The organism is Winogradskyella algicola, assembly GCF_005869935.1.
GTDB lineage: Bacteria > Bacteroidota > Bacteroidia > Flavobacteriales > Flavobacteriaceae > Winogradskyella > Winogradskyella algicola.
On the sequence record NZ_SZQF01000005.1, the window covers coordinates 173015 to 274058 of the forward strand.

The window sequence follows — 101044 nt, forward strand, 5'->3', positions numbered from 1 at the left end:
AGCCACTAACCTATTACCTCAGTTTCATGTAAAAAGAGAATTTGTTTATAAAAATGCTGTTGATGGGCTACGCCAAGCACTTTGGGGATTATTCAAAAAAGTTGTAATTGCTGATAATTGTGCAACTTATGCCAATATGATTTTCAATAATCAAGAGGATTATTCTGGCAGCACACTTCTTATGGGAGCATTTTTCTTTGCTTTTCAAATTTATGGTGATTTTTCTGGGTATTCGGATATAGCTATTGGTATTTCGCGTCTATTTGGTTTTAATCTAAAAAGGAACTTTGCTTTTCCTTATTTCTCAAGGGATATTGCAGAATTTTGGAGACGTTGGCACATATCCTTGTCAACATGGTTTAGAGATTACTTATACATTCCGTTAGGTGGTAGTAGAGGTGGCACAAAGATGAAAGTCCGAAACACATTTATAATTTTCATTGTAAGCGGATTTTGGCATGGTGCCAATTGGACGTTTGTAGTTTGGGGTGCATTAAATGCCATATATTTCTTACCTCTCCTTCTTTTAAATAAGAATAGAGTAAACACCAACCTTGTTGCAGAAGGAAAATATTTGCCAACAATGAGGGAGGTATTCCAAATGGCAACAACCTTTTTTATAACCTTAATTGCGTGGATATTTTTTAGAGCAGATAACGTAACAAATGCATTTGTATACATTAAAGACATGTTTACAACATCATTATTTACTACACCTGAAATTTTACCATTTACAATTTTAGCCTTAGTAGCTTTTTTTACATTTATAGAGTGGCTAGGGAGATCTGGCGAATATGCCATTGAAAAAGTTGACTTTATGAAACGCCCTGTTCGATGGTGCTTCTATTTCTTACTGGTTGTATTAATATTTAGCTTTACTGGCGAACAGCAAGAATTCATTTACTTCCAATTCTAAGATTGATGAAAAAGTTTATTAAAAACTGTGTTTTATTTTTTCTATTGTTATTAATAGTAGGTGAATTTGTCGTAAGGTTTACTCATGCTGTTTCAGATATACCAAGAAGAACAATAGACGATACAGGTATTCAAAAATACTTTACAAATCAAACTGGTTATTGGAAAGGTGGTGACCATAAATGGAAGATTAACGAATTAGGCTGGCCAGGTGATTTACCCTCTTCTTTTGATAAATTAATAACTATTATTGGGGATTCTTACATTGAAAATTTTATGAATCCTAATGAGTGTCATCAAGGTCCACTTTTAAAGAAAAGAATGTCGGAATATAATTTTATGGAAGCTGGAAGATCTGGTGTGTCTTTTATTGAGGCAATGGAAATCAGTAAGCATTTAGATACACTACAGCCTGTACAAACCCTAATCTATGTTAATGATAATGATTTCTATGAGAGTATTACCGAGATTAAAAAAATGAGAGATATTACTCAACTTAATTTAGAAAAAGATCAGATAATATATGGTGAAATGAAATCTCCAGGATTAAAAAAAGTTCTGTACAATTGGAAATTACTCTACTACTTTTATAACAGATATCCGATTAACTTTTCAAACGAGAATAAGGAAAATGAAATAAAAGAAACAGAGCTTGATAAAACATTAAAGTTTAAAAATGAAATTTTAGAATTATTTAAGTTTATTAAGAATAATTATGAAACATATAATAAGACTTTAATTTTTCACCCCAAAACCAACGACTATTTCATAAAGTTGGCCAAAGAACATGGATTTAATACTATCGTATTAGACTCTAGTAAGGATAATAAATCATGGACGTTTGATTATGATTCTCATTGGACATGTTATGGGCACGAACAAGTAGCCAATCAAGTTACGATTGGTTTGAATGAATACTTTAAAGGAAAAGGCCAATAAAATGATTAAATCTAAATCTGATTATAAAGACTACCTTAATAAAGATAAAATTGCACTAGGCATCAAATCCTCTAGTTTTGAGAGTAAGCTAATTAACTTCATCTCACCAAATCCTATATGGACGTTTCAAAAATCGCTGAGAAAGTTAGAATATTATACAAATTGCAAAAACACAGGAATTAATAAAATCTATTGTTATTATTTAAGATACAGATTCAAAAAAATATCTATAAAACTTGGCTTTTCAATTCCTATTAATGTCTTTGGACCAGGACTTTCGATTGTACATTACGGTTCTATAGTCGTCAATTCTGCATCATCAATAGGTGCAAATTGTCGTATGCATGCTGGTATAAATATTGGTGCGTCTGGTGGTAAAAAAGAAGCTCCGCAGTTAGGTGACAATATATATATAGCGCCAGGAGCAAAAATTTATGGCAACATAAAAATTGCAAATAACTGTGCTATAGGTGCCAATGCAGTTGTTCATAAATCTTTTGAAGAAGAAGGTATTATGATTGCAGGAAATCCTGCGAAAAAAATAAAAGCTATTGATATACGAAAAATCATAAAACACATTCAATAGTTTTTTAAATCTTCCTAAATCCAAACCAAAATGGAATCCAACCAAAAAATAAAAATTCTGTTCGTTTTGCCTTCATTAGTACCAGGTGGTGCAGAACGCGTCATTTCATTTGTTGCAAATAATATAGATAGAAATATATTTGAACCGGTTTTAGTCATAGCGGGTTTTGATAAAGATATTGCTTATGATGTTAGTAAAACAAATACCATCTATTTAAAAAAGTCTAGAATCCTTACTGCTATACCCTCTATAATTACAACAATTTTACGCTTAAAACCTGATATTGTAGTTAGCTCCATATCTCATGTTAACACAGCCATGTCGATAATTTCACCACTGTTTAGAAAAACAAAATTTATTGGAAGAGAATCCACAGTTTTAAGCAAACGCAAAAATGAAAAAAAATCCAGAAAATGGTCTCCTGCATATTTTTTACCTGATGGTTTCAAAAATTTAGATAAACTTATTTGTCAATCTCAAGATATGGCTGAGGATATGATAAAAAACTATAACGTACCAAAGGAAAAAACATGTATTATTAATAATCCTATCTCTAGCTTACCTAAAGTAAAACAAAATAAACCAAAGGAGAACGAGAAAAGATTTATTACAGTAGGAAGGTTAACAGAAGTAAAGGGTTATGAGCGTATTTTAGAAATACTTTCAAAAGTAAAAACACCTTTTGTTTATACTATTATTGGTAATGGTAGTCTGAAAGAACAAATATTCAGCAAAGCCAAAGAACTAGGTATAGAGAAAAACATTATTCACATTGAGTTTTCAAACGAGCTAAGTAAACATTTTTCAGAAAACGACATATTCCTACAAGGCTCTTATGTCGAAGGTTTTCCTAATGCAGCTCTAGAAAGCTGTGTAGTTGGTACTCCTGTAATAGCCTTCAAAGCTCCAGGTGGCACAAAAGAAATCATTGATAATGGAGTTAACGGTTATATAGTTGAAAACCAAGAAGAGTTTTTAGAAAAACTAAACGAAAACAAAACGTGGGACCCAAATATTATCAGAGATTCTGTATACAAAAAGTTTAATAGTGAAAAGATTTTAAAAGAATATGAAGATCTTTTTTTAGAGGTGATTAAAAAATAATTCATTTTTCTTTTTAACATAGAAAATCTACAATTATCGATAAAATGAGTTTAGTCAATTAATTGTTGCTATGTTTGGCACTAATATGCATAATATCAACAAGATATTTATTTTATGACCCCAAATCAGAAAAAAAATATTACTATCCTAGCCATATCACTTGCCAGTGGTGGTGCAGAAAAAGTAATCAGCTTACTTTTAAAGGAATTAAGACATGATTACAACGTTACTCTAGTTCTTTTTCATAAAGTTTTACACTTCCCTGTTCCTGAAGGTGTAGAAATTTTCGCCATAAGCGATAAACATGCTAATAGACCTTTTTACAAGAAGTTTTTTGATTCCATTAGCTTTATTTTTAGGTATTACCGTTTCATCAAAAAGAATAATATTGAAATCTCTGTTTCATTTTTAGCCTTTCCTAATTTAATAAATGGAATTGTGGCTACATTCAATAAAAATGTAAAAACAATTATTAGCGAAAGAGGTTTTCCTTCAGACAATGTAACGAGTAAGTTATCCTTTTATATTTCTAAGATCTTCTACCCTATTTTGTATAACAAATGTGATAAGTTGTTTTCTAATTCTGTTTATATAAATGAAGATTTAAAAGACAATTTTGGCATTAAAATTCCTATGGAGGTTATCTATAACCCAATAGAACTACCAAATAAAGTAATACACCCAGAAAGTCTAAACAACAACACAAACAAGTTAAAGCTTATTACGGCAGGCACCATTAATAAAAGAAAAAATCAGATTATGGTCGTTAGAGCCATAAAGGAATCTAAATTAGATTATGATTTTTCTATTCTTGGTGATGGCAATTTAAGAACTTATTTAACAGAAGAGATAGCAAAGTTTAAATTAGAAGATCAAATTACACTCAAAGGAAGAGTGAAAAAAGTAAATGACTATCTTATAGATAATGAGTGCTTTGTACTTTCATCGTTTACCGAAGGTTTTCCAAATGCTTTGATCGAAGCCATGGCTATTGGTTTACCAAGTGTATCAACAAATTGCTTATCTGGTCCTTTAGAATTATTAAATGAAAACGAACCAATTAACATAAAAAATGGTGAATTTTATATAGGAAAATATGGTTTGTTGGTTAATAATGACGATCATATCGGACTAAGTAAAGCTTTAGATTATTACCATCAAAACCCTGCCGAAAGAGTACGCTTTAGTCGATTAAGTTTAGAACGCGCAAAAGCTTACGAACTAAAATCTATTTACAGCCAATTCAACCAATTTATTAAAAGCTAAGTATATGTGCGGAATTAACGGACTTATAGATAAAACCAAGATGAGTGAAGACAAAATGTCTTCTGTACTCAATGCTATGAACAATCTTATCATTCATAGAGGACCTGATGAGGACGGTGTCTTTGCAGAACAAAACGACACTTTTACGGTAGGTATGGCGATGCGTCGTTTGTCTATTATAGATTTATCATCTGGAAAGCAACCCATTTTTTCTGATGATAAGCAGATTATTATTGTTTTTAATGGTGAAATCTACAATTACAGAACTATTAAAGCTAGATTAGTTTCAGAAGGTGTAACCTTCAATACTACCAGTGATACTGAAGTTATTTTAAAGGCCTACGAAAAATATGGTGTTGAGTCTTTTCAATGGTTAGATGGCATGTATGGTTTCAGTATATATGACAAAAAGATAAACAAACTTTTTATTGCCAGAGATTTCTTTGGTGAAAAACCATTATACTATACGCAAAATGACAATCAGTTTTTATGGGCTTCAGAATTAAAGTCTATTATAAAAACTATTGACTATAAGCCAGATATTTCAAAAAAAGGATTGAATCTTTACTTTAGATTAACCTACATTCCTGCTCCACATACCATTTATGAAGGTATTCACAAACTTGAGGCTAATCATTATTTAGAATATGATTTTGAGTCATTTCAATATAGCATTCATAAAATCAACCACGAACCGGCACCAAAAACAGCAGATATTTCTTTTGAAGATGCAAAAGCAAAAACTAGAGAACTGGTTTACAATAGTGTAGATAGCAGATCAATCGCAGATGTTGGACTAGGAACATTTTTATCTGGTGGTGTAGATTCGTCTATCGTGTCGCTTTGTTTATCGCAAGCTACAGATAAAAAAATTGATACTTTCTCAATAGGTTTTAAAAAAGCCTCTTATGATGAAACCGATAAATCTCGTGTGGTTGCTAAAATGTTAGACAGTAATCATCATGAGTTTATCATAGATGAAGATGATTTAAAGCACAATATCCATGAGATACTCGTTAATTTTGATGAGCCTTTCTCAGATACTGCAGCCTTGCCTACGCACCTACTTTCAGAAAAAACCAGAGCACACGTTACTGTGGCACTAACTGGTGATGGTGGTGACGAAGTTTTTGGAGGTTACAATAAGTATTACATTGGCAAGATGAACAAAAGGTACACAAGTGTGGTACCAAAAACGCTTCATAAAACTATTGCCAAACTAAGTAACAAATACTTAATCAATAAAGATGATACGCGTGGTAAGAGATTTCAAATTAATAAGTTATTAAACGCTATCAACTACGAAGGTGATTTTTATTGGGATATCATTTCATTAGCCAATACGAGCAAACTACTATCAGAAATAATGCAAGACGATTATTACGATAGGGATTTATTTCAAGAGTATAAAGAGGTTTTAGGTAAACAAAAGATTGAAAGCCTTACAGACTTTAGGCTTGTAGACAAGATTTTGAGTCTTGAAGGTGGTATGTTAGCAAAGGTAGACAGAACCAGTATGCTTACCTCTTTAGAATGTAGAGCGCCATTTTTAAATAAATCGATTTGGGAGTTTACAAACACATTACCAGAAAGCTATCTAATGAAGGGATGGAACAAAAAGTACATTCTAAAAGAAGCCTTTAGAGATCAATTTCCGCAAGACTTTTTAGAAAAAGGCAAAAGCGGATTTGGTTCACCTACAGGAGATTGGCTAAGACAAAGTCTTCGAAAAGAATTAGAAAGTTATATAGAGCCAGAAATGCTTAAAAAACAAGGCATTTTTAAAGTAGACGTTATAACCAAGTTGGTTCAAGATCACCTTGACAGCAAAAAAGATAGCACCTTTAGAGTGTGGTCTTACTACTGTTTCCAAAAGTGGTATAAATTTAATTTTCTAAATGAAAACTAATACAATGCAAAAGAAGAGAGTACTTATTATAGCATCCTTTGCTGGTTCTTTAATTCGGTTTAGAGGTGATTTCATCAAAAGCCTAGTTGCTAATGGTTTTGAGGTTTTTACAGCGTCACCAAGCTATACCAAAGAAGATTTACAATTAATAAAAGAACGTGGTGCACATCCTATAGAATTTAATTTACAACGTACAGGTTTAAACCCTTTCAAGGATTTTAAATCCATATTAGAATTAAAATCTATAATGAAGGAAAACAAAATTGATTTAGTTTTCCCTTATACTGTAAAACCAGTAATCTATGGCTCATTAGCAGCCAACATGATTAAAGTTCCCGTAATTTCATTAATTACAGGATTAGGCTTTGCCTTTACCGGACTTACGCGTAAGGCAAGAATATTACAGCGCTTCAATGAAACATTATACAAGCTTTCAATTAGAAAAAACAAGTTTATTGTCTTTCAAAACAAGGACGATTATCAATTGTTCTTAGATCGTAAAGTAATTTCAAAAAAACAACCTGTAGCGTTCGTAAGTGGCTCTGGTGTTAATCTCAATGAATTCACTTTCAAAGAAAAAAATCCAACAGATAAAGTTAGTTTTTTACTTATTGCCAGATTGATCAAAGAAAAAGGTATTGCACTATACATGGATGCTGCAAGAGCATTGAAGCCAAAATATCCAAATGCTGAATTTCATGTTATTGGAGCTTTAGAAACCTCTCCTAGCGCTATTAGTGAGGATGAATTACATGAGCTACATGAGAAAAACATTATCGTTTTTCATGGTAGGCAAATGGATGTAGACAAACATCTTCACCAAAGAGATGTTTTTGTACTGCCAAGTTATTACAGAGAAGGCATACCAAGAACAACTCTTGAAGCCCTTGCTTGTGGAAACCCTATAATCACGACAGATTCTGTAGGCTGTCGAGAATCTGTAAAAGATGGTGTAAATGGAAAGCTAATAGAACCTCAAAATTTAAAAGCTCTGGTTGATGCTATGGAATTCTTCATTACGAATCCTGATAAAATAACGGAAATGGGAATGAATAGTCGTAAATATGCTGAAGAACGTTTTGATGTAAATATTATTAATAATGATTTAATTGAGCTTATTAGTCAATCATTAAAATAAATGCTGTTAATTTATTTTAAATTTATAGATTACTAAAACATAAATAACCAACAAATAATCAATCAATTATGTATAAGTTATTTTTAAAAAGACTAATCGATTTTATGATTGCTTTGATTGGACTATTAATTCTGTCGCCAATCATAATCACCATTATAATTTTATTAGCTATAGCCAACAATGGTAAACCGTTTTTCTATCAAAAGAGAACAGGAAAAGGTGGAAAAATATTCACCATAGTGAAGCTAAAAACTATGAATGACAAAAAAGATGCTAATGGTAATCTTTTACCAGACCATATAAGAATTACTAAGGTTGGAGATATTTGTAGACGCTATTCTTTGGATGAAATTCCTCAGCTATTTAATATGTTAAAGGGTGATATGAGTTTGATTGGCCCTCGCCCTCTTCTCCCAAAATACCTTCCACGATACACTAAAGAGCAGTTTAGAAGACACAACGCAACACCTGGAATTACAGGTTGGGCACAGGTTAATGGCAGAAATGCCATAAGCTGGGAAGAAAAGTTTAAGCTAGACACTTATTATGTAGATAATCAATCGTTTATCTTAGATTGTAAAATCTTTTTTAAGACCATTCAAAATGTTATTGGTAAAAAGGATATAAATTCTTCTACCAACCAACCAATGCCAGAATTTATGGGCACTGAAGGTAAAGCTTAATGACTAAGGTTTTGATATTAGTTAATCGGACCTTAAATCTTTAGTATTTAAACTATTGGAGCTAAAATTTAACAACGTAAATATTTACCTTTTATCGTGTTTATTTGGGATGAGCAAGAATATTAACGCATCTTTAAACCGATTTTAGATCGTGTCCCAAATCCCTCTAAGACATGAAATTGAGACAGTAATTATTAATTACTAAACAATTTTACTTATGAAACCGAAAATATGGTTATCGTCACCACATATGAGTGGCAATGAACAGACTTACATAAAAGAAGCTTTTGATACCAATTGGGTTGCGCCATTAGGACCAAATGTCAATGGATTTGAAAAAGACTTAGAGTCCTACCTAAATGAAGACAGACATGTTGCCGCACTGGCTTCTGGAACTTCTGCACTTCACTTAAGCTTGATACTCTTAGGAGTTACAAATGGTGATGAAGTGATCTGCCAAAGCAAAACGTTTTCAGCTTCAGCTAATCCAATAATATATCAAGGTGCCACACCTATTTTTGTGGATAGTGAAGTGGAAACTTGGAACATCTGCCCTATTCAATTAGAAATTGCAATTAAAGACAGAATAGCAAAAGGCAAGAAACCTAAAGTAATAATTGCTGTACATCTCTATGGAATGCCTTATAAGGTTGATGAAATTCATGATGTAGCAAAGAAATATGAAATCCCAGTTATTGAGGATAGTGCTGAATCTCTAGGCAGTCATTATAAAGGTCAAAACTGTGGTACCTTTGGTGATTTATCTATTTTATCTTTTAACGGAAATAAAATTATAACAACTTCTGGTGGTGGTGCTTTAGTAACCAGAAAAGAAGAACATAAAAAACAAGCTGTTTTCCTCGCAACTCAAGCCAGAGACAATGCACCTCATTACCAACATACACACATAGGTTACAACTATAGAATGTCTAATATTATCGCTGGTATTGGCAGAGGACAAATGACTATATTAGATAGCCACGTTGAAAAACGCCGTTCTAACCATGAACTATATTACAATACCTTTAAAGACAATAAACAGATAACTTTTTTAAGAGAACCTGAAGGTCATTTTTCTAATCGTTGGTTATCTTGTATTCTTTTAGATTCTTTTGAAACAAGAGAAGGATTAAGATTAGCTTTAGAAAAAGAAAACATAGAATCCAGACCATTATGGAAACCGATGCATCAACAACCTGTTTTTAAAGATGCTCCGAGTTACCTAAATGGTGTCTCTGATGATTTGTTTAACAGAGGGCTCTGCTTACCTAGTGGATCAAACCTTGGCAAAGAAGAGTTAGATAGAGTAATTTCAGCTATAAATATGTATTTTGCAGTATGTTAGAAAAATTTCTAAATAAAATATCTCAAAGATATGCCTCTAAATGGGTAGTACTGCTATTTGACATAATGGTTGTAGTTGCTGCTTTTTTCTTGGCTTACTTAATTAGGTATAACTTTATTTTAGATTTTGACTTATCGACACTATTACAACAAGTACCTTATGTAATGGTTGTGGCTGCAATAAGTCTAATTGCAGTAGGGTCTTACAAAGGTGTCGTAAGATTTACTGGTTTTAAAGACATCATCAATGTTGTTATTGGTGCAAATATCTTAGCTACAATACTCATATGCTGTACTTTTTTGAGTAGAAAACTTCTAGAAGATAATAGCATTTTTAATATTTCTGGGTCAATTATATATATACATCTACTTCTAAATATTCTTTTTTTAATTGGTGCAAAACTATTTATTAAGTCTCTATACAACCAAATAACACAAGACGTTCATAAGACTGCTAACGTACTTATTTTTGGTGCAGGAAACTCTGGGATGCTTACCTATGACGCCATTCAAAACGACACAAAAAATGGGTTTGAAGTTGTTGGTTTTATAGATGATGATGAAAGAAAAATTGGAAAGAAAATAAACTTGGTAACAGTTTACTGTATTTCTGATATTGATGAAGATTTCATTAAAAAGAATGATGTTGAAGATGTTATTATATCTATTCAGAATATTGATCCTTCAAGGTTACTTCAAATAACAGGAAGCTTATTCAACCTAGGGCTTAAAGTAAAAATAGTACCACCAGTTCAAAGTTGGATAGATGGCGATTTAAGTGTTGGCCAGATAAAAGAAGTTAAAATTGAAGACTTATTAGGGAGAGAACCAATTCATATTAAAAATCCAGACTTAATAGATCAATATGACAACAAAGTTATACTGATTACAGGTGCTGCCGGTTCTATTGGTAGTGAAATATCTAGAAAAGCCAGCCTCTATAACTACAAAAAGCTAATACTTGTAGATAATGCTGAATCTGCTTTATATGACATTCAACAAGAATTTAGACAACAAGGTTTAGATAATATTATTGCTATAGTTGCTGATGTTAGAAATAAAACCAGAATAGATCAGATTTTTAATCTATACAAACCAAAAATTGTATTTCATGCTGCAGCATACAAGCATGTGCCACTAATGGAAAACAATCCTTTTGAAGCTGTTAGTGTAAATATAGGAGGTACCAAAAATGTTGTTGATGTTGCTGTGAAGCATAGTGTAGATAAATTTGTTTTAATATCTACAGATAAGGCTGTAAACCCAACAAACGTTATGGGAGCAACTAAACGTATTGCAGAGTTATACGTATCTTGTTTAAAAGGTAAAGGTCATACTAAATTTATCACCACAAGATTTGGAAATGTATTAGGATCTAACGGTTCTGTTATTCCACTTTTTAAAAGGCAAATTGAAAAAGGAGGTCCTCTGACTGTTACTCATAAAGAAATAACAAGATATTTTATGACGATACCTGAAGCTTGTCAGCTTGTTTTAGAAGCAGCTGCTATGGGTAACGGTGGTGAAATTTTTGTGTTTGATATGGGTGAACCCATTAAAATTTTCAACCTTGCTAAAAACATGATTATACTATCAGGTTTACGCTATCCAGAAGATATTGACATTAAAATCACTGGTTTACGTCCAGGTGAAAAAATCTATGAAGAGTTGTTAGCCGATGGTGAAAACACAAAGAAAACCTATCATGAAAAAATAATGATAGCAAAAACTAGGCATGTCGATATTGAAACTGTTGAAAAACAAATTAATAAATTAACAAGTATTAATTCCTTAACACAGCCATTAGAAATTGTATCTTATATTAAAGCATTAATCCCAGAATATATATCTAATAATTCTACTTACGAAGTTCTAGACTCAAAAAAATAATTTTACAATACCAAAAACTACTCCTAAAAACAAAACCATGAAAAAACGTAACCTTGTACTTCATTTAATAGCAATACTAGTATTGACTTCTTGTGGATCTCGTAAAAATATTATTTACTTCCAAGATGAACCTCTTCAAGGAGATGTTTTAGTATCAGAACCTAAAGAACTAATATATAAACCAGACGACATTCTCACAATTAATGTTTCTGCCTTAGACCCAGACACTGTTGCGCCATTTAACTTAACATTAGTATCTGGTGGAAATATAAATAACCCTTTGACGGCTCAAGGCGGTCTGCAACAACAGACCTATTTGGTAGATTATGAAGGCAATATAGAGTTTCCTGTTTTGGGAACATTAAAGATTGCTGGACTTACCAGAACTGAATTAACCGATATGCTTACAGAAAAGATAAGTGAATATGCTAAGGACCCTATCGTAAACGTAAGATTATCTAACTTCACTTTTACCATATTAGGTGAAGTTCAAAACCCAGGTACGTTTACAATTCCAGATGAGAGAATTACAATTATTGAAGCATTAGGTATGGCTAGTGATTTAACAATTTTTGGAAAACGTAAAAATGTTCTTCTTATCAGAGAAATTGATGGTAAAAAGAAATTTGCAAAGATAGACCTAACCTCAGTAAATGTTATTAACTCGCCTGTCTACTATCTGCAACAGAATGATGTAATATATGTACAACAAAATAACGCAAGAGTTAGAGCGTCTTCATTTAACCAAAACAATAGTGTATTAATATCTGCTATTGGTACATTAGCAACTATTATTGCTGTATTTTTAGTTAGAAATTAAGAAGAGATATATAATTTATGAAATCTAATACATCATCATCTGTAGAATTAAAACAAACTTTAGAACTATTCCTATCGTACTGGAAATGGATTTTACTTTGTGTAATTTTAGCTGTTATTCTTGGTTTTACACAACTTCGCTATGCTGATTTCATATATAAAGCAAATGCAACAATTAAAATTAGAGACGAAGAGCAGTCACAAAAGTTACCAAGTCTAGATGATGTAAAAGCCAATGGCTTGTTTTCTGGTGGCGCTGATAAAATTAAAGATGAAATTAAAATTATAAAATCTCGTGAAATTGCCGAAAGTATCATTAAAAGACTAGATCTAAATATTAGGTACTTTGCTGATGGTAAAATAAAAGAAAAGGAGTATTATAAGAATGCTCCTGTTAAAATAAGTTTTTTTGAAAGTGATTCAATTATTGATAAGGTTAAAGCAGTCTTACATTTAAAAGTAAAATCGCCTACTCAATTTTTACTATTTAATGACAAAGAACAATCTTTATTTGAAAACAGAGAGGATACAGATGGTAAACTGTATGATTTTGGAGAAAAAGTTGAGACTTCATATGGTGGATTTGTAATCGTTCCTAATGTAGGTGAAAATGCACCTGTAGTAGGAAGCAATCTAAAAATTGCAATCACGCCTATATCAAAATTAGTTTCAGCATATTCAAATAATGTCGAAATATTTACCGAAAAAGGATCTAGTGTAATAAGCTTAGAATTGAAAGAAACTGTTGCTCAAAGAGCAATTGATTATTTAGATGAGCTAATCAATGAATATAACAACGATGTCCTTAAAGATAAAGAAGAGGTTGTGAAGGTTACTTCAGACTTCATTACTAATAGATTACAAAAAGTCTCTAAGGAATTAGAAGAGGTAGACTACACTGCTGAAGAGCTTCAAAAAAGTAGAAACATTACATCTTTAGGGGCACAAACAGACCTTAATTTACAAGCTAACAAACAACTAGAACAACAAATTGCTAATACTGCTACAGATATTCAGTTAATCTCTTTTTTACAAGAAGAAATTCAAGCCGAAGACAGAACTAGCGATATGATTCCTGCCGATGTAGGTATTGGCGATGCTTCAACAGCTCAAATGATATCTAGCCATAACGAGTTAGTTGCTGAACGTAACAGAATACTAAAAAATTCAAGTCCGAAAAATCCTGTTGTTATCAATCTTAACGACCAGATTAATGCCATTAAATCTAATTTAGAACGTTCACTAAGCAACATGAAGCAAACTTCTGAGCTAACTTTAAATAACTTAAATAAAGAAAACTCAAGAGTTCGTGGACAACTTTACGCTGCACCAACAAAAGCAAGACAATTTAGAGATATAAAAAGACAACAAGATATTAAAGAATCTTTATATCTATATCTTTTAGAAAAACGGGAAGAATCTGCTATTAGATTGGGTATGTATACACCAAATGCTAAAGTTATTGAGAAGGCATACTCCACCTACCTACCAGTAGCACCTAGTCCAAAAATGACTTACATAGCGTCTTTTTTAATTGGACTTTTAATTCCTATAGGTTTTATATATATATTACAATTAGTAGACACCAAACTGTATATAAAAAACGATTTAATCGATTTATTACCTATTACTTATTTAGGTGATATCCCAAAGACTAGCAAAAAAGAAAAACTAATAAAGCGTGTTGATTACTCTCCTAAAGCTGAAGCTTTTAGAATTGTAAGATCTAATATAGATTTTATTCTAAAAGATTTAAAAAAACAACAAAAAAGGCTTTTTATTACTTCTACCAAAGCGCAAGAAGGTAAATCTCATACGAGTACTAACCTTGCAAGTTCTATATCTTTTTCAGAAAAGTCTGTATTATTAATTGAGATGGATATACGTGTTCCTAAAATTTTAGACTATCTAGGAATTAAGGAAAAACCAAGTAAAGGCCTGTCTGATTATATTGCTGATAGCACCATAAAACCTCAAGATGTTGTTGTAAAACATCCTGAAAATGAATTTTTAGATATTATTCCTTCAGGTACAATACCTCCTAATCCATCAGAATTACTGATGAGCCCTAGAGTAACAGAGCTTTTTAAATATTTTGAAAACAAATATGATTACATTGTTGCAGATACATCTGCTGTAGGATTGGTTAGTGATACTTTACTAATATCTGAATTTGCAGATCTATTTGTATATGTGGTTAGTGTAGATAATGTTGATAAAAGAAGGCTTGTAAATGTAGCACAACCGTTATACGATGATAAACGACTCCCTAACATGACCATGCTTCTAAATGGTGTTAAGCCTGGTAAAAAAGGATATGGTTATGGATACGGTTATGGCAACAATCCTAACAAAAAGAAAAAGTGGTATAGCTTTTCTTAAAACGATTTAAACGTCTTATCTACAAAAGGTAAGACGTTTATAATTTTCGTCTCTTTCTCTCAGTTTTTAACAATGTTAACTCCCTATTGGTCTGCCCAGCAACAGAGGTATTCTCTTCCGCTCTTCTAATTAAGTATGGCATAACATCTTTTACTGGGCCAAATGGAATATACTTAGCTACATTATAGCCCTCAGAAGCTAGATTATAACTAATATGATCACTCATACCATATAATTGACCAAACCAAACATTATTATCATCTTTAGCAATATTATACCTCTCCATTAGTTCCAATGCCAAATAACAACTTTCCTCATTATGTGTTCCAATAAAAACTGATATTTCATTTAAATTTTCTAGGATATAAGTAAGTGTATTATTAAATGTATCATCAGTTGCTTTTTTATTTTCACAAATTGGTGATTCATACCCTTTATCTTCTGCTCTACTTCTTTCCTTCTCCATGTAAGCACCACGCACTATTTTCATTCCAATATTAAAACCCTCACTCTTTCCTCGCTGATGTAAAGCCTTTAGATAGTCTAACCTATCCCAGCGATAACATTGAAGTGTATTATATACTATTGTTTTTCCTTTGTTATACTTGCGCATCATATCTTCAACCAAATCGTCTGCGGCATCTTGCATCCAGCTTTCTTCGGCATCAATTAAAACTTCAACATCTTTTTCTTTGGCTAACTTACAAACAGCATCGAAACGCTCTACAATTCTGTTCCATTCTTCATTTTCGGATGCAGAAAGTTTTTTACCTTCAGTCTTCTTTTGATATAATAAAAATCGCCCAAACCCTGTTGGCTTAAAGACTACTATAGGCATAGCCTCTCGCTCTTCACAAAAACGAATAATCTTTAAAATCTTTTGAAGAGCATTATCAAACTCCTCCTCAATTTCTTTACCCTCTACTGAATAATCTAAGACGGAACTAACACCCTTAGTATAAAGTTTATCAATAACCGACAGACAGTCTTCCTCATTTACACCGCCACAAAAATGATCAAAAACGGTAGATCTAATCAAACCTTCAACAGGCAAATTGGCCTTAAGCGCAAAATTCGTTGCAGCGGTTCCTATACGAACTAGAGGTTGAGATGAAATCATTTTAAATAAAAAGTAAGCACGCTCTAACTCAGAGTCAGATTTTAGTGCAAAAGCAGTTGAAGTGTTTTCAAAAAGAGAACGATTAATCATAGATATTAAAAATAATATTGCAAATATATTTAATCCTAAGCGTATTTTTTTCTAAAAAAAGGGAGTATTTTCACGGCAAAATTGAGGATTTATCAAAATGAAATCAATAAAGACAAAAAATGCGATAGTTCATTTTAACGATAATATATATAGGGAACTAAATGCATATATAAAAACTACTAATCCATCAAAGATATTTGTGCTTGTAGATACAAACACCCATGATGCTTGCCTACCAAAGTTTTTATCGCAAGTAGAATCTGGAGATATTATTGTTGAGGTTATGGAAATGCCCGAAGGCGAAGACCACAAGACTATAGATATTTGTACTGGAGTATGGGAAGCCATGTCTGAATATTACGCAGACAGAAAAAGCCTTATGATAAATTTAGGTGGCGGAGTCGTCACTGATCTTGGTGGTTTTGTAGCTAGTACATACATGCGTGGTATAGATTACATCAATGTACCTACATCGCTTTTGGCAATGGTTGATGCCTCTGTTGGTGGTAAAACTGGTGTTGATCTTGGCAATTTAAAAAACCAGATTGGTGTTATTAGCGAAGGAAGTATGGTATTAATTGATACATCTTTCCTGGAGACATTGCCAAAAAACCACATGGCTTCTGGTTATGCGGAAATGTTAAAACACGGACTGATAAATGACAAATCCTATTGGGAAACTCTAATAAATTTTGAAAATTCAGATGGCTCTGCATTAGATAAGATGATTTACGATTCTGTTATTATTAAAAATAATATAGTTTCTGAAGACCCAACAGAACAAGGTCTAAGAAAAATTTTAAACTTTGGTCATACTTTAGGGCATGCCATTGAAAGCTATTTTTTAGGAAATGCCGATAAAACTCCTCTTCTACATGGAGAAGCTATTGCGATTGGGATGTTATTAGAAGCTTATATTTCTACAAGGACTGAAGGTCTTTCTAGTAAAGAGTTTAAAGATATTGAAATTGGTATTCTAAAAACTTTTTCTAAAGTTGAAATAACAGAAAATGATCAAAGAATTATCATCGACTTGCTAAAATATGATAAAAAGAATAGTCACGGAAAAGTAAAGTTTGTATTACTAGAGGCTATCGGAAAGCCAAAAATAAACTGCGAAGTTGATAATGATATTATACAGGATGCTTTTAAGTATTACACCTCTTTGTAAAAAGAAAAACCCTTAGCGATGAGCTAAGGTTTTTTCTTTTTACAAACTAAATATGTTTTACTATAACTCGTTGAAGATTGTATGCATCAAACGCTTCTTATCATTAATACTTTCTTCTAAAGATATCATTGTTTCTGTTCTGTAAACACCTTCAATGTCATCTATATTAAAAATAATGTCTTTTGCATGCATCGTGTTTTTTGCTCTAATTTTACAAAAAATATTGAATTTCCCTGTAGTAATATGAGCAACTGTTACATAAGGAATACTCTCAATACGCTCTAATACAAACTTTGTTTGCGATGTATTTTGAAGAAAAACACCAACATAAGCAATAAATGAATATCCTAATTTTTTATAATCTAAAGTTAGCGAAGAACCTTTAATGATTCCTGCCTCTTCCATTTTCTTAACACGTACATGAACTGTACCTGCAGAAATCAATAATTTTTTTGCTATATCTGTAAAAGGAATACGCGTATTATCTATTAGCATATCCAATATTTGGTGGTCTACTTCGTCTAATTTAAACTTTGCCATAATTATATAATCTTTAAACTTTATGCAAAAATAAAGGATTTTTATTATCAATTACGCATCAAAAAAGAGTTTTTTAAAGGTTTTAGTGAGATTTTTTCATTATTTATTAATACGAAATCGTTTTCGTTAGTAACTTCCAACACTTTATCTTCATGATTATTTACAACTTGACCCTTTGCATCAATTTCCCTATGACCATAAAAATCATCTAACTTCGAAATAACTTCAATTGTAGGAATAAAGTTAATGGTTTTATCTACCAATTCTTCTTTATAAAGTATTCCTATATCAGTTAATTCATTGGAATTCTCATCCAATTTCACATTTCTAATAATGATGTCATAAAACTGTTTAGCGTTTTCTGGGATTAAAAAATAATCTGTATGCATATCCGAATCTATTCCTCTTGAAATAGCCTCTAACCCTTTTAAAATAGCCACAAACATCAAATATCTAACTTCTTCTCTTTTATAATCGTTAGGAAAATGGCCAGCTTCAAACAAAACTGTTGGAACATCTAAAGCTTGAAATGTATCACCAACACAGTTTAAATTGAATCCATCATCATACCTAGCTACACTATTTGGAATAGTCTTCTGTAGTGCAGAATTAATCTCAACAATCAATGCCATAGCTTCTTTTCTATTTGGTGTCCGGCTATACTCCACATCTTGGGATGGAGATAAAAATGACAATATAGAAGATTTGTTTGTTGAACCAACATTATAAATGGTGCGCTGTCCGTGGAGATTAAAACAATAATGTGGCTTAAAATCATCAAATACCTGTCTTAGCAACTTACTCTCCGGTTGAGATAGATCTTGCGCATCCCTATTGAGATCAACCTCATTAGCATTAAAACGTGTGTAGCGTTCCGCACCATCAGGATTGAGAATTGGAATAATCAATAACGTACATGACTCTAAAATTAAATTCGGAAAGTTATTATTAGTAAGAAACAGATTAAAACAATCAAAAAGTGCTTTAGTAGTTGTTGACTCATTACCATGCATTTGAGACCATATTAAAACTCTCTTGGGTCCTGTCCCAAATTTTAAAAAATAAATAGGTCTACCTTCAACAGAATGCCCAACGATAGAATTCATTGAATGAGGTATTCTTTTCATACATTTTTCTATATGAGAATTGGTAATGTATCTACCAAACAATTCAGGAGTTTTAAGTAAAGAATATAAACTTTTAAGTTGTTCTAATTCCATCAATGATTTTTATGTGTTACAAATGTAACTATTTGATTTTTTACAATTGTAAACAGTATAAACAAGAGTTCATGTTACATATGTATACATTAATGCATGTTATAAAAGCTTATAGGATCTAGAGAATTGAAGAAAATTCAATAGATATTAAAAATTATAATTATTAAATTTATTTCCAAGTATTTATATATAATTATTAAAGTTTTACTTTAATTAAAAAATAAAGATTAACATTAGAATATTGACCAGCACAATACTATTGTTTACATTTGTATCGTTATAAAAGAAAAACAGCTGTTTACAATGATAAACTCATCAGATTTTGCGAATCGATTACAAAAAGTCATAGATTTTTATGACGAAACCGCATCAGGTTTTGCAGAAAAAATTGGTGTCCAAAGATCTAGTATTTCGCATATTCTTTCTGGCAGGAACAAACCAAGTTTAGACTTTGTAATGAAGGTACTTCACTCCTATCCTGAAGTAGAATTGTATTGGCTATTAAATGGAAAAGGAAATTTCCCTACCACAGAGAGTAAAATTTCAAACTTTCCTAATCCACAGTTAGAATTAAAAGTTGACAGCTCTAACGAACCTGAGGTAAAAAATTCTGAAATTGAAAAAATAGTCATTTTTTACAAAGATGGTACATTTAAAAGTTATGAGCCTTAAGCTTAACTTCAGAATTTATTCAGATATAGTTAGCCAATTAATTATCTTTGTACAAACCTTAAGAATGAAGAATATTTTTTTGCTTTGTTTATTACTACTACTTACAAGCTGTTTTGAAGTTGAACGTAATTGTGCTGATTTTAAAACTGGTGAATTTGAATTCAACTATACTATTGATGGTGTAAAAAAAACTGGGAGGTTTGTTAGAACAGACACACTGAATATAGACTATTACGAAGGAAAAATAGATTCCTCTTCTGTGCGCTGGATAAATGATTGTGAGTTTATTTTAAAAAAACTTAACCCAAAAACAAATTCTGAGCGAGACGCTATTCACATGAAAATCCTCACAACAGAAGGCACATCTTCTTACACTTTTGAATATAAACTTGCCGCAAAAAAGCCAAACAAACCTCTAAGAAGCGAAAAAGGAGTCGCGTACAGAATTAATTAAACAACATGCTAGAATTTTTATTAACATCTGACGCTATTATGGCGCTTTTAACACTGACGTTTCTAGAAATTATTCTAGGGATAGACAATATCGTGTTCATATCTATTGCTGCCAATAAACTACCAGAAAATCAACGAGGTAAAGCTACCAATATTGGTCTAATTTTAGCAATGGTGCAGCGCATTATATTATTGTTTTTTGTAACCTTTCTTATTGGCTTAAGTGAACCATTTTTTAAGTACGAGAATGAATGGTTTAAAATAGCACTCAGTTGGCAAGCTATTATACTGTTTACAGGTGGACTCTTTTTAATTTACAAAAGTACATCTGAAATAAGAGAAAAAGTAGAAGATCCTGGTCATGATGAAAAAGGTGTAAAATCTAAAGTGATTAAATCGCTTTCACAGGCTATAACACAAATCTTAATCATTGATTTTATTTTCTCCGTAGACTCTATTTTAACGGCTATTGGTATGACTAATGGCTTACACCCAAATGGTAACTACACTTTAGTTTTAATGATTATAGCTGTTGTTATTTCTATAGTTGTAATGATTGGCTTTGCTAATCCTATTAGAAAGTTTATAGATCGAAATCCAAGTATGCAAATATTAGGTTTAGCCTTTTTGATTCTTATAGGCTTTATGCTTATTACCGAAGCCGCTCACCTATCTCACACTGAGTTCTTTGGAAAAACAGTTGGCGCAATACCAAAAGGCTACTTATACTTCGCAATTGCGTTCTCATTATTTGTGGAATTTTTAAACTTTAAAACTAAAAAAAAGTAGTACGGCAGTTATATAACGTTGTTTTCAATCCGCTTAACTAAAATATCAAACCTTTTTGGGTATTGAAAAATGGGTTTTACTATATTTCAGAAAATTTTTGTAAGATTTTTTATGAACCCAAATCCATAAAGCCTTCATTCAATGCTTTTTAACTCAATTGAATATCTTATTTTTTTACCTATAGTCTTTGTCCTATACTGGTTGTTTAAATCTAGTTATAAGAATCAAAATGTACTCTTATTAATCGCTAGTTATGTTTTTTATGGCTGGTGGGATTATAGGTTTTTATCATTAATTATTTTTAGTTCCTTTTTAGATTATTATGTTGGGCAAAAAATTGAAGCTGCCCAGATTAAAAAAAACAAGCAAAGGTGGTTACTGGTTAGCTTATGTTCTAACCTTGGATTGTTAGGTGTTTTTAAATACTACAATTTCTTCGCAGATTCTTTTGCCAGTACAATGTCTTCTATTGGATGGCAAGTCAATGATTTGACATTAAATATAATATTACCTGTTGGAATTAGTTTTTATACTTTCCAGACACTTAGTTACAGTATAGATATCTACAGAGAGAAAATAAAATCATGCAATGACATTGTTGCCTTTTTTACTTTTGTAAGTCTATTTCCACAATTGGTAGCTGGACCAATTGAAAGGGCTTCAAATCTAATTCCTCAGATTGAGAGTAAACGCTCTTTAAATATCAATTTATTAAAAACTGGTATTTTTCAAATTTTTATTGGTCTATTTAGAAAAGTTGCCATTGCCGACAACTTAGGAGTATATGTTGATTCTGCTTATGCTAATTATGATATCCATAATGGTACAACTTTATTAGTGGCTACTGTATTTTATGCATTCCAAATATATTTTGATTTTTCCGGCTATTCAGATATTGCAATAGGTAGTGCTAAGCTATTTGGATTTAATTTCAATAGAAATTTCAATTTCCCATATTTTTCAAGAACGCTCACCGAATTTTGGAGACGTTGGCATATGTCACTATCATTTTGGCTAAGGGATTATCTGTATATATCCTTAGGCGGAAACAGAAAAGGAATTGTAATTACATATCGCAACCTTATGCTTACTATGCTCCTTGGAGGTTTGTGGCACGGTAGTTCTTGGAATTTTGTTATTTGGGGAGGAATTCATGGCTTATTTCTAAGTATAGAAAAGTATACTTTTTCTGCATTAAAAATAAAAACCTTTAATGGCTTTGGATACATCTACACTTTTATAGTGGTTTTAATAGCATGGGTCTTCTTTAGAGCTGTAGATTTTGATACTGCTTGGTCCATAATAAGCAAATGGTTTACATTAGACTTTGGAAGCCTTTTTATTGGCGACTCAAATGCTTTTGTTAATGCTTCTCTATTAATGTTATTAGGCCTTTTGATTGATTTAAGGATTTTTAGGTCAAATACTCCTCTTGAAGAATACGGTAGTAAATTTAACATAGTACGACTTTCGTTTATAGTATCAGTAATTATTATAATGCTGTGCCTATTCTATTCTACTGCTGAGAACTTTATTTATTTTCAATTTTAGTTATGGACTCAAAAACAATAAATAAACTCTTAAAAATCATATTAATCACTTTAGTGATAAGTTACGCTATAGATAAACTGGTGTTCTTAGGACTCAATACAATGAGCGACAAAGTAATGACTGGACAGGCTATTGGAAAGTTAAATCAGTTTCTAACTATTAAAGATTCAACTGATTTTTTAGTTTTTGGAAACTCTAGAGCCAATCATCATTTCGATATGGATCTATTTAATACCAAAGGTTATAACATGGGAGTTGATGGCACTGGTATAGCCTATACCAGCACATTAGTAAGCACTCTTAAAAAAGACAAACCGCAACTAATATTAATACATATAGATACCAAGAATTTTTTTGATAAGTCTTATGATGGGTCTGATATTAGAGGTTTAAAAACTAAATTTAACAGAGACGAGAATATTACCAAAGCACTTAACAAATCAAATCAAATCTCAGCAATACAAAACTTTTACTATAGCATGAATTATAATGGTAACGCTATAAGTATTTTAAAAAATTATTTTAAACCTAGTTACGATTACAGGTCATATAATGGTTATAATCCAATAATTATAAATGAGTCTCAAAAACCTATGCGAGATGCTTTACTGCTGAAGGATAATTCAGTTGGATGTGAAGAGGATTTTGAAATAAATCCCATAGCTCTGGAATATTTAAAGAGCATAAAAACTTATATAGAAAACTCAGAAAACAAAACTTTTATATTCGTTACCTCTCCAATTTATGATGATTCTTGTAGTAAGGATAATAATCTTTTTAAAGGCATAATGAAGGATTTAAACCTAAATTATAGCGACTACACTAACTTATTTAAAGAAATCGGTAATGACAAATCTTATTGGAAAGACAAAACACATCTCTCTGACATAGGAGCTAAACAATTTTCTAAATTTTTGCAGAAAGAATTAAAAACTCAGATGTAATACTAAAAAAGCGTCACCTGACCTTTATCATCCACGTCTAAATCGTCGTCATTGTCATCCGCTTTTGTTGAAGAATCATCTTTAGGTTGTTCTGATTTTTCTTCCGTTTTATCAACATCTAAATCCACAGATACAGTTTCTTCATCCACAACTTCTAACTCATCAGCATGCACTTCTTCTGGTGCTTCAAAAGGTAAAGGGTCTAATAAACTTATTTGATTTATTTTTTCTTTAGTTAATTGATTTCCAAGTGCATTAATGCCTTTTACTGCAATAAACTCTTCAAGGTTAACTTCCATGTTAGGTTTACGATCTTTACCACGCTCTTTTGTAAATTCAACCTCTGCCATTGGTCTCCAATCTGTAGACACAATTTCTAATTGCGACTCTGGATGGCTGGAAATAAAAGTCTCTTCTTTTCCTTCTTGCTCAATTAAAAAACGCTTCACATAATAGCGTTCTTTTTCACCATCATAATAGATAGCGGAAATTGGTTTTTTAGGTATCCATTTTTCAAGCACAATCATATCACTATCAAAATGTGTTGTTAGTTCCGGAATAATAGTTTTCACATTTCCGGATTGCGTAATAATAAGCAAACGATCTTCACCTCTAAATTCACCAATTAATTCACCTCTTTCATCAACATTAAGACGCTGTACTGTATCATCAAACCAAATTTTACGTGGTTTTAGGGTTGAAACGCCTTTTTCTTTAAGCTCTATTCGTTTTACAGAATACTTGGTAACCAAGTTTCCTTTAGACGAACGTCCCTTTATTAAAATATCAGCAAAATCGAGATCCCACTTCAATTTCTTAATACTACCAACTTGACGCAATAACACGGTAACAACTTCAGCTTCTCCATTAGGATTAGCAGAGAAGTACCAAACTACTGAACCCTTATTTCCATTGGTTAAATCATATTCTCTATCTCTTGTGATACTAGTTACCGCGAAACGCTTTACGTAAGATGGTCCTTTTTTTCCATCTCTATAAATCATGTTGTAAATGGTACGCTTGTCCTTTTTCTTGAAAACAGCAACATGGATTATATTTTTACCAACAAAGGTTTTGGAATCTACTTTAGTTACCATCATTTTACCTTCTTTGGTAAACACAATGATATCATCTATATCGCTACAATCACAAACATATTCATCTCGTCGTAGCGATGTGCCTATAAAACCTTCTTCTCTATTGACGTAAAGCTTGGTATTCCTAATAACAACCTTAGTAGCATCTACATCTTCAAAAGCTCGTAATTCAGTTTTACGCTCTTTTCCTTCACCATAATCTTTCTTTAAACGCTCAAAATAAGCAATCGAATAATCGATAAGATTGGCTAAATGGTGTTTCACTTCTGCAATTTGATCTTCTAAAGCATCTATTTTCTGTTGCGCTTTATCAATATCAAATTTAGAAATACGCTTTATTCTTATTTCTGTTAAGCGAACAATATCTTCTTCAGTAACCGTACGCTTTAAATGTTTGATATGTGGCTGAAGTCCTTTATCTATGGCTTGAATAACTCCTTCCCATGTTTCCTCTTCTTCAATATCGCGATAAATTCTATTTTCAATAAAAATGCGTTCTAAGGAAGCGAAGTGCCACTGCTCTTCAAACTCACCAAGCTTTATTTCTAATTCTTGTTTTAAAAGCTGAACCGTGTTATCTGTAGAGCGACGTAACATTTCAGTAACGCCAACAAAAAATGGCTTATTATTTTCAATAACACATCCTAATGGCGAAATTGAAGTTTCACAAGCTGTAAATGCATAAAGCGCATCAATTGTTTTATCTGGTGATAAACCTGATGGCAAATGAATTAAAATTTCAACCTCAGCAGCAGTATTGTCCTCAATACGTTTTATTTTGATTTTACCTTTATCGTTGGCTTTTAAGATAGAATCAATCAAAGAAGACGTTGTTGTACCAAAGGGAATCTCTGTAATAGCAAGTGTATTTTTATCTACTTGCGAAATTTTTGCACGTACCCTAACCTTTCCACCACGCATACCATCATTGTAGTTGCTGATATCTGCAATACCTGCAGTTGGAAAATCTGGATAAATTGTAAAACGTTTTCCTTTTAAATGCTTCACCGAAGCGTCAATAAGCTCTATAAAATTATGCGGTAGAATTTTAGTGGATAAACCCACTGCAATACCTTCTCCTCCTTGCGCCAGAAGCAATGGAAACATAACAGGTAGGTTAATTGGCTCTTTACGTCTGCCGTCGTAAGAGGCTTGCCACTCTGTAATTTTAGGATTATAAACAACATCTAGCGCAAACTTTGATAATCTGGCTTCAATATAACGCGACGCTGCTGCTCTATCGCCAGTTAGGATATTTCCCCAGTTACCTTGTGTATCTATTAAAAGATCTTTTTGACCAATTTGAACCATGGCATCAGCGATACTTGCATCACCATGTGGATGGTACTGCATCGTATGACCAACAATGTTAGCCACTTTATTGTAACGACCGTCATCTAAATCTTTCATAGAATGCATAATACGACGCTGTACTGGCTTAAAACCATCTTCTATTGCAGGCACAGCTCGTTCTAAGATTACGTAAGAAGCGTAATCTAAGAACCAGTCTTTATACATTCCTGTGATTTTGGTAATCGTTTCCTGATTACCATTGTCTTCATTTAATAATTCGTCATTTTGATCTTCTGCCATCTATCCTTCTTTTCGCTTTTTATTTTCTTTTAATGTTTTTCTTAACGATTGCTTTACGTATCTCATCTTGCGTCTTTTAAGAAGGGTTACATTAAAGCGCTCTTTAGCTTGTTTTCCGTCATAAGTCTTATAAAGCACAACCAAAGACTTGTAGAGGAAATAATCTTTTATTTTATATCCAATAAGTTGATGTCTTGCAAACTCAACTTTATTTTCTCGATAATTAATGTATTCCGTTAGTATGAGTCCTTTATTAAGAATTATAATTTTTGACCCATCACTATCATACTCAAAATAACCTGCTATAGAATGAAACAAGACCAAAACAACAAATAAACCCAGAAAAATAAAAAAGGTACTGTCCACAAAAAAATCAAGTGAATTAAAGACAGTTATCATTAATATCCCAAAAACAATTAGTATAAAGTAGATGGAAACAACCGTATTTTTTACTGTTCTGTTGTCGGTTCTCATTTAGTCTTCATTCAAATTTTAATATTTTTTACCAGAAAAGAAACCTACTATCAACAGAATCATTGCTGATACCCCTAAAAATCCTGCTATATTTTGCATAGACCAAAAATCTGAATAATCCAGTAAAAACAACCAACAAACAATCAAAATTAAAGGAAGAAACAAACCTGTAAACCTTTTGCTAGACTTATTCAACGACATCTAATTCTACTTTAAGATTCTCAATAATGAATTCTTGACGCGAAGGTGTATTTTTCCCCATGTAGAAAGACAACAACTCCTCAATAGACATGTCTTTATCTAACATCACAGGATCTAATCGCATGTCTTCACCTATAAAATGCTTAAACTCGTCTGGCGAAATTTCACCAAGTCCTTTAAATCTGGTAATCTCTGGTTTCGGCTTTAATTCTTCAATCGCATTTTTTCTTTCTTCATCTGAGTAACAATAAATCGTTTTCTTCTTATTTCTTACTCTAAACAATGGAGTTTGAAGAATATACAAATGTCCTTCTTTTATCACTTCTGGAAAAAACTGTAAAAAGAACGTAATTAATAACAAGCGAATGTGCATACCATCAACATCAGCATCAGTTGCTATGACGATGTTGTTATATCTTAAATCCTCAATAGATTCTTCAATATTTAATGCTGCTTGAAGTAGGTTAAACTCTTCATTTTCATATACAATCTTTTTACTTAAGCCATATGAATTTAAAGGTTTACCTTTTAGACTGAAAACCGCTTGTGTATTAACGTCTCTAGATTTTGTAATACTACCAGAAGCGGAATCACCCTCGGTAATAAACAACGTTGTATCTAAGTAACCATCCTTTTTGGTATCACCAAAATGAATACGGCAATCGCGCAATTTCTTATTATGAAGACTTGCTTTTTTAGCACGCTCTTTGGCCAGTTTTCTAATACCTGATAGTTCCTTACGCTCGCGTTCTGCCTGAAGAATTTTACGCTGGATCTTTTCAGCAGTGTCAGGATTTTTATGCAGATAATTATCTAAGTATGTTTTTACAAAATCGTTAATATAAGTTCTTACCGTTGGCAGGTCACCTCCCATATCTGTAGAACCCAATTTGGTTTTGGTCTGACTCTCAAAAACAGGTTCCATAACCTTAATAGCAATAGCAGATACAATCGATTTTCGTACATCTGAAGCATCGTAGTTTTTACCATAAAACTCACGAACAGTCTTAACAATTGCTTCTCTAAAAGCCGCTAAATGCGTCCCTCCTTGTGTTGTATTCTGACCATTAACAAACGAATGATATTCTTCGCTATACTGGGTTTTACTATGTGTTATAGCAACCTCAATATCATCGCCTCGTAAGTGAATGATAGGATAAAGTAAATCACTTTCATTAATATTTTCTGAAAGTAAATCCTTTAAACCATTTTCACTGTAATATTTTTCACCATTAAAAACTATGGTTAATCCAGGATTTAGGTACACATAGTTTTTTAGCATCTTTACTACATATTCATTTCTGAATTTATAGTTCTTAAAAATGCTTTCATCTGGTACGAAGGTGACTTTAGTACCTTTTCGTCTCGATGTATCATCTAAAAATTCCTGATCTGTTAATTCGCCTAAAGCAAATTCAGCAGAAGCCGATTTTCCGTCTCTGGTAGACTCAACTCTAAAATACGTTGACAACGCATTAACTGCTTTAGTACCAACACCATTAAGACCTACGGATTTTTTAAAGGCTTTAGAATCGTACTTACCACCAGTATTCATCTTAGACACCACATCTACCACTTTACCTAACGGAATGCCACGGCCATAATCGCGCACAATAACGCGATCGCCTTGTATTGAAATTTCTATAGTTTTACCAGCACCCATTACAAACTCATCGATAGAGTTATCGAGTACTTCTTTTACAAGAATATAAATACCATCGTCCGGAGAGGATCCATCACCTAATTTTCCGATATACATACCAGGACGCATCCTGATGTGTTCCTTCCAATCGAGTGAGCGAATATTGTCTTCAGTATAGTTAGTTTGTTCTGCCATAGACATTAGGACGAAATTAATGATAGAACGCTAATATAAGACTATAGCTTAAAAAATGAAACACGCTTTTGGTAAAGTAATTAACAATAAAGTACCGTTATTGTTGAGAACCTCAACCATTTTTTAATGTTTTGATAATTCCTCAGCTTTTTGCTTTAAAATTTCATTTCTAGTAATCATAATACCTCTAATATGCCTTTTTAAAATCAGGCGATCTACGATTTTTCCCAAAATTCCGTATTTAGAAGAAAAATGAAGTTTATCTATCATTACGGTCTTACCGTTACGCTTTTCAAAAATATGGTCGTGTTTGTAAGATTTAAAGCTACCATCAGTCATTTCATCTGTAAATACATAAGGTTTTTTTAACTCGGAAACTTTTAAGGTGAGGTGTTGCATGAAACCTAGATGGTTGGTTTCCCATGTGATAGAGTCACCTTCTTCTACAAGACCAGATATTTTTCCCATAACTGGTATTTCATTTTTGTGCTTTAAAGACTGCTTGTAAAACCCAATATCCCTTGCTAAATCAAAGCAAATCTCAATGTCTGATTCTATTTCAGTTTCTACTACAATTTGAGGCATAACGTTGGTTTTGTAGTAAGACACCTACATTTATGGAAGGTCACATGAAATATTTAATTTTTAAAATGATTTAAAATAACTATTGTCATGCTGAAATCGAAGATTCGACGTAGTCAATTTAGTTCAGCATCTAAAAAACTAGAATCTGAAACGAGTTCAGATTGACAAAACATGACAGATCAGTTATTTTATATTGAAATTTGAGATTCCTGTTTTCACAGGAATTTTTTTACACATTAAACAAGAAATGCATTACATCTCCATCTTTAACTATGTAATTCTTCCCTTCTACACGCATTTTACCAGCTTCTTTTACTTTGGCTTCGCTTCCGTAGTTAACATAATCATCGTAAGCAATAACTTCTGCTCTAATAAAGCCTTTTTCAAAATCGGTATGAATTACTCCAGCAGCTTGAGGTGCAGTAGCACCAACATTAACCGTCCACGCTCTTACTTCTTTTACACCAGCTGTAAAGTAGGTTTGCTGATTTAAAAGCTTGTAAGCCGCTCTAATTAATTTTGCCGAACCTGGCTCATCTAATCCTATATCATCTAAGAACATTTGGCGTTCTTCATAATCTTCTAACTCATTAATATCGGCTTCTGTTCCAACTGCTAATACCAATACTTCTGCGTGCTCATCTTTAACCGCTTCTCTCACCTGCTCTACATAAGCATTACCTGTATTTGCAGCGCCTTCATCTACATTACACACATACATTACAGGCTTGTCTGTAATAAACTGTAATGGCTTTACGTAGTCTGCATAATCTTCATCTGAAAACTCTAAAGCTCTCACAGATACACCAGATTCTAAACCATTTTTTATCTTTAAAAGCACTTCTTCTTCTGCTTGCGCTTCTTTATTACCGGTTTTAGCAGCACGCTTTACTTTATCTAACTTCTTTTCAGTCGTTTCTAAATCTTTAAGTTGAAGCTCCATATCAATGGTTTCCTTGTCTCTTATAGGATCTACAGAACCATCAACGTGAACAATATTATCGTTATCAAAACAACGTAATACGTGCAAAATCGCATCCGTTTCTCTAATGTTGGCTAAGAACTGGTTGCCTAAACCCTCCCCTTTACTAGCTCCTTTTACCAAACCTGCGATATCTACAATCTCTACCGTTGCAGGCATTACACGCTCTGGATTAACCAAAGATTCTAGTTTTGATAATCTTGGGTCTGGCACGTTAACCACACCAATATTTGGCTCTATGGTACAAAACGGAAAGTTTGCACTCTGTGCTTTAGCGTTAGATAAACAGTTAAATAAAGTTGATTTTCCTACGTTTGGTAATCCTACTATTCCAGCTTTCATTTATGACTAATTTGTCGGAACCTCCTAAAAACTAAGTTGTGTCATTCTGAATTTATTTCAGAATCTGAAACGAGTTCAGATTGACAAAATCAAGGTTTGTGTCAGCTCCTTTATTTTAAAGGTGCAAATGTAATTAAATAGTGGAATAGTTAGTAATAAGAAATAACTCTTTCTTCTATAGAATTTAGAACTCCATTTAAATACGTTAATTTACTAATCCAGTTCTGATACTTATCAAAAGTATATCGATAAGTAAAAATATCTGGGTATTTTTTACCAGTGCTTACAACTTTAAGCTCTACAATGTTATTAGTGTCATCGTATTTATAGTATTTTTTTTTCTCAGTTTTATTTTTTTCAAATACTTCGATAAGAACTTTACCTTCTCTATTCCTAAAATAAGTTCTTTTTGAGCCGAAATAAGGACTATCAGAATACATAACAGAAGATTTCAAATGCCCTTTTTTATTGTATGAATAATTCGTTTGAAAATTTGTTTTTTGCTTAAAAAAATTACTTCGCAAAGATATTAATCGATTATGGTGATATTTATTAAACTGTTGACTTATTAAAACCCCTTTATTGTCAAATACATTAATACTATCAATTATATTATCTTTTCCATAATAATAAATATTCTTTTTTAGTTTATCTCCTTCAGAATTATAGCTAACTACACTATCAAATTTAGATGGATTTGAATAGAAATATTTTGAAAACACCCTAAGACCACCATTTCTCTTATAGCTTTTATATTCAATAATATTACCAGTACTGCTATAGGTTTTATGAAATGTGAGCCTTTTACTTTTATCTGTATTGCTATCTACTGGTGTGATTACATACTCAAAAATCTGATAAATTGAAGGCTTTGATTTATTTTCTGAAAATGAGCTAGTTTTAAACCCACAAGAGACTAAAAGTAATTGTAGGATTACAAGGACTAATAATGCGTGAGTTTTATGTTTCAAATTAAATAATTGATTTAGTACTAAACATTTTTTTACAGCAATATAACTTAGGTTTAAAATTCGCACTTTTAAACCAACAAGTCAATACGTAACGTTACGTATTTTTTACAAAGCCTTATTTTTGCAGTCTAAACCTTAGCTTTTTGAAACTCAAACCATCAGAACTTAAAACCTTTTTAGACGAGAAAGTCCACCTGTACAATAACCCAAAGTTTATTGAGAGTGACCCAATACAAGTACCGCATCAATTTTCTAAAAAAGAGGATATTGAGATTGCTGGGTTTTTAACAGCTACCATTGCCTGGGGAAATCGTAAAAGCATTATTAACAATGCTAATAAAATGATGATGCTGTTAGACCATGCTCCTTACGAGTTTGTAACCCAACACCAAGACTCAGATTTAGAGGCTTTGCAGTCGTTTGTACACAGAACATTTAATGGTGATGATTTTATACAGTTTATAAAAAGTCTGCAACATATTTATAAAGCACATGATGGCTTAGAAGCTGTTTTTGAAAAATATGCTGAGCCTAATGCTTTACAAAAAAGCATCCATGAGTTTAAAAAACTATTTTTTGAGATTCCGCATTTAGAGCGTACCAAAAAACATGTGAGCGATCCTCTTAAAAAGTCTGCTGCCAAACGTATTAATATGTATTTGCGCTGGATGATACGCAACGATAATGCAGGTGTAGATTTTGGCATTTGGGATAGCCTCTCTCCTGCTCAACTGAGTTGTCCGTTGGATGTGCATTCTGGTAATGTTGCACGACAATTAGGCTTGCTAAAACGCAAACAGAATGATGCTAAAGCCTTAGCAGAACTGGATGCAAACTTACGCAAGTTAGATCCTAGCGATCCTGTGAAGTATGATTTTGCGTTGTTTGGTTTGGGTGTTTTTGAGGGTTTTTAAATTCCTGCGAAAGCAGGAATCTCTTAATTATGAAGTTAAATCAACCACTTTAGACTAAATTTATAAAAAACTTTTATGGGAGATATTATTGGAGAAATGATACTTTTTACAATTTTGAATTTTATTGGTGGCACAATAAGATGGCTCATAGCAACACTGTGGTCTTTTATTTTTAACACTAACAAACTCCCCTACAAAGAATACATTTATAGTCCCGAAACTGATGAATTTACGCACGATGGTGCTAATGGTTGTTTTAATTTAATTATCGGGTTCTTATTTGTCTTTTTAGTGATATATATTGTCTTTAACATATAAAAAAAGGCTTCCGCATCGGAAGCCTTTTTTGGTATTATGAGATTCCTGCTTTCGCAGGAATTGATTACCCTTTTAACCAAGCTTGTCTTAAAGCTTTTTGTGCTTCAGTAGCGTTTTCATCTTCTACTAAAGATTTACTTTTAGCAGTGGCCTTTTCTAATGTACCTTTTAAAACAATAGCTTCACCATTACGCTCTAAATCTAAGCTGTATTCCTGGCCTTCTTGCCAGCTGTACATGCCAGTAATAACCTGTTCTGCGTTTTGTAAGGTTAAATCTTTTCCGTTTACTTTTTTGATGATATCACCTGCTTGCACTCCTTGAGAAGCCCAGAATGAATTCTTTAAAGCCATTGGCGAAAAGAAAATACCTTTGTTAGGATCACCATCAAAAATGATGTTTTGCCCACCAGCAAAAATGTAGTTTGTAGGTACTTCGCTTTCACCCTTTGTTAAACCAACCATTTCAAAAAACGCGTTGTAGTTAATTGGTACATCACCTTCCACATGTGTTTTTAAGAACTCACCAACGCTTGGGTAGGTCATTTCAGTAATTTCTGCAATGATTTTATCATCATCAAAAGGTTTTTCTTTACCGTATTTAGCTGATAATTCTTTCATTAAAGACAACATGCTTCTGTCGCCATCGCTTTCATTTCGCATTAAAATATCTATGCACATACCGATTAAAGCACCTTTCATATACACATTGTAGTAATTAGATGCATAAGGTTCCTCTAACACGTTTTCACTCATTACGGTGAAACTCATAGCATCATCTAAATTTTTAGATGTTGCTATTTTAGACATGATAGTATTGTAAAAATCCGTTGGCTCTATTAAACCTTCATAAACCTGAAAGTGTTGTGCAAAATACTCAGTTACACCTTCGTACATCCATAAATGTTTAGAGAATGTTGGTTTGTTATAATCGAAATAATGCACATCTTCTGAGTGTACCGATAATGGAGTTACAATATGAAAGAACTCATGCGCTACAACATCTATAATAGATGCCGCTAAACCTTCTTTGCTTGAAGACTCTGGTAACACAACCACTGTAGACGTGTGATGTTCTAAAGCTCCCATGCCTTTTGGTGCAGTATCAGAACCATCAGATAAGTATAAATAGATGTCGTAACGTGCTGTACTGTTAATATCACCTAAATACTTCTTTTGCGCCTGCATCATTTTATAAACCGTTTCTTTTTGGCTCGCTGCAGTATGCACTTTGTTTGGTGAATATACACTTAGTACAATTTTAATATCACCAACCATAAACTCTTCCACATCTAGTTTACCATACATCATAGGGTTGTCGGTAATTTCAAAATAACGCTGTGCGAAATAGCTACTGGTAATAGATTTACCATCTGCACTAGATTTCATGCCTCTGTCTTCTAAAGCCGAGGTTCTGACAAAGGTTGCTGGTGCAGTAACATCTAAAGCATATTGATTGTTTCTTAAAGAATCGAAATAACCAATAAATCCATGAAGATTTAATACATAGTTGTCTTCTTCAATATTTGTTCCTGCTGGAGAAAATGGGTTTTCACCACCTATTCCACCTGTAGATTCAATATCAAAAGTATCGTTAACGTAATAGGTTAATTTATCTAAATTGGTAGCATCTGCAATCGCCCAAGTGTTGGTATCTACTTTAGTTACCTCAAGCTCATTTCCGTTGTAATCTAAAGCTTTCATATCGTCTACATACTTCCCGAAATCACTAACAGAATATGTTCCCTGTACTACACGAGGCAATCTGTATGTTACCGTTTCTGTGGTAAAACGACCAGGATTAATGGTTACTGGCACTTTATCATCTACCACTGCTGTTAAATCTAATGCAGTTTCGATAGGATTATTAACTGCTAAATCATCTACTGTTGGCTTGGCTGAACCACAACCTACCAAAATTACACTTAAGCCTATAATGGCTAAATAGTTCTTCATGAATAAATATTTAATTTTTTTACGAGACGCACAAAACTACAATCTGTTACTACTATAAATCTAAAGGTTTTGTTAAATTCGTAGCATGTCTCAGCCATTAATCAGCATTTTAATTCCTTTTAAAAATACCGAAGCCTTTATTTCTGAATGTGTTACTTCTATAATTAATCAGACTTATACCAATTGGGAAGCTATTTTTGTAAATGATCATTCTGATGATGCGTCTTATACTATTGTTGAAAAATTTTCAGAAAATGACGACCGAATTCAATTATACAACAATAGACATGAAGGTATAATTTCTGCATTACAAACTGCTTTTAAAAACTGTAAAGGCTCTTATATCACCAGAATGGATAGCGATGATATAATGACCAAAAACAGACTTGAAGTAATGCTGAACAGTCTTTTAAAACACGGAAAATATCATCTTGCGGTTGGGCAAGTAAAGTATTTTAGAACTGACGGCATTAGCAATGGTTATGCACGCTACGAACGTTGGCTTAATGAACTTACCGAAAAAGGCAATAACTATTCTGAAATTTACAAAGAATGTGTAATCCCTTCACCTTGCTGGATGCTACATCGTGATGATTTTATAGCTTGTGAAGGTTTTGAGCCTAATCGTTATCCTGAAGATTATGATTTAACGTTTCGGTTTTACAGGGCAAAATATAAATGTATTCCTTGCGATAAGGTACTACTCTATTGGCGCGATTACAGTACACGAACGTCCAGAACGCACGAGCATTATGCGATAAATTACTTTTTGGATATTAAAGTACATTACTTCTTAGAATTGGATTATACACCAAAAAGGCCTTTGGTTGTTTGGGGCGCAGGAAAAAAAGGAAAAACTATAGCTAAGCTCTTAATTGAAAATGATATTTCGTTTTACTGGATTTGCAATAACAAAAAGAAAATAGGTAAAGATGTTTATGGACAAAAACTGTTAAATTTTAAATATTTAGAACAACTCAATCATCCGCAAAGTATTATTACGGTTGCCAATGAACAGGAACAAAAGAACATAAAACGCTTTTTTGAAAAACAAAAAATGCAGCCCATGAATGATTATTTTTTCTTTTGTTAAATTTCTCAAAAGCGCATTACACTTATCCTTTTTCATTTTCTATATTTGACAAACTAATAATGCCACAACAGGAATGCAGTTTAAACATCCCGAATTACTTTACGCACTTTTTTTACTGATAGTTCCTATACTTATTCACTTATTTCAGTTACGTCGTTTTCAGAAGGTACAATTTACCAACGTAAAATTCCTAAAAGCTGTAAAACTTCAAACTCGTAAAAGCTCGCAATTAAAAAAGTGGTTAACATTACTTACCAGAATGTTATTATTGGCTTGTGCTATTATTGCGTTTGCACAACCATTTATACCAAATACTGAAGATTTTAATGAAGCACAAGAAACCGTTGTGTATCTGGATAATTCATACAGTATGCAAGCGACTGGTAAAAACGGAAGTCTGCTAAATGAAGCCATTCAGGATATGATAAACAACTTTCCTGAGGATGAAAAAATAAGTCTGTTTACTAATACGCAAACCTTTAGAAACACAAGTTTAAAAGCTTTAAAAAATGATTTAATTCAATTAGAGCACTCACCTACGCAACTAAATTATGATGCGCTTTTTATTAAAGGTAAGCAACTGTTTTCGAAAGATTTAGCTTCAAAAAAGAATCTTGTTTTGGTTTCTGATTTTCAACAAAAGGAAAATCCAATAACATTTGAAACCGACAGCACCATTAACTTAAGTTTGGTACAACCAAAGTCAACTTTAGTTTCTAATGTAAGTATTGATAGTGTTTATGTTGCTAACTCTAATGCCGAAACTTTAGACTTAAATGTAAAGCTATCCAATCAAGGTGAAGCTATTGAGAATATAACAGTTTCCTTATTTAATGACGATGTTTTATTAGCAAAAAATGCTGTTGATATAAGTGAAAGTTCAGAAGCTACATTTTCGGTTTCTAACAATGCAGTAATTAATGGAAGATTAGTGATTGAAGATGCAAGTTTGCAATACGATAATAGCTTTTATTTTAATATTAATTCTAAACCAAAAATTAAGGTTCTTTCAATAAACGAAAATACTGATGATAATTTCTTAAAACGCATCTATACAGATGATGAATTTGAGTATAATTCTTTTAAAGAAAGTAGTCTTAATTTCAATTTAATTCCAGATCAAAATCTAATTGTTTTAAATGAGTTAGAAAGTATATCTGACGCTTTAAGAACAGCTCTTATTTCTTTTAAAAATGACGGAGGATATATTTTAACTATCCCTTCAAATAAAATAAACTTAAATACTTATAATCAGTTATTTAAAAATTTAAGCGCTTCTCAACTTTTAGCATTAAATAATCAGCAAAAACGTATCACTACGATTAACTATAATCATCCACTTTTGGCAAATGCATTTTATTCTAAAGTTAGTAATTTTCAGTACCCAAAAGTAGAATCTTCATATAGTTTTTCTTCAAACGCTAATAGTGTATTATCCTATGAAGATGGCAACGCTTTTTTAGTTGGAAATAATAGTACTTATTCGTTTTCGAGTGCCCTAAATGATGACAACTCAAACTTTAAAAATTCACCTTTAATAGTTCCTGTGCTTTACAATATTGGCAAGCAAAGTTTAAAGTTGCCACAACTCTATTACTCTATAGGACAATCAAACTCAATTGCAATTAACGCTGTTTTAGGTCAAGACGACATTTTAACGCTGGGTAATGCAGAAAATTCAATTATTCCGTTACAAAAAACCTACAGCAAAACTGTGGTATTAGAAACACAAGAGTATCCTGAAAATGCTGGTATATACGAAGTAAAAAACAAATCTGAAGTTATTCAAAACTTAAGTTTTAATTTCAACAGAGAAGAAAGTAATCTAAACTATTTAGACATTAAAACTATTGCAAATACATCTGTTAACGATAGCTTAGCCACAACCATAAACGACATAAAAAGTAGCTCAACTATTAATGCACTATGGAAATGGTTTGTTATTTTTGCGCTAGTATTTTTAATAATAGAGATACTTCTACTAAAATATCTTAAATGAACGCACTCATAAAATCTGCCACCATCGTTGATTCTAAAAGTGAATTTCACAACGAAACAGTAGATATTTTAATTGAAAAAGGTCGCATTTCTAAGATTTCTAAACGCATTTCTAATCCTGGTAATTACAAAGAAATTAAACTAGACAACCTACATGTTTCTCAAGGTTGGTTTGACAGCAGTGTTTCTTTTGGAGAACCAGGCTACGAAGAACGCGAAACCATAGAAAACGGTCTAAAAACTGCTGCTGAATCTGGTTTTACTGCTGTGGCGCTTAATGCAAATTCTAATCCAGTAATCGATAGTTTCGCTGATATTACTCTGGTGAAAGCAAAAGCCCAGAACAAAGCGACTAGCCTCTATCCTATTGGTGCTTTAACAAAAGCTAGTAATAGCACTGATTTGGCTGAGTTATTTGACATGAAAAACGCTGGAGCAGTTGCGTTTTATGATTATCAGAAACCTATTTCTAACCCAAATCTTATAAAGATTGCTTTACAATATGCGAGTAACTTTGATGGTTTAGTTTTGTCTTTTCCTCAAGAGTCTAAAATTTCTGGTCTTGGTGTGGTAAACGAAAATATAAACAGTACACGATTAGGCTTAAAAGGAAATCCTGGTTTAGCAGAAGAATTGCAAGTTGCCAGAGATTTGTTCCTTTTAGAATATACCGAAGGCAAACTACATATACCAACGATATCTACGGCTAAATCTGTAGAACTCATTAGAGAAGCTAAAGCCAAAAAACTTAATGTGACTTGTAGTGTAGCAATACACAATTTAGTATTAACAGATGATAGTCTAGAGGGATTTGACACTAGATATAAGGTTTTACCTCCACTAAGAACACAAAGCGATTGTGATGCTTTAATTGAAGGATTAAAAGACGGAACAATAGATATGGTAACCACAGACCATAACCCAATTGATATTGAGGATAAGAATGTAGAGTTTGATCATGCCAAATATGGAACCATAGGTTTAGAATCCGCTTTTGGTGCTTTGCAAACTGTTTTTACCACAAAGAAAGCGGTTAGTTTACTAACCCAAGGTAAAGCTAGATTTGGTGTACCTGAAACTTCAATAAATATTGGTGAAATGGCTAATTTAAGCTTGTTTAATCCTGATGGCAAATACCAGTTTAGTAAAGAAAACATTACTTCAAAATCAAAGAACAGTGCATTTCTTGGTATGGAGCTAAAAGGAAATGTTTACGGAGTAATCTCAAACAATAAAGTTGTCTTAAAATAATGAAACAAAATATAATTGACGAAGGCAAAACACTTGCACTAGTATCGTATCTAACGTTATTTGGCACTTTGATAGCCTTTTTTATGAATCAGGATAAGAAAAATCCCTTCACCTCTTTTCATATAAGACAAGCGTTAGGCTTAGGTTTGTTGTATATAATGATTGCTTTTGTTGTAAGTAGTTTTAATAGTATGAATATTAGTGGTGCCTTTTGGTTGTTCTTTTCGGTATTGTACCTCTATGGTATCTATGGAGCTATTACAGGCAAAACCAACAAGATTCCACTACTCGGTGATTTTTTTCAAAATTTCTTTAAAAATATTGGTCAATAACCATGACAAACCTTCACTATATAAAAAAGCCTAGTTCTTTATCTAACAATGCGCCTTTATTAATAATGTGTCATGGATACGGAAGCGATGAAAACGATTTATTTTCTTTTGCTTCAGAGCTTCCTGAAGAGTTATTCATTATTTCTCTAAGAGCACCTTATGCTATGCAACCCTATGGAAATGCATGGTATGCCATAAACTTTGATGCCGAAAAAGGAAAATGGAGCGATAATGTACAAGCTAGACAATCGGTAGATTTAATTGCCAATTTTATAGATTATGCTTGTGACACTTATTCTGTTAACAAAGATAACGTAACGCTTTTAGGGTTTAGTCAAGGAACTATTTTAAGCTTATCTGTAGCAATGAATTATCCTGAAAAACTAAAAAACATCGTAGCGCTTAGTGGTTATCTAAATGAAGAAATTTTGCCTGAAAAGATTGACAAAGACAAAGTTTCTCACTTAAATATTTTTAGTTCTCATGGTTATGTAGATCAGGTAATACCCGTAGAATGGGCAAGAAAAACACCAGAATATCTAAAGGCGTTAAATATAAATCATATTTATAAAGAATATCCTGTAGGACACGGAGTTGCACCTCAAAACTTTTATGATTTTAAAGACTGGTTAAAGCAATACCTCTAGCCTATTTTAGGATACATAAAGTATTCTACCAAAGTATACTTTAAGTCATTGTTTTCGTCTATATCGTATTTTACAAAGATTTCTCCCCAATATTCGCCGTCCGTAAAGTTGGCTAAAATCCATTTGTGATTTACAATTCTTATTTTGTTGATTAGCAATTTAGAACCAGTCATGGACACAAATGGCACAATAGGATGCTCTTCCCCTTCATAATCGTTCATATTATAAAGGCCTTCTCTAATAGCGTTTATCAATTCATCCGTATCATAGCCTTGAGCTACAAAGTAATCTAAAGCATTGTCATTTCTGTCAATATTAAAATAATTAAGCTCAAAATTTTGATCTTCTAGCTCAGTAATTGTCTTTTCTTGAGTTGCTATGGTATTTTTAAAAGTCTTTATGTCCTTTTCATATTTGTCTAAAATATTCTTAGAATTCACATATTGAAATATGAATGCTAATGCCGAAAAAATAAACAAGTACATAAAAATTCTATTCTTCATATCTATATTTTAAATGGTGATTTGTAGATTATCATACGCTAAAAAAACGTTCTCTGGCAATTTTTGTTGTACCTCATCATGAAAACCCATGTGGTGACTAATATGCGTTAAATAGGCACGTTTAGGTTTTACTTTATTAATAAAATTTAATGCTTCTTCAAGATTAAAATGAGACATGTGTGGTTCTTCCCTAAGTGCATTTATTACTAAAACTTCAAGACTTTTTAGCTTATCAATTTCTTCATCTGCAACCGTCTTCATATCTGTGAGATAGGCAAAATCCTTAAACCTAAAACCAAAAACCTGTAATTTATAATGTAATCCATCTATTGGAGTAACTTTTAAATTACCAAGCTTAAATGGTTTATTTTTTATGGTATGCGAAGTTACACTTGGTACACCTGGATACTTTTCCTTTGAGGTAAAAATGTAATCAAAGCGTTTTTTAAGAGCCTTAAATACACGCTTATGAGCATACAAATCGATATCGCCTTGTTTAAAGAAAAAAGGCCTAATATCATCCAAACCCATAGTATGGTCAGCGTGCTCGTGCGTAAAAACAATGCCATCTATTTTTGAGACATTTGCGTTAAGCATTTGTTGCCTAAAATCTGGCCCGCAATCTATGACATACACATAACCGTCCCACTCAACTAAAACTGAAACCCTTAATCGTTTATCCTTAGGATTTTTACTTAAACACACTGGATGTGTACTACCAATAATAGGTATACCTTGCGATGTTCCTGTGCCTAAAAATGTTACTTTCAAATGCATTTAAGTTTAAGAACAAAAATAAGGTTATTTTTTTGTTTGCAATACTAAATTAATACCTTTGCGATAACGAAGTAATCCCAATAACCATGGAAGAAATAACGTATAAAGGCGACTTTGAAATAGAAAATATTCCATCATTAAAAGACAAAGCCTTACGTATTAACCTAAATAAAGACATTTACGGTACTTTTGCCGAAATTGGCGCAGGACAAGAAACTGTACGTCAATTCTTTAGAGCTGGTGGTGCCTCTGGTACTATTGCAAAAGCCATGTCTGCCTACGATAAACACTTTAGTGATGCTATTTATGGTATTGAAGATGATAAGCGCTATGTTACAGAAGCGAGACTACGTAAAATGCTAATTCACGAAGTTAGTTTAATGGAACAGCGCATACCAAGAGACGACAATCCTAATAAGATTTTCTTCTCATATGCAAATACAGTTGCTACTATTGATTTTGCTAAGAAATACAAAGGACATGGTTGGGTTGGTATTAAATTTCAGGTAGAACCAGAAGGAGAATATAATGAAATTGTATTGCATATTCGTTTTAAAGAAAATGACGCTAGATTGCAACAAGAAACACTTGGAAAATTAGGAACTAACTTAATTTACGGTGCTTTTTATAAATACAATCAACCTAGAAAATTACTTCGCTATCTTTACGACCATTTAGATAAAGATCAGCTAGAAATTGATACGATCAACTTCTCTGGGCCAGTTTTTAATGACGTAGATAATAGATTAATGAGTTTACAACTCGTTAAAAATGGAATGACGGACGCTGTAATGTTTGCACCAGATGGGAATAATGTCTTACCTGCTCGTGTACTTTACAAGAAAAATATTTTAGCACTTAGAGGAAGCTTTAGACCTGTAACCAAAGTAAACATGGACATGTATGAGAAATCATATGAAATGTTTATAAAGGAAAATAAGGTAGAAAAGGATAATACTCAAGTAATTTTCGAAATCACGCTATCTAACCTTAGAGCAGAAGGCGAAATAGACGAACAGGATTTTATGGATAGAGCAAGATTGCTTTGTTCATTGGGTCAAACCGTGCTAATTTCTAATTTTCAGGAATATTACAAATTGGTTGAATACTTCTCTCAGTATACCAAAAGTAGAATGGGCCTTACCATGGGAGTGAGTAATCTTGTAGATATTTTTGATGAAAAATACTATCGTCATCTAAGTGGAGGAATATTAGAAGCTTTTGGTAAACTTTTCTATAAGGACTTAAGAGTATATCTCTACCCAATGCAAAACGATGATGGTAGCTTAACTACTAGTGAAAACTTAAAGGTACATCCACGTATGAAAGAGCTTTACAAGTTCTTTAAGTATAACGGTAAAGTAGTTGATATTACAGATTATGACGCCTCTAATCTTTCTGTTTTCTCAAGAAAAGTACTTAAGAAAATTTCAGAAGGTGATAATGATTGGGAAGAAATGTTACCAGAGGGAGTTGCTAAACTCATTAAAGAGAAAAGCTTATTTGGGTGCGAATCTGAAGAAGTTATTCATAAATAAAGTATTACTTTAATAAAAAAACGCAACCAAAAATTGGTTGCGTTTTTTTTATTAATGCTTCTATAATTTTACTCACTCAAAATTTGAGCTGTGTGTTCTTTTGTTTTTACCTTAGTTATTACATCTTCTAACACACCGTTCTCATCAATAACAAAAGTGGTTCTATGGATACCATCATACTCTTTTCCCATAAATTTTTTTGGTCCCCAAACACCAAATGCTTCAATGACAGCTTTATCTTCGTCTGCTAATAAAGGATACTGAAAACCGTACTTATTCTTAAAATTAGATTGACGTTTTGCACTATCTGCACTTACACCCAAGATTTCATAACCTTGAGATTTAAAACGCTCATAATTATCGTTAAAATTACAAGCCTCTGCGGTACAGCCTGGAGTACTTGCTTTTGGGTAAAAGAACACTACTAGCTTCTTTCCCTTATAATCTGATAATGAGATCGTATTTCCATCTTGATCTTTTGCCGAAAAATCTGGTGCTTTATCACCTACTTTTAAATGCGTCATAATTGCCTAATTTTCTTTTTTGTAAAAATACAATGATTGACCAAGCAAGAAAAGATAGATTTTGTTATAAATACGTTAAACTAGTCATCTGAGGTTACTTCTTCAAATAATAACTTCCATTGATGCATTATTTTATCTACTGAGTATCGCTTAATATTTTCACTGGCTCTTTCTCCCATATCCCTTCGGATATTTTCATTTTCAATTAAATTACATATTGATTCAGCTAAAAAATCAATATCATTTGGTGGCACAAGAATGCCGTCAACAGAATCTGAAATTATTTCTCTTGGTCCATAATCACAATCAAAAGACACAACCGGAATACCAAAAGACATTGCTTCTATAACTACTAATGGAAAAGCTTCTACCCTAGAACTACATACAAAAATTGATGACTCAAGATAAATATGAGACATATCTCTAGTATGCTCTTTAAAATCTACATGTTCAGAAATATTTAGTTTTTTGGCTAAAATATTAAGATCAGTATCATGAGTATGCTTTCCTACCATTTTTAGTGTCCAATCAGGATGCTGTTCTACAACACTTTGCCAACTTTTCAACAGCATATCAAACCCTTTGATTGGATCATGCCTACCAACAGCTAACACAACTTTGCTATCCAAGTTTGCTTTATTTCCATTTGCGTCAATTATAATAGGATTGCTTATAACATGAATATTTTTTAGTCCCTTCCAATCTACACCATGTGCTTTAGACAGTAATACAAACTTGTCATAATGTTTTCCTGCACCCTTGAGGAAAAGTTTCTTTATCTGGTTTTTAACTTTTGCTTTTAGTGATTTTCTTCCTGTTATTAGATTTAACGCTTTTAGATCATGTCTTTGGTAAATCATTTTATACTTACCTTTTAAAAATAATGGTAAATACAAATTGAAGATATCACTTTCGCAAACCATTACTATATCAGGATTTATAGTTTTAAAGGCTTTATTAATAGCTACTATCTTATTGTAATAGTATTTGACAATGCTTGAAGAAGATTTTAGAAAATGAAAATCGACAGCACCATCAATTTCGTAAAAGCTTTTTTCCTCGTTTTTATTCTGATTCAAAAGAATTAAATCAACGTTATAATAGTAATTCTTTATAAAATAGTTAATCTGAAATGTAACCATCCTTTGAATACCAGATGTACCATTGATTTTATTTACGATATAGGCTAGCTTCACTTTAATTATTCAATATTCAACTAATTGCAATTAAATTTTAAGATTTTGATTTTGCCATCAAAATAATAATCTAATTACTTGTTAAAGAGTGAAATATTAAGGATTAACTGGGTTATTTCATTGCAAAAAAGTACTTTCTAATCTTTCGTTTTTATAAGATTTCAAAACCAATTTATTTAAATTTGTTATTCTTAACCCAATTACTAATGACTAAACAAGAAAAGGTAGATTTTGTTATAAAAACATTGAACAAACTTTATCCTGAAATTCCAATACCTTTAGACCATAAAGATCCATATACTTTATTAATAGCTGTACTTATGTCTGCACAAAGTACAGATGTACGCGTTAATCAAATTACACCGCTTTTGTTTGAAAGAGCCGATAATCCTTACGATATGGTAAAACTTAGTGTAGAAGAAATTAGAGAGATTATAAAACCTGTTGGCTTATCGCCTATGAAAAGTAAAGGCATTTACGGGTTATCTCAAATTCTTATTGATAAACACAACGGTGAGGTCCCTCAAACTTACGAAGAACTTGAAGCTTTACCTGCAGTTGGTCATAAAACGGCTGCTGTAGTATTATCACAAGCCTTTGGAATACCCGCGTTTCCTGTAGATACACACATTCATCGATTAATGTATCGTTGGAATTTAACCAATGGTAAAAACGTAGTTCAAACCGAAAAAGACGCTAAACGTTTATTTCCTAAAGAGTTATGGAACGACCTTCATCTTCAAATTATTTGGTATGGTAGAGAATATTCACCTGCTCGTGGTTGGGATTTAGAAAAGGATATCATCACAAAAACTATTGGCAGAAAATCGGTTTTAAATGATTATTATAAAAAGAAAAGATAGTTGTTAGTTGGTATAATTATTGATGATTTTTCAGGAAACTATCAATCAATGAAAAGAGCTTCAATAATCTTAATTTCATTACTATTATCATCTTGTATACCCTATAAAATTGCGCCTAGATTTAAAAATGAAGATTACAAGGTAATGAAAGCTAAAAAGTTTCAGAGAAAACTTGCTAAAGAAACTTCATTTATTTTTAAAGATCCTAAAGATGCTGATGAATTTTATAATTACATAAATACTAAATATAGTCTTAACCATAATGATGTTGGGCTAAATTCACCTATTCAAATTAATGATAAAACCTACTTCTTTACCTATCATGAAGTAGAGCGAACAGACCAAACAGCAAATGTTGGTCTGGTGGTTACAGATTTAGTTCTAGATGAAAAACTAGGCGTTACAGCTTTTGAAAAAAATTATTCTAGCAGAAAAGGGCATTGGTATATCGTTATTACAGTTTATGACGAAAATTTAAAAAACTGCTTACTAGACAAACATCCTAACAAAACAGAAGTGCTTCAATATTTAAAAGATATGCAACAGGAATATCTTAAAACTCATAACTACGAAGAATTATTATTCACAAAAAAATCCTGATTTTTCAATCAGGATTTCTTCCAACTTAATTCTGAAGTGCTTCAAACTTCAATTTATTATAATGTATAACACTTAAAGCCTTTGAGTAATTCAAAAGGAAACTTATCGTTTCATCTTTTGGTTTTAGGTTATTATTCTTTTTTGGGGAAGCGTTAAAGTAAATGTTTGCCATATTACCAATTTTAGGTTTATTATATGGCTAAAACGCAACTAAAAACACTTTATTGTATTAATTTGTTAAAATTATATTATTCTGCTCTATTACTTTGCGCATATTAATAAGTGCATAACGCATTCTTCCTAGTGCAGTATTAATACTTACACCTGTACGCTCAGATATTTCTTTAAAGCTCATATCTTGGTACATACGCATTAAAAGTACTTGCTTTTGATCTTCAGGTAATTCTTCGATAACACGTCTAACATCTGACTCTACCTGATCTTTGATCATACTTTTTTCAGCATTGAGACTAGAATCGCTTAACACAGAAAAAATACTAAACTCACCTGTATTATCAAACTTAGGCATACGACTGTTTTTTCTAAAATGATCAATTACAAGGTTGTGAGCAATTCGCATTAGCCATGGTAAAAACTTTCCTTCTTCGTTATATTTTCCTCGTTTTAAAGTTCTAATGACTTTGATAAAGGTATCCTGAAAAATGTCTTCAGTAATATCTCTATCGTAAACTTTGGAATAAATAAAACTATAGATTTTCTGCTTGTGCCTTTCTATCAATACCGAAAGTGCACTTTCGTCTCCTCTAATATAGTTGCTGACCAACTCTGCGTCTTGGATAAGTTCTTTTTTCATAATATTACTCTTAGTAGCCAGAAGCGAACTTCTGTGCAAGGGGTTAAATTTTATAAAGTAATATTATGCTATACGCAGTTGTTTTTTTAAATAATTATGTGGTAAATATAACAACAATCATTCCGAAAAAACAAAATTTCACACCAAATTTTAACATTTTATCTAACAATAACGCATTTTATCAGCTTAAATAGATAACGTATCTTTGCAAAATTATATATGCAAAATTCCTATGAACACTACAGTTTTAGATGTTAACCCAAAAGAAAATATCATTATAAAAGGTGCAAAACTGCATAACTTAAAAAATATTGATGTTGTCATTCCCAGAAACAAATTGGTCGTAATTACTGGACTATCAGGATCTGGAAAATCTAGCTTAGCTTTTGACACCTTATATGCTGAAGGTCAGCGTCGTTACGTAGAAAGTTTATCGAGTTATGCACGTCAATTTTTAGGTCGATTAAACAAACCAAAAGTAGATTATATTAAAGGTATAGCTCCTGCTATAGCTATAGAGCAAAAAGTAAACTCTACAAATCCACGCTCTACAGTTGGTACAACGACAGAAATCTACGATTATTTAAAGTTATTATTTGCCAGAATTGGCAGAACCTACTCACCTATTTCTGGTAATGAAGTTAAAAAACATACCGTTACAGATGTTATAGAGTTTATAAAAACATTCGAAGAACGATCTAAGCTACTTCTACTCTCTCCTATTATTTTAGAAGAAGGTAGAACTGTTGAAAATAAACTTCAAACCTTACTACAACAAGGGTACGCAAGAATAAAGTACAAAGATGATGTGCTCAGAATTGATGATGCTTTAAAACAAAACACAACATCTACCGACGACTTATATCTTGTAGTCGATAGAATAGTTTACAAAGACGATGAAGATTTTCTTAACAGACTCGCAGATGCTATTGGCACAGCCTTTTTTGAAGGTGTTGGCACTTGTATTATCGAGTCTTTAGAAGACAACATGCAAACTGTTTTTAATAATAAGTTTGAATTAGATGGCATGACGTTCTTAGAACCTAATGTTCATCTGTTCAGTTTTAACAACCCTTATGGAGCGTGCCCAAAATGTGAAGGTTATGGTGATGTTATAGGCTTAGATGAAGATTTGGTGATACCCAATACAGCGCTTTCAATTTATGAAAATGCTATTTTTCCATGGCGAGGAGAAAGTATGAGTTGGTACAGAGATCAGTTGGTGAATAACTCGCATAAATTCGATTTTCCTATACACAAACCTTATTTTGAACTGAGTGACGAGCAAAAAGATTTAATCTGGAAAGGCAACAAATATTTTGAAGGTTTAGACAGTTTCTTTGCTGAATTAGAATCCAAAGCTTATAAAATTCAGAATCGTGTAATGCTATCGCGTTACAGAGGAAAAACAAAATGTAATGTTTGTAAAGGAAAACGCTTACGTGAAGAAGCCAACTATGTAAAGATTAATGGAGCAACCATTACAGATTTGGTAGACCTTCCTCTCAATGAATTGACTGTATTTTTCGAGGATTTAAAATTAAATGAATACGAAGAAAAAATTGCTAAGCGTCTACTAACCGAAATTAATACACGATTAGAATTTTTAACTAATGTAGGTTTAAGCTACCTAACCCTAAACCGAAGATCTAATACCTTATCTGGAGGTGAAAGCCAGCGTATTAACCTGGCAACCTCTTTAGGTAGTAGCCTTGTTGGTTCTATGTACATACTCGATGAACCGAGTATTGGCTTACATCCTAAAGATACCGAACGCTTAATCAATGTTTTAAAAGCCTTGCGTGATCTTGGTAATACCGTAATTGTAGTAGAACACGATGAAGACATTATGAAAGCTGCTGACGAAATCATTGACATTGGTCCTGAAGCAGGAACGTTTGGTGGTGAAGTTGTAGCTACAGGAACGTTTAAAGACATTTTAACTTCAGACTCATTAACAGCACAATATCTCAATGGACAGTTAGAAATTAAAGTTCCTGAAAAGCGTAAAACATCCAAATATCATATAGATATTGTTGGAGCCAGAGAAAATAACTTAAAAAATATTGATGTTACTTTTCCTCTTGAAATGCTCACAGTTATTACAGGTGTTTCGGGTAGTGGTAAAAGTACGTTGGTAAAGAAAATTCTGTTTCCTTCAATACAAAAGAAACTCACAGGCTTTAGTGATAAAGCTGGTCAGTTTAGTGAAATGAAAGGAAATTTCAGCAACATAAAACATGTAGAATTTGTTGACCAAAACCCTATTGGTCGTTCGTCGCGCTCAAATCCTGTAACTTACGTTAAGGCCTACGATGATATTAGAGCACTATATGCCTCGCAAAAACTAAGCAAAATAAGAAATTACAAAGCCAAGCATTTTAGTTTTAATGTTGATGGTGGACGATGCGAAACCTGTAAAGGTGAGGGTGAAGTAACTATTGAAATGCAGTTTATGGCAGATGTGCACCTTACTTGTGATACTTGTGGCGGTAAACGTTTTAAGAAAGAAGTGTTAGAAGTTCAGTTTGAAGGAAAATCAATCGATGATATTTTAAATATGACTATTGATGATGCTATTGCATTCTTTCAATCACACAACGAAACTAAAATACAGGGCAAATTAAAGCCGCTACAAGATGTTGGTCTAGGTTATGTTACCTTAGGTCAGTCCTCTTCTACCCTTTCTGGTGGTGAAGCTCAGCGTATAAAATTAGCAACATTTTTAGGTAAAGGCAGTAAAAGCGACAATGCCCTTTTTATTTTTGATGAGCCAACTACAGGATTGCATTTTCACGATATTCAGAAGTTATTAAAATCTTTTAGAGCATTAATAGCAAAAGGCCATTCAATCATAGTTATTGAGCACAATATAGATCTTATAAAGTGTGCTGACCACATCATAGACTTAGGACCTGAAGGTGGAAAACAAGGTGGACAACTAGTAGCTTTTGGCACTCCAGAAGCAATAGTTTCTAACAAAAATTCTGTAACAGGCGAATATTTGCGCGAAAAACTCTAGTTTTTTAATAGACTAAGAAAGCAAATAAAAACAAGAATGTCGCTGCAAGAGGTGTCACAAAGGCGAGAAAAGTAAATGTGGCAACGCTACATTTAAACCAAGTTATAAACCATCCTTGGTCATAGAAACGTTTTAAAGCGACCATAAGATAAACAAATGTAGATAATGCAATGAGCCAATCAATTCCATCAGGTATGTCCCAGATATAATTGATTCCAAAAATTATACTGAATACCATAAATAAAAACGAGAAAAAGTAAAAACTAAAAACCAAATGATGGGCATATGGACCTTTACGAAAATATAATAGTTTAATAAACAGTGCAAAAAGCGGTAAAAGGAAAAACATGGCAATAGGTATTGTATCGTAAAAAGCTCTTAAAATATTACCACCTTCTCTAGATTTGTAAAACTTTAGACTCTTCTCGTAAAACTTTCTTGTCAACCAACCATCATCATCATTTAATCCCATATACCTGTATATTTCGTCATCAGAAACGTTTGCATTAATCAAGGAATCTATCTCAACTTGGTTAAAGTTGAATGGAGAATTTATATTCTTTTGATTTTTATTAGTTCTTTTAATAGAATCGACTTCCTCACTAGTCACTTCGACTAGAGCTTTATTTATTTCTAGAGTTTCTTTATCATTAGCATCATTTATAGATTCATTCTTTTTGGCTTCGATAGAATCGTTTATCTCTGTTATTTCTTTATCAAATGTCTTTTTTAGTTCTTTATTTATAACATCGCTTTGTTTTCGGGCTGTAAAAGAAAAAATAAAAAAGAAAACAACCGAGATAAACAGATACATCTGTGCAGGATGCAAATACAACAAACGTTTTCCTCTTATGAACTCTTTAGCCAAATAACCTGGCCTAAACATTAAAGGAATAAAACTTTTTAAAAACCGAGCATCAAAAGAAAAGTAATTACTTATGGTGTTATAAAACAGTACTCCAAGGGTAAGTTCGTCATTAGTTTTTTGTCCACAATGCGGACAAAACTTAAAACCCTTTTCATATTGCTGTTCACAATTTTGACAAGTATCTAGGTTGGCACTCATAAGTGTTAGTTAGCTTCACTAAAAGTAATCATTTTTATAATACTATCCTTTTTTTCATTTCCAGTTATTTAAGAAAAGACATAATTATATAACATCTAAAACACTGAATAACAAACTTTTGAAATCTTGGCACGTTAATTGGATTTTCTAAAGCATTAGACCCTAAAATTCTAGATAAGCTAGAATTGGGTAAATCTTAAAAACCTATACATTATGAAAAGTAAATTACTTTTTATGGCAATGGTGTTAGTAGGACTAACATCTGCCACAGCAACAACAGCAGGAGATGCTGTTTTAAATGGGGAAGATTTAAAAACTAATCGTTTTGGTTTTACACAGCCTATTTCGTTTGTAGAGCGAGGTGTGGAATTTTTAATCTTTCCAGACGGAAGCTTTGATTTTAATACCGAAGTATTAACCACTAATCCTGGTAATGACGATTTCTATTACAGACGAAATAGACGAAGTACAAACAGTACCTATGGTGCCCCAAACACAAGTCAATATCATACTAGAGGTGTTATAGTTACACATGACCGATTGGGCAGAGTAAGACGAATTGGTAACGTGTTTATTAACTACGACAGACAAGGAAGAATAAAACGTGCAGGTACAGTATATATGACTTATAGACGTGGACAACTGAAACAAGTTGGTGGACTAAGAATTCTTTATAACAGATATGGTACGGTCATCGGAACCAGAGGTTTTGTAAATCATAATAATATTGGAAACGGTATACATGAGTCAGATCATCATTACCCTTATACTTATGGAGATGATTGGAACAATGATTGGAATGATAATGAATTTTACTATTACCGAAAGAACGGCAAGGTAAAAAAGCAAATAAAGATTAAAGCATAATAAACCATTACAATTAATCTAATGGTTTCTAAACCCTGAATATTTCCCCAAGTAATTCAGGGTTTTTATATTTTTTAATAAAGAACTAAATATCAATATATTAAGTTTTTTGGCACACTGTTTGTTTTGTACATAACGAGTTTAATTTAAAACCCTTTATTATGAAACGGATTCTATTTTTATTTGCAAGTTTAGTGGCTTTTTCCACAGCTGCATTCGCAACCACCACAACAACATCAGAGGCTGATGCTTCAACAAATAACTATGTGAGAGGTTATAGTAATTCTTTCATATTTACAGAAGGTGGTATTGAGTTTTCTGTTTACCGAGATGGTCAGTTCGACTTTTACATTCCACAATATGGGCCAGATGTAAATGTTGGTATTGATACACCAGGTTTTACGCTTAGCTTTAACTCAGGGTTTAACTACAACCCATATGTACAATACGATAGCTTTGGTGCCATTATTCAAATTGAAAATACACCAATCTTCTATGATTTTTACGGAAGGGTAAACCAAATCGGAGATATTTTCATCACCTATAACAGTTTTAACAGAATCAATAGAATAGGTGGATTAAATGTGTATTACAGAAACAATGTATTTTGGAGGTACGATGGGTTTATCAATATATACAACAGAGCTTATATTTACAGACCATGGCACAGATTCTACATTATTCCACCAGTAAACTTCTGTGTAGTAAATGTAAATCCGTACAGACAGTTTTATTCACCTGTAAGACATATTTGGTACAGACCTTATAGAAACAATGTTAGATACTATAATGTTAATGTTGGTAGACGAGGAAATACTCAGGTTGTGAGACGAAACAGTAGTAATAGTTATGCGCAAACACCTAGAAACAGAAGTGAGCGTACAATACAAAGAACGGTTACCAGAAGAAATGCTGAAATCACTAGAACGCGTACTACACGTTTAGCTGAACAAAATACAACACGTACAACTAGAAGTACTACAACACGCACAACTAGAAGCACAACATCTCGTAATTCTGAAGCTGGTACATCACGTAGTGTTACAAGAGATAATAACAGCTCTGGAACACGTTCTACGAATCGTATATCTTCGCCAAGTACAAGAAGCAACAACGATAGTAGAAGCATTAGAACTACAAGATCTAATACAAGAGTGTCATCACCTACAAGGTCTACACGCTCTAATAGTATCTCTAGAAGTACAAATTCTAGAAATAATGTGACTAGAAGCAATAGTTCTGTGTCTAATAAAGTGAAGCGAACAAAAAACACTTCGATATCAAAACCAAATAGCACTAATTCTCGTACATATAGTAGAAGTAGTTCTCAAAATAACAGACAACGAAGTACAGTTCAAAACAAAAGAAAGTCATCTTCAGTTTCGGCAAGATCTAACACAAGTAGAAAAAGTAACCAAAGCTCTACCAGATCAAGCTCAAGACGAACTAGAGGATAAAAGATAAAACATGATTTTTTTGGTTGGTTAGTAGAAGTCCCGTATAATGTATGCCTCAGAGCACCTTACGGGATTTCTCATTTATAAAAAGTACCTAAAGCTTTAGGTACTTTTTTATTTGCATAGATATGTCTTCAGATATATTCAACTTAAGTACTAACAAAAAATATACTATTAATATTACAATAGACTTCAGTGCGATATTTACAACAGGGTGAAATGGAAATTCCCAAAAATACATTGCCAGAGCTATAACTAACAGTAACAAACCAATTTTCAATGTAGCTATAGAAAACGGCTGAACATTAAGTTTTTGTTTTACAAAAAGTAGCTTAATTGTGTTGTAAATCACGACAGCTAAAAATGTTGCAAATGCAGAGCCTTCTATTCCATATACAGGAATAAAAATAAAATTGAGAACTATAGCCAAAACCGCTAATAAAACACCAAAAAACAGAACCATCTTATAATAATCGCTATTAAATAAAATAGCATTGTTATTTCCTAAACTATTGTCATATAGCTTAGCAAGACTTACTAGGAGCACCACAAATAATCCACCTGTAAATTCTTCTGGAAGAATTTTATAGAGCTCATTGATATTCAGAATAATTAAAAGAAATATAAATCCGCTTACAACTAATAAACTAATAGAGCTACGCTTATAAAGATTTTCAAGTGAACCTATATCTTTTTCATTGAGATATTTTGCCGTTAGAGGCATCATGATTTGATGCATAGACCGTTGTGGTACAGCAATAACCGTCGCAATAAAAATAGCCACACTATAATAGGCCACTTCTTCAATGTTTTCTAACATTAGACCAATCATAAACTTATCTATATCTAAAATAAGCATGGCTACAGAGCCAGCCACTATCATTAAAATTGAATACTCTATGATTGCCGACAGACCTTTGATTTTTTGAAACTTTAACTTTGGAAATCTTACTGTGCAGGCATACAATTTCATAATCATCATACGTAACACATAAACGACGACTAAAGCCAATATAAATTGATCTGCTGTTAACCATTCTAGATATACCAAAATAAGTAAAATCATTATTGCCACACGATGAAAAATTTCTTTCATTACATTGCCAAAAACAGTTTTTAGTTGAACCTTTGACCATGCAAAGAATATCTCGAAATAAGCCATGGCTACAGCTAATATGAAAATATGCCAAAGGTAATTTCCTGCAATATTATTTTCTCTTGAAAGTAGACTTGAAAGACTCTCATAAGACAACCAACCAATGATTACAGCCGGAATTATAAAGACAAATGGTAAAAACAGCATTAAGGTTAAAAAACTATTTATGCTATTTTGTGTTTTGAAAGTAGAATAGTATTTAATAATGGCATTATGTACTCCAAAAGCCATAAAAGGCATCATAATATTGGCTGCAGATAGCAAAAACGCAACCAAACCATAATACGCATCGGTTAAAAAGTTAGTGTAAAGAAAAAGCGTGTTTATAGCACCAATACCAAAACCTATGTAAGTACTAATAGTATTTTTAAATGATTGATTTAATACGATTCCCATTACCGCAAAATACAACTTATGATATTAACTTGAAGATTACATCGCTTTTATAATAGCACTCAAACGTTCTGTTAATGCTTTTCTACTGTATGGCTGAAGACCAATAGCATTTACATTGAGGCTATTTTTTTGATAGGCTTCAAAATACTCTAATATTTGAATCTTTAATTTTTCTTTCTGATTATAATTAAAATATACACCAGTATTAGTTTTAGTTATAATCTGTTGCACATCAGAATCATCTGGACCAATGGCAAGTATTGGTGTTTCCGAAATTAAATATTCAAATAATTTACCAGGAATAATGGCTTTAGTGTCTTCTGAATCTATTTCTATCAACAACAATAAGCGTGATTGCATTTGAAATTTTATAGCATCATCATGACTAACATAACCTACGATATTTGTATGATTTTTAAGTCCAGAATTGTGAATAGACTCTAATACATCATCACTTACAACACCAATAAGGTTTAATTGAAATGCTTTTGAAAACGATTCGTTTTCAGAGATGAGTTCAGACAAAACCTCCCATAAAACTTTTGGATTTCGATCCGATAACAAAGAGCCAATATGAGACAACGTGAATTTTACGTCCTTCTCTTCCACTCTAACCGAATGAGTATCGTAACCATTAGTTATAACCGAAATAGGTTTGTTGGTTTTTGTTTCAAACTCATTTTTAGTATGGTTGCTGGTAACAACAATTTCATCAGCAGAATTTAAAACCTCTGTTTCTAATTCAATATGTTTTTGCTGCGATGATTTTGTAAGTTTCAAGGCTTTGTGATAACCTATCGTAGTCCATGGATCTCTAAAATCTGTTATCCATTTAATATTCAAGCTTTGTTTTAATATTAAACCTATAACATGCATGCTATGAGGTGGTCCAGTAGTGATTAATGTGTTAACACTATTCTTCCTAATATAATTTGAAAGAAACGCAACCGATGGTTGAATCCAATTTTTACGCGCATCTGGAATAAAGAAATTACCACGCACATACAGCATCATTTTTTCTACAAAAGATTGCTTTTTAGCCTTCGGAATAACACCAGAACTAATTTTTTTAGAGCTCTTTTTAGATAAGAAACTTGCCAATTGGTATGGCTCTTTAATGGGCTGTTTTATGATTGTAACGTCCTTTGGAATTTCATTTAACAGACTCTCATCAACTATAGGGTAATTAGGATTTTGAGGACAATATACAATGGGTTCTATATCAAACTCAGGTAAGTATTTTACAAATTTTAGCCAACGCTGTACGCCTGGCCCTCCAGCTGGTGGCCAATAGTATGCAATTATGAGTACTTTTTTAGAATTCATAATTTAGAAGAGCTACACAACTTCTTTTTCTTTCTTAAACTGAAGAAATACACCTAACAACACTAAAACACCTAAAATAGCAGAACTTGCTAAGGCTATTTTACTTCCTGTTTCTACAACTTGTGGTTCAAACTTAAACTCAATAGTGTGTTTACCTGCCGGGATTTCCATACCTCGTAACACATAATTAACTCTAATATGCGGTTTTAACTCACCATCGATATAGGCATTCCAACCATCTTTATAATAGATTTCAGAGAAGACAGCAAAACCATTGTTTGTATTATTAGATTCGTATTTAAGGTAATTAGGCTTAAATTCTTTAAGCTCGATTGAAGCTGTTGAGTCTATTTTGAATTTTGAACTTTCGGGATAACTACTATATTCAGACATCGTAGTAACTGCCTTTTGTTTGGTATTCAAACTATCTAAAGCCTTAATTTCTTCATTGGCATTTGATAATTCTTCTAACTCACCAACAAACCAAGCATTACCATTAGCGTCAGGATTTTCATAAGGAAATATCTGCCCTTGATCTTCTGCAATAATATACTTGGTATTAAGCATATTAAGCACATTCATATTGTTATTGTAAATATGAAACTCCATTAAATCATTATAGCGTCCTAGCTTGGCAGCATGATAACCGAATAACGAATTATGAAAATAAGCCGCTCGTGCTGGTTGGCGTTGTCCTTGAGTAGACATATCTAGCACTCTGTAATGACCTTTATCCTTTAATATTTCTTTATCTGCTGCATTAGGCTGATATGGTCTATCTACTTTTAATGCTGAAACGAAATCATCGTTATTAACATAGTTTCTGTTAAATGACACCAAGTCAAAAAGAATTAAAACAGCGAAAACAACAACTACTATATTTTGAGTTATTTTTTTCTTCAAGAAGAAATAAATTGTTCCAGCAGATAACAATACTAAGACTAAAGATCTTATTGTATCAGAATTAAACAGAGCTTTTCTGTCTTCAATTAAAGCATCTACCAACATTTCTGGTATACCTTGATCTCTGAAACTTTCAAAATCAAAAAATACAGATTTAAACAGTAAGAATATAAGGCATAAACCACCCGTAATTGCAACTGTATATTTTAGTGCTTTTACTTTTTGTTCTTCCTTTTCAAAATCATTAAACAATCGAACTAAAGCAAAAACACCAAGTACAGGCACACATAACTCAAGCAATACTTGTATAGAGGTAACAGCTCTAAATTTATCATAAAGTGGTACATTATCTATAAAGAAGTTTGTTATAAAACCGAATGGTTCTGTTTTTCCGTAAGACAACAACAACGAGAAGATTGTACCAGCTACCAACCACCATTTCAACCTTCCTTTTACCAAGAACAAGCCAAGAACAAACAAGAATAAAATTACCGCACCTACATAAGCCGGAGCTTCTACAATAGGTTGATTTCCCCAATACATTGGTGCATTTTTAGAAAGTTCTAATGCCTCAATTGGTGAGGCTCCCATGGTTACATAAGTTTTGTAGGTTTCAGAGTTTTTACCGATGTCTTCTGTATTTCCACCTCCCATAAAACGAGGAATGAATAAATTGAATGTCTCTGCAAGACCGTAACTATATTCTGTAATGTAATCCTTGTCTAAACCGGAAGTAGCTTCTTTTGCTGAACCGTCAGGATTTATGGTGAGTTCACTTTTACCTCGCATGCTTTCTTTAGCATACTCTTGTGTTGCCATTAAGTTAGTTGCATTAAGCCCAACAGCTAGCAGAGCAGCAATTGTCAATAATCCAACCGACTTAAAATAATGAGGTAAAACTTTCTTTTTGTAAGCATCAATTAAATATACTATTCCCAAAATTATGACCAAAAACAAAAGATAGTAGGTCATCTGAAAGTGATTGGCAACAATCTCTAACCCTAAAGCAATAACAGTTAGTAAAAACCCGAGAATATATCTTTTTCTAAAAGTGAGAATAATTCCCGCTAAAACCATCGGCATATAAGCAATTGCATGCGCCTTGGCATTATGCCCTACACCTAAAATTATAATGAGATAGGTTGAAAAACCAAAAGCTAAAGCACCAAGTGCTGAAAGTTTAAAATCAACCTTAAGAGATAAAAGCAAAATATAAAATCCAACGAAATAGAGGAACAGATAATCTGCTGGTCTTGGTAAAAATCGTAATGCTAAATCAAGTTTTTTGATGTAATTGTGTGGATACTGAGCTCCCAGTTGATATGTTGGCATACCACCAAATGCACTGTTAGTCCAATACGTTTCTTCACCAGTAGATTGCGCAAAGTCTTTTTGTTGTTGTGCCATACCAATGTAGTGCATTATATCACTTTGAAATATTTTTTTGCCTTGTAAAACCGGACTAAAATAGGCTAATGATAATATTACAAACCCTAAAAGAACAAGGATGTGTGGTAAAATTCGTTTGAATGAAAATGACATGAAAAAGTATCTAAAATAATTCAGATTGAAAAGTACTTAAAATTTAATGACAATCTCAAATTTGAGACCATTAAAATCAATCTATTTCTTCGTAGTCTATATACTCACCTACTTCGTCATTAGAAGTTTTTTGACGATTTGGCATCTTGTCTATGACAGTTTCACCTTCTCTACGTTTTTGCTCGTTATGTTGCTGTGACTGATTTTGAAATCCACCAAATTGCTGTCCAAAGCGTTCTTCGGCTTTTTTGGCAACATATTTCATAAGAAAAGGTGCAAAAAGTCTTGCTAGAATCTTCAGCCCATACCAAACTAGAAGAATAATTAATATTGTTCTCAATAATCCCATAAGAGATGCTTCGTGTACCATAAAGAAAGTAATGTCCAAAAATACAATTATACTTACTTATATTCCGATATATTTCCTTAAAAAATCTATAAAATCTATATATTTGAACCTAAACCAAGAAACTATGAGAGTTGTCAAACCCCTTTTTATTCTGCTTACAGCACTAACCTACAATATATCAAATGCTCAGTACACAGAAGTTATTAACTCTAACCGTCCAGGTGTTTCAGAAAGTGCGTTTTCAGTAGGCACTAATGTTGTACAAGCCGAAATAGGAGCTTTTACTGTAAAAGAAGAGCATACGCCTTTACAATATGAAGTATCAGGTTTTGGAATAGACTTTTCAATTAGATATGGCCTATTATTTGAACAACTCGAAATTTCTTTAGATGGTGTTTATCAAAACGATACTTTTACCAACAATAGTGCTTCTGTACCTTTTGAAGACAAGCGTGCTAATTTTAGAAACTTAACCTTAGGTGCAAAATATCTAGTTTACGATCCGTATAAAAATGCTGAAGAAGCTAAGCCTAACCTATACAGTTATCATGCAAACAGAAAATTTCAGTGGAAATCCCTGATACCAGCTGTTTCTGTTTATGCTGGCGCAAATTTCGATACAAAAAACAATCCTTACACTGCACCAGATGTTGAAGGATTTAGTCCTAAAGTAATGATCGCAACCCAAAACAACTTTAATGGTGGATGGGTATTTGTTATGAACTTAATAAAAGATAGAATTGGTTCTGATTTTTCTGATTTTCAATACATTTTCACACTTACGCATTCATTCACACCTCAATGGGTTGTATTTGGTGAAGCACAAGGTATAAACAGTGACTTCTATGCTGACAATATTTTTAGAGTTGGTGGCGCTTATTTATGGGACAAGAATTTTCAACTAGATGCCAATATTGCTTTTAACACCAAAGACACGCCTTCAGTTTTCAATATTGCATTTGGAGCGTCTTACCGATTAGATTTTCATAAAGACAAGGAAATTGACAATGGTAATGGTAACACAGGTAATTTTAAGAAAAAACGAAAAAAGAAAAAGAAGAAGAAAAAAGAAGATGATTTTGACTCTGATGGCTTATAAATTTCTACATGATTACAGTTAAAGAAGTAACCGATAAAAAAGGCCTAAAAACCTTTGTAAAGTTTCCGTTTTCACTTTATAAAGACTCAAAATACTGGGTTCCGCCAATTATAAAGCAAGAATTAGAAACGTTTAACAAGGATAAAAACCCAATATTTAAAGATGCTGAAGCTAGGTTTTTCTTAGCTTATAAAGGAAATACCGTCGTTGGAAGAATAGCTGCGATTGTAAATTGGCTAGAAGTTAATAAACAGCAAATAAAAAAAATGCGCTTTGGTTGGTTTGATTTTGTTGATGATATGGAAGTCAGCAAAGCTTTATTAGATACCGTTGAAAATATTGGACGCAATCATAATCTTGAATATACCGAAGGACCTGTCGGGTTTTCTAACCTTGACAAGGTTGGTGTTATGACCGAAGGTTTTGACAGCATTGCACCAATGATAACTTGGTACAATCATCCGTATTATGTAAATCATTATACGGCTCATGGTTATGCTATTGAAAAAGCATATTCAGAAAGTACATTTCCTTTTAAGAACGTAAAACCAGAAACATTTAAAAAGGCTCAAGAACTTATAAAGCGTAGATATAAACTAAGAGCTTTAAAGTTCACAAAGACTGAAGAAGTAATGCCTTATGCAGATAAAATGTTTGATTTGTTCAACGAAAGCTATGCATCTTTATCGTCATTCGTTGAAATTACAGATATTCAAAAAGAATATTTTAAAAAGAAGTTTATCAGTTTTGTTAATCCTGAATATATAAAGTTTGTTGTAGACGAAAACGATAAATTGATTGGTTTTGCTATTGTAATGCCAAAGTTTGCTGAGGCGCTTCAAAAAGCAAAAGGCAAACTATTTCCGTTTGGATTTAGACATATTTTAAAAGCCAAGAAAAATAGTAAAGACGTAATTTTTTATTTAATTGGAATACATCCAGACTATCAAAATAAAGGTGTTCATGCCGTTATTTTTAACGAATACTATGAAACCTTTACCGAAAAAGGTATTGAAACTTGCTTCAGAACACCAGAATTAGAGGACAATGAAGCTATTCATAAAATATGGAAACACTTTGATCCTGTTGTTTATAAGCGTCGAAAAACATTCAGAAAAGATTTATAAAAGAAAAAGGCTCTGTAATTAAACAAAGCCTTTTATATTTTTAACTTAAAAGAATTATTCTCCCATTGCAGCAGTTAATGCCGCAGACATTTTTTTGTAAGTACCATTTTCTAAACGCTCTCTAATAGCATCAAAAGCATCTAAGGTTTCTTTTACATCTTGCAAAGTATGTGTTGCAGTAGGAATCATTCTCAATAGAATTAATCCTTTAGGTATTACAGGGTAAACTACTATAGAACAGAATATTCCGTGATTTTCACGAAGATCTTTTACTAAAGCCATAGCTTCAGGAATACTTCCTTTTAAATATACAGGAGTAACACAACTTTGTGTTGTTCCGATATCAAAACCACGTTCTTTTAAACCAGACTGTAACGCATTTACAATTGTCCAAAGATTTTGCTTTAATTCTGGCATGGTACGTAACATGTCTAGTCGTTTTAATGCACCAACAGTTAGTGTCATTTGTAATGACTTAGCAAACATCTGAGAACGTAAATTATACTTTAAAAAGTCTATAATCTCTTTGTCCCCAGCTATAAATGCACCAGTACTAGCCATAGACTTCGCAAAAGTAGCAAAATAGACATCTATATCGTCTTGTACACCTTGCTCCTCACCCGCACCAGCACCAGTAGCACCTAAAGTTCCAAAACCATGTGCATCGTCTACTAAGAGTCTAAAATTGAATTTCTTTTTTAATTGTACAATTTCTTTTAATCTACCTTGCTCACCACGCATACCGAATACACCTTCAGAAATCACTAAAATTCCACCACCAGTTTGCTCAGCCATTTTTGTAGCTCTCTCAAGGTTTTTCTCTAAGCTCTCAACATCATTATGCTTGTATGTAAAACGCTTACCCATATGCAAACGAACACCATCAATGATGCATGCATGCGCATCTACATCATAAACAATGATATCATCTTTAGCAACTAAAGCGTCTATGGTTGACATAATACCTTGATAACCAAAGTTTAACAAATAAGCAGCTTCTTTATTAACAAATTCAGCAAGTTCATTTTGTAACTGTTCGTGTAAATCTGTATGACCAGACATCATACGCGCTCCCATAGGGTATGCAGAACCATATTTAGCAGCAGCCTCAGCATCTACCTTTCTTACTTCTGGATGATTCGCTAGACCTAGGTAGTCATTTATACTCCAAGTGATCACTTCTTTTCCTTGAAATTTCATTCTATTCGAAATTTCTCCTTCTAACTTTGGAAAGACAAAATAACCTTCTGCCTTAGCAGCCCATTTTCCCAAAGGTCCCTTATCTCGATAAATCTTTTCAAATAAATCCTTCATACGTTGCGATTGCTATTAATTCTTCTATCCTAACGTTAAGGTATTAAAACAGAAGTTAACATTATATTAGTTTTATTAGTTGAAGCAAAATTAGGCAATATTATTATGATTGCATAATAATATTTAACCTAACTATTCACTAAGTTTTAAACATAAAAAAGCCCACCTTAAGCAGGCAGGCTCTATATTTTTAGTTAATTATTTACTTTATATATTGGATTGTCGTAGAAACTTCGTTTTTACTATCAAAGAATCCTTGGTCTTCCATCCATTTATCACTGTAAACCTTACTCATATAACGCGAACCATGATCTGGGAAAACAATAACAATTTTATCTGTTGGCTTAAACTCTCCTTCTTCGTTTAATTGCTTTACAGCTTGCATTGCAGCACCACTCGTGTAACCAACAAATAACCCTTCAGTATTAGATACCTCTCTTGCTGTATGAGCACTTTCTTCATCAGTTACTTTTATAAATCTGTCGATAACATCGAAATCTGTAGCTGTTGGTATTAGATTTTTACCTAGACCTTCAATTCTGTAAGGGTAAATCTCTTTTTCATCAAACTCTCTTGTCTCATGATATTTCTGTAATACAGAACCATAAGCATCTACACCAATTATTTTTACGTTTGGATTTTGCTCTTTAAGATACTTTGCAATTCCAGAAATGGTTCCTCCTGTACCACTGCAAGCAACCAAATGTGTAATCTCGCCATTGGTCTGATTCCAGATTTCTGGACCTGTAGAATTGTAATGCGCGTCAATATTTAATTGATTGAAATATTGATTGATGTATATAGACCCTTTTATCTCTTCGTGTAGTCGCTTTGCCACTTGATAGTAAGATCTTGGATCGTCAGCGTTAACGTGGGCAGGACATACATATACTTTAGCACCCATAGATCTTAGCATATCTATTTTATCTGCTGAGGATTTAGAACTTACAGCCAAAATACATTCATAACCTTTTATGATGCTTACCATTGCTATACTGAATCCTGTATTACCAGACGTAGTTTCTATGATAGTATCGCCTGGTCTTAGAATACCTTGACGTTCAGCTTCTTCAATAATATGTAGTGCGATTCTGTCTTTTGAGGAATGACCTGGATTAAAAGCTTCTACTTTAGCATAAAATTTGCCTTTGAAGCCTGCGGTCATTTTATTTAACTTGATAAGTGGTGTACTACCAATAAGTTGTAATACGTTATCAAATACATTTTTGTTTTTGTCCATAAATGCTATTTAATTAGGCGTAAAAAATACACTCTAAAACCTCGCAAAACTAATGATTTTTTTTTAAATCAACTCGAAATACCTTCTAAATCTAACAGAAAGGCGAATTCTTCTGCATCTTCTTTTATGCTTTCAAAACGTCCCGAAGCACCACCATGACCAGCTTCCATATTAGTTTTTAGATAAAGTTTGTTATCATCTGTTTTTAGATCTCTTAGCTTGGCAACCCACTTTGCCGGTTCCCAATATTGCACTTGAGAATCGTGTAAACCCGCTGTAACTAACATGTTTGGATAGTCTTTTATTTCTATGTTATCATATGGTGAGTAAGATTTGATGTATTCATAGTATAGTTTATCATTAGGATTTCCCCATTCATCGTACTCACCTGTTGTCAGTGGAATTGAATCATCTAACATCGTAGTAACAACATCTACAAAAGGTACAGCTGAAATAATCCCATTATAAAGTTCTGGTGCCATATTAATAATTGCTCCCATTAATAAGCCACCAGCACTTCCTCCCATAGCATACAAATGCTTTGAAGATGTATATCGTTCTTTAATTAAGTGAATTGAACACGCTATAAAATCTGAGAATGTGTTTTTTTTCTTTAAAAGTTTTCCATCTTCATACCATTGTCTACCTAAATACTCACCACCTCTAACGTGCGTTATTACATATATAAAACCTCTGTCTAGTAAGCTTAGACGTATGGATGAAAAATAAGGATCTACAGTAGAACCATAACTACCATAAGCATATTGTAATAACGGGTTATTTCCATCTTTTTTTATTCCTTTTTTATACACTATTGACATTGGTATTTTAGTTCCGTCATCTGCTGTTGCCCATATTCGCTCAGATGTGTAGTTTTCTTTATTAAATTTTCCGCCTAAAACTTCTTGCTCTTTTAATACTTTTTTAGTTTTAGTTTTCATGTTAAATTCTATAACAGAGGCAGGCGTTGTTAAAGCATTGTAAGCATAACGCAACGTCTCTGTATCAAATTCTACATTAGTTGTGGTGTATGCAGTATAAGTTTCGTTATCAAATGGCAGATAATAATCTTGTTTATTATCCCAACGTATTATCCTAATTTTATTAAGTCCGTTATCACGCTCACTAACTACGAGATAATTTTTAAAAATATCTATGTTTTCTAAGAGCACTTCTTTTCTATGTGGTATGACTTCTTCCCACTGATCTAATGATCTGTTTTTTTCTGGGCATTTCATTAATTTAAAGTTAGTCGCTTTATCTTTATTTGTAAGAATATAGAAATAACCATTATAGTGCGAAATACTATACTCCAAGCCTCTTACACGAGGTTGAAAAACTTCAAATTTACCATCAGGATTATCTGCATTAAGAATATGGTATTCATTAGTTAAAGTACTGTAACATGCAATGATGATATATTTTCTTGACTTTGATTTGTAAACTGTCGTTCCGAAGGTTTCATCTCCTTCTTGAAAGATTAAAGTATCTTCTTCTTTAGAACCTAGTTTATGTCTAAAGATTTGATATGCTCTAAGGGTTATTGGGTCTTTTAGTGTGTAAAACAAAGTTTCGTTGTCATTTGCCCAAGTCGAAGATCCTGTTGTGTTTTCAATACTATCTTTATATACTTTGTGAGTTGCTATATCTTTAACCTGAATGGTGTATTGTCTTCTACCACTTGTGTCTATACCATAAGACACTTTTTTGTTATCCGGACTAATACTTATACCTACAAGTTTAAAATAGCTTTGCCCTTCTGCCATTTTATTACAGTCAAACAATAATTCTTCAGGGTTTTCAAGAGATTCTTTTTTTCTGGTATAAATAGGATAATCCTTACCTTTTTCAAATCTTGTGATGTACCAATAACCGTTGTATTTATAGGGCACAGAAGAATCGTCTTCTTTTATTCTGGCCTTCATTTCTTCAAATAAATCCTTTTGAAATGCTTTGGTATGTGCCATTTGAGCATCACAATAAGCATTTTCGGCTTTTAAGTAATTGATAACTTCAGGATGTTCTCTATCTTTCATCCAGAAGTAATTATCAACTCTCACATCACCATGTTTTTCTAATTGGTGAGGTATCTTTTTGGCTATTGGCGGATTTACCGCAGAGTTTTTACTCATATTGTTTTAAGAAAATTTTAATCTAAAAAAGTGGCGCAATTTAGTAATTTTGCATCGTAATTTTTAAAAGACAAAGATATGTTTGGAGATATGATGGGAATGATGAGCAAATTAAAAGAAGCTCAAAAAAAAGTTGAGGAAACTAAGGAACGTTTGAATACAGTTTTAATTGACGAAACTAGTAGTGATAATAAGTTGAAGGTAACGATTACTGCAAATAGAACAATTAAATCTATTTCAATTGATGATGAGTTACTAAAAGACAAAGAAATGCTTGAAGATTATCTTATCCTAACTCTAAATAAAGCCATTGAAAATGCAACAAATGTAAACGAAACTGAAATCGCCGCAGTTGCTAAAGAAGGCATGCCAAACATAACAGGTATGGATATGTTTAAATAGTTTTTATAAGTTTTTAAGGGTTTTCAAAACTTCTTCATGCATATTGTTGGTGTAATCTAAATGCGTAACCATACGCAGTTTATTACTTCCCATACCAATAATATGTATGTTTTTTTCTTTTAGTTTATTAAGATATTCTGCTTCGCTGATTGTATCATCTACCTCAAAAATGACAATATTAGTTTCTATTGGCTCAACTTTTTTGATATAGTGCAATTGAGATAAAACCTCTCCTATCTCTTTTGCCTTTTTATGGTCTTCGCTTAAACGTTCTACGTGGTTGTCTAGAGCATAAAGCCCAGCTGCAGCTAAATAACCAACTTGTCGCATTCCACCACCAAGAATTTTTCTTACCCGTAAAGCACCATCCATAAGCTCTTTTTTTCCAATGAGCACAGATCCTATTGGACAGCCTAATCCTTTACTTAAACAAACAGATATAGTATCGAATAATTGCCCAAATTGTTTAGGATTTTCCTTTTTTACGACAAGTGCATTCCAAAGTCTTGCGCCATCTAGATGATAACCTAATTTATGCCTATCAGCAACTTGCTTAATTTTTTTTAGTTCTTCATAATCCCAACATGCACCACCACCTTTGTTTGTAGTATTCTCAATGGCTATTAGAGACGTTAATGGACTATGGTAAAAATCTGGTGGGTTTATTGCAGCCTCTGCCTGTTCTGCATTAAACATACCACGATGCCCATTTATTAATTTACAAGATATTCCACTATTAAATGAGGCGCCTCCGCCTTCATAATTATAGATGTGAGCATATTTATCACAAATAACTTGTTCGCCAGGATTGGTGTGTAGCTTTAACGCTGCTTGATTGGCCATACTTCCTGTAGGAAAAAACAATGCTTTATCCATACCAAACATATCTGCTAGTCGCTCTTCGAGAGTGTTTACTGAAGGGTCTTCTTTATAAACGTCATCACCAACTTGTGCAGACATCATAGCTTTTAACATGTCTTTTGTTGGTTTTGTAACCGTGTCGCTTCTTAAATCTATTATCATAAACTTATTTATCTTTTGTAAAGATAATATTCTAAGACATTTTCTTTTTTAGAATTTTTGAAGATATAATGTTATTGGTTCGCCACATAAACTTACACCATAAAACTAAAGGATCTTTTATTATAAATCTAAATGGTGTACTGTTGTATAAGTAGTTAATATTAAAAATTAAAAATGGATTTCTTTTGAGGCGTTTAACCAAAGCTTTAAGGTGTAAAAAAGTACCACTTTTAACAGCTCTAAATTCAATTTCTTTATTTAAGGTAGACAAGCAATATAAGTATGGAAAATTAACTCCAGCTAAAGCTGATGCTTCTGTATTAAGCCAAAATCTTGGGTTAATTTCGATGACTTTATAAGTGTTGTCTGTTTTATCATATCTAAAATCTATGTTGGCAACACCAGACCAGTTTAAAGCCTTCATTAAATCCCTCATTAATTCCAAGAGGGCATCATCATGAAAAAAACTGAATTCATGCTGAGGGGTTACTTTAACACTTTTAACCAAAGCAGCTTTTTGCATTGTGTAGGCTTCAATTTTGCCGTTATTACACAATACATTACATGTTACATCAAAGCCTTCAATAAACTTTTGTAGCAGTACAGGATAATCTATACTATTTTTATTAACATAATCTAATAACTCTCCCCTACTTTTAACAAACCTTACACCCATTCCACCATTGAAACCAAAAGTTGGCTTTGCTACTAAAGGAAAATTCAAACAAACTGTACTATAATCAAGATTTGAATTTATAACAACACTATCAGGACAAGGTAAATTATTAGACTTTAAAAAAAAGTATAACAGATCTTTATGTAGAGCAGTTTCAAAGTTAGAAAGATTAGGTAGAGAACAAAGCTTAGATTTATTTTTAAGTCTGTTAATGTGTTCTAAAATTCTCTTGGTGCTAACATCAAAAATTGGCATGATAAGGTCTATGCTAAAGTCTTCAACTGTTGCATCTATTTTCTCTATCCATTCCTCAGGTGTGGTGTTTTTGTAATGGATAAATTTTTCAATAAAGCGTGAACGCTTAAAACAATTATTATCTATGGAATATTTAAAATACCGCCTCTTATGAGAAGACAAGACATAAATCTTTACACCCTCAACAAGCGATAGACTGTGCACCACATTAGAAACTAAGGTGGTTTCACCATCAGGGATAAGTACAGAAATAGTGTTGAGTTTATTATTCATTAACTAAAATTTGGAGCAAGCTCATAAGTATTAAGAACACAAAAAGCACATATACATGGATCTTTATCTTTATTTCAAAAAATCTGTTCAAAATTAAATAATTAAATACCATTTAAAATTTTCTTCGACAAATGGAATACTAATTCAGTTTTGCAAAAAAATGTTGATATGTCGATTAAATTTGACGTTCATCTATTCAACTAATAAATCTTCTATTTCGTCAATTTTTTAGCATGTTAACACTTTTAACAAATACTTTTACAAAAATATTAATGCTATTAACCTAAATTAATAATTATGAAACACATTACTAAATTAGTATTGCTTGCAGTGCTTGTAATTTTTGCCTCATGTCAAAAAGAAAGCACCCAAGACATTGAAAGCCAGCAACAGGCCGCCTTAAGATTTGATGAAAAAGGGATGGTTGTATCAGATGGTGAAGAAGACAAGGAATTAATGTTCAACGAAAGAAGCGAAGACCTTGTTTCCCCATCTGAAGGCTTCACAATAAGTGGAGAAAGCTATGGAAGCAACAATACAGATTGTACTCCAGACTTACTAGATACTGGTTTTGGAAGTTCAGTAAACATCGAGGTTTTAAATAAACCAGGTAACAATGGTTATTTTGACATTTCTATAGATGGTGCTGATGTTATACAAGCTTATTGTTCTGATAGATTACCTAGTTTAGGTGCTGATGATGACTTTATTGATTTTACACCAGTATCTACTTATGATTCTTCTATTTTAGCAGGAGGAGCATTTGAAGATGTTTACACAAATCCACAAAATTTTGATAAAGTTAACTGGATTTTGAACAACATAGACATCACAGGATCACAATACACTTATGGCCATGTACAATATGCTATTTGGAGACTCATTGAAGGTCCATTTAATAACGACTTCACAGATTTCTTAACACCAGTTCCTGGCGATTGGAATAGAGTTACTGATAATGCTTTAGGAGATGAAATTTATGATGCAGCAGTAGCAAATGGTGAAGGTTATACACCTGGATGTGGAGAAAAAGTTGGAATTCTTTTAATTCCTGCAGATTTCGATAATGTACAAGCATTATTAATTTCAAGAGATATACCAGAACCAGAATGTAATGATTGTATCGGTAAAGTAGACCAAATAACTTTTAAATGGGATTGGCACAACGATTACAGAGTAAGATTATACCAACGTTACGAAAACACTTGCTATGCTGTTAAGATATTTGACGGTGTTGTAGGTCAAGACGATGAGATGGCTGTTAGTGGTGCAAACCATAACGGTACTTTTGGTAAGTGGATTTATGTATATGTAGGTAACTGCTACTACACAAAGTTTAAAGTTAACTGTCACTTAAACATAGGACCAGGTTACAAGCGTGGCGTTGTTGAAGTAGTCAGTGGTACAAGTACTGCTGGTGGAGAATTATGTGAATATGAGCCTCCAACTTACTACTGCTGGTGGTGGTAATCACTCATTGATTCCAAACTTTAAAGAACATAAACCGTCTAAGTTAAACTTGGGCGGTTTTTTATTTCTGTACAAAAAGCTTTTCAAAAATTATGGCACTTTTATGTATGGCTATTATATTTGCATAAACTTATATATTTATGGTAACATCAGATCAAATAAAAGATCTTAATTCCCGTCTAGACATACTTAGACAATATCTTTGACTTAGATACTAAGCTCATAGAAATTACCAACGAAGAAGAACAAACCTTTGACCCCACCTTTTGGAACGATTCAAAAAAAGCCGAACAGGTAATGCGATCTATAAGAGAAAAGAAAAGTTGGGTTAACGATTTTAATGCTGCTAACACACTTTTTGAAGATTTAGAAGTTATCTACGAATTCTACAAAGAAGATGAAGCCTCTTTGGAAGATGTAAAGAATCGATTTGAAAAAGCTGTTAATGCTATAGAAAAGCTTGAGTTCAAAAACATGCTTTCTGAAGAAGGCGATAGCTTAAGTGCTGTTTTACAAATAACAGCTGGCGCTGGTGGTACAGAATCGTGTGATTGGGCAAGTATGCTCATGCGCATGTACTTAATGTATGCTGAAAAAAGCGGTTTTAAAGTCAAAGAGCTCAATCATCAAGAAGGTGATGTCGCTGGTATTAAAACAGTTACATTAGAAATTGAAGGTGATTATGCTTTTGGATGGTTAAAAGGCGAAAACGGGGTACATCGTTTGGTAAGAATTTCACCTTTTGATAGCAATGCAAAACGTCATACAAGTTTTGCTTCAGTATATGTATATCCATTAGTTGATGATTCTATAGAAATAGAGATAAATCCTGCAGATATAGAAATAACAACAGCACGATCTAGTGGAGCTGGTGGGCAAAATGTAAATAAAGTAGAAACAAAAGTTCAACTATTACATAAGCCAACTGGAATACAAATTCAATGTTCAGAAACGCGTTCTCAGCACGATAACAGAGCTAGGGCAATGCAAATGCTTAAATCTCAATTATATGAGATAGAACTTCAAAAACAAATGGCACAACGCGAAGATATTGAAGCTAGCAAAATGAAGATTGAATGGGGAAGCCAGATCAGAAACTATGTTATGCATCCTTACAAATTGGTTAAAGATGTGCGTACAGCACACGAAACTGGTAATGTTGACGCTGTTATGGATGGTGATTTAGAGACATTTTTAAAAGCATACCTTATGATGATGGGACAAAAAAGTGATGAATAATGAATTTTTAGAAAACTATTGGCATAAAAATTGAACAATTAATCGTATGATAACAATTTACCATAATCCAAGATGTAGAAAATCTAGAGAAGGTCTAACCCTACTAGAAGAATCTGGAAAAACTTTTGAAATTATAAAATACCTTGATGATTTATTAGATAAGGAAGCCCTTACTGAGATTATCTCTAAATTAGGGATAAAACCAATTGATCTAATTAGAAAAAACGAAGCTATTTGGAAATCAGACTATAAAAACAAAGAATTATCAGACGCGCAAATCATTAATGCCATGGTTGAGCATCCCAAATTAATAGAAAGACCTATTGTTGTTCATAGCAACAAAGCTGTAATAGGCAGACCAAAAGAATTAATACTAGATATCATATAATTCTATAATCATGAGAGAAATAATATTATTAACTTTAGCACTACTCTTGGGTTTTAGCATACAAGCTCAAACTCGTAGAGATCGAATGGGAAATCCCATAGTTAACCGAGAACCAACAGAAGAAGAAATAGCAAAATATGAACAAAAGTTAGAAGAGCGTAAAGATGAATTTATTGCAAATTTCATAACAACACTAGAGGCTGATGATTTTCAAAAAGAAATTATTAAACAATATCTTAATTCTTACTTTGAAGCTAAAAAGGAAGTCTTAAAAGTAAAGTACGAGCGCATTTTCGACAGAGATCAAGCCATAAAAAAATTAGATGAATCTCACTTTAAAGACCTAGAAGAGTTAATATCAGAAAATGATATGACCAAAATTAAAAACATGATTAAAGGTGACTTTGATGAAGATGAGGTTAAGAAGAAAAAGAAAAAACGTAAAAAGAAAAAGAAAGATAAAAACCAATAGCTAACAACTATTCTAAAATTGAAAATCCATATTTTCCTTTAACATAAGATTAACCTTATGGGGCGCAAGTAAAAGTAACTTTGCTCATCTAAAAAGCAAAACTACTAACCACTTGTGATGAAAATATATTTACCCCTATTCCTAATCTTACTGTTTAATTTCTCATTATCTTTTGCTCAAAAGGATATAAAAATTGAGGGTAAAGTTGTCGAAGAAGGCACTAATATTCCGCTCGAATATGCTACAATAACCATAAAAAACACGTCAGGCGACAAAGTTATTACAGGTGGTATTACAGATACTGATGGAAACTTTAAGCTAAACATAGAGCCTGGCACCTACAACATTTACGTTGAGTATATTTCATACAAACCAAAAGAATATTTAAACAAAAAACTAGATAAGTCCATAAATCTAGGTACAGTTAGCTTGGCTCTAGACATAGCCTCTTTGGACGAAGTTACCGTAGTTGCCGAAAAAACAACAGTAGAAGTAAAACTAGACAAAAAGGTCTACAACATAGGACAAGATTTAACCACAGCTGGTGGTACAGTGAGTGATGCTTTAAATAACGTACCTTCTGTTTCTGTTGATATAGAAGGTGGGATAAGCCTTAGAGGTAACGAAAATGTTAGAATTTTAATTAACGGAAGACCCTCTGCATTAGCAGGTTTTGGTGATACTAATGTGTTAAGTCAATTACCCGCAGAAGCTATTGAACGTGTTGAGGTTATCACCTCGCCTTCTGCTAGATATGATGCAGAAGGTACAGCCGGTATTTTGAATATTATATTAAGACAAAAAGAAACACTTGGCTTTAATGGATCATTCAACTTCACCATCGGTAATCCTGATAATATAGGACTTAATTCTTCTATTAATTACAGAACCGAGAAATTCAACATATTTACCAATCTGAGTTGGCGCTATTTTGATGCACCAAGAACCAGTTTTACAGATGTTACTTATTTTGATCGTTTGGTAGATGGTGAAACTATAGAACCAGAATTTAGACGAATCATTGAAGACCAAGATGTAGAACGTCTTAACAGAAATTACAACGCCAACATAGGCATGGAATACTTTATAGATGAATCATCATCCATAACTGGTGGTTTGTTTTATAGATTAGGAAGCGATGCAGATCTGTCATTAAATAGCAGTGAGCGATTTAACGACGGAACTGTTGTTGAAGAGACCTTGAGACGCGAAAAAGAAACTGAACAAGACAACAGCTATCAGATAACACTGAACTATGTAAAGCGTTTTGGAGAAGATAGCGACCATAGACTTACAGCAGATTTTCAATATGAAAATGACTCTGAAGATGGGTTTACCAACCTTAACGAGGATTATATCACAACCGACCAAACTGATCCAGAACCTTTTCAACAAGAACAAGAATTTACTGAAGAGGTTCAAAAAGAGTATCTTTTACAAGCCGATTATGTATTGCCAATAGGTGAAGATTCTAGATTTGAAGCTGGCTACAGAGGTAATTTCGAAAATGAAATTACAGATTATAGGCTAGAACAAGAAAATATACTCACAGGTAACTTAGTGGTAAATGATACCATTACTAATATTTTTGATTATGACGAAAATGTAAATGCTGTTTATACACAATATGGCTCTAAATTCGGTAAATTCTCATTTCTTTTAGGACTCCGATTAGAGCATACGCAACTAAAAGGAAAAATTGATTCTAGGTTAACTGATGATGAATTGGTAGAAGCCTTTGGTTTTCCTATACAAACAGATTTTGACAACAATTATCTAGGTCTTTTTCCTACTGTAAACATTATTTACAATTTAGGAGATGATGACAGAGACTCTGAAGAAAGTATCACTTTTGGATATAACCGAAGAATTAACAGACCAAGAGGTTGGTTTATAAACCCTTTCCCTACCCGTTCTAGCAGAACTAATGTTTTTCAAGGAAATCCTAATTTACAGCCTGCATTTGCAAGTGCTTTTGATATTGGTTATTTAAAAAGATGGGATGATTTTACACTAACAACGTCTGTATATTACCAATACGAAACTGATTCTTTTGAGCGTGTCCAAGAAAACACAGGTCAGCAAACCACAGATGGTATAGATATTATTAGAACCATACCAATTAACTTATCAAATAACGCAAGAACTGGTGCCGAGCTAGGTATATTGTACAATCCTGCTAAATGGCTACGACTAAACTCTAGTTTCAATTTTTTTCAGTTTGAAACAGAAGGTGAATTTAACGGTGTAGATTACAGTGCCAAAAACACAAGTTGGTTTGCAAGATTTAGCTCAAAGGTGATTCTACCATGGAAAATTGACTGGCAAACCAATGCAAACTACAGAGGTGCATTGCAAGATGCACAGTCAGATACCCAAGGCATCTTATCCATAGATTTAGCTCTCAGTAAAGAACTTTTTAACAACAGTCTTACCCTATCATTAAACGTGAGAGATTTACTCAATTCCAGACGACGTAAATCTGTGACCACAACAGATTTCTTTAACCGTTTTAGAGATTCGCAATGGAGACAAAGACAAATAAATTTTTCTGTTATCTACAGGTTTAACCAACAACTTAACAAGCGCGATCGTTCTGGAAGAGGTAACGGAAACAATGGTGATGATTTTGATTTTGAAGGATAAAAAACCTATAGCATTTTAGCAATAAAAATGACCTTTCTCATATAGAAAAGGTCATTTTTTAGTTAAATTGCTTACATGAATACCATAGCAGAGCGTATATATGATTATTTAAAGGGTTTTCCTCCATTCAATTTATTAACAAGAGATCAACTTTTATCAATTTCAAAATCAGTTGATGTTATTTATTTAGAAAACAATCAGTTTCTTTTTGAGATTGGTCAGCCTGTTGTTAATCATTTTTATGTTGTGCGAAATGGTGCAATAGGCCTATTTAGAGCAAATAATAATCTTGTAGACAAATGCGATGAAGGCGACATTTTTGGTCTTCGTGCTCTACTCCGCAGAGGCGAATACAAACTCAACGCAAAAGCTATAGAAGAAAGTATTGTTTACAGTATCTCTCTTGAAAATTTAGAAACCTACATAACCGCCAATGCCGATGCAAGTCAGTTTTTAATGGCGAGTTTTGCTTCAAATGTTAGGGTTAAAAACACAGAAGACGACGACTTTATTGAAACCCTTCAGCATTCGTCAGAATATACGTATTTACAGACAGCAGACTATTCTAAAAATCCTATTACCTGTTGCATTGACACTAAAATAAATGAAGCTGCAAGCATTATGACTGAAAAGCATGTAGGTTCTATTGTAATTACAAAAGAAAATAAGCCTATTGGGATTATTACAGACAAAGATTTAAGAACACAAATTGCGACAGGCAAACATTCTATAGAAGATTCTGTTTCTAGAATAATGTCTTCTCCTGTTATAACCTATCCTGAAACTATTACTGTTGCGGAAGCTCAAATCGCCATGTTAAAACATAAGATTACACACTTATGCATTACTAAAGATGGTACAAACGATTCAGATTTAACAGGAATCCTTTCTGAACATGACATCATTGTTCTCAGGGAGAATAATGCTTCTGCGTTAATTAAAGAAATTAAAAGAAGCCGTTCTGCAGAACAGCTTAAAGATATAAGACAACGTACAGAAAAATTATTAACACGTTATTTAGAACAAGATATTCCGATAGATTTTATTTCAAGATTAGTATCTGCTATAAACGATACTATAACACAAAGAATAATTGCTTTTTCTATCACCAAAATGGATAAAAAACCACCAGCACAATTTGCATGGTTAGCCATTGGAAGCCAAGGTCGGCAAGAACAATTATTAATGACAGATCAAGATAACGCATTAGTTTTTGAAAACGTTAAAACCGAAGAATATGAAAATACAAAATCATACTTTTTAAAACTATCAGATTACATAAATAAAGATTTAGAAATAGTAGGTTTTGAATTGTGTCCAGCAAAAATGATGGCCAATAACCCAAAGTGGTGTAAATCGGTTTCAGAATGGTCTCAACAATTCAATAGTTGGATTACTACCCCTGACCAAGACAATCTTATGCTTTGCACTATTTTCTTTGATTATGAACATGTTTATGGAGACGTAGAACTTGTGAGTAAATTATCTGAAAGTATCTTTGAGAGTATTGATAATCACGACATTTTTTTAACCTATTTAGGTAGAAATGCACTACAGAATCCACCACCCTTGAGCTTTTTCAGACAGTTCCTAGTAGAAGATGACGGAGAACATAAAGACCAATTTGATATTAAGGCACGTGCTATGATGCCTCTAGTGGACGCAGCAAGATTATTAATGCTTTCTCACAACATAAAAGCTGTAAATAACACAATAGAACGCTATGAAAAACTCGTAGAACTAGAACCTCAAAATAAAGACACCTATTTATTTTGTATAGAAGCTTATAAAAATCTTTTAACCTTTAGAACAGAACAAGGTCTAAGACATAATGACTCAGGTAGATTCATAGATTTAGAATCCTTAGACAAAGGTAATCGTCTACAACTAAAGCGTACTTTTAAAGCAGTAAAGGATGTACAAGAACTTATAAAAATGCGCTTTAAACTATCTCAACTACTCTAAAATGAATTGGTTTAAACGCAAATCGTATCCAGAATTTTGGGAGAACTACAAAAATTCCTTTTCAAAAGCCCAAGAGCAAAATATTGAACACATACGATTTGTAGTTTTTGATACTGAAACTACTGGACTCGATACTAAAAAGGATAGAATATTGTCTATTGGATGCATAGCCATTGAAGGCCTAAAGGTAAAAGTTTCAGACCAATTAGAATTATATGTCAAACAAGAGACATTTAATGCTGACACTGTAAAAATACATGGTCTTTTAAAAGAAGGAAAACTTATTAAAGTTGAAGAATCTGAAGCTATGTTACTTTTCTTGGAATATATTAAAAATGCCGTTTTAGTGGCGCACCATGCTGCATTTGATATTGCTATGATCAATACAGTTCTTACAAGATTAGGATTACCAAAACTAAAAAATCGGGTTTTGGACACAGGGCAAATCTTTCAAAAAACAAAACTAGATACTAGCAAAACTCATTTTGGCCTAGATGAATTATCTAATCGATTTAATATACCGCTTCACGATAGACACACAGCATCTGGTGATGCCTACATAACTGCATTACTATTTTTAAAATTAGTTTTTAAGTTAAAATCAAACTCTAAAATTAGCTTGAGTGATTTGGAAAGGATTCCTAGACGTATTGGTCTTTTGTAACCAATATTAAAAAAAACACATTCAAAATTGAATGTGTTTATATTTCTTGGTTGATTAAGTACCATTAGTTTATAATTACTTTTTCTGTTCTTATCGCACCTGAAACATTAAGTTTTACGATGTATACACCAGATTGTAACGCTTCAACATTTATTGAGTTTACTATACTTCCGTTTTCTAATACACGTGTTAGCACCAATCTACCCTGAACATCGTAAAGATTCAATTGTGCTGAACCATTCAACTTACCATTAACATTCAATACATCCGGATTACTACTTGTAAAAATTTCTAACCCACTAATATTATTTGAATCATTAGACAATGTAGAAGGTGAAAAATGCAAGAAAAATCTACCAGTACCTTGTAAATCTTCAATTGCTGTAAAGTTATAGCTATTAGTATTTAATAGAGTAAAAGTGTTTTCTAAATTATCTTCTAGATAAACATTAATGTCCTCTGACAAATCACTTTCATGAATATTAACATTTATATTATCACCATTTGAAGCATTAATTCCTAAAGGCACCACAACACTTTCCACATCATCAAAAGACAAACATTGAATAGCCATATCCACACCAATATTATCAGCAACTAAATGAGAATATAATGAGAAATTAGCATCACTAGCATCTAGAGATCCTGCATCATAACCTATATCCAAACCAGATGAACAATTCTCTGAAAAGTAGAAATCTGTATCGTAATTATTAGCTGCATTTTCAATTCTTAAACTCAGGTGAGAGATTGAACTACTGTTTCTACCCAAAATAAAATCATCATTGCCAATTGTAGTTCTCATTGAAGGTGTAAATAATAAGTTATCCGAACCTCCAGTACCATTTGAGAACACAAAAAAACCTTGTCCTGGTGCAATGTTTTTACCTACATTCTGAATATTATTTATTATTGTCCATATCCCAGAACCATCGGTACCAGCATTATAACCATAAACAGCATTGTAATTTGAATCTAAAACATCATTACCTAATGACCCGTTTTCGTTAATAAATGCCTGAGCATCTATATAACTTGTATACGGATTACCTACTAAATTCCATGGGCTAGCAGAACCAGAGGAAATTGTAGTAGTAACATCACCTACACTAACGGCTCCTGTAAAAACAACAGAACTACCATCTATTGTTGCGCTGCGATAACCTTTACCTGCTTCAAGAGGTGTAGTTTCGTTAACAACAATATCATAATTTTCATAATTACCAGATACGTTGTTAAAAGGCGCAAATGCTCTTAAATTATTAGATGCTGCTATATTTTTATTCCAATCGGCAAAATCACTGAAAGCTTCCATAGTACCGTCAGTTACTGGAGACGATACTAAATCATTTCCACCACCAGAAGAAGAACCGATTTGATTAACATACCTCTCATATCTAGTCCTACCAGTCACAGTGCTTGTAGACGAAGGAAGTAAACTAGAATACCCATCTGAATCTGATTCTAAAACAATACTTTTCGCAGTTAAACTAACACCAGAGTCAACGATTAAATTACCATCAGGATTAACAACTACTGTATTAAAAGTAGTATTAGCTGTTATGTTAGCATCACCTGCAACGACAATTAAATCATCTGAGGCTGTTGCTACACCATTAGGATTATTACCATCTTGCCAACCATTATCGTATACATAATCTGGTCCTTTATGAATAGTGAAAGTATCCTCAACAACACCTGTATCTCTTAGGTATTTCATTGTTAGATTATTTCCATTAACTTCTAAAATACCTGATCCATAATTTCTTACTGAATAGTACATTGCATTATGATCTAAATCTCCACTAGCACGGCGAGAAGCTGTGGCATTTACAGAATAAACAGTTCCTATACCTGCGTTATCACCGATCAAAGATTTACTGTATGCACCGTCACCATTAGGTTTACCATCACCATCACCGTTTGGGCCAATAGTATTTATTCTAGCATCAAAAGAAGCTGACTCTCCATAATGACCATTAATGAAATAAGATCTTTCATAAGATTCACTATGTCCTGCAATAACTAAATCTATACCATTTGCCTCTAACATTGGTATAATGTTCTCACGCATTTCAATAAGTTCTATTTCAGCAGGAACACCATTTCTGTCAAAACCTTCGGAAGGATGCCAACCCTTTGAATACGGAGGATGATGCCAAACACCAATAACCCATTGTTGGGTTGTATTTTGGATATCATTTAATGCCCAATTATACATAGCACCACCAATAGATCTGTCTTCACCAAATGAGTTTAAAACTATAAAGTGAATATTACCGTAATCGAATGAATAATAAGATTCTGTTCCCGATGCTAAACCACCTGATTCGCCAGCAGTTGGAAAGGTAAAAATATTATAATAAGCGCCTTCAGGATTAGTAGAACCAACATATTGTCCATCAATGTTACCAATTGTAGACCATAAAATGGAGTTCTGTAACTTTTCATAAAAAAAGCTGAATAGATGGTTCTGATATTGAACATCTGTACCATGAGAATCAGCATTATCGCCTGTTAAAATAATTCCATCTGTTACATTATTTCCAACGTATGAATGGTATGCATCTCTAACAGCACCTGTGTTTGTAGGATTAAAGTAAGTTTTTCCTATACCACCAAGTATCCAAAAAGTATAAGAATCTACAGTACCAACCGTAGGATGCGTTTTAAAATATATATCATTACTATTAGATAGAATACTACCACCTGTACCCAACCTATAGTAATACACAGTTCCTGCAGTGAGACCATTAATATCAACCTCATGATCTGTTTTTAATGTAGCATCACTATAAGTAGAGTAAGACGCAAAGGTTGCATCAGTACTATACTCTACAATCGATGTATCATTTATATCAGTTCGCCATTTAATGGTAACACTTGTTTCGGTTCCTTTTTGAAGATATGGCAATCTATCTAATGTTTGTCCAAATGAAGACAAACCAATAAATAGTAACAGTAAAAGCGTGTAATTTCTTCTCATATTTTTTCTATTTTCTCAAGCTCGTTTCTTTTTGATTGTAATTCTGAATAAAACTCCTTCATAAATTTTGTATTTCTTAATCTATATGGAAGTTTTCTATAGCTCTCTTCAGCCCTAGCTATACAAAATCTTGCTTCTTTAAATTTTTCCTGTTCAATCTGAATATTAGCAAGTTTTAAATATGCGCGTTCTTTTCTGTTACTTATTTCAATAACTTTAGTTTGAAACTTTGCAGCAGAATCAAAATCTTGCATATCAATATAATTTGAAATAAGTTTATTGTAGAGAACAATTATATCACCCAAATCCTCTATTCCTTGAATTAATATTTTTTGTGAGCGTTGCTGACCATACTCAGTATCTGTTGCAAACCAAGCTTTTGAAGCATAGAGGTAATATTCAGGAAGAACGACATCGGATTTCTGTACTACTTCATTGTATAATTGTGCAGATTTCTCATACTTTTTCTTTTTAAAGTACATATCTGCAAGTAATTTTAGTGCATGTATATTATCACTATCATCTTTTAATATTTTTTTAATAATTCTTCTACAGTTACTGTATTTGTGAAGATAATAATAACTTTTGGCCAATAAGTGATTCTGTTCAAAACTATCTAAACCCAGTTTCTTTGAGTATTTAAAATCGCTTAGACTATTGGTAAAATTGTTATGCTGGTAGTAAAGCTCACCTCTTTTAAAATATAGATAAGCACTGTCTGGATATTTTTTTATCTCTTCAGAGACTTTTACAATCCTCTTATGCAAATCGCCATGTGCATAAAGACTTGTACCAGAGAGTACAAACAATACTATAAAAAGTAATTTAAATCGCAAAGTTTATAATTGTTTGGGGTAATTAATAGCTTATCAAAAGAAATTAAAATTTAAACAGTAATTGAAAAATTTAGACAAACTGTAATATTACTTGTTTAAATACAGCGCATTAAAAAAACAAACGTCTAAATGTAAATTAAATCGCTAACCTTCAAAATGTTAAAACAAAAAAACACATCCAAAATTGGATGTGTTTTCTCCTAACTAAATTAATAAACAACAAATTATTGTCAAATTAACTATATGATCATATCATTACGCTACAACACTTAGTTTCTTTTTTTCTTTAACTTCATTTCCTTTTGCCTCAAACTGATTTGAAGTATTCTTTTCTCCACCTGCTTTTAAGGCTTTATCACCAGCAAAGAATGTTTTGTGGTCATCACCAAGATCAGAACCTGCCATTCTTTGATGTTTAACGCAAGACACACCTTTTCTAATTTCTTGACGTTGTACATCTCTTACGTAAGCCAACATGCCATCATTACCAAAATAGCCTTCGGTTAAATCATTCATATGTAATGCCGTGGTGTGATATGTTGGTAAAGTAATTAAATGGTGAAATATACCAGCTTCTCTAGCACCATCTAACTGAAAAGTCTTAATCTTCTGGTCGGCTCTGTGACATAATTCTGTACCATCATACTCTGCGCTCATCAGATTATTTCTATCATAGGCTGTCATATTTTCCCCTTCAGCAAGCATTTCTTCAAAAACCTGATTACGGAAATTTAAAGTCCAATTAAATGATGGAGAATTATTATACACCAACTTAGCATTTGGCACCACTTCGCGTACGCGGTTTACCATATGGGCAATTTGTTTAACGTTTGGTGTAGGTGTTTCAATCCATAATAAATCTGCACCATTTTGTAGACTTGTAATACAATCTAGCACTACTCTATCGATGTTAGAACCATCTTTAAATTTATACAACCCATTTGGCAATCTAATTGGTCTAACCAGTTTACCATCACGCTTTAATAACACTTCATCTTCTTTTACTTCATCCATTGTAACTTCTTCAGCATCTACAAACGCCAAATACTTTGAGGCCAAATCACCAGGCTCTTTACTCACTGGCAACTTTTGTGTTAATCCTGCACCTTCAGAATCTGTACGAGCCACGATAACGCCATCATCTACACCTAACTCTAAAAACGCATAACGTACAGCATTAAGCTTTGCTATAAAATCTTCGTGTGGAACCGTAACCTTTCCATCTTGATGACCACATTGCTTAGCATCAGATACTTGGTTTTCGATTTGAATAGCACAAGCACCAGCCTGAATCATCTTTTTCGCTAATAAATACGTCGCTTCCTCATTACCAAAACCAGCATCTATATCTGCAATGATTGGTACAATATGTGTTTCAAAATTATCAATCTCATTTTGCACATCTTCACCATTGGCTTGTCTTCTAAACAAATCATTAAGCTCTATAGCATCAGCCTGGCGCAAGAAATCATAAATTTCTTCGATTAGTGCTGGTACAGCAGTTTTTTCGTGCATAGATTGGTCTGGTAATGGTCCAAACTCAGAACGTAATGCAGCAACCATCCAACCCGATAAGTATAAATAACTTTTGCTTGTTGATTTATGGTGTTTTTTTACTGCAATCATTTTTTGTTGTGCCACAAACCCATGCCAGCAACCTAAAGATTGTGTATAATTTGAAGAATCAGCATCGTAATCTGCCATATCTTTGCGCATAATAGCTGCTGTATACTTTGCAATATCTAAACCTGTTTTAAAACGATTTTGAGTTGCCATTCTTGCGGCGCTATCTGGATTGATTGCTGCCCAATTGTTACCAAATTTTGTTTTTAAATCTTTTACGGTCTGTAAAGCAGAAGCATAATTAGATTGTGATAAATTTTTCATAATTTTGAAATGTATTAATGATACTTTAGATTTAATATAGATCCCGTTTAATGTTGCCGCATTAGCGGGATATTTTTTATAATTGTTGATACGCTGAAAGCGTTAAAAATTCTTCAAAATTTTCTTGAGTAACAAGCTTTTTGAAAAGTTTGATAGCGTCACAGAACTTTGTATCTTTTATCTTGTCCTCACCTACTTCTCTTATGATTTTTTCTACTTCATCATCAAAAATCTCATCAAATAAAGCTTTGTTAAATTGACGTCCATCTTCAAGAAGTATTTCATTCTTTAACCATTGCCATACTTGGGTTCTCGATATTTCTGCCGTAGCGGCATCTTCCATTAAGTTATAAAGTGCCACTGCACCATAGCCTCTGAGCCAAGCTTCCATATATAGTATACCTACATTAATGTTTTTTCTAACACCAGCCTCAGTAATTGTACCTTTTGGCAACTCTACCAAATCGGCCACAGTTACCGTGATATCTTCACGCTTTTTGAAGGTTTGATTTGGTGTTGGCATATACTTATCAAATTCTTTCATGGCCACCTCAACTAAAGCAGGATGTGCTACCCAAGTACCATCGTGCCCATTCTTTGCCTCGCGTTCTTTATCTAATCTTACTTTTTCTAATGCTGCTTTATTAGCTTCCGGATTGTTTTTAATCGGAATTTGTGCTGCCATTCCACCCATGGCGTGAATACCTCTTTTATGGCAACGTTGAATTACCAAATTAGAATACGCAGCCATAAAAGGTGTTGTCATTGTTACTTGATCTCTGTTTGGCACTACAAAACCATCGTGATTTCTAAACTTTTTGATGTATGAAAATATATAATCCCAACGACCACAGTTTAACCCAACAATATGGTCTTTTAATTCGTAAATAAATTCATCTAACTGAAAACTTGCCGTAATTGTTTCTACAAGCAAGGTTGCTTTGAAGGTTCCTTGTGGTACACCTAGATAAGCTTGTGCAAATTCAAAGACTTTGTTCCACCAGCGCGCCTCTAAATAATGCTCTAATTTTGGCAGATAGAAATATGGTGCTGAGCCTTTTTCCATCAAGGTCTTAGTATTATGAAACACATATAATCCAAAATCTACTAAACTGCCTGACATCTCTTCATTATCAACCAATAAATGGCGTTCATTAAGATGTAAACCTCTTGGTCTTACTAAGAGTACTGCTGTTTCTTCATTAAGTGTATAATGCTTACCTCTAGCCTCATCTACAAGTTCTATGGTTTTAGTGTTGGCATCCCTGAGGTTGATTTGCCCTTCCATATTATTGGCCCAACTTGGTGCATTGCTATCCTCAAAATCTGCCATAAAAGTTTTAGCACCAGAATTGAGTGCATTAATTACCATTTTACGATCAACAGGGCCAGTAATTTCTACACGTCTATCTAATAAATCCTCTGGAATTGGAGCTGCTGTCCAATCAGATTCTCTTACATTTTTTGTTTCCACAGGAAAGGAAGGAAACTTACCTGAATCGAAAATAGCTTGTTGTGCTTCTCTCTGCTTTAATAACTCTAATCTATTAGTATTAAATTTTTCATGTAAAGCGATTAAGAACGCTATAGCTTCATCGGTTAAAATTTCTGGGTATCTGTTTTTTACCTCTTGTGCAAATTGTACTTGCTGCTGATTTGTAACTGAAATTTCCATATCCTATTGATTTTGATAAAACAATGTTACAACCTATTTTTCAAAAAAACAAGCGAACGTTCGCTATTTTTTTATTTTCGCTAAATAATTAAGTTCGCAAATAGTGTTATATTTGTAGATATGGAACAAGATTATATCAAATTAATTTTCGGGTTAAAACTTAAGCAAATACGCACAGATCGCGGACTTTCGCTATTTGGACTTTCTAAACTTTCTGGTTTATCCAAGTCTTATCTCAACGAAATTGAAAAAGGAAAAAAATATCCTAAGCCAGATAAAATTTCTGCATTATCGGAACATCTAGAAGTGCCTTATGATGAGTTAGTATCCTTAAAACTCGATAAAAACCTGGCGCCTATTGGTGAAATTTTGCAATCAAAACTATTGAAAGAAATCCCTTTAGATTTATTTGGTATTCAAGAAAATACGCTGATAGATATTATTTCTAATGCTCCCTCTAAAGTTACCGCATTTATAAGCACGATTATAGAGATTGCCAATAACTACAATTTTAGTAGAGAAAACTTTTTTCTAGCTTCGGTAAGGTCGTTCCAAGAGGCTAACTACAATTATTTCGAAGATTTAGAAGAGCACGTTGTAAAGTTTGCTAAAACGTACCAAATAGACCTTTCTAAAAAAATTACTTCAAAAGAATTGGAAGATATTCTTATTGAAGAGTTTGGCTATAACATTAATAACGATGAATTAGAAGCGCATAGCGAGCTTGATAATCTGCGTTCTATTTTTGTTCCTAAAACCAAAACCTTGCTAATTACCAAAAGCATTGATGATGCACAACGCGCGTTTATTTACGCAAAGGAACTAGCATATAATTACTTAAATATAAAAGAGCGTTTATACACGTTTTCGTGGATAAAATTTGATAATTTCGATAAGGTTTTAAATAATTTCTACGCGTCTTATTTTGCTGGTGCACTCATTATACCTAAAGAAAGTATTGTCAACAACCTAAAAGATCTATTCAGTAAAAAGCAATTTAAAACTAAAGACTTTGAACACTTATTACAGGAGTACAATGCCTCGCCAGAAAGCATATATCAAAGATTAACCAATGTACTTCCTAAAGAATTTAAACTCAAAAATTTGTTCTTTTTAAGATTTTCACACAAGAAAGGAACTGATAAGTTTTCACTTAACAAAGAATTACACTTAGAAAAACAGCAATCACCCAGAGCAAGAGAAACTAATGAACACTATTGCAGAAGATGGGCCTCTATAAAAGTTTTGCAAGCTATTAGCGCAAACAATTCTGAACATGAGTTTTCTATTCAAATTTCAGATTACGTGGCTGAGGATAAAAAGTACTTGGTACTAGCTTCTGCTACTAAAGACCCTTTTAAACAAAACAGTTATCGTAGTATTTCGATAGGTATTCAGCTAAACACACAGCTTCAACGCAAAGTTAATTTCTTAAACCATAAAAGTATTGAATCGCCACACGTTGGTGTTACTTGCGAGCGTTGCGGTATTATAAATTGCAGCGTAAGACAGTCTCCACCCAAAATATTAGAATCTATAAATAAAGAAGCAAAGACTTCTGAAGTTGTTCAAAATATTACTCAAAAATATAGCTAAACAAGATTTACAGCTTTCTTATATGCAATTTCTGTAAAATCTGTAATTACCTTATCAGCAAGCGTATAATCCTGATGGCTCGAGTGTGGACTTTTAAAACCTACACAATAAATTCCTGCAGAATGAGCTGCCTTAATTCCGTTTGTAGAATCTTCAATAACCATACATTCTGACTTATTGAAGCCTGTAGATTCTGCTGCTTTTAAAAAAATTTCAGGATGAGGTTTTGACTTTTTTAAATCTGCACCGCTGAACTTAGCACTAAAATATTGATTAAGGTCAAAACGTTCAAATATTTGCTTTATTCCTGGCATTGAAGCTGAGGAAGCCACAACCAACTCAACACCATTATTATGATAATCTTGTATTCGTTCTAAAACACCATCTATGAGGTCTAAATCATCATTCTCAAAGAAGATTTTATAGTGCTTACGCTTCAAACTTACTAAATGTTCTGGTGTTTCCTTCAAATTGAAATGATCCACTAATCGCTTACAGATATTAATGGTAGACTGTCCTGTGAAAGACGCGTATAAATCTTCATCGACATTAATATTAACATCATCAAACATGTGGTGATATGCTTTGCGATGTAATGGCTCCGTGTCTACAATAACACCATCCATATCAAATAAAACAGCTTTTAGCATAAGAATTTAATTTTCAGCTAAATTAGAAAAGAAGCTAACAAAAGCAGTAAAAACGTAAAGAAAAATCCCAAATTCCGTTGCACACATTTTAATTTTTTGGAATTTGGGATTTGAATATTAATCTTTAATCTTTTTTACAAAACATTATCCATAATATCTTGTACAACTTCTGGGTTTAACAATGTACTTGTATCACCAAGATTACTTGTATCGTTTGACGCAATTTTTCTTAAAATACGCCTCATGATTTTACCAGATCGCGTTTTAGGTAATCCTGTTGTAAATTGAATTTTATCAAGTTTGGCTATTGGCCCAATGCGGTCTGTAATTAATTGATTAATTTCTTTACGAACATTATCATGGTTTCTGTCTTCACCTGTATCTTTTAATGTAATGTAGCCATATAGTGCATTACCCTTAACATCATGTGGGAAACCAACAATAGCACTCTCTGCCACAGCATTATGCTCGTTAATAGCATCCTCTATCGGTGCAGTACCTAAATTATGACCAGAGACGATAATTACATCATCCACTCTACCTGTGATTCTATAATAACCCACTTCGTCTCTCAATGCTCCATCACCTGTAAAATACATGTTTTCAAAAGCGGAAAAATAGGTGTCCTTATAGCGTTGATGATTTCCCCAAATAGTACGTGCCATGGATGGCCAAGGGAATTTTATACAAAGTCTACCATCAACCTGATTACCTTTAATTTCCTTTCCATTTTCATCCATTAAAGCTGGCTGAATGCCAATAAATGGTAAGGTTGCGTAAGTGGGTTTAGTTGGTGTTGAAAAAGGTATGGGCGTAATCATAATTCCGCCGGTTTCAGTTTGCCACCAAGTGTCTACAATAGGGCTTTTCTTTTTACCAACATTATCATTGTACCAATGCCATGCTTCTTCATTAATAGGCTCACCTACAGATCCTAAAACTTTGAGCGATGATAAATCGTATTTTTCTACAAGTTCAGTGCCATGCTTAGCTAAAGCTCTAATAGCAGTTGGTGCTGTATAGAATTGATTAACTTTATGTTTTTCTACAATATCCCAAAAACGTCCAAAATCGGGATAACTTGGCACACCTTCAAACATTACGGTTGTGGCACCATTACATAAAGGGCCATAAACTATATAACTGTGTCCTGTAATCCAACCTATATCAGCCGTACACCAATAGACGTCTTCTTCTCTGTACTGAAATACATTTTTAAACGTATACGCAGAATAGACCATGTAACCACCTGTAGTATGTAACATGCCTTTTGGCATTCCTGTAGAACCTGAAGTATATAAAATGAATAATGGATCTTCAGCATCCATAATGGTTGCGGTTAAATCATTATAAGCTTCATCTAATAATGGCTGCAGCCACTCATCACGGCCTTCTTTCATGTTTATGTCTGAATTGATACGTTTAGCTACCAAAACAGATTCTACACCTGGACAATCTTCTAAAGCTTCGTCAACAATACCTTTTAAATCTATTGTTTTTGCGCCTCTGTAAGACCCATCTGATGTTAATACCATCTTAGCATCACAATCATTTATACGTGTTGAAAGTGCAGTAGCAGAAAATCCTGCAAATACCACAGAGTGTACAGCTCCAATGCGTGCACAAGCCAATACAGAAACCGCCAATTCTGGAATCATAGGTAGGTAAATACAAACGCGGTCACCCTTCTTAATACCTTTATCTAAGAGCACGTTGGCAAACTTACAAACACGCTCGTGCAACTGCTTATAAGTAATATGTTCTGCTGGCTCGTTAGGATCATTCGGCTCAAATAAAATAGCGGTCTTATCGCCTCTTGTGTGCAAATGTCTGTCGATACAGTTTTCTGTAATATTTAGTTTTGCGCCTTCAAACCATTTAATTTCTGGTTTTGTAAAATCCCAACTTAAAACATTGTCCCATTTTTTGCGCCACACAAAGTGTTCTTCAGCAATTTCTTCCCAAAACGATTCTGGATTTCTTACTGATTTTCTGTAAACTTGAAAGTACTCTTCAAAGTGTTTGATATGATAATTACTCATGATTGATTATGTTTTTATGTATTCCTATTTGATTTTTTTTATAAACTGATTCTATTTCTGGTATTATAGCAATATCGTCTATTGTAGATGGCACATTGTACTCTAAATCGTCTGAAATATGCCTTAACAATTTACGAAGAATTTTACCAGATCTTGTTTTTGGCAATCGCTTAACTACAAAGACATCTTTAAAAGCCGCAACAGCACCAATTTCGTGACGTACGTCTTGTATAATTTCTTTAGAAATTTCATGCTCTTCTGCGTGTTCACCAGATTTAAGAACAATTAACCCAAGAGGTTTTTGACCTTTAATATCGCAGTGTATACCAAAAACCGCACACTCAGCCACAGATTTATGAGACGCTACAATTTCTTCCATCTCTGCAGTAGATAAACGATGACCTGCTACGTTAATAATATCGTCTACACGACCAGTAATAAACACATAGCCATCTTCATCTTTGTAACCTCCATCTCCAGAAAAATAATATCCTGGAAATTTATTGAGATAACCATTTTTAAACCGTTCTGGATTTTCCCAAAGGTTTAATAATGTTCCTGGTGGTAAGGGTAATTTTACAGCTACATAACCTTCTACTCCTGCAGCTACTTCTCTTCCTTCTTCACTTAATATTTGAATATCGTATCCACAAACTGGTAATGATGCCGAGCCTGGTTTTACTTCCATAAGTTCTACTCCTACCATATTGGCCAACATTGGCCAACCACTTTCAGTTTGCCACCAATGATCTATAACAGGAACTTGTAAGTGCTGTTCTGTCCATCGTAAAGTGGACACATCACAACGCTCACCTGCTAAAAACTGATATTTTAGAGAACTTATATCATACTTCTTAATAAATTCTCCATTAGGATCTTCTTTTTTTATAGCGCGTATTGCTGTTGGAGCGGTAAACATTACCTTTACTTTATGCTCGCTAATAATTCGCCAAAAGGTTGAGGCATCTGGTGTTTTAATTGGTTTACCTTCAAACAAAACAGTTGTATTTCTGTTTAATAAAGGGCCATATGCAATGTAACTATGACCTACAACCCAACCAACATCGCTTGCAGCCCAGTACACATCACCTTCTTCAACTCCATAAACATGTTTCATAGAGAATTTTAGTGCAGTGGCATAACCGCCTGTATCTCTAATAATTCCTTTAGGTTTTCCGGTTGTTCCAGATGTGTATAAGATATAAGATGGATGATTAGACTCTACTTCAACTGGCTCTATTGCATCTGATTTTAAAACCAACTCAGCATAATCTATATCTCTTTTTTGATGAGGAATTTCAACACCTAATTGCCTGTCAAATACAATAACATGTTCTGGTTTATGAGATGCTAGTGTTATAGCTTCATCTACGAAAGGTTTATAAGGAATTATACGCTTTATCTCCACACCATTTGAAGCTGTAATGATGGCTTTAGGTTTACAGTCGTCTATTCTTATTGCCAATTCGTGAGGTGCAAAACCACCAAAAACCACAGAATGAATAACACCTATACGAGCACATGCCAACATAGCAAATAAAGCTTGTGGAATCATAGGCATGTAAATAACACAAGTATCGCCTTTTTGTAGTCCAAGTGCTTGTAAACCACCTGCAAGTTTAGAAACTTCAGTGTGCAGTTTATTATACGTGATGTGTTGTTTTCTATTGGTTACTGGTGAATCATAAATAATGGCATTTTGCTCACCATAGCCATCTTTTATGTGCTTATCTATACACAAATAGCTGAGATTTAATGTTCCATCTTTAAACCATTGTGGATAATTATACTTGTCAGTACCTAGTATTTTTGATGGAGCTTTATACCACTCTAACTGCTCGGCTTGCTTTTTCCAAAAGGCTTCAGGATGGTTTATACTTTCTAAATAAATATCTTGATAATTCATGGTTTGACTTTTTTAGAATTAAACAAACCAAACCAATTGGGATTCAACACTTTCAGCTTTATCAAAGCCCAAAGAATTACCACAAAGCAAATACCCATTACAAGCGACTCTATTGGACCTGTTGCTGTTTCACTTTCTAATTTAAAACGGAAATATAAGGTTACTAAAACGTATATACTGATTATAATATCAGACGCTAAAGCATTGATACGAAGATGTTTCATTTTTGTTTTACTTTGATTAAACTTAGTTCGTTTGCACACAAAACCAATGTTTAACAAAGTGAAACCCTAAGCTAAAAGCTCATTAATTTCTGAAACTATTTTTTTTACTGAAAAGGGCTTTGTCAAATATTTATCTGCTCCAAGTTTTAAGCCTTTTTCAATATCTGAAGCTTTATTTTTTGCAGTTAAAAACACTACTTTGGTATCTTTTAACTGTTTGTTTTCTTTAATTAACTTAAGTGTTTGATAACCATCAACTTTTGGCATCATAACATCTAACATAATCACGTCTGGAATAACACTTTGCAAGATTTCTAAAGCTTCGCTTCCGTCTCTTGCTATATACACTTCAAAATTGTGTTTTTTAAAAGTGTATTCTAACGTCATTACTATATTTGGTTCGTCATCGACGATTACAATTTTCCTCATTCTTGAGAATCGATTACAATTTACTTAAAAGGTAGCTTAAAACCAAAGGTTGCGCCACTTTTTTCATTATTTCTTACCCAGATTTTTCCGTTGTGCTTTTCAATTATTTGTTTGCATATAGCTAAACCCAAACCACTACCTTCTGGTTTTTGGATGTTTTGATTTTTCGATTGGTAAAATTTATCAAAAACGTATGGTAAATCTAGTCTTGGCACTCCCTTACCATTATCCTTTATTGTTACTTCCAAATATCCTAAATCAAATCTATAATCCACAACAATCTTACCTTTTTTAACATCACAAAATTTTATAGCATTAGAAATAAGATTTGTCAATACCTGCACAATACGATCTTCGTCATATTCTGCACTTAAATCACTGTTATTAGAATTAATAATCTCTATCTGCTTTTTATCAGCAATGTGTTTTAAACTATCAATGGTTTTTTTGATAGTGTTTTTAATGTTATACTTTTTAATGTTTAGAGTTGATCGCCCTTTGGATAGTTTTTCAAAGTCTAAAATATTATGAATCAATCGAGAGAGTCGATCACTATCCTGCAACATATTCTTTAAGAACTGTGCTTTTATCTCTTTTGGCATATCGTCATCATCGTCCATTAACAATTCTGTTGCAGCTCTTATTCCTGTAATCGGAGTTTTAAGCTCGTGTGCAACGGTATCTAAGAATTCATCTTTCTGCCTGTCTTTTTCTATAAGCTCTTCATTAGCATATTTTAGCTGATTTGTTAGTTTTGTGAGCTCGTTAGACTTTTCTCTTAGCAGTTTATTTCTGGCAATGGTTTCTTTAGATTCTTCTAGTATTTTAAGTACCTCAACCAAACTTACTTCATCTTCCTTGACTACACTTGCAATTAATATCTTAGCAGAAGCACTACCAATACTTCCTGTTAATAGTTTTTCAGAAAAATTAATCAATCGTGCATCAGCCATTTGGGTATCTAATGGCAGGTCGTATTTTCTAAAAAATAGATTTAGAGCACGTTCTGTTCTGTTTTCTCCTAAAAACTTTACCAATACTTTTTTTATATCGGCAACATAGGCTTCACCTTTCCATACCAAAGCACCATCTTGTAAATCCGAATAGTTTTTACTGTCCACAAACATCTCAGCATAGTTACGCTCTCTATAGTTTCCTTTTTGTAATACCGAAAATATCATGTAACACAAAAGGTTAACTAAAATACTCCAGAAAAAGGCATGTGCTGGCGGACTTAAAAAATCTATACCAAATAATGCATGAGGTCTTAAAAACGATATGCCTGCAAGGCCATATTGCACTAAATCATCTGATCCATTTATGGCATGTAAAGAAAAAGGCAATATCAACGTGTAAAAAACCACTGTAATACCTGCGATTATTCCTATAATAGTCGCATTAGATGAGCCTCTATTCCAAAACAAACCAATGAAAAATGATGGTGCCAACTGTGCTATAATAACAAAAGCCATTAAGCCTATAGAATATAAAGACAATTCAAAAGAAAAATTAACATAAAACACGTAAGCAATAATAATGATTGAAAAAATTGAAATACGTCTTATGCTTTTTATGTATTTGGCATTTCGTTCTGGATGACTTTTAATAAAATAATCTAAAAAGCCATAAGGTATTACCAGATTATTACTCACCATATTTGATAATGCCAAAGTAGCCACAACAACCATTGAGATTACCGCAGATAACCCTCCTAAAAAAACTAACACCGAAAGAAAAGTATTTCCGTTTTGTAATGGCAACAACAAGGCGTAGTATTCAGCTTGTCCTGCGTTACCTATAGTTAAATTTCCTGCCCAGGCAATAAAAATAACAAAGATGTTAAATAACAATAAATACAATGGAAACATCCAAATTGCATTTTTTAAATGCTTCTCTCTTACATTTTCAACTACTGAAACTTGAAATTGTCTTGGTAATAAGAATATTGCCATAAAAGACAACATTATGGTGTATAACCAATTAAAACCTTCTTCGAACCCACTGATAGTGGTAAGCGAATTAAAATTTTCAGCTTGAGACATTTTAGTATAAATATCCTCAGTACCATCAAACAAAACGTAAGTAACATAAATACCAACAAACAAAAAGAAGGCCAGTTTTAAAATAGACTCAAAGGCTACAGACATTATTATACCTTTATGCTTTTCTGATGCATCTGTAGTTTGTGTACCAAAAAATGTAGCAAAAACAGCCAATAGCAAGGCAATATAAAAAGTAGAATCATCTAGAACTGATGTAGAAACATAACTTGTCTCATCTGATAAAATTTGAAAGGTCTCAGAAACTGCCTTTAATTGCAATGATATATAAGGCACAATTGCCATGAGACAAACAATCGTAACCAATGCACCTAAAAACCTGTGGTTACCATAACGCAATGATATAAAATCTGCAATAGAGCTAATTTTATGTTGCTTAGAAATTCTTATAATCTTTTTTAATAAGATTATCCAAAGTGGTGCCGCAATTACTGGCCCTAGATAAATTGGCAAAAAATTTATACCAGAATTAGCAGCAATACCAATGCTTCCATAATACGTCCAGGCAGTGCAGTATACAGCTAAAGACAACGTGTAAACAACTGAATTATTCACCCACTTGCTTTTGGAATTTTTCTCAGCTAAATAAGCAATGAAAAATAAAGCAGCTAGATAAATAATAATTATTAAAAATAAAACGTAATTACTCATAATGACGTTTTAAAACAACATAAGACACTATAAGAACCACCAACCATATAGAAAAAACCGAAAGGTAAAATGTCGGAATACCAAACACATGCCCATCATGATTAAATATCAGTAAGAAAGGTACATTTAGCATTGCGAATGCGGCAAGTGAAAGAATAACTAATTTTTGCTCGTGTCTTTTTTTCATTGGAAACTAAAATACAAAAAACAGTGTTGTAATTACAACACTGTTTTTGCTAACTAATAAAACTTGTCAATTAATGACTTTGTGCTTCTCCCGCACCGGATGGAATTCTAATATTTTCTACAATTTCTTGTACATGTTCTGGTGGTGCAGGTGTCATACGAGACACTACAACCGATACAACAACATTAACAAGCATGGCAATTGTACCAAAACCTTCTGGCGAAGTACCAAACCACCATTGGTCTTTTGGTAACGGATCAAAGGTTTTCCAAAGTCCTGTTTTAAAAGCAATCATGTAACCTAACATTATTGTTATACCTACAATCATACCTGCAACTGCACCTTGTCTATTCATTCGCTTATCAAAAATTCCTAAAATAATTGCTGGGAAAAACGAAGCCGCAGCTAAACCAAAGGCTAGGGCAACAATTGCGGCGACAAAACCTGGTGGATAAATACCAAATAAACCTGCAATAATAATAGCTACAACAATAGCTCCTCTTGCCCACATTAATTCTCCTTTATCTGAGATATTTGGTTTTAATTGTTTTTTAATTAAGTCGTGGGAAATAGAAGTGGAAATTACTAACAATAAACCTGCTGCAGTTGATAAAGCGGCTGCAATACCACCTGCTGCCACTAAGGCAATAACCCAATTTGGTAAGTTAGCAATTTCTGGGTTTGCCAACACCATGATGTCTCTATCAACATACAATTCGTTTTCTGTAGCATTAGCATTAGATATCAAACGTTCACCAAATGTTCCTCTTGCATCGGTATAAACAGGTTTTTTGCCATCGATAGCACTTCCTGCTACATACTGAATTTTACCATCTCCATTCTTATCTGACCAAGCGATCAAGCCTGTATCCTCCCAATTTTTGAACCATTGAGGAATCTCTTTATATTCTGTATTACTTACCGTTTCGATTAAGTTAGTTCTTGCAAATACTGCTATTGCTGGTGCAGTTGTATATAAAATAGCTATAAGAAGTAAAGCATAACCAGCAGACTTACGTGCATCTTTTACTTTAGGAACTGTAAAGAATCGTACAATAACGTGTGGTAAACCTGCTGTACCAACCATTAATGCTAAGGTAATAGCAAAGACATCCCAAGTAGACTTGCTACCATCCGTATATTCATTAAACCCTAACTGTGTATGTAAGGCATCCAGTTTATCGAGTAAAAATGTACCATCTTCAACAGTACCTCCCATTCCTAATTGTGGTATGATATTGCCCGTCATCTGAATAGATATAAAAAAGGCAGGTACCATAAAAGCAAAGATTAAAACACAATACTGTGCAACTTGTGTGTAAGTAATTCCTTTCATTCCGCCTAAAAAGGCAAAAACTAAAACCACCAACATACCAATAATTACACCCAAATTAATATCAACTTGTAAAAATTGCGAAAACACAATTCCAACACCTCTCATCTGGCCGGCTACGTATGTAAATGATACAATTAAAGCACATATTACTGCTACAGTCCTTGCTGTATTGGAGTAATATCTGTCGCCAATAAAATCTGGCACTGTAAATTTTCCAAATTTTCGTAAGTAAGGTGCTAGCAATAAGGCTAAGAGCACGTAACCACCTGTCCAACCCATAAGGAAGACAGAACCATCATAGCCCATAAAGGAAATTAATCCTGCCATTGAGATAAATGACGCAGCACTCATCCAATCTGCAGCTGTTGCCATACCATTAGCTAATGGCGAAACACCACCACCAGCAACATAAAAGTCTTTTGTTGAGCCTGCTCTGGCCCAAATTGCAATTCCGAAATATAGTGCGAACGTTACGCCTACTAATATCCATGTCCAAGTTTGTACACTCATAATTTTTTTAATTTTTTGGTTATTAGTTAAGACTAATCGTCGTAACCATATTTTTTATCTAGTTTATTCATTATTCGTACGTATACGAAAATGAGAATTACAAATACATATATAGATCCTTGTTGAGCAAACCAGAACCCTAGTTTAAACCCGCCAAGTCTTATTTCGTTTAAAGCATCTTTAAACAAAATTCCACAGCCATAAGACACTATGAACCATATGGCTAGTAATATGGAAAGGTATTTTACATTTTCCTTCCAATATGCTGAAGCATTTTTTTGTTGTTCTGACATAATTTGAATTGTTTATAAGAATATGTGTGTTTGAATTGTAAAAACATTTCTGTTTTCTGCTCCTGTTAAGCCACTTTTACCTGTTAAATATTCTGCGGTAATCTTAGCAAAATGACCATTTATAAAATAGTTAAGACCTACACCAAATTCGTTTGCATTATTAGGAGTGTAATCAAGAGATTGCGTATTATACTTAACGTAAGGCATTAGCTTGGCTTTTTGAAACAAGAGACCAACTTGACCATGAAGTATGGAACCAGAAGAAGGCACTAAACCACCACCAGGTGCACCATCTGTATCACCATAATTATAATTATAGTAGGCACCCAAAGCGCTTATAGCCAAATTTTCGTTTAATGGTGCATCATAAAAAACATCAAAAGCCGTATGGAACACGTCTTCTCTATTTTCAAGCGTGTTGACCGCTAAGGCATCTGGATGATAATGAAAGCCTGCACCAATGCTCAGCACTTTCTTTTTTCCTAGATAAGAACCAACAAAATATGGCAACTTATCAGATTCTTTATCAAAAAAATCATATTTAAAATATCCTGCATAGTTCCATGTTCCTGTTCCTACGCTATTATCTACTTGAAAGGTCGGTGTAGGGCCTAATTCACCGATATTATTTCTTGCATTATTGGCAGAAATTCGATATCCAAAATTTCCGAGAGAACCTTTAGCATAAATACCTAAATGCCTTGCAAATTGGTCGCTTGTTGTGATGTTTGACCATGGAAATAACCTTGCATCAGATACCGATGCACCACCTTGGCCACCAGGATTATCTAAGGTCATCATATTTAAGGTACTTTGATTTGTCAATCTTGAAATTCCATTCCAATAGTGTAAACCAGATCCTATATATAATTTTTGAGGTACTACCGCAAATTCCGCCCAAGCATCATGTAAAAACAATAAACTTCGCTGATTATTCTGTTGCGAGTTTGGGTTAGCCGTAAGATTACCAGCACCCAAACTATTTAACCCGAAGTGGGTTAATATTAAAAATCTTGGAGATATCTGGGCATAAGCCAAAACTCTAGACCTCCTTATGGAAAACTTAGGACCTTTCTGTTCTGATCCAGCTTGTAGCCACATCTGATGCCATGTAATAAATCTCATGTACTTACTGCCATCTTCATTAAGTTTAAATTGCATTGGCTTGTAAGAATGGTCGGGTTCAGAATCTTCTTGCTGACCCCAAGATGCAATAGGTATAAATGCTATTGCAATAAAAAATAATAATAGACTTGTTTTTTTCATAAAGATTAGTTGTTAGTTAAACATTGGTTTCGTGTGCACCACTAAACTCTAAAAAACAATCTCTAAAAAAAAAGTTAATATATATATTTGGTAATTACATATATACTAGTCTCTAAAACGTTCCCATTTTATGAGCATAAACTTGTCACCAAGCTCTGTAACTAGCGTACCTGCGCCAGACAAATTTTTAGCATTAGAAAAGAATAATGCCAGTTCTTCCGCGTTGAGAATTTTATAAGTAGGATGGTATGTTGAATTATAAGGTCGCTTTATGTTATACTTTTTTACCCAATTCATAATACTAACGTGAGAAATACCCAAAATACGTTCAATTTCACGATAGGTTAATCCCTCTAAATACAACTGCAAAGCCTTATTAACGTAGTAGTCGTCGATCTTTTTGCCTAATTTATTAACGGTAAAATAATAGTTGCAGGATTTACATCTATAACGCTGTCTATTATTAACTATACCACTTTTTACGTAGCTATCAGAACCACAGTTAGGACAAAGATCAATCTTCATATATATTAATTTAGCATAAATATATCAATTTAGCACGATATAAACAAAACATATACTTTTGTTTCAGGCAATTAAATAAATTATTAAACAAAATTTAGACTACAATTACTTATTTCTCAATGACGAAAAATAGATCTTAGATGCTTTTATCACTTTTGGTGCTAATAGTATAGTTGCAACCATTGTTGGTATAGCCATAAAGGCAAACACACCATCTATAAAGTTAATCATCGCTTCAAAAGGTGTTGTAGCTGCCAAAACAATACTCAGAATGTAGAAATAATTGTAATAGTGCTTTTTATCTGCACCTATTAAAAACGATAAACATTTAGTACCATAATACGAATAACTAAACAACGATGACACGCTAAAGAAAAATACGCAAACCATTAATAGGTATTGACCATACGGTAAGGCTTGCTCAAAGGCAGAGGCTGTAAGACTAACACCATTGTCTGATGTGCTTTGCCAAACACCTGTGACCAAAATTGCTAAAGCTGTGAGCGTACACACAATTAAGGTATCTATCACAGGACCGAGCATTGCGACTAAACCTTCCCTTACAGGCTCGGCAGTTTTTGCTGCTCCGTGTGCCATTGGTGCTGTTCCGAGACCAGCTTCGTTAGAAAATGCACCGCGTTTAATACCATGCAAAATCAAAGCTCCTAAAACACCTCCCAAAAACGACTTGTCTTTTGGAAAATAATCTGCTGCAAAAGCATCTGTAATAATCAAGGATAGATATTTTGGGACTTCTTCTAAATAAACACCAAGAATAATCAACACCAATACAAAGTACAGCACTACCATAGCAGGTACCATTTTAGAAGCCCAACGACTAATACGTTGTATACCACCAAGAATTACAAAACTTGTAACGATGACCAAAACTATAGCAATGATAAGGTTACTACCAAAAGACACCTCTACTCCATTAGGTCTTAATATAATATCGTTTATGGCTTGTTTTAACTGATTGACATTCACCACTGGTAATGCACCTAACATCCCAAACACACTAAATAAAACCGCCAGGAATTTCCAGTGTTTACCAAGACCTTCAGTAATAAAGTACATAGGCCCACCTTGTATATCTCCATTACTATCCTTCCCTCTGTACAAAATCGCCAAAGTCGATGTAAAATATTTAGTACTCATCCCAACGATAGCACTCACCCACATCCAAAACATGGCACCAGGTCCACCAACTGAAATCGCCAAAGCTACTCCTGCAATATTACCCATGCCAATTGTGGAAGATAATGCTGTTGTTAAAGCTTTAAAATGTGAAATTTCACCAGCATCATTTGGATTATCATACTTACCTCTCAACACACTAATAGCATGTCCTAAATATCGAAATGGTATAAACTGCGAACGAATTAATAAATACAATCCGCCACCAATTAAAAGAATTAGTAATGGTAAACCCCATGCAAAGGATGAAAAAGCTGCTGTTAAATTTTCTAAAGTCTTCATACGGTTAAAAATAAGGAATCCTTTGCTGTGTTAATAACATATTGATAGTGCAAACTGTAATATATTGATTTTCAAAAAATAAAAAATTAACTTCGCTTATCGGTGGATATAAATCATTGAAACAGATTCATATCCTAGACATTACCTGCAATAATCCCAACATATAATTCTTGACTTTTATAAAACCATTATGCTAGATAATACTCATCCAAATTTTTATCATCCAAAACAAAATTATACAATTTGGAGATATATGGATTTCACAAAACTTTTAAGTCTATTAGAAGATAAAAGTCTATTTTTTTCTAGGTCTGATAAATTTGAAGACCCTTATGAAGGAGCTTGGACAAAACCAAGTATAGATTCTCTCAAAGAAAGATTTAGCAAAGGAGAACTTCCTAAAAAAATATTAGAAAGATTCATTGAAACAATAGAACTTGAAAAGACAAGAATGTTTATAAACTGTTGGTTTATAAGTGAGAACGAATCTGCTGCAATGTGGGATTTGTACTTGCAAAGCCCAGAAGGAATAGCAATAAAAAGCGACCATGAAGCATTATCCAAAGCAATTGAGAAATCAAAATTAATTGGACGTACGAGTATGGTAAAATATATAAATTATGACACAACTTATATTCCAACAGGAAATCTATTTTTTCCGTTTTTACATAAAAGATCTAGTTTCTCGCATGAAAAAGAATTAAGAGCAATTTTTTGGTCTGAAGAAGATATAAATAAATCTCATTTTAATAATGATCAAACCTTTCTGAATTTAGACATTGAACCAACAGAGCTTATAAAAGAAATTTATGTGTCACCTAGAGCACCAAAATGGTTTGGAGAATTAGTTGGAAAAGTTTTAAGTAGATATGAATTAAATATACCGATTATTAAATCTGGGCTTTATGAGCGACCAATCTATTAAAATTAAATATTTAAAGCATATAACAAAGAACTGAGTTAAAAAGCAAGTAATTTTATGCTAATTTTGAAACAAAGTTCTCGTCATATGGCAATCCTGATTTTGCAATAGCAAAAGCCTGTTTTAACAGTTTGTTTGCTACTGCAATGAGTGCCAGTTTCTTGCTTTTCCCTTTTGCCACTATCC

85 protein-coding genes and 1 pseudogene (1 of these 86 only partly in view) are annotated in these 101044 nt (G+C 33.0%); 43 read left to right on the top strand and 43 right to left on the bottom strand.

From position 1 onward, the window contains the following. The 12 genes from FC091_RS09565 to FC091_RS09620 form a co-directional block, all read left to right on the top strand. On the top strand, positions 1-916 hold the 3' portion of the coding sequence (locus tag FC091_RS09565; RefSeq protein ID WP_138434052.1) for an MBOAT family O-acyltransferase. The gene continues 518 nt to the left of window position 1, outside the view; the window shows 916 of its 1434 coding nt (coding positions 519-1434); its start codon lies off the left edge, out of view; its stop codon occupies positions 914-916. A 5-nt stretch (positions 917-921) separates the two neighbouring features. Beyond that, on the top strand, positions 922-1854 hold the full coding sequence (locus tag FC091_RS09570; protein ID WP_138434053.1) for a hypothetical protein: 933 nt from the start codon (positions 922-924) through the stop codon (positions 1852-1854). 1 nt (position 1855) lies between these two features. Beyond that, positions 1856-2440: a serine O-acetyltransferase gene (locus FC091_RS09575; protein ID WP_138434054.1), complete on the top strand. Its 585-nt coding sequence runs from the start codon at positions 1856-1858 to the stop codon at positions 2438-2440. Positions 2441-2470: 30 nt separating this feature from the next. Then, positions 2471-3544 (top strand): glycosyltransferase, encoded by a 1074-nt coding sequence (locus tag FC091_RS09580; RefSeq protein WP_138434055.1) that lies wholly within the window; start codon positions 2471-2473, stop codon positions 3542-3544. A gap of 114 nt (positions 3545-3658) precedes the next feature. Then, positions 3659-4810, top strand: a complete 1152-nt coding sequence (locus tag FC091_RS09585) for a glycosyltransferase (protein ID WP_138434056.1) — start codon at positions 3659-3661, stop codon at positions 4808-4810. 4 nt (positions 4811-4814) lie between these two features. Further along, positions 4815-6719, top strand: a complete 1905-nt coding sequence (gene asnB / locus FC091_RS09590; RefSeq protein ID WP_138434057.1) for an asparagine synthase (glutamine-hydrolyzing) — start codon at positions 4815-4817, stop codon at positions 6717-6719. Positions 6720-6723: 4 nt separating this feature from the next. Next, positions 6724-7857, top strand: coding sequence for a glycosyltransferase family 4 protein (locus FC091_RS09595; protein ID WP_171032500.1), 1134 nt, complete (start codon positions 6724-6726; stop codon positions 7855-7857). Between the two features lie 68 nt (positions 7858-7925). Continuing rightward, entirely contained in the window at positions 7926-8540 is a 615-nt protein-coding gene (locus FC091_RS09600) for a sugar transferase (RefSeq protein WP_138434059.1), read from the top strand. Between the two features lie 217 nt (positions 8541-8757). Continuing rightward, positions 8758-9885 carry a DegT/DnrJ/EryC1/StrS family aminotransferase gene (locus FC091_RS09605; protein WP_138434060.1) on the top strand — a complete coding sequence of 376 codons (1128 nt, stop codon included), beginning with the start codon at positions 8758-8760 and terminating at the stop codon, positions 9883-9885. Next, on the top strand, positions 9879-11774 hold the full coding sequence (locus FC091_RS09610) for a polysaccharide biosynthesis protein (protein ID WP_138434061.1): 1896 nt from the start codon (positions 9879-9881) through the stop codon (positions 11772-11774). The genes FC091_RS09605 and FC091_RS09610 overlap by 7 nt, the downstream gene beginning before the upstream one ends. 37 nt (positions 11775-11811) lie before the next feature. Beyond that, positions 11812-12594, top strand: coding sequence for a polysaccharide biosynthesis/export family protein (locus FC091_RS09615; RefSeq protein ID WP_138434062.1), 783 nt, complete (start codon positions 11812-11814; stop codon positions 12592-12594). A gap of 17 nt (positions 12595-12611) precedes the next feature. Beyond that, a complete protein-coding gene (locus FC091_RS09620) occupies positions 12612-14975 on the top strand; it encodes a GumC family protein (protein ID WP_138434063.1) in 2364 nt (787 codons plus the stop codon). Between the two features lie 37 nt (positions 14976-15012). Here the strand turns inward: FC091_RS09620 and FC091_RS09625 are convergent, their stop codons facing one another. Next, the gene (locus FC091_RS09625) at positions 15013-16185 is read right to left on the bottom strand and encodes a proline dehydrogenase family protein (RefSeq protein WP_138434064.1); all 1173 of its coding nucleotides are present in this window, start codon (positions 16183-16185) and stop codon (positions 15013-15015) included. A 97-nt stretch (positions 16186-16282) separates the two neighbouring features. Here FC091_RS09625 and aroB point away from each other — a divergent pair, with 97 nt between their 5' ends. Further along, complete coding sequence (gene aroB, locus FC091_RS09630) at positions 16283-17356, top strand: 3-dehydroquinate synthase (protein WP_138434065.1); 1074 nt, start codon at positions 16283-16285, stop codon at positions 17354-17356. Between the two features lie 60 nt (positions 17357-17416). Here aroB and FC091_RS09635 read toward each other — a convergent pair whose 3' ends face one another. After that, on the bottom strand, positions 17417-17896 hold the full coding sequence (locus tag FC091_RS09635; RefSeq protein WP_138434066.1) for an Lrp/AsnC family transcriptional regulator: 480 nt from the start codon (positions 17894-17896) through the stop codon (positions 17417-17419). Between the two features lie 47 nt (positions 17897-17943). Beyond that, entirely contained in the window at positions 17944-19116 is a 1173-nt protein-coding gene (locus FC091_RS09640; protein ID WP_138434067.1) for a M14 family zinc carboxypeptidase, read from the bottom strand. Between the two features lie 303 nt (positions 19117-19419). Between FC091_RS09640 and FC091_RS09645 the strand changes: the two genes are divergently transcribed. From FC091_RS09645 to FC091_RS09665, 5 genes are all read left to right on the top strand, one after another. Continuing rightward, a complete protein-coding gene (locus tag FC091_RS09645; protein ID WP_138434068.1) occupies positions 19420-19788 on the top strand; it encodes a helix-turn-helix transcriptional regulator in 369 nt (122 codons plus the stop codon). Positions 19789-19852: 64 nt separating this feature from the next. Next, positions 19853-20242, top strand: a complete 390-nt coding sequence (locus FC091_RS09650; protein ID WP_138434069.1) for a hypothetical protein — start codon at positions 19853-19855, stop codon at positions 20240-20242. A gap of 5 nt (positions 20243-20247) precedes the next feature. Continuing rightward, positions 20248-21030: a TerC family protein gene (locus FC091_RS09655; protein WP_138434070.1), complete on the top strand. Its 783-nt coding sequence runs from the start codon at positions 20248-20250 to the stop codon at positions 21028-21030. Between the two features lie 141 nt (positions 21031-21171). Then, positions 21172-22581, top strand: coding sequence for an MBOAT family O-acyltransferase (locus FC091_RS09660; RefSeq protein WP_138434071.1), 1410 nt, complete (start codon positions 21172-21174; stop codon positions 22579-22581). 2 nt (positions 22582-22583) lie between these two features. Then, positions 22584-23525 (top strand): hypothetical protein, encoded by a 942-nt coding sequence (locus FC091_RS09665; RefSeq protein WP_138434072.1) that lies wholly within the window; start codon positions 22584-22586, stop codon positions 23523-23525. A gap of 2 nt (positions 23526-23527) precedes the next feature. Here the strand turns inward: FC091_RS09665 and FC091_RS09670 are convergent, their stop codons facing one another. From FC091_RS09670 to FC091_RS09695, 6 genes are all read right to left on the bottom strand, one after another. Beyond that, on the bottom strand, positions 23528-26215 hold the full coding sequence (locus FC091_RS09670; RefSeq protein WP_138434073.1) for a DNA gyrase/topoisomerase IV subunit A: 2688 nt from the start codon (positions 26213-26215) through the stop codon (positions 23528-23530). Beyond that, the gene (locus FC091_RS09675; protein ID WP_138434074.1) at positions 26216-26689 is read right to left on the bottom strand and encodes a hypothetical protein; all 474 of its coding nucleotides are present in this window, start codon (positions 26687-26689) and stop codon (positions 26216-26218) included. A 187-nt stretch (positions 26690-26876) separates the two neighbouring features. Further along, positions 26877-28727, bottom strand: a complete 1851-nt coding sequence (locus FC091_RS09680) for a DNA topoisomerase IV subunit B (RefSeq protein ID WP_138434075.1) — start codon at positions 28725-28727, stop codon at positions 26877-26879. 123 nt (positions 28728-28850) lie between these two features. Next, positions 28851-29312, bottom strand: coding sequence for an SRPBCC family protein (locus FC091_RS09685; RefSeq protein WP_138434076.1), 462 nt, complete (start codon positions 29310-29312; stop codon positions 28851-28853). 229 nt (positions 29313-29541) lie between these two features. Next, on the bottom strand, positions 29542-30636 hold the full coding sequence (gene ychF, locus FC091_RS09690; RefSeq protein WP_138434077.1) for a redox-regulated ATPase YchF: 1095 nt from the start codon (positions 30634-30636) through the stop codon (positions 29542-29544). Positions 30637-30785: 149 nt separating this feature from the next. Beyond that, positions 30786-31607, bottom strand: coding sequence for a hypothetical protein (locus FC091_RS09695; protein ID WP_138434078.1), 822 nt, complete (start codon positions 31605-31607; stop codon positions 30786-30788). Between the two features lie 143 nt (positions 31608-31750). Here FC091_RS09695 and FC091_RS09700 point away from each other — a divergent pair, with 143 nt between their 5' ends. Both FC091_RS09700 and FC091_RS09705 read left to right on the top strand, forming a co-directional pair. Continuing rightward, on the top strand, positions 31751-32521 hold the full coding sequence (locus FC091_RS09700) for a TIGR02757 family protein (RefSeq protein WP_138434079.1): 771 nt from the start codon (positions 31751-31753) through the stop codon (positions 32519-32521). 75 nt (positions 32522-32596) lie between these two features. Next, on the top strand, positions 32597-32839 hold the full coding sequence (locus tag FC091_RS09705) for a hypothetical protein (RefSeq protein WP_138434080.1): 243 nt from the start codon (positions 32597-32599) through the stop codon (positions 32837-32839). Positions 32840-32903: 64 nt separating this feature from the next. Here the strand turns inward: FC091_RS09705 and FC091_RS09710 are convergent, their stop codons facing one another. After that, entirely contained in the window at positions 32904-34793 is a 1890-nt protein-coding gene (locus FC091_RS09710) for a M61 family metallopeptidase (RefSeq protein WP_138434081.1), read from the bottom strand. Between the two features lie 85 nt (positions 34794-34878). On the opposite strand from FC091_RS09710, the gene FC091_RS09715 reads away from it, so the two are divergent. From FC091_RS09715 to FC091_RS09735, 5 genes are all read left to right on the top strand, one after another. After that, positions 34879-35886, top strand: a complete 1008-nt coding sequence (locus FC091_RS09715; RefSeq protein ID WP_138434082.1) for a glycosyltransferase family 2 protein — start codon at positions 34879-34881, stop codon at positions 35884-35886. A gap of 73 nt (positions 35887-35959) precedes the next feature. Then, positions 35960-37885, top strand: a complete 1926-nt coding sequence (locus FC091_RS09720; protein WP_138434083.1) for a BatA domain-containing protein — start codon at positions 35960-35962, stop codon at positions 37883-37885. Next, on the top strand, positions 37882-39135 hold the full coding sequence (locus FC091_RS09725) for a dihydroorotase (RefSeq protein ID WP_138434084.1): 1254 nt from the start codon (positions 37882-37884) through the stop codon (positions 39133-39135). The genes FC091_RS09720 and FC091_RS09725 overlap by 4 nt, the downstream gene beginning before the upstream one ends. Continuing rightward, complete coding sequence (locus tag FC091_RS09730) at positions 39135-39467, top strand: hypothetical protein (protein WP_138434085.1); 333 nt, start codon at positions 39135-39137, stop codon at positions 39465-39467. The genes FC091_RS09725 and FC091_RS09730 overlap by 1 nt, the downstream gene beginning before the upstream one ends. Before the next feature lie 2 nt (positions 39468-39469). Continuing rightward, a complete protein-coding gene (locus FC091_RS09735; protein WP_138434086.1) occupies positions 39470-40114 on the top strand; it encodes an alpha/beta hydrolase in 645 nt (214 codons plus the stop codon). Here FC091_RS09735 and FC091_RS09740 read toward each other — a convergent pair. Together FC091_RS09740 and FC091_RS09745 are read right to left on the bottom strand one after the other, a co-directional pair. Continuing rightward, a complete protein-coding gene (locus FC091_RS09740) occupies positions 40111-40617 on the bottom strand; it encodes a hydrolase (protein ID WP_246035858.1) in 507 nt (168 codons plus the stop codon). The genes FC091_RS09735 and FC091_RS09740 overlap by 4 nt on opposite strands. Before the next feature lie 9 nt (positions 40618-40626). Next, a complete protein-coding gene (locus tag FC091_RS09745) occupies positions 40627-41388 on the bottom strand; it encodes an MBL fold metallo-hydrolase (protein ID WP_138434087.1) in 762 nt (253 codons plus the stop codon). A 92-nt stretch (positions 41389-41480) separates the two neighbouring features. Here FC091_RS09745 and FC091_RS09750 point away from each other — a divergent pair, with 92 nt between their 5' ends. Further along, positions 41481-42932: a TonB-dependent receptor gene (locus FC091_RS09750; protein ID WP_138434088.1), complete on the top strand. Its 1452-nt coding sequence runs from the start codon at positions 41481-41483 to the stop codon at positions 42930-42932. Between the two features lie 68 nt (positions 42933-43000). Here FC091_RS09750 and bcp read toward each other — a convergent pair whose 3' ends face one another. Both bcp and FC091_RS09760 read right to left on the bottom strand, forming a co-directional pair. Next, positions 43001-43456, bottom strand: a complete 456-nt coding sequence (gene bcp / locus FC091_RS09755) for a thioredoxin-dependent thiol peroxidase (protein ID WP_138434089.1) — start codon at positions 43454-43456, stop codon at positions 43001-43003. A gap of 80 nt (positions 43457-43536) precedes the next feature. Continuing rightward, on the bottom strand, positions 43537-44652 hold the full coding sequence (locus tag FC091_RS09760; protein WP_138434090.1) for a glycosyltransferase family 4 protein: 1116 nt from the start codon (positions 44650-44652) through the stop codon (positions 43537-43539). A gap of 206 nt (positions 44653-44858) precedes the next feature. Between FC091_RS09760 and FC091_RS09765 the strand changes: the two genes are divergently transcribed. Beyond that, positions 44859-45515, top strand: a complete 657-nt coding sequence (locus FC091_RS09765) for an endonuclease III domain-containing protein (protein WP_138434091.1) — start codon at positions 44859-44861, stop codon at positions 45513-45515. Positions 45516-45563: 48 nt separating this feature from the next. Further along, a complete protein-coding gene (locus FC091_RS09770) occupies positions 45564-46115 on the top strand; it encodes a hypothetical protein (RefSeq protein WP_138434092.1) in 552 nt (183 codons plus the stop codon). A gap of 25 nt (positions 46116-46140) precedes the next feature. On the opposite strand, the gene FC091_RS15220 is transcribed toward FC091_RS09770, so the two are convergent. Together FC091_RS15220 and FC091_RS09775 are read right to left on the bottom strand one after the other, a co-directional pair. Continuing rightward, a complete protein-coding gene (locus tag FC091_RS15220) occupies positions 46141-46287 on the bottom strand; it encodes a hypothetical protein (RefSeq protein ID WP_171032501.1) in 147 nt (48 codons plus the stop codon). A 57-nt stretch (positions 46288-46344) separates the two neighbouring features. Further along, positions 46345-46929: an RNA polymerase sigma factor gene (locus FC091_RS09775; RefSeq protein WP_138434093.1), complete on the bottom strand. Its 585-nt coding sequence runs from the start codon at positions 46927-46929 to the stop codon at positions 46345-46347. Positions 46930-47161: 232 nt separating this feature from the next. Between FC091_RS09775 and uvrA the strand changes: the two genes are divergently transcribed. Beyond that, positions 47162-49951: an excinuclease ABC subunit UvrA gene (gene uvrA / locus FC091_RS09780; protein ID WP_138434094.1), complete on the top strand. Its 2790-nt coding sequence runs from the start codon at positions 47162-47164 to the stop codon at positions 49949-49951. 4 nt (positions 49952-49955) lie between these two features. On the opposite strand, the gene FC091_RS09785 is transcribed toward uvrA, so the two are convergent. After that, entirely contained in the window at positions 49956-51017 is a 1062-nt protein-coding gene (locus FC091_RS09785; protein WP_138434095.1) for a DUF3667 domain-containing protein, read from the bottom strand. A 213-nt stretch (positions 51018-51230) separates the two neighbouring features. Here FC091_RS09785 and FC091_RS09790 point away from each other — a divergent pair, with 213 nt between their 5' ends. Together FC091_RS09790 and FC091_RS09795 are read left to right on the top strand one after the other, a co-directional pair. Beyond that, positions 51231-51884, top strand: a complete 654-nt coding sequence (locus tag FC091_RS09790) for a hypothetical protein (protein ID WP_138434096.1) — start codon at positions 51231-51233, stop codon at positions 51882-51884. A 161-nt stretch (positions 51885-52045) separates the two neighbouring features. Continuing rightward, the gene (locus FC091_RS09795) at positions 52046-53341 is read left to right on the top strand and encodes a hypothetical protein (protein ID WP_138434097.1); all 1296 of its coding nucleotides are present in this window, start codon (positions 52046-52048) and stop codon (positions 53339-53341) included. A gap of 94 nt (positions 53342-53435) precedes the next feature. Here FC091_RS09795 and FC091_RS09800 read toward each other — a convergent pair whose 3' ends face one another. From FC091_RS09800 to FC091_RS09815, 4 genes are all read right to left on the bottom strand, one after another. Beyond that, positions 53436-54893, bottom strand: coding sequence for an oligosaccharide flippase family protein (locus tag FC091_RS09800; protein WP_138434098.1), 1458 nt, complete (start codon positions 54891-54893; stop codon positions 53436-53438). 36 nt (positions 54894-54929) lie between these two features. Beyond that, positions 54930-56219 carry a glycosyltransferase family protein gene (locus FC091_RS09805; protein WP_138434099.1) on the bottom strand — a complete coding sequence of 430 codons (1290 nt, stop codon included), beginning with the start codon at positions 56217-56219 and terminating at the stop codon, positions 54930-54932. 12 nt (positions 56220-56231) lie between these two features. Next, positions 56232-58664: a YfhO family protein gene (locus FC091_RS09810; RefSeq protein WP_138434100.1), complete on the bottom strand. Its 2433-nt coding sequence runs from the start codon at positions 58662-58664 to the stop codon at positions 56232-56234. 76 nt (positions 58665-58740) lie between these two features. Further along, positions 58741-59034, bottom strand: coding sequence for a DUF4834 family protein (locus FC091_RS09815; protein WP_138434101.1), 294 nt, complete (start codon positions 59032-59034; stop codon positions 58741-58743). A gap of 103 nt (positions 59035-59137) precedes the next feature. On the opposite strand from FC091_RS09815, the gene FC091_RS09820 reads away from it, so the two are divergent. Both FC091_RS09820 and FC091_RS09825 read left to right on the top strand, forming a co-directional pair. Beyond that, complete coding sequence (locus FC091_RS09820; RefSeq protein ID WP_138434102.1) at positions 59138-60112, top strand: transporter; 975 nt, start codon at positions 59138-59140, stop codon at positions 60110-60112. Between the two features lie 8 nt (positions 60113-60120). Next, positions 60121-61239 (top strand): GNAT family N-acetyltransferase, encoded by a 1119-nt coding sequence (locus FC091_RS09825; RefSeq protein ID WP_138434103.1) that lies wholly within the window; start codon positions 60121-60123, stop codon positions 61237-61239. Between the two features lie 54 nt (positions 61240-61293). On the opposite strand, the gene FC091_RS09830 is transcribed toward FC091_RS09825, so the two are convergent. The 3 genes from FC091_RS09830 to FC091_RS09840 all read right to left on the bottom strand — a co-directional run bounded on the left by FC091_RS09830 (position 61294) and on the right by FC091_RS09840 (position 65925). Further along, positions 61294-62553 carry an aminotransferase class I/II-fold pyridoxal phosphate-dependent enzyme gene (locus FC091_RS09830; protein WP_138434104.1) on the bottom strand — a complete coding sequence of 420 codons (1260 nt, stop codon included), beginning with the start codon at positions 62551-62553 and terminating at the stop codon, positions 61294-61296. Positions 62554-62755: 202 nt separating this feature from the next. Further along, on the bottom strand, positions 62756-63793 hold the full coding sequence (locus tag FC091_RS09835; protein WP_138434105.1) for a PLP-dependent cysteine synthase family protein: 1038 nt from the start codon (positions 63791-63793) through the stop codon (positions 62756-62758). A gap of 68 nt (positions 63794-63861) precedes the next feature. Beyond that, positions 63862-65925 carry a S9 family peptidase gene (locus FC091_RS09840; RefSeq protein ID WP_138434106.1) on the bottom strand — a complete coding sequence of 688 codons (2064 nt, stop codon included), beginning with the start codon at positions 65923-65925 and terminating at the stop codon, positions 63862-63864. A gap of 78 nt (positions 65926-66003) precedes the next feature. Here FC091_RS09840 and FC091_RS09845 point away from each other — a divergent pair, with 78 nt between their 5' ends. Further along, on the top strand, positions 66004-66327 hold the full coding sequence (locus FC091_RS09845; protein WP_138434107.1) for a YbaB/EbfC family nucleoid-associated protein: 324 nt from the start codon (positions 66004-66006) through the stop codon (positions 66325-66327). Between the two features lie 3 nt (positions 66328-66330). Here the strand turns inward: FC091_RS09845 and FC091_RS09850 are convergent, their stop codons facing one another. Together FC091_RS09850 and FC091_RS09855 are read right to left on the bottom strand one after the other, a co-directional pair. Continuing rightward, entirely contained in the window at positions 66331-67350 is a 1020-nt protein-coding gene (locus tag FC091_RS09850) for a threonine aldolase family protein (RefSeq protein ID WP_138434108.1), read from the bottom strand. A 31-nt stretch (positions 67351-67381) separates the two neighbouring features. Further along, the gene (locus tag FC091_RS09855) at positions 67382-68554 is read right to left on the bottom strand and encodes an ATP-grasp domain-containing protein (RefSeq protein WP_138434109.1); all 1173 of its coding nucleotides are present in this window, start codon (positions 68552-68554) and stop codon (positions 67382-67384) included. Positions 68555-68851: 297 nt separating this feature from the next. Here FC091_RS09855 and FC091_RS09860 point away from each other — a divergent pair, with 297 nt between their 5' ends. The 7 genes from FC091_RS09860 (at position 68852) to FC091_RS09890 (ending at position 77398) form a co-directional block, all read left to right on the top strand. After that, positions 68852-70024: a hypothetical protein gene (locus FC091_RS09860; RefSeq protein ID WP_138434110.1), complete on the top strand. Its 1173-nt coding sequence runs from the start codon at positions 68852-68854 to the stop codon at positions 70022-70024. Between the two features lie 140 nt (positions 70025-70164). Then, positions 70165-71263, top strand: a protein-coding gene (gene prfB, locus FC091_RS09865) for a peptide chain release factor 2 (RefSeq protein WP_138434111.1) whose coding sequence is annotated in 2 segments (ribosomal slippage) — positions 70165-70227 and positions 70229-71263 — 1098 coding nt in all. Because the reading frame shifts where the segments join, the coding sequence is not laid out codon by codon here. A 46-nt stretch (positions 71264-71309) separates the two neighbouring features. Continuing rightward, the gene (arsC, locus tag FC091_RS09870; protein WP_138434112.1) at positions 71310-71651 is read left to right on the top strand and encodes an arsenate reductase (glutaredoxin); all 342 of its coding nucleotides are present in this window, start codon (positions 71310-71312) and stop codon (positions 71649-71651) included. Positions 71652-71661: 10 nt separating this feature from the next. Beyond that, entirely contained in the window at positions 71662-72123 is a 462-nt protein-coding gene (locus FC091_RS09875; protein ID WP_138434113.1) for a hypothetical protein, read from the top strand. Between the two features lie 117 nt (positions 72124-72240). After that, on the top strand, positions 72241-74769 hold the full coding sequence (locus FC091_RS09880; protein WP_138434114.1) for a TonB-dependent receptor domain-containing protein: 2529 nt from the start codon (positions 72241-72243) through the stop codon (positions 74767-74769). A gap of 75 nt (positions 74770-74844) precedes the next feature. Then, complete coding sequence (locus FC091_RS09885) at positions 74845-76734, top strand: DUF294 nucleotidyltransferase-like domain-containing protein (RefSeq protein ID WP_138434115.1); 1890 nt, start codon at positions 74845-74847, stop codon at positions 76732-76734. A 1-nt stretch (position 76735) separates the two neighbouring features. Continuing rightward, positions 76736-77398, top strand: a complete 663-nt coding sequence (locus FC091_RS09890; protein ID WP_138434116.1) for a 3'-5' exonuclease — start codon at positions 76736-76738, stop codon at positions 77396-77398. Between the two features lie 64 nt (positions 77399-77462). Here the strand turns inward: FC091_RS09890 and FC091_RS09895 are convergent, their stop codons facing one another. The 4 genes from FC091_RS09895 to aceB all read right to left on the bottom strand — a co-directional run bounded on the left by FC091_RS09895 (position 77463) and on the right by aceB (position 84782). After that, the gene (locus FC091_RS09895; protein WP_138434117.1) at positions 77463-80384 is read right to left on the bottom strand and encodes a fibronectin type III domain-containing protein; all 2922 of its coding nucleotides are present in this window, start codon (positions 80382-80384) and stop codon (positions 77463-77465) included. Beyond that, positions 80381-81220: a tetratricopeptide repeat protein gene (locus FC091_RS09900; RefSeq protein ID WP_138434118.1), complete on the bottom strand. Its 840-nt coding sequence runs from the start codon at positions 81218-81220 to the stop codon at positions 80381-80383. Before FC091_RS09900 ends, FC091_RS09895 begins: the two co-directional genes overlap by 4 nt. 255 nt (positions 81221-81475) lie before the next feature. Next, positions 81476-83107 carry an isocitrate lyase gene (locus FC091_RS09905; RefSeq protein WP_138434119.1) on the bottom strand — a complete coding sequence of 544 codons (1632 nt, stop codon included), beginning with the start codon at positions 83105-83107 and terminating at the stop codon, positions 81476-81478. 76 nt (positions 83108-83183) lie between these two features. Beyond that, positions 83184-84782 carry a malate synthase A gene (gene aceB / locus FC091_RS09910; RefSeq protein WP_138434120.1) on the bottom strand — a complete coding sequence of 533 codons (1599 nt, stop codon included), beginning with the start codon at positions 84780-84782 and terminating at the stop codon, positions 83184-83186. Between the two features lie 120 nt (positions 84783-84902). Here aceB and FC091_RS09915 point away from each other — a divergent pair, with 120 nt between their 5' ends. Then, on the top strand, positions 84903-86378 hold the full coding sequence (locus FC091_RS09915) for a helix-turn-helix domain-containing protein (RefSeq protein WP_076621232.1): 1476 nt from the start codon (positions 84903-84905) through the stop codon (positions 86376-86378). On the opposite strand, the gene FC091_RS09920 is transcribed toward FC091_RS09915, so the two are convergent. From FC091_RS09920 to FC091_RS09975, 12 genes are all read right to left on the bottom strand, one after another. Continuing rightward, complete coding sequence (locus FC091_RS09920; protein WP_138434121.1) at positions 86375-87028, bottom strand: HAD family hydrolase; 654 nt, start codon at positions 87026-87028, stop codon at positions 86375-86377. The two genes, FC091_RS09915 and FC091_RS09920, sit on opposite strands and share 4 nt — an antisense overlap. Positions 87029-87162: 134 nt before the next feature. Continuing rightward, the gene (acs, locus tag FC091_RS09925; protein ID WP_076615729.1) at positions 87163-89070 is read right to left on the bottom strand and encodes an acetate--CoA ligase; all 1908 of its coding nucleotides are present in this window, start codon (positions 89068-89070) and stop codon (positions 87163-87165) included. Then, entirely contained in the window at positions 89063-90976 is a 1914-nt protein-coding gene (locus FC091_RS09930; protein ID WP_138434122.1) for an acetate--CoA ligase, read from the bottom strand. Before FC091_RS09930 ends, acs begins: the two co-directional genes overlap by 8 nt. Continuing rightward, positions 90973-91200 (bottom strand): hypothetical protein, encoded by a 228-nt coding sequence (locus FC091_RS09935; protein ID WP_138434123.1) that lies wholly within the window; start codon positions 91198-91200, stop codon positions 90973-90975. The genes FC091_RS09930 and FC091_RS09935 overlap by 4 nt, the downstream gene beginning before the upstream one ends. A 66-nt stretch (positions 91201-91266) precedes the next feature. Next, a complete protein-coding gene (locus FC091_RS09940) occupies positions 91267-91629 on the bottom strand; it encodes a response regulator transcription factor (protein WP_138434124.1) in 363 nt (120 codons plus the stop codon). A 20-nt stretch (positions 91630-91649) separates the two neighbouring features. Next, complete coding sequence (locus FC091_RS09945; RefSeq protein ID WP_138434125.1) at positions 91650-94340, bottom strand: sensor histidine kinase; 2691 nt, start codon at positions 94338-94340, stop codon at positions 91650-91652. After that, positions 94333-94527: a hypothetical protein gene (locus FC091_RS09950; RefSeq protein WP_138434126.1), complete on the bottom strand. Its 195-nt coding sequence runs from the start codon at positions 94525-94527 to the stop codon at positions 94333-94335. Before FC091_RS09950 ends, FC091_RS09945 begins: the two co-directional genes overlap by 8 nt. Positions 94528-94597: 70 nt before the next feature. Further along, positions 94598-96373 (bottom strand): sodium:solute symporter family protein, encoded by a 1776-nt coding sequence (locus FC091_RS09955; RefSeq protein WP_138434127.1) that lies wholly within the window; start codon positions 96371-96373, stop codon positions 94598-94600. A 32-nt stretch (positions 96374-96405) separates the two neighbouring features. Further along, the gene (locus tag FC091_RS09960; protein ID WP_138434128.1) at positions 96406-96666 is read right to left on the bottom strand and encodes a DUF4212 domain-containing protein; all 261 of its coding nucleotides are present in this window, start codon (positions 96664-96666) and stop codon (positions 96406-96408) included. Between the two features lie 12 nt (positions 96667-96678). Further along, on the bottom strand, positions 96679-97932 hold the full coding sequence (locus FC091_RS09965) for a porin (protein WP_138434129.1): 1254 nt from the start codon (positions 97930-97932) through the stop codon (positions 96679-96681). 105 nt (positions 97933-98037) lie between these two features. Next, a complete protein-coding gene (locus FC091_RS09970; RefSeq protein ID WP_138434130.1) occupies positions 98038-98457 on the bottom strand; it encodes a transposase-like zinc-binding domain-containing protein in 420 nt (139 codons plus the stop codon). Between the two features lie 105 nt (positions 98458-98562). After that, a complete protein-coding gene (locus FC091_RS09975) occupies positions 98563-99936 on the bottom strand; it encodes an alanine/glycine:cation symporter family protein (RefSeq protein WP_138434131.1) in 1374 nt (457 codons plus the stop codon). Between the two features lie 190 nt (positions 99937-100126). Here FC091_RS09975 and FC091_RS09980 point away from each other — a divergent pair, with 190 nt between their 5' ends. Continuing rightward, complete coding sequence (locus FC091_RS09980) at positions 100127-100861, top strand: hypothetical protein (RefSeq protein WP_138434132.1); 735 nt, start codon at positions 100127-100129, stop codon at positions 100859-100861. A 52-nt stretch (positions 100862-100913) separates the two neighbouring features. On the opposite strand, the pseudogene FC091_RS09985 reads toward FC091_RS09980, so the two are convergent. Further along, positions 100914-101044, bottom strand: a pseudogene (locus FC091_RS09985) (IS110 family transposase); the annotation flags it as partial.

Bases quoted from the DNA above. Each gene is read 5' to 3' on its own strand.
- FC091_RS09805 (WP_138434099.1), bottom strand. From the start codon at position 56,219: ATGAATTCTAAAAAAGTACTCATAATTGCATACTATTGGCCACCAGCT.
- FC091_RS09635 (WP_138434066.1), bottom strand. From the start codon at position 17,896: ATGGCAAAGTTTAAATTAGACGAAGTAGACCACCAAATATTGGATATG.
- FC091_RS09640 (WP_138434067.1), bottom strand. From the start codon at position 19,116: ATGGAATTAGAACAACTTAAAAGTTTATATTCTTTACTTAAAACTCCT.
- FC091_RS09930 (WP_138434122.1), bottom strand. From the start codon at position 90,976: ATGAATTATCAAGATATTTATTTAGAAAGTATAAACCATCCTGAAGCC.
- FC091_RS09655 (WP_138434070.1), top strand. From the start codon at position 20,248: ATGCTAGAATTTTTATTAACATCTGACGCTATTATGGCGCTTTTAACA.
- FC091_RS09750 (WP_138434088.1), top strand. From the start codon at position 41,481: ATGGAAGAAATAACGTATAAAGGCGACTTTGAAATAGAAAATATTCCA.
- FC091_RS09570 (WP_138434053.1), top strand. From the start codon at position 922: ATGAAAAAGTTTATTAAAAACTGTGTTTTATTTTTTCTATTGTTATTA.
- bcp (WP_138434089.1), bottom strand. From the start codon at position 43,456: ATGACGCATTTAAAAGTAGGTGATAAAGCACCAGATTTTTCGGCAAAA.
- FC091_RS09645 (WP_138434068.1), top strand. From the start codon at position 19,420: ATGATAAACTCATCAGATTTTGCGAATCGATTACAAAAAGTCATAGAT.
- FC091_RS09715 (WP_138434082.1), top strand. From the start codon at position 34,879: ATGTCTCAGCCATTAATCAGCATTTTAATTCCTTTTAAAAATACCGAA.
- ychF (WP_138434077.1), bottom strand. From the start codon at position 30,636: ATGAAAGCTGGAATAGTAGGATTACCAAACGTAGGAAAATCAACTTTA.
- FC091_RS09920 (WP_138434121.1), bottom strand. From the start codon at position 87,028: ATGCTAAAAGCTGTTTTATTTGATATGGATGGTGTTATTGTAGACACG.
- FC091_RS09950 (WP_138434126.1), bottom strand. From the start codon at position 94,527: ATGAAAAAAAGACACGAGCAAAAATTAGTTATTCTTTCACTTGCCGCA.
- FC091_RS09740 (WP_246035858.1), bottom strand. From the start codon at position 40,617: ATGAAGAATAGAATTTTTATGTACTTGTTTATTTTTTCGGCATTAGCA.
- FC091_RS09770 (WP_138434092.1), top strand. From the start codon at position 45,564: ATGAAAAGAGCTTCAATAATCTTAATTTCATTACTATTATCATCTTGT.
- FC091_RS09725 (WP_138434084.1), top strand. From the start codon at position 37,882: ATGAACGCACTCATAAAATCTGCCACCATCGTTGATTCTAAAAGTGAA.
- FC091_RS09830 (WP_138434104.1), bottom strand. From the start codon at position 62,553: ATGAAGGATTTATTTGAAAAGATTTATCGAGATAAGGGACCTTTGGGA.
- FC091_RS09620 (WP_138434063.1), top strand. From the start codon at position 12,612: ATGAAATCTAATACATCATCATCTGTAGAATTAAAACAAACTTTAGAA.
- FC091_RS09580 (WP_138434055.1), top strand. From the start codon at position 2,471: ATGGAATCCAACCAAAAAATAAAAATTCTGTTCGTTTTGCCTTCATTA.
- acs (WP_076615729.1), bottom strand. From the start codon at position 89,070: ATGAGTAATTATCATATCAAACACTTTGAAGAGTACTTTCAAGTTTAC.
- FC091_RS09730 (WP_138434085.1), top strand. From the start codon at position 39,135: ATGAAACAAAATATAATTGACGAAGGCAAAACACTTGCACTAGTATCG.
- arsC (WP_138434112.1), top strand. From the start codon at position 71,310: ATGATAACAATTTACCATAATCCAAGATGTAGAAAATCTAGAGAAGGT.
- FC091_RS09685 (WP_138434076.1), bottom strand. From the start codon at position 29,312: ATGCCTCAAATTGTAGTAGAAACTGAAATAGAATCAGACATTGAGATT.
- FC091_RS09660 (WP_138434071.1), top strand. From the start codon at position 21,172: ATGCTTTTTAACTCAATTGAATATCTTATTTTTTTACCTATAGTCTTT.
- FC091_RS09650 (WP_138434069.1), top strand. From the start codon at position 19,853: ATGAAGAATATTTTTTTGCTTTGTTTATTACTACTACTTACAAGCTGT.
- FC091_RS09895 (WP_138434117.1), bottom strand. From the start codon at position 80,384: ATGAGAAGAAATTACACGCTTTTACTGTTACTATTTATTGGTTTGTCT.
- FC091_RS09840 (WP_138434106.1), bottom strand. From the start codon at position 65,925: ATGAGTAAAAACTCTGCGGTAAATCCGCCAATAGCCAAAAAGATACCT.
- FC091_RS09710 (WP_138434081.1), bottom strand. From the start codon at position 34,793: ATGAAGAACTATTTAGCCATTATAGGCTTAAGTGTAATTTTGGTAGGT.
- FC091_RS15220 (WP_171032501.1), bottom strand. From the start codon at position 46,287: ATGGCAAACATTTACTTTAACGCTTCCCCAAAAAAGAATAATAACCTA.
- FC091_RS09945 (WP_138434125.1), bottom strand. From the start codon at position 94,340: ATGAGTAATTACGTTTTATTTTTAATAATTATTATTTATCTAGCTGCT.
- FC091_RS09720 (WP_138434083.1), top strand. From the start codon at position 35,960: ATGCAGTTTAAACATCCCGAATTACTTTACGCACTTTTTTTACTGATA.
- FC091_RS09735 (WP_138434086.1), top strand. From the start codon at position 39,470: ATGACAAACCTTCACTATATAAAAAAGCCTAGTTCTTTATCTAACAAT.
- FC091_RS09605 (WP_138434060.1), top strand. From the start codon at position 8,758: ATGAAACCGAAAATATGGTTATCGTCACCACATATGAGTGGCAATGAA.
- FC091_RS09825 (WP_138434103.1), top strand. From the start codon at position 60,121: ATGATTACAGTTAAAGAAGTAACCGATAAAAAAGGCCTAAAAACCTTT.
- FC091_RS09670 (WP_138434073.1), bottom strand. From the start codon at position 26,215: ATGGCAGAAGATCAAAATGACGAATTATTAAATGAAGACAATGGTAAT.
- FC091_RS09595 (WP_171032500.1), top strand. From the start codon at position 6,724: ATGCAAAAGAAGAGAGTACTTATTATAGCATCCTTTGCTGGTTCTTTA.
- FC091_RS09775 (WP_138434093.1), bottom strand. From the start codon at position 46,929: ATGAAAAAAGAACTTATCCAAGACGCAGAGTTGGTCAGCAACTATATT.
- FC091_RS09885 (WP_138434115.1), top strand. From the start codon at position 74,845: ATGAATACCATAGCAGAGCGTATATATGATTATTTAAAGGGTTTTCCT.
- FC091_RS09615 (WP_138434062.1), top strand. From the start codon at position 11,812: ATGAAAAAACGTAACCTTGTACTTCATTTAATAGCAATACTAGTATTG.
- FC091_RS09790 (WP_138434096.1), top strand. From the start codon at position 51,231: ATGAAAAGTAAATTACTTTTTATGGCAATGGTGTTAGTAGGACTAACA.
- FC091_RS09575 (WP_138434054.1), top strand. From the start codon at position 1,856: ATGATTAAATCTAAATCTGATTATAAAGACTACCTTAATAAAGATAAA.
- FC091_RS09960 (WP_138434128.1), bottom strand. From the start codon at position 96,666: ATGTCAGAACAACAAAAAAATGCTTCAGCATATTGGAAGGAAAATGTA.
- FC091_RS09795 (WP_138434097.1), top strand. From the start codon at position 52,046: ATGAAACGGATTCTATTTTTATTTGCAAGTTTAGTGGCTTTTTCCACA.
- FC091_RS09935 (WP_138434123.1), bottom strand. From the start codon at position 91,200: ATGAAACATCTTCGTATCAATGCTTTAGCGTCTGATATTATAATCAGT.
- FC091_RS09800 (WP_138434098.1), bottom strand. From the start codon at position 54,893: ATGGGAATCGTATTAAATCAATCATTTAAAAATACTATTAGTACTTAC.
- asnB (WP_138434057.1), top strand. From the start codon at position 4,815: ATGTGCGGAATTAACGGACTTATAGATAAAACCAAGATGAGTGAAGAC.
- FC091_RS09665 (WP_138434072.1), top strand. From the start codon at position 22,584: ATGGACTCAAAAACAATAAATAAACTCTTAAAAATCATATTAATCACT.
- FC091_RS09880 (WP_138434114.1), top strand. From the start codon at position 72,241: ATGAAAATATATTTACCCCTATTCCTAATCTTACTGTTTAATTTCTCA.
- FC091_RS09625 (WP_138434064.1), bottom strand. From the start codon at position 16,185: ATGATTAATCGTTCTCTTTTTGAAAACACTTCAACTGCTTTTGCACTA.
- FC091_RS09875 (WP_138434113.1), top strand. From the start codon at position 71,662: ATGAGAGAAATAATATTATTAACTTTAGCACTACTCTTGGGTTTTAGC.
- aceB (WP_138434120.1), bottom strand. From the start codon at position 84,782: ATGGAAATTTCAGTTACAAATCAGCAGCAAGTACAATTTGCACAAGAG.
- FC091_RS09850 (WP_138434108.1), bottom strand. From the start codon at position 67,350: ATGATAATAGATTTAAGAAGCGACACGGTTACAAAACCAACAAAAGAC.
- FC091_RS09975 (WP_138434131.1), bottom strand. From the start codon at position 99,936: ATGAAGACTTTAGAAAATTTAACAGCAGCTTTTTCATCCTTTGCATGG.
- FC091_RS09610 (WP_138434061.1), top strand. From the start codon at position 9,879: ATGTTAGAAAAATTTCTAAATAAAATATCTCAAAGATATGCCTCTAAA.
- FC091_RS09785 (WP_138434095.1), bottom strand. From the start codon at position 51,017: ATGAGTGCCAACCTAGATACTTGTCAAAATTGTGAACAGCAATATGAA.
- FC091_RS09915 (WP_076621232.1), top strand. From the start codon at position 84,903: ATGGAACAAGATTATATCAAATTAATTTTCGGGTTAAAACTTAAGCAA.
- FC091_RS09820 (WP_138434102.1), top strand. From the start codon at position 59,138: ATGAGAGTTGTCAAACCCCTTTTTATTCTGCTTACAGCACTAACCTAC.
- FC091_RS09765 (WP_138434091.1), top strand. From the start codon at position 44,859: ATGACTAAACAAGAAAAGGTAGATTTTGTTATAAAAACATTGAACAAA.
- FC091_RS09680 (WP_138434075.1), bottom strand. From the start codon at position 28,727: ATGGCAGAACAAACTAACTATACTGAAGACAATATTCGCTCACTCGAT.
- uvrA (WP_138434094.1), top strand. From the start codon at position 47,162: ATGAACACTACAGTTTTAGATGTTAACCCAAAAGAAAATATCATTATA.
- FC091_RS09675 (WP_138434074.1), bottom strand. From the start codon at position 26,689: ATGAGAACCGACAACAGAACAGTAAAAAATACGGTTGTTTCCATCTAC.
- FC091_RS09965 (WP_138434129.1), bottom strand. From the start codon at position 97,932: ATGAAAAAAACAAGTCTATTATTATTTTTTATTGCAATAGCATTTATA.
- FC091_RS09845 (WP_138434107.1), top strand. From the start codon at position 66,004: ATGTTTGGAGATATGATGGGAATGATGAGCAAATTAAAAGAAGCTCAA.
- FC091_RS09815 (WP_138434101.1), bottom strand. From the start codon at position 59,034: ATGGTACACGAAGCATCTCTTATGGGATTATTGAGAACAATATTAATT.
- FC091_RS09970 (WP_138434130.1), bottom strand. From the start codon at position 98,457: ATGAAGATTGATCTTTGTCCTAACTGTGGTTCTGATAGCTACGTAAAA.
- FC091_RS09585 (WP_138434056.1), top strand. From the start codon at position 3,659: ATGACCCCAAATCAGAAAAAAAATATTACTATCCTAGCCATATCACTT.
- FC091_RS09835 (WP_138434105.1), bottom strand. From the start codon at position 63,793: ATGGACAAAAACAAAAATGTATTTGATAACGTATTACAACTTATTGGT.
- FC091_RS09980 (WP_138434132.1), top strand. From the start codon at position 100,127: ATGCTAGATAATACTCATCCAAATTTTTATCATCCAAAACAAAATTAT.
- FC091_RS09705 (WP_138434080.1), top strand. From the start codon at position 32,597: ATGGGAGATATTATTGGAGAAATGATACTTTTTACAATTTTGAATTTT.
- FC091_RS09905 (WP_138434119.1), bottom strand. From the start codon at position 83,107: ATGAAAAATTTATCACAATCTAATTATGCTTCTGCTTTACAGACCGTA.
- aroB (WP_138434065.1), top strand. From the start codon at position 16,283: ATGAAATCAATAAAGACAAAAAATGCGATAGTTCATTTTAACGATAAT.
- FC091_RS09855 (WP_138434109.1), bottom strand. From the start codon at position 68,554: ATGAATAATAAACTCAACACTATTTCTGTACTTATCCCTGATGGTGAA.
- FC091_RS09600 (WP_138434059.1), top strand. From the start codon at position 7,926: ATGTATAAGTTATTTTTAAAAAGACTAATCGATTTTATGATTGCTTTG.
- FC091_RS09940 (WP_138434124.1), bottom strand. From the start codon at position 91,629: ATGAGGAAAATTGTAATCGTCGATGACGAACCAAATATAGTAATGACG.
- FC091_RS09890 (WP_138434116.1), top strand. From the start codon at position 76,736: ATGAATTGGTTTAAACGCAAATCGTATCCAGAATTTTGGGAGAACTAC.
- FC091_RS09860 (WP_138434110.1), top strand. From the start codon at position 68,852: ATGAAACACATTACTAAATTAGTATTGCTTGCAGTGCTTGTAATTTTT.
- FC091_RS09810 (WP_138434100.1), bottom strand. From the start codon at position 58,664: ATGTCATTTTCATTCAAACGAATTTTACCACACATCCTTGTTCTTTTA.
- FC091_RS09955 (WP_138434127.1), bottom strand. From the start codon at position 96,373: ATGAGTGTACAAACTTGGACATGGATATTAGTAGGCGTAACGTTCGCA.